The organism is Flavobacteriales bacterium, assembly GCA_020635795.1.
Classification (GTDB): domain Bacteria; phylum Bacteroidota; class Bacteroidia; order Flavobacteriales_E; family Vicingaceae; genus Vicingus.
This window is the reverse complement of record JACJZD010000006.1, coordinates 1-106488: the sequence shown is the minus strand read 5'-3', so window position 1 is coordinate 106488 and position 106488 is coordinate 1. Positions and strand designations below refer to the sequence as shown.

The window sequence follows — 106488 nt, the reverse complement described above, 5'->3', positions numbered from 1 at the left end:
GTAGTTTCCGTTTTGGTCAACCAATAACTTAACCCAAAACTCATCACGCCAAGGGTCGCTAAAACTCCCGCCCCGGTATAAAATAGTATCATGTACTATTTGCCCACAATCATCGGTAAAATACAACCGAAAATCCTGCCCCCACGTAGTACTATAATAATACCCCATGAGTATTGATTCGTTATTATTATTTATAGGCTCAAAATCATTATAAAGAGGTTCTATAGAATCACATGATGAAATTACATTGCCAAATAAATCGGTAAAAATTCTCTTTCTTAAACTATAAAAATAATTCGTAAAAGTTCCCTCAATTATTAACTCCGTTTTGTCAAATGATTTTTTAAAGTGAATTGGAAATTTAAGAGGTACTGTAACCGTATCAATTAGATTAAAATCGTTATTAACAATTAAAAAATTATCAATACTGTCTCTTTTTAGGAGATAAATTTTAGCATTAACCACCTCTATACCTTTTATGGCTGGGGTTATGTTATTCATGGTATTAACAACATTCAAATTGTTATCGAATTTAACCAAATTAACTTTACCATTATGTGTAACCAGAGCTAATAAATTACCATCGGGGGCAACTCTTAAATTGCTTACGTTACTGCCAACTATTGTGGTATCTGTGTTGCTAAACAAAGAGTCACCAATTATATTTACTTTTAGTAAAAAGCCTGCATTTTGATAATTTCCAGCCATAACATAAGATGAATCTCCAATTTCACAGATAGAACTGGGGTATAATAAAATACTATCAACAGGATAAGATTTTTCCCAAATTAATTGACCGATTGTATCAGCTTTTGCGATGTAAAGATTTTTATATTGACTACCAAGCATTACATAGTTAGAGTCTGAACCAATAATAATATCATCTGCTGTGTCCCAACCAGCGGTTCCAAAAGCTCTAGCGTATAATATCTGAGCATTACCATTGGCAAACACCAACATCAGCAAAAGGGTTAATATGTAATTTTTAAAAGGCTTCATTTTTTATTTTGCTTTTTTCATAAGCTGTAAGTTTTATAAAGTTAAACAAATTCCCAGTATGTTAGAGTGGGTTTGGGTTATTTCACTTTTTAAAAAATTACTGTAAATTTTAAAACAATGGTATATAAATAATTCAAACAAAAAAATGATTGTTAAATCTTGGTAAAAATAGTCATTTTTTCATTAAAAATAAATATAACTACTTGTTTTTCAAATAGTTAAACTCAGTATTCATGCTGAATTTTTAGTAGGTATTTATACTTAAGTAGTTTTACTTAAAGCATGTTAAATCGTGGAAGTTATTATCAGTTCATTAATAAATAAGTACACCATGGCAGTAATTAATTTATAGTTGTGTGGTTATTGAAAAATGATAATCAACCTCTTTTTACGTACTTTTGCCCTACCTAACTTAAAAAATAATATTATGTATAACGGAATGCTACACGCTCATTCGGGCTTCAGATGGTTGGTAATAATCTTTTTGGTTATTGCAATACTCAAATCTTTTGCAGGATGGTTTGGAAAAAAAGAATACAACAAAGGTGACAATATGATTGCTTTATTGTTGCTAAGTGTAACACATCTTCAGTTAATTTTTGGAATTGTGATGTATTTTATTAGTGATAAAATTGTATCGATGGGCGAGGCCATGAAGGATGCTACTTTACGCTTTTGGGCTGTTGAGCATGGTTTTACTATGTTAATTGCTATTGTATTAATTACTTTAGGGAGAGTTTTGTCGAAAAAAGCTGCAACAAGCGAACTAAAATTTAAAAAAGGAGCAATATTTTATACCATTGCTTTTATTTTAATTTTATGGGCAGGACTAATTAAACCAAACATGCTAGGAGCAGGAATGTTTTAAGAATGAAAAACAAACTACACATAACTAATGAGGCGATTGTTGAAAAAGCGGTGTTGGTTGGAGTAATTACTCAAAACCAAGACGAAGCTCAACTAAAAGAATATTTAGATGAATTATCGTTTTTAGCCGAAACTGCTGGAGCTCAAGAAGTAAAACGGTATACTCAAAAATTAGCTCATCCCGATCCAAAAACTTTTGTTGGAAAAGGAAAACTCCAAGAAATATTAAATTACATTCAAGAAAACGAGGTGCATGTGGTTATTTTTGATGATGAATTATCACCTTCTCAAGCAAGAAATATTGAGCGAGTTATTGAGGTAAAAGTGCTTGATAGAAGCAGTTTAATATTAGATATTTTTGCCAGTAGAGCTCAAACCGCTAACGCACGTACACAGGTTGAATTGGCACAATGTCAATATTTATTGCCTCGTTTAACCAGAATGTGGACTCACTTGGAGAGACAAAAAGGTGGTATTGGTTTGCGTGGTCCTGGAGAAACACAAATTGAAACCGATAGACGAATTATCTTAAACAAGATTTCCCTTTTGAAAGAGCGTTTAAAAGAGATTGACAAACAAAAATCTACTCAACGTAAACAGCGTACGCAAATGGTTAGAGTGGCACTGGTAGGTTATACCAATGTTGGTAAATCTACTTTAATGAATATGCTGAGTAAATCTGAAGTGTTTGCTGAAAATAAATTGTTTGCAACATTAGACACTACAATAAGAAAAGTAGTGATTGATAATTTACCTTTTTTGTTAACTGATACCGTAGGATTTATTAGAAAATTACCTCATCATTTGGTAGAATCTTTTAAATCAACATTAGACGAGGTAAAGGAAGCTGATGTTTTGGTGCATGTAGTAGATATTTCTCACTCTAATTTTGAAGACCAGATTAATGTAGTTAACGAAACCCTGAACGATTTAAAAGCCTTGGATAAACCCATGATTATGGTGTTTAATAAAATTGATGCTTTTACTTACGAGAAAAAAGACGAGGATGATTTAACTCCAGTAAAAAGAGAAAATTATTCATTAGACGATTTGAAAAAAATGTGGATGAGCAAAAACACTTATCCTACGGTGTACATTTCGGCATACAAGAAAATTAATACCGATGAGTTAAAAGAAGTGTTGTATAAACACATTAAAAAAACGCATTTAGAAATCTACCCTAATCAATTGTTGTACTGATTTTCCATCATCCTTTATTATTTTCATATCTGTTTTACAACCTTAGGTTTCACCGTTCGTTTTTTACTATCTTTGTTGCATGAGTACAGTAAGACAAAATAAGGTTGCGCGATTATTGCTTAAAGAGTTAAGCACTATCTTTCAGCAAAACGGGTTAAGTTGGTTCCCAAATACCATGGTAAGCGTTACCGTTGTGAGAGTTTCTCCTGATTTTAGTTTTGCTAAAGTGTATTTAAGTGTTTTTGGTGAGGTAGAACCTACCGAATGTATTAAACAAGCTAATTTATTGTCGAAAACTGTACGTGGAGAACTTGGTAAAAAAATTCGTTACCAACTACGGATTACTCCAGAAATTGCTTTTTATTTAGATGATTCGATAGACTACGCCGAAGCACTTGATGAGGCAATGAAAGATTTATGAGAAGACTGAAGTTGGAAGTCCGAAGATTGTAAACTGAGACTTGAAAACAATGAACCTCCCTTTTTACATAGCCAAACGATACCTGATTTCGAAAAAATCGCATCACGTTATTAACATCATTTCTTGGATTTCGGTAAGCGGCATTGGTATTGCTACTATGGCTTTAGTAATTGTTTTGTCTGCATTTAATGGTTTACAAACTTTGGTAGAACAGCTTTACGCTTCATTCGACCCAGATATTAAAATTACTGCCCTTACAGGAAAAACATTTGATGTAACTACTTTCCCAAAAGAAAAATTACTAGCCTTATCAGAAGTAAATTTTGTAACCGAAAACCTCGAAGATGTAGCCCTTTTTAAATATGGAGAAAAACAAACAGTTGCCACTTTAAAAGGTGTTGAATCTACTTTTTATCAAATGACAGGGCTGGATACGATGATGTATGAAGGGGGATTCAAAAAGGATCAAGAAACAACGCATTACATCAATTTAGGTTATGGTATTGCCGACAACTTATCACTGTATATTAACCCAGGTTTTTCGGAAGAATTAAGTGTAATCATCCCCAAAAAAGGCAATTCAAAAAACTTTATCCCAGGCGAAGAATTTAGTCGAAAATATGCAACCCCCTCAAGTGTTTTTTCCATCAGTCCTGATTTTGATAATAAATATGTTTTAGCCTCCCTTCCCTTTGTTCGAACATTGCTTGATAAAGAAAATCAAGTTTCCTCTATTGAATTAAAATTAGCTCCAAATGCCAATTGGGACAATGCAAAATTAGCCATACAGCACATTGTTGGTAAAGGGTATAAGATTCAAACAAGGTATGAACTTAACGAATTGGTTTTTAAAACCAACGAAACTGAAAAATGGATTACCTTTTTAATTTTATCCTTCATATTGGTTATTGCTTCGTTTAACATAATAGGTTCGTTAACCATGCTTATATTAGATAAAAAAGAAGATGTATGGATTTTAAAAACCATGGGTGCCGATAATCGATTAATTCAACAATTATTTTTTGCTGAAGGTATGCTCATAAATTTACTTGGCGCTTTTTCTGGAATGGTTTTTGGAGCATTATTGTGCTGGGTACAAATGGAATTTGGTTTGTTGAGGTTAAATGGTGGTATTGTCGATTTTTACCCTATTGAACTACATTGGATGGATTTTGTTAGTATTTCAGCTATTGTATTAAGTATTGGAATAATTGCTTCATGGTTTCCTGTAAGAGTTTTAACCAAGAAGTATTTATAAATAAAAACAAGTTAATTTTACAAAAAAAATAAATGTCATGATAAAAACATTATTGTTCATTGCGGTGGTAGCTGTTGCGATTACGAGTTGTTCTACATCTCAATCTGCCAGTTCTTCAACTTCTGGAAGCTCAACAACAGAAAAAGCTTCTAAGGAAGATCCAAACAAAATTCCAGGAAGTACCCCGATTACCCAACCCGTAGAAAAAAACTCTGCAAAAAGCATCATTGCTCTTCCTGTAGAATAAATAATAAAGCCTCTAAATTTAGAGGCTTTATTATTTAAGCTAATGCTTGTTCAACATCTTTAATAATGTCATCAATGTGTTCTAAGCCAACCGAAACACGGATTAAACCTGGTAAGATTCCACTTTCTAATCGTTCTTGCTCAGTTAATTTACCATGAGTTGTTGATGCTGGATGAGTAGCAATACTTCTTGTATCTCCTAAGTTTGCCGACATTGAAATCATTTGTAGTTTATTTAAAAAATTTCTTCCTTTTTCTAATCCACCTTTTACCGAAAAACTAACAATCCCTCCACCAGATTTCATTTGTTTTTTTGCAACAGCATGTTGTGGGTGAGATGGTAAAAACGGATACTTAACCCATTCCACTTGCGGGTGTTTTTCTAAACACTGTGCCAATTTCAATGCGTTCTCTGCATGTCTATCCATACGAACGGCAAGGGTTTCCAAACTTTTTGACAATACCCAAGCATTAAATGGCGACATGGCTGGTCCTGAATGACGAGCGAATGCTTTTATTTCGTTAATTAGGTTTTTATCACCTGCAATCAATCCTCCTAAAACACGACCTTGTCCATCAATATATTTGGTAGCGGAATGAATAACTAAATGAGCTCCAAACTTTATGGGTTGTTGTAAATAGGGTGTTGCAAAACAATTATCGACCAACAACAATACATTGTTTTTTTTACAAAATTTGCCCAACCATTCTAAATCTAAAATATCCACTCCAGGATTTGTAGGGGTTTCAATAAATACAATTTTTGTTTTTTCGGTTATGTGATTTTGCCAATTCTGTGTATCGTCAACATCAACATAAGTATGGGTTATGCCCCACTTGGGCAGCAATTTTGTAAGTACAGCATGCGATGAACCAAATATTGAACGGCAAGCTAACACATGGTCGCCTTGATTTAGTAAAGCTGCCAAACTTGTAAATACAGCAGCCATTCCTGTTGCGGTTGCCCAACCAGCTTCTGCTCCTTCGAGCAAACAAATTTTATCAATTAATTCCGTGGTATTTGGATTAGAAAATCGGCTGTAAATATTACCCTCCAATTCATCAGAAAACATCGCTCTCATTTGCTCTGCATCGTCAAAAACAAAACTCGAAGTTAAATGTAAGGGTGTTGAGTGTTCGTTAAACTGAGAGCGTTCTGATTGAGTTCGAATGGCTTGGGTTTCAAAATTTTTCGTTTTCATTTGTTATTATAAATGTTTCGTCATGCTCAGCATGACAAAATAAGTTATTGATTAATGGTATATGTTGATGTAATTTTTATTTGATCACTCAAGCTAAGCGCAACCGAGCAATATTTGGTTAACGTTAGGGAAATGGCTTTTTCAACTTTTTCATTATCTAATTTCCCAAAAAGTAAAAAGTGAAGGTTAATGGCATCAAATGTTTTAGCAACATTTTCCTTTCTAGTTGCTGTAATAGTTACTTGATAATCTTCCAGTTCTTGTTTTTGCTTTTTTAGTATCAAACCCAAATCAATACTGGCACAACCACCAAGCCCCATTAAAACCAATTCCATAGGTCTTACTCCTTTTCCTTCGCCACCAATGGCAGCATTAGCATCAATATTTACAACTATTTTATCTGGGTTTATTGCTTCGTAATGAAACGCTTTATTTTTTCTTTGTAGCTTTATTTCCATGTTAGTGAGGTAATTTTTCTTTTAAAAACCCATAAACTAAAGTCCCTAAAATTGCAGCAATAATTGGTATAACAATAATGTAATTTCCTGCTCCAAAATGAATAAAAAGTGGTGCTGTACAGGCTCCAACAATAGCCCAACCTAAACCAAAAATTATTCCTCCAAAAAAGTTAGCTTTTGGTAAAAATGGTTTTGGTTTTAAATCAATAGGTTCGTCTTTAACAGTGGTTAAGTGTACTCCTTTAATAATTAAAACAGAAATTATTCCAGTTATAACAGCAGAACCAATTACTCCGTACAAATGAAACGATTGAAAACGAAACATTTCCACAATACGATACCAAGATACTGCCTCGGATTTGATTAGCACAAATCCAAAATAAAACCCTAACAAGATGTATTTTAAATGTTTTATCACAGCAAATAATCTAAAATTAAAAATGTACCTATAATTCCTCCAATAAAAAATCCTATTACTGAAACCAATGAGGTTTTACTTAACAAACTCAATCCCATTATTGCATGACCAGAGGTACAACCATCGGCATATCGAGAGCCAAACCCCAATAAAAACCCTCCAATCACCAATAATAAACCAGCAACTGAAAATAATTTGTTCCAATTAAAAACATCTGCTGGAAAAATTCCTTTTATCCCGATGTGTTTTTTTTCAAAGTAATCTTTTGCTGATTGACTTAACTCACTCGTCTCTATTTCAATAAGTTGAAAAGAAAAAACGCCTGCAAAAAAAACGCCTAAAATAAACCACATTGTCCATTGTTGTTCGTTGAAGTTATAATTAAAATAGCTTCGTTTCGAGAGTTTTAATGATGAACATACGTATCTCAATGAAGATGACACTCCAAATTGTTTGTTGCTCGTTAAAATCAACAACGGAACAATTAACCCAATAAGTGGTCCTGACACATACCAAGCCCAAGGTTCGACAAGAAAATTAATCAACTCTTTCATACAAATTTTACAAATGCAATCCGCATTCGGTTTTTGGGTTATTGTTCCATCTTCCTTCCCTATCATCACCAGGTACGGTACAATGTTCGCAACCTATAGACGAGTACCCTTTTGCAACTAAGGGATGAAACGGTAATAGATGGGTTTTTATGTATTCATCACGTTGTTCTTTGGTAACATCCAACAAAGGATAAAACTTCAAAATACCACCTCTTTCTTCAAAAATATTTAACGATGCACGATGGTCACTTTGCCATTCCATTAAGCCCGAAACCCAAACCGTAAATCGCTCCTTAATAAGTTCAAGAGGTTTTACTTTGTTTACCGAACAACACAGATTGGGGTCTTTTTTCCACGTTTCATCTTTAGTAGTAAAATCATGCTCCCATTTTTCTGCCGTTACATCTTCTACGTTTAAGTGGTATAATTCCGTTAGTTTTTCTTTATACGTTAAGGTATCTTTAAAATGATAACCTGTATTGATAAAATAAATTTTTTGAGCATTATTTATTTTAGAAAAAATGCGCAATAAAAAAGCAGAAGTAGCTGCAAAAGAGGATGTTAGCATCACTTCTTTTGCATCAAAATCTTTGTACAATTCTTCCACACGTTGTTCAACTGTTAGTGTTTTGTATTTTTTATTTAACGCTTTTATTTCTTCTGGTGTAAACGTTCTTTTAAGTTGCTGTAATCCCATTGTTTTAATTCCAATTGATGTGTTGTAAAATTGAGGTTTTATTTTGGTTGCTTTGATGAGGAATATCATCTACCAAGACCTCCGTTAACTGGTTCAATATCGCTACTTTTAGTTTTAAATTACCTTTTAATTTAGTACGAATTTTATTTAAGTTTTCGGAAGATGCTGAAATGTTTTCTGGAATAGCCTCGTTGAATAGTTGTTTTAATCTTTTGGCTATTGTTGGCGAAACTCCATTACTAGAAATGCCGATTTTTATATTTCCTTTTTGTAAAACTGCTCCCGTATAAAAATCGCAGAACTCAGGTTTATCAACCATATTGGTTAAAATGTTTTTTTTCTGAGCTTTAAAATAAATTTGCGTATTCAATTCAAGATTATTTGTTGCCAAAATTAATATTTTAATGTTGGCTAAATCCGAATCAACAAATTTGCGTTCCAGCAATTGTATATTTTTATTGGCAATAGCTATTAAAATTATTTCTGGATGAAATTCAGGGGATACAATTTTTATGTTTGCACGAGGGCTTTGTGTTAAAATAAAATTCAATTTTTCTAACCCAATATTTCCGCCGCCAACAATTAAGGTGTTTATTTTATCCAATTTTAAAAAAATAGGGTATAGTGTATTTGTTGTCATTTTTTTCTGTTTTGATTAACATTAATTTGTTCCAATAAAAACTCTGGTCGAGAAGCTACTACCTCTCCCAAGACAATAATAGCAGGTGTTCCAACTTTGTTTTTCTCCACTACTTCTTGAATCGTTTTTATCGTTCCTGTTACTATTTTTTGACTAGGCAACGAACCGTTTTGTATAACTGCTATGGGTAAATTTTCTTTACCGTTTTCTGCATATAACTGAACAATTTCGGGTAATTTACTTACACCCATTAACACAACAATGGTTGCATTTACATAAACTGTTTGTTTAACATCATTAGTAAGCTCTCCTTTTTTATTGGTGGCCGTAACTACCCAAAAACTTTCACTCACACCTCGTTTAGTTAGCGGTATGTTTTCCAATTCTGGTACCGCTATAGCACTAGAAATACCTGGTACTACCTCAACTTCAATTCCAAAAGCACTTACATATTCATACTCTTCATGTCCGCGTCCAAAAATGTATGGATCGCCTCCCTTTAAACGAACTACGTTTTGGTATCTAAAAGCACTCTCTACAATCAACTGATTAATTTTTTCTTGCGAATATTCATGGTTTGCAGCTCTTTTTCCCACATAAATCATTTCACAATGAGCCGAAGCAAAATCTAAGGTTTCTTTGCAAATTAGTGCATCGTATAAAATTACATCTGCATTTTGTATCGCTTTTACAGCTCTTAAAGTAAGCAAATCGGCGCTTCCCGGACCTGCTCCTACTATGTGTACTTTCGATTTCATGGTTCTATTCGTTCTTTTGTTAGTTTGCCAATACTATTCAATTCGTTGTAAAACTGAAGAGCATCATTATAATATTGTTTTGCAAATTCTTCGCTTGCTTTTTGTTCTCGTAACTGAAACACTATTTCGGTAAACGATTTGGATAATGCTACCCCTTTTTCTTGAATCAACTTTTCAGTAGTTTCAATAATTTGAGCTTGACTGTTATACTTTTCGCCATGCTTTAACAAAAACAGTTTACCTACATTAATAAAAATGGTGTAAGCATGATAAATAGCATCTGCATATCTCTTCAACTCAAGCGTTTCTTTTGCAGAGGCAACACGTTCTTCTATTTCATATTTAATGGCATCCGACAAGTCTAAAACAATACCTGCACACTCTCCAACACCAACATTCATATTAAAAGTTGTTTGTTGTCCCCAATCAGAATAATCGCTATCAATTAACGGTTCGTTTGCAATAGGTTTTAACAAATCGTAGAAATAATGATTGCCTTGTTTCTGATAATATTGGTTAAAAAACAGATCATTTCCATTGGTTTTATAGTCTCCTAAAATTTTATCGACTGCTTTTATGGCTTTTTTTGTGGGAAGTTTAATTACTTTTTCCGCAATTACACCTTCTCCACCACCTACAACTCCACCACCTAACAGTAATTGAACTGCTGGCACTAATTTGTCTCCATCTTTAATTGAACTTCCATGAAAACCAATGTTTGCAATAGAATGTTGACCACACGCATTAAAACAGCCACTAATTTTTATTTTAATGTCTTTGTTAAAAACCAATTCTGCATGTTCGTTGGCAATAAATTTTTCCAATTCTTCAGCTAAATTGGTGCTGTTTGCTATTCCCAAATTACAAGTATCCGTTCCTGGACAAGCAGTAATATCGGCAACACTATCAAAACCTGTGTTAGCTAAATTTAACTTGTTCAACTCTTGGTAGAAATAGGGCAATGATTCTTCTCTGACATATTTAATAATAAGCCCTTGGTTTATCGTTACCCTAAACTCACCACCAGCATATTTTTGAACCAAATCAGCCAATTTTCTAGCTACATCGGAATGGATGTTACCGTTAGTTATTTTTAGCAAAATGGTGAAAAAATCAGCTTGTTTTTGTTTATAAATGTTCGTTTTATACCAAGTTAAATATTCCGACACATTACCTTTAACTGATGGTGCAAGTTGTATTTCTGCTAACTTAGGAGCAACAAATTCAACTATTTTTGGTTCATAAACATCAACTACCTTGTGTTCTTGATTTACCAATGCTAAAAATTGGTCTAAGCCTAACTCTTCAACTAAATATTTTAAACGTGCTTTATTTCTTTTTTGACGTTCACCATAACGGTCAAAAACCCTTAAAACTGCTGTGGTGTAAGCAAAAATATCTTCAGCTTTAATAAAATTAGTTACCGATTGACCTAAAAAAGGTTTAACACCTAACCCTCCAGCCACCAATAATTTGAATCCTTTTTCTCCATGTTGAATGATAGGAATAAATCCTAAATCGTGTAAAAAGGAATAAGCTGTATCTTTCTCGCTCGACGAAAACGATATTTTAATTTTTCTTCCCATGTCCTGATTTACAGGGTTACGAAGTAAATATTGAAACAACTCTTCGGCATACGGAGATACATCAAAAGGTTCGTCAGGGTCAATCCCTGCAAATGGAGATGCCGTAATGTTTCTTACCGTGTTTCCACAAGCTTCTCTTAGCGTAATATTATCTCGTTCTAACTCTGCCCAAAGTTCAGGTGTTCTGTCTAAGCTCACATGGTGAATCTGTACATCTTGACGAGTGGTTAAATGTAAATTTCCATTAGAATACTCATCAGCAACATCTGCAATTCTTACCAATTGTTTTGCCAACAATTTACCATAAGGCAATTTGATACGCACCATTTGTACACCCAACTGTCGTTGACCATAAACTCCACGTGCTAAACGCAAACTCTTAAATTTATCTTCAGGCATTTTACCAGTTTTGAATAGGTGAATTTTTTCTCCTAATTCAATAATATCGCGTTCTACTACTGGGTCTAATATGTTTTCTGTTTCCGTTCTAAAACTTCTCATTGTTTTGTATTTATGCGTAAGTGAATACTGCTTTGCGCTGTTGTTTTACTAATTGTTGTCGGATGTTTTCGTTTACTGCAATAATGGATAAATTGTGTACACTTATAATGTCTTTTGCTTTTATCAAATCAGCAATTTTAACGCTTCCATAACCTTCTGGTCCGTTGAATAATACTACATCTTCCAAATATTTTTCAAGCAAGGTAATTTTATTGGAATACACCCAAATACTGTCTTTGGTTTCGTACTTAATTCGTTTTCCTGATGGAATATTTTTGTACGAATAGTTGGTGTTTTCTACCGATTTAAAATCGGTGTAAACCACATGCCCCGTTGGTAAACTACCTGCACCTTTACCTTTAAAAACTTGCGAACCAATGTTTTTAGAAATCACCTCAATAGCATTGTATTCATTTTTAACATGGTACAAATCATCGTTTTCGTCAACAAAAGTTGGTAAAACACTTAAAGTAAGTTTATTGTTTATGCTTTTAATTGACCCAACTAACTTAATGCTTAGCTTGTTTTTTTTAGCAAAAACAATGTCGCTGTTTTTGATGTTGTTTATACCAATGTTTAATGCTTTTTCAGGCGAAATAAATTTACCAAAAGCGTGTGTTGCTAAAATTAACAACTTGTAAAGCGCATCATACCCTTCAACATCTGAGGCAGGATTGGCTTCGGCAAAACCAGCATCTTGAGCTTGTTGCAATGCTTCTTTATAGCCAATGCCTTTTTCAAAAATTTGTGTTAAAATATAATTGGATGTGCCATTTAAAATACCACGAACTTCTGTTATTTCATCAAAAGCATATTGCTCGTTTATAATTTTAAGTATTGGAATACTCCCAGCCACAGCCCCTTCGTACAAAAAGTTTCCTTTGCTGTTTTGTTCCAATTCAACCAACTCTTCTAAATGGTATGCAATCATTTTTTTATTTGACGACACCACATGCTTACCTTGTAACAATGCTTGTTTTACAATTGAAAATGCTTGTTCAAAATCACTAATCAACTCAACAACCGTTGTTATTTCTTTGTTGTTGTGTACATCGTTTACATCGGTGCTAAAATTTAATGTATCAGGAACTCTGCTTTTCGAAGCATTTTTTATTACTACTGTTGCCAATTGTTTGTCTTCCTTGTTTTCTTCCAAATAATGAAAAAAACCTTGTCCAACTGTTCCAAAACCGATAAGTGAAATATTTTTAGTTTGCGTACTCATAAATCTCTTTTTTTAATTTTTTACTGATATAAAAATTTTCAAATATTGTTTTTAACTGTTCTGTTTCTATTAAAAATCCATCGTGTCCGTACAACGAATCGATAATTTCTAATTCACTGTTTTTGATGTTTTCGTGCAACCTAACCGATTCCGAAACAGGAAAAAGGATGTCGGAATTAATAGCCACTACAAGTGTTTTTGCTTGAATTAACCCCAAGGCTTTTTCTACTCCACCTCTGTTTCTACCAACATTATGGCTGTCCATTACTTTGGTTAAGTGCCAATAAGAAAAAGCGTTAAACCTGTTTACCAACTTATCACCTTGATAATTTTGGTAAGAAGACGCTTTATAATCACCCCGTTTTTCTGCATTATCTTCTTGAGTTGTTTGATAGGTATTGTAATTTCTGTAGCTCAATAAAGCTATTGCTCTAGCAGCTTTTAAGCCTTTTAAACCAGCATCATCACTATACGAAAACCATGTTCTGTCGGCTTTAATTGCCAATCGTTGTGTTTCGTTAAAGGCAATTCCCCAAGCAGAATGTTGAGCATTGGTTGCGATTAAAAACAAGTTTTCAATTACGTTGGGCTGTTGTATTGCCCATTCCACAGCTTGCTGACCACCCAAGGAACCACCCAATAAGGTGTTGATTTTGGTAATGCCCAAATGTTGACGTAACAACTCAAAAGCATTTACAATATCGCGTATAGTGAGTTCAGGAAAATTGTGGTAATACTTGTTGCCATTTTCTGGATTTACAGCTAATGGATTGGTAGAACCATAATTTGAACCCAACACATTGGCACAAACAATAAAGTGTTTTTCGGAGTTGTAAAATTTTCCTTTACCTACTAAACCACTCCACCATTCTTCAGGATTAGCGTTTGCTGTTAAAGCGTGAGTAATCCAAATAACATTGTCTTTTGCCTCGTTTAACTTGCCATTTGTGGTATAAGCAAGTTCAAATGTTGGTAAAATTTTACCCGATTCTAACTGAAATTTTGTGTTATTTTTAAATACTTGTACTGACATAATTTTATTTGAGATTTTTAAATCGTAAAAACAGGATATAGCATTTCCATTACTTTTTTGGAAAGCTTACATCTTTGATTTCGAGAAAATTTAATTGAAATAAAGATGTGTTAGCAAATGCAACAACACATGCAACACATTTTAAAAATTACTGTTGAAAGTAACTTTTTAGAATTGACTAAAGCCCTCGTGGGGTTTAGTGTTTTGTTTTTCTGATTTTTTGTACTGTTTACCATTTTTTGCCTTTTTATTTATATTTCCCCGACTATTCGGGATAGGATTTGGCACCGGTTTTCCAATCCGTCAGCTGACGGACTTTTAGTTGGTTGCCAGAAGGTCGTAGAGCCTATTCTCTCGCTTCTTCTTTATAAATCAAACACAATTTTATTTAAAAATGGTGATTTGAATTCTGAGGCAAATGTACAAATTAAAATTTAACATCAAAACATTGTTCTGTATTTTATAATTAAAAAATAAAATTTGATTGTTATTTATTGTAAAATATGTTATTTACAATATTTTATTTTGATTCAAATTACTTTAGTTGACTAAAAATTTTCCGATTTGGAAAATCGAAGTAAGAACAATTAACACCAAAACAAAAATTCTGAACATTTGCTGAGGAACTTTATGCAGAATAAGTTTGCCCACCCAACTGCCTATAAAACTAATAACAATAAGCACTGGTATGGTTATTAAAAATTCTTTTTCTAAATAACCGTTAAGAAAATAAACTACCGTTCGGCTAGAATCTACACCTAAATCAATTAAGGCAGAAGTGGCTATAAAAATGTCTTTTTCTAAATTAAAGGCAGTTAAGGTTAACCCTCTAATTGCTCCGCCTGTACCTATTAAACCTGCCAATAATCCCGAAACTGTTCCTCCAACATATAAATTTTGATTGGAGGTTTTTAAGGTTTTGTTACTAAAAAAAATTAAATATACCGATAGCACAATTAATAATACACTCATGATTAATTCTAGCTCCACTACAGGAATTATTTTGCTTAAAAATGCCCCAATAACAACAAAAATTACAGCAGGAATACCTAGTCGCAGCGCAATGTTTTTGTCTATGCCTTTTCGAAATAAAACTATTTTAGAGATGTTGCTAAACACATGAAACAATGCGGTAATACCCAGCACAATTCGAAAATCGAAAAATAGCGAAGCAATTGGCACAAACAATATAGAAGAACCAAAACCACTAACTGTCCCAATAACTTCGGCTACAAAAGCAAGAATATAAAACAGGTAGTATTTTTCGAACATGGGGTTTGCTTTTTGTAAAATTACTCTTTATTGAGCATGAAAAATAAGTACATTTAACAAACATTTGATATGACAACTTCAGAAACATTAGCCGAAGCAACTGATAACACCAGAGATTTACTTTATTTTTATTTATCGAAATTAGATAAATCGTTGTGGTACGAAAATCCAACGGTAAATGGACAACAATTAAATTCTGTTGCTTGGGAATTGTGCCACATGGCTTGGGCACAAAATTATTTGATATTAAAAGCCTGTGCTAACCAAAGTGCTGATATTTCTTGGTTAGAAAAGTTTAGTATAGGTAAACCAACAACAACTGAAATCCCAAGTATTGATGAAATAAAAGAAAGTTTAAAAAGCGTTCATGCTCAATCTTTAGAAGTGATAAAATCATTGTCAGACGATGAGCTAAAACAGCCCAATCATGTTGGGTTAGATTTTAAAAAAGGACCTGATAAACTTCAAATTATTTATCATCACATTAGGCACGAAGGTGGGCACATTGGACACATTGGTTTGTTGTGTAAAATACTTGGGGCTAAAACGATATGATGATTTTGTCATGTTGGCCTGTCGAAACATCTTGTAAATTAAATATTCTTCGACAAGCTCAGAATGACATGAAGATGGTTGGAAACCCTTCGACAACATTTCGACAAGCTCAATGTGACAAAAAAGATGACGGGTCAAGCCCGCCATGACGTAGGAAAACTATCCCAACCACTTTCTAATATCCAACTTTTCTTTTAGTAAGCCGGCTATTTCAGTAATATTTATACGTTGTTGCTCCATGGTATCTCTATCACGAACAGTTACAGTATTATCTTCTATGGTTTGGTGGTCAACTGTAATGCAATAAGGCGTTCCTATAGCATCTTGTCGTCTGTAACGTTTACCAACAGAGTCTTTCTCGTCGTACTGGCAGTTGTAATCAAACTTCAATTCGTCAATAATTTCACGGGCTTTTTCAGGTAACCCATCTTTTTTAATTAATGGGAAAACCGCCACTTTTATCGGTGCTAAAATTGCAGGAAGTTTTAACACCACCCTATCCGAACCGTCTTCCAATTGTTGTTCGTCAAATGCCGAAGATAAAATGGCTAAAAATGTTCGGTCTAAACCAACCGAAGTTTCTACCACGTAAGGCACATAGTTTTCGTTTAGTTCGGCATCAAAATACTGTAATTTTTTTCCTGAATGTTTTTCGTGCTGTTTTAAATCGAAATCGGTTCTTGAATGTATTCCTTCCAACTCTTTAAATCCCATTGGAAAATTGAATTCAATATCGCAAGCTGCATTGGCATAGTGAGCCAATTTAATGTGGTCGTGAAAACGGTAATATTTTTCATCAATACCCAACGATTTGTGCCACTTTATACGTTCGTTTTTCCAGTATTCGTACCATTTCATTTCTTCGCCAGGCCGCACAAAAAATTGCATTTCCATTTGTTCAAACTCACGCATACGGAATATAAACTGACGAGCAACAATCTCGTTTCTAAACGCTTTACCTATTTGGGCAATACCAAACGGAATTTTCATTCGCCCAGTTTTTTGCACGTTTAAGAAGTTTACAAAAATACCTTGTGCGGTTTCTGGTCGTAAATATATTTTGTTAGCCGTTTCGGAAACCGAACCTATTTCGGTACTAAACATCAAGTTAAACTGTTTTACATCAGTCCAATTTTTTGAACCGCTGATAGGACAAGCAATTTCTAAATCTTCAATTAATTTTTTAACCCCAGCTAAATCTTCACTGTTCATGCAAGCCTTAAATCGAACGTTTATTTCATCGATTTTTGCTTGGTTTCGCAAAACATTTGGGTTGGTAGCCAAAAACTGTTCTCGATTAAAGGCATCGCCAAAACGAGCTTGAGCTTTTTCTGCTTCTTTTTCGTTTTTTGCTTCAATTTTACCAATGTATTCTTCAATTAAAACATCGGCACGGTATCTTTTTTTGGAGTCTTTGTTATCAATCAACGGATCATTAAAAGCATCAACATGACCAGATGCTTTCCAAGTTTCAGGATGCATAAATATTGCAGCATCGATACCCACAATATTGTCGTGCATTTGCACCATTGCTTTCCACCAATATTCTTTGATGTTTTTTTTAAGTTCGCTACCCAACTGACCGTAGTCGTAAACAGCACTTAAACCATCGTAAATTTCACTTGATTGAAATACATATCCATACTCTTTAGCGTGAGATATGATTTTTTTTAGATTATCTTCATTTGTTGCCATGCGGCAAAAGTAACTTTTTTAGAAGATATTTTACTTCATCATTTTAACTTTCGAATTATTTTCTTGAGGTTTAAATCCAACCAACACAGATATACAACCTTGGGGTAAAATTTTATTGGTTTTTTCGTCCATTTTAGGAACAGCAACTGAAACCATTAATTGTTGTGTAGTGTTTACTCTAAAATCCCAAAAAGGTGTTGCATCTCCCGCTTTACTAGTGTATAATACTTTACCTGTTTTGTCTTTTACTTTAAAAATAACATCTCCCAACACTTCCTGAAAAACAACCAAAACTCTATAATCACTCCCTGCGTTAAAAGTCATTTCAATATCAGCCTCATCGCCAGGCATAAACTTGGTACTGGTAATTTGTCCGTTGTGTATAAAAGGAGCAAGTGCTGGAAAACCCTGTTTTTTTGTAAATGAAGTACATTGGCTAAATGCCTGATTGGTTAATCCAATACAAATGAAAACTAATGCACTATAAATAAACGTTTTATTCAATGATTTCATTTCTTATCGTTTTAACATTATTAGCTATTTCCATGATGGTTTCAGGTGTATATTCAAGTGTTGAACCACCACCAATTTCTGCGACATCTGCATCATTATTAACCGTAGTTGCAGTAGTTTTTTCGGTTATTTTATCAAAAGAAGATTTTAGCGTCATCAGTTTTGTTTTTAGCTTAGTTACCTCTTCATGACTATATAAATCCATTAATCCAATTAAATTATTCATCGAATATTTTTGGTCAGCAATGGTTTTCATAATTGCTTCACTTGGTTTGTCTTTTCGCAAAGTAGCAGAGCCTAAATACAAGCCTTCAATCCAGCCACCAGCAATAATCATTGCCGATAAATAATCTTGTTGGTTTTCTTTTAAGTGCGAATCTGCTATCCAGTAAGAATCGTTGATAATGTTCATTAACGAATCTCTATTGTTTAAATTTCGTTCAATACGCTCAATGGTTTCTACATCAAAAGCAGCAGTAACACCCAATTGGTCGGCTAATTTTTTAGCGCTATTCATGTAAAACATACATTGTTGCGATTGGTCGAAAATGTTGGCATAACTTAAATCTGCACCGTACACCCCAAAATTCAACGCTTGTTTTACACTTGTAGAGTAATTGCTAACATTATCGATTGGGTTTAATAACCCAATGTTGTAGCTTACCCCTGAGCTTTCAAAAATTAAAGCCGTTTCGAATGGCGACGGAATGGTGTAGAATATTTTTTTAGCCTTGTCAATTCTTTCGTTGGTCGCGTCAGAATCAACCTCTGTTGTTGTACTGTCGTCATCTTCTGTTGCAGCTCCGCCACAAGCAAACAAAGCAAAAGAGATGATAAATAATGGTAAATATTTCATTTTTACAATTTTTTTAACTTGTTCAAATATATAAAATTAATGTGCTTCTAACCAATTTTTTGCTGCGTTCATTTCTACTTCTAGCGGAACGCTTAACTTAACAGCGTGCTCCATTTTATCTCTAATAATTGGTTTTAGTATTTCTAGTTCGGGTTTATACACCTCAAAAACCAACTCATCGTGCACCTGCAACAACATTTTTGATTTGAACTGTTGTTTTTCAAATTCGTTAAAAATGTTAATCATGGCAATTTTTATCACATCTGCTGCCGACCCTTGTATTGGTGCGTTAATAGCATTTCTTTCGGCATGACCACGAACGATGGCGTTGCTCGAGTTGATGTCTTTTAAATACCTTCTACGGTGTAAAATGGTTTCTACATAACCGTGCTCCTTGGCAAAATCAATATTGCCATCCATGTATTGTTTTATTTTGGGATATTGGGCGAAATAGGTATCGATAATTTCTTTTGCCTCGCCTCTAGAAATGTTTAAGTTTTGTGCCAATCCAAACGACGATTGTCCGTAAATAATTCCAAAATTAACCGCTTTGGCTTTGCTTCTCATTTCTCTATCTACATCAGCTAAAGCAACACCAAACACTTTTGCAGCTGTAGCCGCATGTATATCTTCTTTGTTTACAAAAGCCTGCTGCATGTTTTCATCGTTACTCAAGGCAGCAATAATTCGTAATTCAATTTGAGAATAATCGGCAGCTAACAACAAATAATCGTCGTTTTTAGCAATAAACGATTTTCTAATTTCTCGCCCCATTTCGGTTCTTATAGGAATGTTTTGTAAGTTGGGATTGTTCGAACTCAATCTACCAGTTGATGCAACTGTTTGCATATAGCTAGTATGTATTCTTCCTGTTGTTGGGCTTACCAATTCTGGTAAAGCATCAACATAAGTCGATTTTAATTTTTTTACCGAACGGTATTCCAATATTTTAGGGATAATGTCGTGTTTCCCTAACAGTTTCGAAAGTTCATCTTCGTTGGTAGCATATTGTCCGGTTTTGGTTTTTTTAGGTTTTTCAATAATTTTCATGTACTCAAACAACACCTCTCCCAACTGTTTCGGGGAATCAATGTTAAATGTAGTTCCTGCCAATTGTAAAATATCTTTTTCCAGGTTAGTTCCTAAAATTTCCAGCTCGGCAGAAAACGTTTTTAGTGCTGCAACATCCAGCTTAATACCTTCGTTTTCCATCGCTGCCAATACCGTAATTAGAGGTGCTTCAACTTTTTCAAACACCTCTTTTATTTCGGGAGTAAATTGGGGCTCAAAGTAGTTTTTTAATTGAAGGGTGATATCAGCATCTTCACAAGCGTACTCAACAATTTTATCAACCTCAACATCACGCATGCTCAATTGATTTTTTCCTTTTTTACCAATCAAAGTTTCGATAGAAACAGGTTTGTAGCCTAAATAAGCCTCGGAAAGTAAATCCATGTTGTGTCGCATGTCTGGCTCTAGCAAAAAGTGAGCTATCATGGTATCAAACAACTTTCCTTTTATTCGAACGCCATATTTGTGTAACACATTAATATCGTATTTGATGTTTTGCCCTATTTTTTCAATGGCCGTATTTTCAAAAACTGTCTTGAATTCTTTTAAAATAGTTGTTGCTTCTTCTTGGTTTTCAGAAAAAGGGATGTAATACCCTTCGGTTGGTTGGTATGAAAACGACATCCCCACCAATTCTGCCTCAAAAGGGTTTAAGCCTGTAGTTTCGGTATCAAAACAAAACGATTTTTGCTTTTCCAATTTCGAAATTAAATCGGCTCTTTTTTGAGGGGTATCAATTAATAAATAAGTGTGTGAAACATTTTCAATATTTTTTCCAGCTTCAACAACTTCTTCTTCATTATTTTTTTGGAGTTGGTCTCCCCCTCCTTCGGAGGGGGCTGGGGGGAGGCTAAACAAATCCATTTGCCCATTGTTGGGTGTTGTACCAACCTGAGCTGTTGGAGTAATTTGAATTTCCTTACCCAGCACTCGTTTGGCTAAGTTTCTAAATTCCAATTCGGCAAACAATTCTGTTATTTTTTGTTCATCGGGTTCTTCCAATATTAGTTCGTCAAAACTATATTCAACAGGAACATCTAAAATAATGGTAGCTAATTTTTTTGATAACAAGCCTTGCTCAGCAAAATTGATGACGTTTTCTTTTTGTTTTCCTTTCAAATCTTCGGCATTGGCAATTAAATTCTCAACACTGCCGTATTTTTGTATCAACAGTTTTGCAGTTTTTTCGCCTATACCAGGTATTCCTGGAATATTATCAACTGCATCACCCCACAAGCCTAAAATATCAATAACCTGTAAAGGATTTTCTACTTCAAATTTTTCGCAAACTTCTTTTACACCCATTACTTCGGCTGGTTTGCCAAAAGCTGCAGGTTTAAAAATAAAAATGTTGTCTGACACCAACTGCCCAAAATCCTTATCAGGAGTCATCATGTAAGTAGTAAACCCTTCTTTTTCGGCATGTTTTGCCATCGTGCCAATAATATCATCCGCTTCAAACCCCTCTTTTAACAAAATTGGAATTTTAAATGCCTCGACAATGGCTTTGATGTAAGGTATAGCTGTACGAATATCCTCAGGCATTTCTTGTCTGCCCGCTTTATAAGCTGCAAAATCTGCCTCACGATTGGTGGCTCCACCTGGAGCATCAAATACCACCGCAATGTGTGATGGTTTTTGTTTTTCCAACACTTCAATTAAGGTATTGGTAAAACCCAACATTGCAGAGGTGTTTAAGCCTTTAGAATTGTATCGTTGATTGTTGCCAAATGCAAAGTAAGCCCTGTAGATTAAAGCAAATGCATCGAGTAAAAAAAGTTTTTTGGTATTTTCAGGCATAGGTCTTGTTTTTAAAGACCTCTAAAATAAGGTTTTTGAAACACTCCATAAAAGATTACTGTTTCATATTTTATAATCAGCGTATTATTTATCAAAGTTATATCCAACTCACGTTAGTTTCTACATTCTAAAATTCTTATTTTGAAAATACAAATGCTTCCAAGTACTTGAGAACAACACACAAATAAAACACATCATATTATAATTACCCATTTAGTATTGAATCTTATTAAGATATAAAATCTAAATAATTATCTGGATGAATGGTTATAAATTCAGCTTCAGGATACAGGGTTTTCCATGCGGATGGGGCTCCTTTTACTTTATTTGGATTCCACTTAAATTCATAACCATAAATCTTTCCTCCTCGTTCTTCAACCCAATCTACTTCTTGTTGGCTGTAGCTTCTCCAAAAATAGTTATTGACCAACATCCCTTTGTAAGACTGATATTTTAATCGTTCTGTCACCAAGTAGTTCTCCCACAATTGCCCTTGGTCGTTTCTAAGTTCTAAGGTATTTACATTTGCAATTAGGGCGTTTCTTATCCCATTATCATAAAAATACCAACGTGAAGATTTGGATATTTCTTTTCTTGGGTTCATGCTAAAAGCATCTACTTTATAGATAACAAAAACTTTTGCTAATAAATCTAAATACCGTTCTACCGTATTTTTATCAATGCCTAATTTTTGTCCTAATTCTGGTAAAGAAACTTCTCCTCCTATTTGAAAAGCAATTAACCTCAATAAACTAATAATTTTGTCTGGTTTTTTCAACTTCTCAAATGCTAAAATATCACGTATCAAATATGAACTTATTAATCGTTCCAGATATTTTACTTTGTCATCCCATCCACTGTATTGCTGTAGCTCTGGGTAGCTTCCTAAAATCAATCGTTCTTCTAATCTTCCTTTGGTTTCAATAAGGTTTTCCTGTTTATTAAATTCCATCTGAGACAATGGAAACAAACGAACAGTAATGTTTCTACCTGTTAATGGCTCACCTAATTCATTCTCCAAATCAAATACTGATGAACCTGTAGCTATAATCTTAATGCCGTTTATTTCATCTACCATTAACTTTAAAATCTTCCCTATCTCTGGTACGGTTTGAGCTTCATCTATCACCAACAACTTTTTATCACCCAACAATCGTTTGTAATTCTCTACACTTCTATTGCTCAATACCGATACTGTTGTAGCATCTTCTCCATTTAATAACAAGTAGGGTTCTTTTATTTTTGACAATTGTTTTTTTAACAACTCTGTTTTACCAACCCTTCTCGCTCCCATCAGTACTAAAACTTTATTAGGTTGTAAAAACTTATCAAACCCTTTTTCTATTTCTCTTTCTAAATATTTCATAAAACTTAGCTATAATTCTTTGTTACTGCTCTTTCATTTCTTTAAACTCACTTATTTAATACAAATATAGTTATTTAATTCACTTATTTAATATTACTTTAATATAGTTTTTAAAAAATTTAAGTTGAGTTGAGAATTCATTTTTTTATTTATCCACGAATAGATTCCTATCTTTGAATTTAGTTATGGAGCAAAAATTTACCTTCCCTAAAATAGAAAAACTAAAAAGCCGAAAAGATATCGACGGATTGTTTAGTGGGGGTAAATCTATTCACGAAACACCCATCCGAGGCGTTTATACAAAAAAAAAGGAGCCATCAAAAGTGGTGTTGAGTGTTGGGGTAAGTGTTCCTAAAAAGTTTGTAAAACTTGCCGTTGACAGAAATTTGATTAAGCGTAGAATGAGAGAGGCATACCGTTTGCATAATCACGAATTAAAACAAACATTGTTAAGTTCAAATACGCAGTTAAACTTAATGTTTGTTTATGGGTCGAAACAATTATTGAGTTACATCGAAATTGAAGACAAAATAAAAGTAATTTTAAATCGTTTAAATGCAAGGTTTGAAGAGCGTGGTGAGTAAGTTGTTTATATTGATGATTCGTTTTTATCAATTGAGCATTTCTCCAATTTTAGGACAAAATTGCCGATACGACCCTACATGCTCGCAATACAGTATTGAAGCAATAAACAAATATGGTCCTTTTAAAGGTGGTTGGATAGGTTTAAAAAGAATTTTGTCTTGTCATCCATGGGGCGGACACGGGCATGACCCAGTTCCATAAAAGCCCACCCCAACCCTCCCAAAGGGAGGGGGTAAAAGAAAAGTATAACACTACCACATGGTTTAATTCTATGTGTTAAAATAAAAATTATGAAAAAAAGAATTACAAAAATTACCTTAATCATTGCGCTGGCAATGTCATCGATATTTTCTGTTGGATATGTAGATAGTTATTTCGAAATATCAAAAAACCTTGACATTTTCGCTACACTATTTCGTGAATTGAACATTTATTATGTTGATGATTCTGATCCAGGAAAATTGATGAAAACAGGTATCGACGCGATGTTGGAGTCGTTAGATCCTTACACCAACTACATTCCAGAGTCGAACATGGAAGACTATAAATTGATGACTACTGGTCAGTATGGTGGTATTGGTGCGTTAATTCAAAAACAAGGTGATTATGTGGTAATTTCTGAACCTTACGAAGGTTTTGGGGCATTTAAAGCAGGTTTACGTGCTGGTGATAAAATTTTGGAAGTGGACGGAAAATCGGTAAAAGGAAAAAACACCACAGAAATTCGTGAGGTTCTATTGGGTCAACCAGGCTCATCGATTACCTTAAAAATTGAACGACCAGGCACAACTGAACCAATGGTAAAAAAAGTAATTCGTGAGGAAGTAAAAATTAAAGATGTGCCATATTATGCTATGATGAAAGATTCTGTTGGCTATATCAAATTAACTGGTTTTACCGAATCAGCAAGTAAAGAAGTAAAAACTGCTTTAGTTAGTTTAAAGGAACAACATGCCACATCAATTGTGTTAGATTTAAGAGGTAACGGTGGAGGTTTACTAAACGAAGCAGTAAACATTGTTAACTTTTTTGTTCCAAAAGGTTCGGAAGTCGTTTTTACCAAGGGGAAAATTAAAGAATGGGACAAAACTTACAAAGCATTAAACGAGCCTATTGATACAAAAATACCATTGGTGGTATTGATTGACGAAGGTTCAGCATCTGCATCAGAAATAGTTTCGGGCTCTTTACAAGACCACGATAGAGCTGTTGTTGTGGGAACGCAATCTTACGGAAAAGGTTTGGTGCAATCTGTTCGCCCGTTAAGTTACAATTCAAAACTTAAAGTAACCGTGGCAAAATATTACACACCTAGCGGAAGATGTATTCAAAAATTAGATTATTCGCACCGTGAAGAGAACGGAAAAGTAACCGCTATTGCTGATTCGTTAATTAAAGAATTTAAGACTCTGCATAGCAAACGACCTGTATTTGATGGTAAAGGTGTTGCTCCTGATGTAAAAGTAGAAAAGTTAATGTTGAGCGATATTTCTGCATCATTAATTACCAAAAATTTGTTTTTTGAATACGCTACTAACTACCGTATTAAAAACGACAGTATTAAACCCGTAGCAGATTTTACTTTTAGCGATGCTGAATATGCAGACTTTGTAAAATTCTTGGATGGAAAAGATTATGCTTACACCACCGAAAGTGAAGATTTGTTAGCAAAATTAGAATTAACCACCAAAGAAGAAAAATATTTTGATGATGTAAAAACTGAATACGAACACTTAAAAGAGAAGCTAAACACACATAAAAAAGACGACTTAAAAAAGTTTAAAGAGGAAATCATCACCATTTTAGAAACTGAGATTGTTGGACGTTATTATTATCAAAATGGAACCATACAAAATTCTTTAAAACGAGACCCAACACTTGAGGTTGCTATTAAAACCATTAAGAACGACACCTTGTATAAATCCATTTTAGCAGGTACAAACAAATAACATCCGCTTGATGTTAAAAGTTAAAGCTTTTTTTTCGAATACTGAGCGATTATACCTCATTGGTTTATCTGCAATTGCTGTTGGCTTATCACTTTCTAAACCATTAATTAGTATTGGTCAATTAATTTTAGGATTAGCGTGGATTTTAGAGGGAAATTACTCGCAACGAATCAAAGCTTTTTTTACCAATAAAACCGCTTTATTTTTAATTCTATTTTTTGCCATTTCGGTTGTTGGGTTAATAAACACCTCTAACTTTAGCTATGCATTTACCGATGTAAAAAGAAAGTTTCCATTCTTTGTTTTACCATTTGTTTTGTTTGGTTTTAAGTTAAAACAAGAACAACTAAAGCTAGTATTTAAGCTTTACCTCGCAGGTATTCTTGCCGCTAGTTTTTGGAGCATATTTGTAAAACTTGGTGGCTTAGGTATTACCATTGTCGACGATAGGGATTTATCTCGATTCAATTCGCACATTCGTTTTGGTTTAGAAATTTGCATTGCCATTTTTGGTTTGGGTTATTATTTTTTTAACGAGCACAACTTAAAAACCAAAATCATCATCACCTTATTGGGCTTGTGGTTACTTGCCTTTATGTTTATTCTTCATCTTTATACAGGGCTGTTGGTTTTTGGGGCTACTTCACTTATTTTAATGTTTGTTTATGGGTTTAAGGTAGCTGATTTTAAATTTAAATTTTTGCTTTTCCTCACTCCTCTATTTATTGTTGGAGGAGCTGTTTGGTACATCAACAAAAGTGTAAATCAGTATTACAATCAAAACCAACCTTTAGAGGAAAAACGATACTCACCTTATGGCGAAATATACAATCACAACTTAACAAACGACGATAAAGAAAATGGTTATTACGTTTATAGAAATAATGCCGATGAAGAATTAGAATACGCTTGGAATAAGGTGAGTAAAATCCATTATCGAGGTAAAGATTTAAAAGGACAACCTATTTCTAGTACTGTAATTCGATTTATTACTTCTAAAGGAGAGTATAAAAACCACAAAGCAGTAATGAATTTAACGCCAAAAGAAATTGAAGCAATTGAGCGTGGCACAACCAATGTAAATATGCTAACTAGCAATGCTTTTGAGCGAAGAATAACCAGTACCATTTGGGAGTTCGATAACTACAAAAGAGGTAGAGATTACAACGGACACTCAACTGTAATGCGTTGGGTTTACTGGAAAACGGCCTACAACATTTTTAAAGAACATTTTTGGACTGGTGTTGGTACTGGCGACATTCAAGATGCGTTTAATGAGCAATACGAAAAAGAAAACTCTCCACTTATAGAAAAATATAGATTGAGAGCACACAATCAGTTTATCACAGCATTTACTACTTACGGAATAATTGGAGGCATCCTTTTTATTGTTTTTCTATTGTATCCGTTGTTTGGCTTAAGCTTAAAAAATCATTTTGTGTATTTAGCTTTTATCCTCATTATGCTACTCTCCATGATAACCGAAGATACCTTAGATACACAAGTTGGAATAACCTTATTTGTGTTTTTTAATACGCTGTTGATTTACAACCATAAACAAATTTAATGCTTCAAATTTCTGCCAATTATATTTTTCCTGGAAACTCCACTCCTATTAAAAATGGGGTTGTTGTGTTAGATGATAAAAATATTGTTTTAGAAGTATTAGACCCAAAAACAACACCAATTAATTGGGAAAATGTGAGAATATATGAAGGCATAGTTTGCCCTGGTTTTGTAAATACGCACTGCCATTTAGAGCTTTCATACCTTAAAGGAAAAGTAAAAGAACAAACCAAGTTACACGGTTTTATAAAAGACATTATTTCAATTAGAGAATCTTTTTCTGATGATGTTCGTTTGGAAGCCATAACTGCAGCAGAACAAGAAATGAAACAAAATGGAATTGTTGCTGTTGGCGACATTTCTAATGGAACTTCAACGTTTAAACTGAAAGCAACAGAAAACTTGTATTATCACACTTTTGTGGAAGTTTTTGGTTCAGACCCAAGTATTGCAAATGATGCTTTTAACCATGCGAAACGTGTTTACGACACTTATTTTGACAAAAAAAAAGCATCCATTACTCCCCATGCTACATATTCAGTTTCTGATAAATTGACTCAACTGGTTAACCAACATTGCAAAGAAAACAATAGTTTGGTAAGTATTCATAACCAAGAAACCGAAAGTGAAAATCATTTTTACCAACATGGCAAAGGAGACTTATTTGATTTTTTGAATATTAGAGAAAAATTAAAAGGTGAGTTTGTTCCAACACAACAAAACGCATTACCTTCTTTTCTAGGTAAATATGAAAATTTACGAAAAACGTTGTTAGTTCATAACACCTTTACCAATAAACAAGACATTGCTTGGGCAAATAATTTTTCTAAAAACATTTATTGGGCTTTTTGCCCTAATGCCAACCTTTACATCGAAAACCGACAACCCAGTTACAATTTATTTTTAAACGAAAAATGTACCATTGGTACCGATAGTTTAGCGAGTAATTGGAGTTTATCCATTTTAGATGAGCTGAAAACAATTTCTAGAAATTCACCTGAAATACCTTTACAAACTTTAATCAAATGGGCAACTATAAATGGTGCTGATTTTTTAGGAATTAACCATCAGTTTGGTTCAATTAAAAAAGGCAAAAAACCTGGCTTAAATTTAATTTCAACCATTGATTTAAAATCGCTCAAATTACTTGATAATTCAACGATTAAAGTGATTGCTTAGCCCAACTATTTCGTAATTTTGTGGCAAACTAAATCCAACTCACATGAACATCAAAATCATCATTGTTTCATTATTTCTAATTTTGACTACTACTGCTTTTTCTCAAGATAAAAATGCAGAAAAAATTACAGCTTTAACTGCTCAAATAGCCAGTTATAATACCTCTAAAACTGAATTAATGGCAGAAAATGAAACATTAAAACCAGAGATTGAAGCGTTGAAAATTGAATTGAACAAAACTAAAAAAGAAGCTTACTCCACTCAAAAAGATATTTCAGAAAAAAACGAAGAGTTGATTAGTAAAATTGAAGACGAAAAACAAACCACCAAACTTTCGAAAAAACGCGATAAATTGGTAAAAAAGAATCAAAAACAACAAAAAAAGGTAGATAATTACGCAAAAAAGCTAAAAAAGAAAGAAACTCAACTTTCTAAAAACATGAAAAAAATAGTGGCTTACGATAAAAAAATGGAGAAGAACAAAAAGAAGATTGCTAAACTATCTGCTCAATAAAGCCTCAGCAACAATCAAATCTATAGGAGAGGTAATTTTAATGTTTTCGGTGTTTCCTTGAACTAATTCAATCGAATGTCCTAATTTTTCAACTACCGAAGCATCGTCGTTAAAGGTTTCGTCAAAATCTTGCTCGTAAGCTTTTAGTAAAAGCTCCGATTTAAAACATTGTGGCGTTTGTACATTTTTGTAGCAACTACGCGCAACTGCTTTATTGGTTTGTTCTTGTTTAGATACAAACCTCAACGAATCTACCACATCAACCACAGGAATAGCTGAGCCAGATTTTTCTGCCTGTGCAAAACAGTTAGTAATGGTTGTTGCACTTACCAATGGACGAACTCCATCGTGAACAGCCACAATACCATTTTGTTTTACTAAAGCCAACGCATTTTTTACCGAATGAAATCGGGTTTTACCACCAGCAACTATTTGGTGCGGAATTTTTGTAAACCCGTATTTATAACAAAGCTCTTCCCAAAAATCGATTTGATTTTCGGGAAGAGCCAGTATAATTTTTGTTTGAGGAAAAGTTTGATAAAACTTTTCGATGGTATGCATTAAAATAGGTTTGCCAGCTAATTCGAGGAACTGTTTTGGAAGTTGCTCTCCCATTCGTTCACCTTTTCCTCCGGCAACTATTATTGCATATTTATGCATTTGCTAGTTCTTCTTCGCTAAAAAACTCATCAGCATCAGCGGTAAATGTGTTGCCATTTGGCTCATCGTCATCATTATCGTTGTTGCTGTTGTTGTACGAATCTCTTTTTTCGTAAGAACCACCTTCTGTTTTGGTTCTTCCTATTGAGCGAATGTAAGCGTTTAACATTCGGTGTATTTTTTCTACAAATTCCAACAATTCATCCGCTTCAGGAGCTTGAATCATTTCTCTTTCTTTTGCCTTTAATAACCAACCTTTAGTTTTTAAAAGATATCCTCTAGAAATGTAGCAGTAGTGTTTTTTATCTTTAAAATTGTAACGGCCATAACCCGCAGCAATGTTCGCTGAAATAGCGTCTGAATCTTTAACAAATGATTCACCTACGGTATCTTTATTAAATCCTTCCCACTGATTTACAATATTCCAAATTTTAGCTTCAAAGTCAAGACATTCTTGGTATAATTTTAAGTCTTCTAATTTCATTTTTTGATAAGTGTTATTGTTATTATATTAAAGTATAAGCATGGCATCACCATACGTGTAAAAACGATATTTTTCTTTTACTGCCTCTTTATAAGCTTTCATTACTAAATCGTAACCACCAAACGCACAAGTCATCATTAACAATGTAGATAAAGGAGTGTGGAAATTCGTAATCATGCAATTTGCAATACTAAAATCGTAAGGAGGAAATATAAATTTGTTGGTCCAGCCATCGTAAGGTTTTAATTCTCCATCGGTTGAAACAGAAGATTCTATTGATCTCATTGATGTAGTACCAACTGCACAAATTCTAGCTTTACGTGCTTTTGCGGCATTAACTTGGTCGGCACATTTTTGAGTGATATGGATTTCTTCCGAATCCATTTTATGTTTGGTTAAATCTTCAACCTCTACTGTTCTAAAAGTTCCTAAACCTACGTGTAACGTTAATTTTGCAAAATCAACTCCTTTAATTTCTAACCGTTTTAAAAGGTGTTTACTAAAGTGTAATCCAGCAGTTGGAGCGGCTACAGCTCCTTCATTTTCAGCATAAACAGTTTGGTAACGTTCAGCATCTTCTGGCTCAACCTCTCTTTTAATGTATTTTGGTATTGGAGTTTCTCCCAATTTTTCAATAATGGCTTTAAATTCTTCGTGAGTACCATCAAATAAAAATCTTAATGTTCTCCCTCTAGATGTTGTGTTGTCGATAACCTCTGCAACTAAATCATCATCACCGAAATAAAGTTTATTACCAATTCTAATTTTACGTGCTGGGTCTACTAAAACGTCCCACAAATAATTTTCTCTGTTTAATTCTCTCAATAAAAACACCTCGATACGAGCTCCAGTTTTTTCTTTGTTACCATACATTCTAGCAGGAAAAACTTTAGTGTCGTTCATTATCATTAAATCACCCTCATCGAAATACTCGATTAGGTCTTTAAATAATCTGTGTTCTATTTGTCCAGTACTTCTGTGAAGCACCATTAATCTTGATTCATCACGTTCTGGAGATGGGTGTTCTGCAAGCAATTCTGCGGGTAAGTCAAATTTAAATTTTGATAATTTCATATTAAGGTTTTACTTGAAAAATAAGGCTGCAAATGTAATAATAACTAAAGAATTTACAAGGGTATTTTTATTTTAAATACTCAAGCATAAATTTCGCTGTACGTTCAGACGCACCAACACCACCAAGCTTTTGTTGCAGCTGTTGGTATTCGTCGAATATTTGATTGCGGTAGGTTGGAGTAATTAACTTTGTAAGTTCTTGTTTAAGATTGGTGGTAGTCAATTCTTTTTGAATCAATTCCTTTACCAATTCTTTGTCGGCTATTAAGTTAACCAACGATATGTAGTTTACTTTTATAACTGCTTTAGCAATTTGATAGGAGATAAAACTACCCTTATAACAAACAATTTGTGGCACCTTAAACAACGCTGTCTCTAAAGTTGCCGTTCCTGAAGTAACCAAAGCAGCTGTTGAGTGCTCGAGCAAGGCATAGGTTTTGTTTTCCAACAACGATACCTGTTTCGATAAGTAATTTTGGTAAAATTCAGCATCTTGCGATGGTGCTCCTGCAACTACAAATTGGTAATCGGGAAAATAGTTAACTATCGACAACATAATGGGAAGCATAGTGTGTATTTCTTGCTTTCTGCTGCCAGGTAATAAGGCTATAATAGGCTTTTGTGGTAAATTGTTTTGTTTACAAAAATCTTCAAACGAACTAACTGCTCTATTTTCAATAGCATCTAATAAAGGGTGACCAACAAAATCAACATCTACATCAAAACGAGCATAAAAATCTTTTTCGAAAGGTAAAATCACAAACATTTTATCCACGTATCGTTTAATTTTGTGTACCCGATTTTGTTTCCAAGCCCAAATTTGTGGAGAAATGTAATAAAACACTTTTATCCCATTAATTTTTGCCCAAGTAGCAATTTTTAAATTGAAGCCTGGATAATCTACCAAGATGAGTACATCTGGTTTATACTCCAACACATCTTTTTTACAAAATGCTAGGTTTCTTAAAATAATTTTGATGTTTAATAAAACCTCAACAAAACCCATAAAAGCTAGGTCGCGATAATGTTTAGCTAAAACTGCTCCTTGTTTTTGCATTAAATCGCCACCCCAACATCTAAAATCCGCAGTTGTGTCACGTTTTTTTAGTTCTTTAATGAGGTTTGACGCATGTAAATCGCCTGATGCTTCTCCTGCTATAATGTAATATTTCATTTATGGATTAGGCGTAATTCGTTTATAAAAAAATATACATGTACCACAAATAGATTATTCCGTATAGTATTGTTGCCCATATTACCCCCTTTGCCGATTGGTCTTTTTTTAACCAAAAAAACAAAAAGAAAACCCCTAAATTAAAAAATAAGGCACCTTTTAAATTATCTATTACAGGACTAAAAAATGGATTTTTTACGATGTAAAAAAAATCCATGTTCGTTGTTATTTTTAGTATCAAAACCATGGCTATTAAGGGAACAACTATTCCCAAAAATATACCAATTGAAATGTGATTAAACTCTTTTAGGGCTTTAAGCATGTTCTAAATGTTTTATTTTATTCATAACCAAATAATTGGTAAAATCGTGTTCAACTGGCACTATAGAAACGTAGTTGTTTTGCAAAGCCCACTCGTCAGTATCTTCATTGTTATCGTAAACTACAAATTTACCTGTTAACCAATAATAGCTTTTTCCATTTGGGTCGGTTCTTTCATCAAAATCCTCTTCCCAATTACCATTTGCTTGTTTACAAACTTTTATCCCTCTAATTAAGTCGTAACTTACATTTGGAATATTCACGTTTAAACAAATGGCCTCATATTTTTGAGTTAACACATCTTTAATTACTTTATCCACAACCATTTTTGATGCCGTAAAGTCGGCTTCAATAGCATGGTTACAAAGTGAAAATCCTATGGAGGAGATGCCTTCCATTGCTCCTTCAATGGCAGCCGACATAGTGCCTGAATAAATCACATTAATAGAAGAATTAGCCCCATGATTGATGCCTGAGACAATTAAATCGGGCCTACGTTTTAACAACTTGCTTACACCCATTTTTACACAATCTACTGGTGTGCCACTACAAGCGTAATAATTAATTCCTTCTTTTTCCCAATGGTTTATGCGTAGCGCGGTGTTTAACGAAACAGCATGTCCCATCCCGCTTTGAGGTTTGTCGGGTGCAACAACTACCACTTCACCATAATTTTTTGCAACCTCAATTAAGGCTGTTATTCCTGGTGCAGTAATGCCGTCGTCGTTTACAACTAATATTAATGGTTTTTCCAAAATAAATGTTTTAATGCAAATTTAGTTTTTATACGCTTGTTATTATAATTTTTAAAGCAGACTTCTCATTCATCCATTTTTTGGTGTCTAAAAATTGGTTAACCACATAGAAACATAGATTGTTATAGCAATAAAAGGTAGCATCAGTTTACATAGTTCTCCCGATAAATCGGGAGAAAACTATTGTTTTTCTATTTGATTCGTCAATTTCCTACTTTGTAAACTATGTTTCTATGTGGTTAACTATTTTAAATGATATTGACTTGTATCATAGTAAAACTGAATTAAGCTAATTATATTTGAAGTCAAATAATTTTAACATGAAAAACCTACTAGTACCAACCGATTTCTCTGAATATTCTAATTCAGCATTAGAATATGCGATTTACATTGCCAAAATTAGAAAAAGTACCATTCATATCCTGTCAATAGTTTTATCAAACCACAACGGAGAATTTGAAAAAGCTGAGGCTAAAATAAGTGCCTTAAAAAAAGACCCTAAACTTACTGGTATTGCTGTCGAAACTTATGTAAAGTTAGATGGTGTTATTTGTGATAAAATTTTAGAATGTGCTGAAGAAATTAAAGCCGATTTAATTTTAATGGGTTCTCATGGCTCATCAACTATTGCTGAAATATTATTGGGTAGCAACACAGAAAAAGTAGTTCGTAAATCGAATTTTAACGTGATGACCATTAAACATAGTATGATTAAGGAGGAGATTAAAACCATTGCTTTTGCTTCTGATTTTTCTCGTGAATCGAATCAAATTTTTGGTACCATTAGAGATATTGCTGATAAATTTAATGCCAACATACATTTGCTTAAAATAAATACTCCCACCCATTTTGAGCCCACTCGTGTTTCGATGGAAAAAATTAACAAGTTTATAAAAAACGAAAATTTATCGCCACTTAACGGCGACAAATTCAAAATAGCCTTATACTCTGATAGTACTGAAGAGTTAGGCGTTTTAAACTATTGTATTGAAAACGAAATTGACATTATTGCCTTAGGTATTCATAACAAAACCAGCATGTGGAAACTGTTGCACGAGAGTACTTCACAAAATTTAGTTAGTCACTCGTTTAGGCCTGTATTAACTATTCCTATACCTGAGTAAGAGTTAAGGATTAATCCACCAACTCCCCTTTGTGAGGCTTGAGTTTATCTCTAAAAAAAATCATGTCTGGTTGGTTAACAATTAAATAAGCCGACCAAAATATCTCATTTTGATAATCAACGCCAGTAATTAAATCACTAAAATTATTGGCTTCTAAAAATTCTCTAATGTGTATTTCGTGGTGCTTGGCAGTTCCTTCAGCATCAGGACCACTAAAGTTCCAAATCAATTTTACTTGTTGCATAAATTAAGGCTGTTGAAAATTAGGGTTGTTTACAAAACTACTATCTGAAAGCGACAATAAAAAAGCTTTTAACGATGCTTTATCACTAGCTGTTAATTGCACTCCTCCTTGTCCGATGTATTTTAATAATGGAGATATTGTTGGTGAGTTTTGTAAGCCTTCGCTATAATGATTAATTACTTCATCTAAAGTCGCAAACCTACCATCGTGCATATAAGGGGCAGTATACGCTAAATTTCGGAGCGATGGTGTTTTAAACTTACCATTATCGGCAGCATTTCCTGTAACCGAACCTAAACCATTATCGCTAAAAGTAGCATCTAAACCATTGTTGTGAAAAAGATTGTCAGTCCATAAAGGATTAGCAGCATTGCCATGACAATGAAAACAATCTCCTCGAGTTTCAGTCATAAACACATTAAACCCGTCTATTTCTTGTGGGGTTAAAGATATCTGCCCATTTAAATATTGGTCGAACCTCGAATTTCCTGAAATTAATGTTCGTTCAAATTGAGCTATAGCTTTTACTACAAGGTTGGAATCAATAATATTGGTTTTAAAAGCAGCCATAAATAAACTAGGGTATGTTAAATCATTTTGTAGTGAGGCAACTGCGTTTTGCCAAGTATTGTGCATTTCTATAGGGTTAACAACAGGGCCTAAAGCTTGAGCTTCAATACTGTTTGCTCTACCATCCCAAAAAAACTTGTTATTCCAATTCCAAGCCATATTAAACAAAGGCATTGCGCTTCTGTTACCTTGTAAACCATCAATACCTGTACTAAAAGCTGAATTCTCAGCAAAAGCTAATTGAGGCGAATGGCAACTTGCACAAGACTGCGTTCCGTTACCCGATAAAATAGGGTCAAAAAACAATTTTCTTCCTAAAGCAATTCCTTCAACAGTTAATGGATTATCAACAGGAATTACTGGAGGATTAATATACTGCGCAAATAGTGAAGGGATAATGAGTTGGTATGGTGTGGGGTTTGAAGTTATCGGTACAGGGTTGCTAACCACTTCTTTATTCGGCTCTTTAACACAAGCCGAAACTAAAACAGCTAATGTAAATAAAACTATATGTGTTCTATTATTATTCATAATAATAAGCCTAAGGTTGTAATTAATTACAACCTTAGGTTATTTAATTTATTGCACAACAATTCCCAAACTAAACACATCTTTTCCAATGGTGTTCATTAATTTTTGGGCAGTATAATTCATCATTAAATTACTGTGATATTGATTTAAATCCCAATTTGATGGATTTTTATACCACTCCGAAATGTCCATTTTAATTTGAATGGTAGCGTTATTTGTGATGGTTATTGCTCCCAAATCGGCTTTAAAATAGTTTTGTTCAGCCATGCTCATCATCATGTTATAAGCCATTCCCATATGGTAAGCATAAGTAGAATCGTTTCCTTGCTCTCTATATTTTCCTTCCATTTGCATGAAGTGGTAACCACCTCCAATCATTGCTGGCCAATTCCAACTTGCAGAATTTAAATCTGGATAAGCATTCGAAACATTATCAGTGCTATCAAAACCAAAAATAAACGATATACCTGTATAACTATCAAAAGGTATATTTGACGCTGCCGATGGCGAGTAGGTTAATGTTGCATTATCAGATAAATCAACCAATTGATACCCTTCAATCATAATACTATCTCCGTTTGATTTATACAATCTAATGTCAGAAATTAAATACCTAAGCTTTGTTATACTCAAGGTATCATCATTAGCATTAACATAATTAAACAGATTAAAATCGGCAGAAGTTACTGCTGTTCCAGCAAAATGATGTGCAAATGTAAAAGTTAAACTCCCCGCAGTTGCCGTTGGTGTAACTGGTACTTTATAAACACACGTTCCGTTGTCTTTTTCTGCATTTGGGTCGTAATTTTCAGCTGAAGGATCAGTACAACCTTCTTTTTTTGAACACGATGACAATACTACCGCTCCTACTAGAGCTGTTAGTATAAATAATTTTGTTGTTTTCATTGTTAGATTTAAGTTTATATAAAGTTAATTAAAAATAATATGTTATTTGTGTAATAATCCTTTCTTTATTGGAAGGTTGATTACCAAAAAGATTTTGATATACAGGTCGATAATAGGTAAAATCAATTGCTAAATTTTTTATAAACCAATTTACGCCAGCATTCATAAACGCCGATTCTCCGCCAGTATTCATAACGTCTTTTTTATTGTCCTTATCGTACATGCTTACTTCATAATTTATACCTGAATGGGGCATAAATTTTATATTCTTAGTCACATCAAAAAGATAAAAAAGAGATGAATTAAAATTGTATCGATTGGCAAAACGAAAGTTGTTTTTGTTTTCAGTAAAAACCTTGTAACTCGCATTAGTGTTAAGTCCAAAGCCATTATATTTCAACAAATACTCCATCAAAAAAAGATAATTAAAACTACCTGTTCCTGCTTGCAGATGTTCATCTAGCTCCATCAGTGGTTTTCCAATAATTGTGCTTGGTGTAAAACTGGTTTCATAACCCTTAACCGATTGTTTATTAAAACTACCTGTTGGAAGTTCTACGCCTAGCCCTATTGTTAACCGATGCAAAAATTTGTTTTTTGCTAAGCTATCGGTGCTTATTTTGGTGTTGATAATTCGATAATTAGTAATCACGTTTAAATCGCCAAAACCCGAAATATTATCAATTATACTATCATTGTGATAAACATAATTATCGGAAAACGAATTGGTAATCAATACGTTTAATTTTTTACCGAAAAACACATTCAATACCAAATCAACACTGTTGTATTGCTCTGTATATAAATAATTGTTAGTAGTTGATGTTTCTTCGTTTAAATGATTAATTGAATAGTTATTATTTGTTTGTAGCCTCGCGCTAGAATTTGTCGAAATTGTTTTAGACGATATTTTAGAAACACGTTCCTCAAACAATCGATACCGGTATCTTAAACCAAACGAGCTTTTAAAGTCTTGTGGTTGAATACCAATATAAACACTACATAAATCGCATGCAAAAGTTACACTACTAATCATTATAAACAAGAACAGCAAACCATATTTTTTGTTCATTGTTTTAAATTATAATTGTTATTAAAAAATAATAGCAATTACACTTTTGGAGGAGGTAAACTTATATCGAACGATTGTTCTATAATTGAATAAGAAGCTAAAAAATAATTGGTTTTAATATCTTGTTCGAAAGTTTTTAAATCATTTTTTACTTGTTGAATAAGAGGCTTAATTTCAAGGTTATATTGCAAACTAGTTCCCGAAAATGGATTTTCTTCGTTTTTGGTATCAACCTTAACCAACTCTTTGGCTAAATGACATTTACCATTACAAGCCAACTTAGGTTTTTCCTTGTTAACGCAAAACATTTCAATTATTTCTGCTTGATTAACGAAATAATGAACCGTAAGGATAGACTTAAAGTTTATTGAAAAAACAAACAACAAAGCCACCAAAATTGAGGATATTTGAAAACTAATTCTCACACACCAAAGGTATAATTAATTTAAATCAAAGCAAGACCGTTTTAATAAATAAATGAACAACAAACTTATTGTCATACTAGGTCCAACAGCTACTGGAAAAACAACTTTAGCAGCGAATTTAGCGCATAGTATTTCGGGCGAAGTAATTAGTGCCGATTCGCGACAAGTGTACAGAGGTATGGATATTGGTACAGGTAAGGATTTGGATGATTTTGAAGTAAACGGAGTAAAAATCCCATATCATTTAATTGATATTGTTGATGCTGGAGCTGAATACAATGTGTTTGAATACCAAAAAGATTTTTTAAAAGCTTACGAAACCGTTTTAAAAAACAACAATACACCCATTTTATGCGGTGGTTCTGGTCTGTATATTGATGCAGTGGTTAAGGGTTATCGGTTTTTAGAAGTTCCTGAAAACACCAAATTAAGAACGGAATTGGAACAAAAATCCATTGAGGAGTTGAATAACATGTTGTCGGATTACAAAACCATACACAACACCACCGACAGCATTTACAAAAAACGAATTATCAGAGCCATTGAGGTAGCCAAATTTCAAACCGAAAACGATGCGTTGATAAGAGATTTTCCTAAAATTGAACACCTTATTTTTGGAATTGATTTTGACCGAGCCATCATTAAAAAACGAATTACCGAGCGGTTAAAACACCGATTGGAACACGAAGGAATGATTGAAGAAGTAAAAACATTAATTGCCAATGGTGTTGACCCCGAAAAATTGAAATTTTACGGATTGGAGTACAAACTCATCACACAACATTTGCAAGATGAATTGTCGTATAACGACATGTTTCAGAAATTAAATTCAGCCATACATCAGTTTGCTAAACGCCAAATGACTTGGTATAGAAAAATGGAAAAAGATGGTTTTACCATCAACTGGATAGACGGGAATTTACCGCTCGAAGAAAAAATAAATTTTATTGCAAAATTCTTAGATTAACACCCTCTTTTCCGTCATTCTGGTCAATGTCATCCTGAACTTGACGAAGGATTGACCCGTAATCTTGTTTTAACAAATTTACCACATAGACACATAGCTTCTATAGTTAAAACGCTCCGAAATTAACTCAGAAAAGCATCACAATAGTTTTATCCCGATAAATCGATATATATCGTCATTGCGTGCTTGACCCGCAATCTTATTAAAACCTTATTTACTATTTTAGATTGCGGGTCAAGCCCGCAATGACGACTCAATTATTAGTTAGTTTTCATTACATTTGAAAGACGAAAATCAATGTAACTTTTGAACTCAACCAACAACAATTTCACGGTTTACAACTCATCGGCTGGCTCGGGCAAGACTTTTACTTTAGTTAAGGAGTATTTAAAAATCGGGTTAAAAACCAACGATGCAGCAGCGTACAAACGTATTTTAGCTATAACGTTTACCAATAAAGCAGCATCAGAAATGAAAGAGCGGGTTATTTCTGCCTTGCAAGCTTTATCAGGAAAAAAACCATTGGAAGGGACTCCGAAACATTTGTTAGTGGAGTTGATGAAACCATTAAATGATGGTGGATTGGCTTTAAGCGAGCAAGAAATAAAACTACGAAGTGGCGCTGTTTTAAGCTCTATTTTACACAACTACAACGATTTTGGCATCAGCACCATTGATAAATTTACCACTAAAATTATCCGAACATTTGCCTTAGACCTAAAACTTCCGCTCAATTTTGGCATAGAAATTAACGAAGACGAAGTGCTCAAAAATGCTATCGACATGTTGATTGCAGAAGTGGGTAAAAACGAGAAAATAACCAAGCTTTTATTGGATTACAGCAAACAAAAAGCCGACGACGAAAAAAGCTGGAACATTGAAAGCGATTTAATAAAATTTGCTAAAAACTTGATTAAAGACGGTGGAGAATCGCACCTCGAAAAAATTCGAGATTTGAGCATCGACGATTTCGAAAAAATAAAAACCGATTTAATTGTTGAAATCAATGCTTTTGAAAAAGCCGTAAAAGAAATGGCAAAAAATGCCTTAGATTTTATCAAATCGACAGGGATTGAACCAAAAAGTTTTAGTGGAAGTAATTTTTACAATTATTGGGAATATTTAAGAATATTAAAGTCGTTTACCCCAAATGCTACGGTTCAAAAAATTGTTGCAGGCGAAAAAAATTGGTATGCACAGTCCGTTCCTCAACCACAAAAAGACTTGATTGATACACATGAAGCAAAACTAATCGAACTCTTTAACCAATCGAGAGTATATATTGAGAAGGATTATGGCTCGTACGTTTTAAAAACCTTGTTGCTCAAAAACATTTACCAAATTGCGGTAATCAACGAAATTGAAAAAACCATTTTGGAATTTAAAGCCGACAACAACATTTTAAACTTGTCGGATTTCAACAAGCAAATCGCCAAAATAATTCTTACCGAATCCATTCCTTTTATTTATGAGCGTTTGGGCGAAAAATACCAACATTATTTAATTGATGAGTTTCAAGATACTTCAACCATACAATGGCAAAACATTATCCCGCTAATTGAAAACTCGCTGGCAAACGGGCATTACAACATGATTGTTGGCGATGCTAAACAAGCCATTTACCGTTTTAGAGGTGGCGAAGTAGAGCAAATCATCAAACTGCCTTACGTTTACAATCACAAAAACAATCAGTTATTGTTGGAGCGTGAAGCTACCTTGATACGAAACCATAAAAACGAAGACTTGAACGACAATTACCGTTCAAAAGCCGAAGTGGTTGATTTCAACAACAAATTTTTTAATTCCATTTCAAGCAATTTATCCGAAAAATTCAACCCCATTTATGCCAATTTAAACCAAGGGTTTAAACCCGAAAATACTGGTGGTGGAGTTGCCATTTCGTTTTTAGACCCCGATGATGATGAAATTACATTTACCGAAATCAAAAAAATAATCGACACCTCGTTAAACGATGGTTACCAATTAAGCGATATTGCAATTCTTACACGAAGCAACAATAGGGCTTCGGAAGTAGCTTCTTTTCTGTTGGAAAACAACATTCAGGTTATTTCATCAGAAAGTTTGTTGCTGAACAACTCTAATGAAGTGAAGTTTTTGTTGAGTTTATTCAACTATATTGCTACTCCAAAAGACCCTGCTCATCATTTATACGCCATCAATTATTTAATCCATACACGTTTTGTTGGCGAGCAAAATGTGGATTTTATTCAACACAAAGACCAAGATTATTTGGCCGATTTTTTAGCCTCACATCAATTGTCGCTGGAAGTTTCTAATGCTACCACGTTTTCGTTGTACGAACTTACCGAGCACTTTATTCAACATTTTGGGTTGGACAAAGAAATCAACATTTTTGTACAGTTTTTCTTGGATAAAGTGCATGAATATGCTTCTAAAAAAGACAATTCCATTGTCAATTTTATTGATTGGTGGAACAGCAAAAGCAGCAAGTTTTCGGTAATTATTCCTGAAGGTATCAATGCTGTTCAGGTAATGACCATACACAAATCGAAAGGTTTGGAATTTCCTGTGGTCATTTTTCCGTTTGCGAGCACTACTGGAAAAGATAAAAACGAAGATTATTTGTGGACGGAAGAACCCATTGCTAAAGGATTGGATGCTTCCATCATCAATTTAAACGCATCGCTTTTAGACACCGTTTTAAAAGACGATTACGAGAACGAAAAAGCAAAATCGATATTGGACACCATCAACTTGCTTTATGTGGTATTAACCCGCCCAAAAGACCGCATGTATGTGTTGAGCGAAGTAGATAAACCCAACAAAGATGGTAATTACAAAAACTACTTTTTTGAATATTGTTTAACTCAACCCGATGCTGCCGTAAATGAAAATGAGTTTCGTTTTGGTTTGTTCTCCACTAAAAAAATCGTAACAGAGCAACAGCATAAATCGGCTAACGAGGTATTAACCGAAATAAGCTACAACCCTTGGCGAAATAAAATTGACATCAGTTACCAAGCGCCTAAATTTTGGGATGTAGAAAACCCCGAAACATCTGCCGATTATGGTAATTTAATACACCAATTGCTTTCGGAAATAAAACAATTGAGCGATTTAGAAAGCACCATTGACCGCTTTATAAACCGTGGTTTGTTTGACGAGAACAACAAACTAAGCATTTTAGCCGAGTTGCATGAATTGATAAAATTGCCCAAAGTAGAAAGCTTTTTTACTGCATTTGATGAACTAAAAACCGAAACAACCATTTTGTTGCCCTCAGGCGAATCGTACCAACCCGATAGAGTAGTGATAAAAAACAACAACACCATAATTGTGGATTACAAAACGGGTAAAAAAGAGAAAAAACACAAACAACAATTAGAAAATTACAAGATTTTACTCGCCGAAATGGGCTACACCAACATTGAAAGTTACTTGTTGTACATCAAAGACAAGGAGTTGGTTTTGGTGTAAAAAAGCCCACCCCCAACCCTCCCTAAGGGAGGGAGACTTAACCAAATATATTCTTCACATCATTCCTGCTCAGGCAGGAATCTATTAACCTTCCTTCAATTTGCAATTATTTTTAATACATTTGGTAGATAAGAATTAAGATAATCAGACCTATCTGCCCAAAATGGGTGAATTGGGATGGTTTTGTCAGACCTATAAACAAGTTAGTGGCAACTTTATGAAACGACACATATTAATCATATTGACAATTTTTGTTTCAGGTTGTTGTTCTTACGACAAAAAGGACTTGGAATTTAATGACAAAGAATTAGCTCATTTCACCGACTATAATATCGGAGACACAATCTATTTTCAAAGTAATTTAGGCGACATAGACACCATTACGATAGTAGGCTTTGGGACTGAACGTAATGAAAATTGCGGTGGGTTCATGGCACCACGACCAGTGAATGGTAAATGGGTTCAAATAAAACACTTGCCAGTCGACAGGTGGTTCGGTACATCTCAAGACATGACGACTGGAGGGAAAATAGATACTGTTTATCAAGAACTCTTTTGGATTTCAAAACATCCGACAGAAAAGGAAGTTGATTTTGCTATTAGTTTCAAGGACTTTCATTCAAACTTTGACACTATTATTGGGGAATTTCATACGGACACAATTAAAGTAAATGACTTGAATGTATCAAACTATTACATCGTAAAACATGGCTATCCTGAAAGAATAACTGAACCAAAAAATATTGAAACAATTTACTGGACAGACAAATTCGGACTAACAGCTTATAGAACTAAAGACGGGGAAACATGGACAAAGAAAAGCAGCCACTAACAGCACCTACAAGAAATTGGCGGCTCAGTGCTTCGTATGACAGTTTTGTGGTTATACAAACATTCGTTCTTCGTATGAACATTTGTGGTGAAAATCGCCACCTTCGCTAAGCCCGAAACCGTTAACAACAAATATTAAAAAAATGAAAAAAAACACCTTAATTATTTTAGCCATTGCAACATCGTTTTGTTTTGGTTTTGCATTAAACAACATCATTACCAAACAAGATGATGACCAAACCAACTTAAAAAGAGTTACAGGTATTGGTGGTATCTTTTTTAAATGTAAAGAGCCTGCAAAAATGCGAGAATGGTATCAAAAACACTTAGGGTTAAACACCAACCAATATGGGGCAGTGTTTGAGTGGTTTCAAGGTGCCGATTCTACCAAAAAAGGTTTTTCGCAATGGAGTCCGTTTAATGAAAAAACGAAATATTTTGAGCCTTCCACCAAGGAGTTTATGATAAATTACCGCGTTGAAAATTTAACTGCTCTTGTGGAAGAATTAAAAAAAGAAGGAGTTACCATTACCGATACCATTGAAACGTACGACTACGGGAAATTTGTACACATTATGGACATTGAAGGCAACAAAATAGAATTGTGGGAGCCCAACGACTTGGTTTATGAAGAAATGGGCATACAGCTTGGAAGTAAAACAACAAAGTAACCCGTAAGTAATGTAGTTAAGTTGAAAAGTGTAACTGGAACAATTCTTGTGTGTTGTTTTTAAAATCAGCTTACACCATGAAATTAACATTTTCCTTGTTTTTACTCATTTTCTCGACGGTTTTATTGGCTCAAACTGTTGCTAATATTGGCAATAAAAAAAGCATTTATGTATATAACAATCAACAAGATACCATTTATTTAAGTAAAATAAATATCGGTAACTTTTGTAATTGTGATTTAAAAATTACCGACAGCGTTCAAATTGATGGTATTGGAGCTAAAGAATTAGTGTTTTTTAGAAGTTGTTCTGGAAGTATAAACGAGCATGGTGGTACATTCGACATTGATGAGAATACTCAAATATCAAAATATGAAATTTGGAATTTGGACACAAAAGAAATGCTTTTTGAAGCAGTAACATCCTACCAATCGAATTACAATCGATTTCTTGCTTATGGAGACCCAAAACATGTAAAAGGTTTTGAATTTAGTTCCTGCGGTTTCAAAATTGATAGAACTGGTTCAATAACAATAAGCAATGTAAAATCAGATGCAAAGGCTCATACCTATGAATGGAAAACGGTTAAAAAAAAGGGTAAAACCGAAACGATAGTAGAGGAAGTACCATATACAAATCTCATTAACCACTGTCCAAAAGAAGGAACGCATGTTTTTGTAAACGGAAAGTATGTTCTTGAGTAAAAAGGAAGTCTCTAGCCCAACACCATTCGATACCCTACTCCGCGTATGTTTACAATTTTTAAGTTAGGGTCGTCTTCCAGTTTTTTACGCAGTTTCGAAATAAATACATCCAATGTTCTTCCCAAGTAATCGCCTTCATCGTCCCATACTATCTGCAAAATTTCTTCACGTTTTACCGTTTCGTTTACATTAGAAAAAAGCAACTCCAACAAACTGGCTTCTTTACTCGAAAGTTCTTCGCTTTTGTCTTTATACATCAATTTCATTCCGTTTTTATCAAATTGATATTCACCTATTTGAATCCAACTGGGATGAACAACAATTGCTTTTTTTCTTTTTAACCAAAATACGAAAAACCCTAAAACGATAACTCCAAAAGCGATTAAGTAACCAAACAAAAAATCGGTACTTGTTTTATTTTCTTGTGCAGTAACAGGCACAAACTTAATTCCATCATCCAACAGCGTAAAATAAACGGTATAACAATCTTTTGGTAATGGTCGCGATTTACAAGGAATGATACTGTTGTCTTGTTTACTGCTTATTTCAAAACTATGTACCACTTCGTGAGTCGAGCAGTTTTCTGTTTCAATAATAAAACTGCTGAGCATGTTTGTTTTTTCGGCAACTATGGTAGCCGCTAAAGAAAGTGCTTCTGGTTCAAACGAAAGTTCATTTTCAAATTGAATCACATACCTTCCTTCAATGTTTTTGATGGGCATTACGCGAGATGTGCTGTCGCCAATTTGGAGCAAAAATTCATCTCCTATCATTCGGACCACTACATCGATATGTTGGGCATACAAACCCTTTTCAGCCCAATTAAACGACAATAGCGTTATTGCCAAAATAAAACTTCCTAAATATGTGCCGAGCCTTTTTAATGCCATACTACAAAACTACTCGATTCTATTAAGTAAATTATTGCAATTGCATTAAATTACCGTCATTTTACATTAATTTACATTAATTAAACTAGCTAACTTTAATACCGAAGTACTTTTATCGAACAAACAAAAAACTATATATATGAACAAAACATTAGTAAGTACTTTCTTAATCATCTTATTTGGATGTACAAATGCAGAAAGTCAGCAAACAGGAGAACCCACCAACAACAAACAGGAAACCGCACACCATTATGGTGGCTGGTATTGTCCTGATAACTTGAATGGATTCCCGGCAGTAGATATAAAAAATTGGAAAAATGTGCCTGTGGTTAGTGGAAGACTCCCAACTGAAACAGAAACTAGAAATGGTACATCGTTGATTTATGTTGATGTAAAAGAACATCCAACAGCTAAAGCCATGAACATGGAGCTACCTAAATTGGCAACATTTTACAATCAATACAGTAAAAAAGACGAAGTTATCATTGTGATACAAGCAATAGAAGTAGGGAATGACTCAATTGTAGGGTTCAGGTATTTGAATGGTGGTAACGGAAGCGCACATTTTAAAGAGGTAACGTTTATAACTGAAAATGAAGTATCCAATATTTCTAATGCTCAATTTATAAGTTTTAACATCTCCATCGATGCTTCTGACGATAAAGTATGGGAAGTAATGACCGACGAAAAATTTACAACAGCATTACAGCCTATTTTCGACAAGAACAATACGTTAAGTAAGGATTGGAGAAAAACATCTAACGTTAATTATTATTACGCCAACAATAATGACATGACTGGTAAGTATGGTGAAAAGTTGTTTGGAAACTTTTACATACAAAATGATTACTTGATTAATGATGTTTCTTATGTAGAGAAATTTCTACTTTTAAGAAATGAAGAAACTAAGCAAACTGAATTAAAGATAGTTTGTGGTCCGTTTAACCAAGATTTTGAAGCACAAAAAGCAATTTTAAACCAATGGGCAGAAAAAATAAAAACCCTGAGCGAAAAATAAGCTATAACACTAAATAAAAAAGCCTCTCAATTTTTGAGAGGCTTTTTTTATAAAACTATTTTCTTTATTAAAATGGTAAATCATCTTCTTCGTCAGATGGAGCATCTTCAATAGATGGAGCAAATTGTGGTTCAGCGTTATTTCCTGCATTTGCAGTAGCACCAGAAATTCTCCAAGCATCTAAATTGTGGTACCATTTACCGTTAAATTCTCTTGATGACACATTGAAAGAAACCTCCACTTCTTGTCCTGGTCCAAAGTTTCTTAACATGTTAATTTTATCTTCGCCAAATAAGCTAAAACAAATTTCTGGGTTAAATTGATCGCCTGAATCAATTACAAATCCTTGCTTTTTCCATTCTTTACCAGCCTTACTTGTTCCTGTTTCAATGTCTAAAACTTTTGTTATTTTTCCTTTAATTGATAAACTCATAATCTCTATATTTTTTACTTTTAAACAAACTTAATAAACCTCGTTATTTAATTAACGAAATAAATATTAAAACTTATAAACAGTTTGTGGAGGTTATAGGTTAATCCCAAAAACAAAGTTGGCAAGCAAATAGAATATTGCTGTTACTATTACAACTCCCAACAAGTTAAATAAAATACCTGCTCGAACCATTTCTCGTATTGGCACCCTACCAGAACCAAAAATAATGGCTTGTGTTGGCGATGCAACAGGCATCATAAAAGCACAACTTGCAGATAAGGTTGCTGGTATCATCAATACTCTTGGGTCGACACCCAATACCACGCTTGCCTTTGCCAAAATGGGCAACACTAAATTGGTTGTAGCTGTGTTTGATGTAAATTCGGTTAACATCGTTAACACCAAACAAACTATTACTATCAATACAATTGGTGAATCAATGGTTACATGGTTAAACGCATTACCAATTACAGTTGACAGCCCTGAATTATCGAAACCACCTGCCAATGCAAAACCACCACCAAACAAGAGTAAAATTCCCCATGGCAAGGTTTTTACATGATCCCATGTCAACATCATTTCATTTTTTCGGTCTTTTGAGGGTATCATAAACAACAAAACTGCCGTACCAATTGCAACCGCTGAATCGTTAACCATTGGTAAGTTAAAAATGGTTCGCCAGCCTCTAATAGTATAATTTTCGGCAATGGTCAAATCAGAACCCGTTAACCACAACAATACGGCTATGCCAAAAACAATTCCTGCCACCCATTCGTCCTGTCGCATTTTACCCAACTGTTTCAATTCGTCTTTAATAATGCCTTTGTTTTCGAACAATTTAAATGCTGGTATTCTAAAAATCACTTTAGTCATGAGCAGCCAACCCGTAAAAATAAAAATGATGGAAATGGGCAACCCCATTAACATCCACTCGGCAAAACCTACCGCAGGTAAATCGGGGAAAAGAGAATGGTACATTTCTACAAAAACCATGTTGGGTGGCGTTCCTACCAAAGTAGCCATACCCCCAATATCTGCAGCATAAGCAATACCTAACAACAAACTCAACCCCAATTTTTTAAGCAATTTTTTATCCTTAATTGTTTCTGCTGTTTTATCAATGATAGAAATGGCTATAGGCATCATTACCATTACCGATGCGGTGTTAGATATCCACATGCTTAAAAAAGCGGTAGCAATCATAAATCCCAACACCAATCGAACTGGGTTTGTACCTATTATTTTTACCGTATTCAAAGCCAATCGCTTATGTAAATTCGACACTTGTACGGCTTGAGCAAGAATTAAACCTCCTAAAAACAAAAAGATAATGTCCTTACCATAAAACAAGGCTGTTTCTTTCGAATCGGCTATTTCAAACAAAGGAAATAAGATGAGCGGAAGCAATGAAGTTATTGGAATTGGAATAATTTCAAACACCCAAAACATTGCCATAATTACCACAATAGCAGCCATAATTGGCGCTTGTGGGTTTTCGTTAGGAACCAAAAAATAAACAACAATAGCCAATAGTATTGAAAGAACTCCCAAAATGGCTTTTTTGCTATGTTGGTGCTTAAGCATTAGTGAATTTCTTTATTGATTTGATGCTCTAACTCTTCTAAACTTAAATTGTAATAAATTTCTCCTTTTTTACTCACCGATATTTTGCCTGTTTCTTCAGAAATGATAATTGCCATGGCTTGAGTAGATTCGGTAATACCAGCTGCGGCTCGGTGTCTCAACCCAAAATGCGAAGGGAAATCTAAGTTTTCGGAAACGGGCAAAATACAACTTGCCGCTTTTATCAAATTCTCCTGTATAATAACTCCACCATCGTGCAAAGGGCTATTTTTAAAGAAGATGTTTTCCAACAAAGAGGAAGAAATTTTCGCATTGATTTTTTCTCCAGAATCAATAAATAATTTTAATTCGGTATTGAAATCAAGAACAATTAAAGCCCCAGTTTTATTTTTTGATAAGCGTTTACACGCTTCAATAATTGGCGTAATCTTTAGCTTTTCGTGTTCATTTACTTTCGTTTGAAGCAAATTAAAAAATGTTCCTTTTTTGGAGTTAAACAGCCTATTGTTTCCTATCATCAATAAAAATCGTCGTATTTCTTGCTGAAAAACAATAATCAACGCCAACATTCCTAAACTGATAAATTTGCCCAAAATTTCGGTTAACAACTGCATTTTAAATACCTCAGCAAATTTCCAAAACAAGTAAATAGCCAAAACCCCTAAAAATATTTTAATGGCAACGGTTCCCTTTACCAACTTATACAATTGATACATGATGATAGATACCAAGAGGATATCCAACGCATCGAGCCAGCGTAATTGTAAAAACAATAGCGTATCATTCAAAACCATAAATCAAATGTAGTGTTTTATAGAAATTATTGACCTATAAAGCATTACAAAAATTATTAATTCAGCATCAAATGTTGTGTATTGATAAAATTGATTCTATTTTTGTTAGGCTAACTTTAACCATTACTATGCGAAACCTATTCATTGTTGTTTTATTTCTAATTGCTACCACCTTGTTTTCTCAAGAAATTACTAGCAAAATTGCTAGTGAAAACTTTAATCAAGGCGATTTTAATTTAGCTCTAAAAAACTATTTAGAACTTGCTAAGCAAGAACCAGAAAATGTAAAATACAATTACCGTATTGGTGTTTGTTATTTAAACACCAACATTGATAAAGCCAAAGCGGTTAGTTATTTAGAAAAAGCATTAAAATCGGAAGAGGCTGACCCAAACACAGGATATTTACTGGGAAGAGCATATCACTTTGCCTATCGTTTTAACGACGCTATTAAAATGTATGAGCAATTCAAATCTGCCAATAAAGGTAATCCTGAAAACTTGTTGGATGTAGAAAAACAAATTGAATATTGTTACAATGCTATCGAATTAATGAAATTCCCGCTGGATGTTTCTTTTAAAAATTTGGGTGCCAACATCAATTCAAAATACAAAGACTATTATCCATTTGTTGCTAAAGATGAGAGTTTTTTGATATTCAACTCTAAACGAGACGACGGCAGCTCAAAACAACCAGATGGAACTTTTACCTCTGAAGTTTATTTTTCGAAAACAAAAAACGGAGAGTTGGGTAAAGTGCGTAAACTTGATCAAAACATAAATACCTTAACGGGTAATGAAGAAATTGTTGGAATGTCGCCTGATGGAGATTATTTGATTTTCTATTTTGAAAACGAAAAAAACTTTGGTGATTTATTTATTGCCGAGTTTGAAAACGAAGAAGTTAAAAACCTTCAAAAACTACCTAAAAGCATCAATTCAAAACATCACGAAATTGCAGCATCCATTTCTAAAAATGGTGATGCTATTTACTTTGCAAGCGATAGAGATGGTGGTTTTGGAGGAGTTGATTTATACATTTCGTTAAAATTACCAAACGGCGAATGGGGTCCTGCTCAAAACTTAGGTCCATCAATCAATACTCCTTTTGATGAAGATTTCCCTAACATTACCGCCGATGGAAAATCATTGTTTTTTAGTTCTAAAGGGCACACCAGTATGGGTGGTTATGACATTTTTAAAGCCTCTTGGGATAATGTAAAACGCATTTGGACTGACATTAAAAATGTTGGTTTTCCTATCAACACGCCAGAAGACAATACCAATTTTAGAGAATCAGAATCTGGTAGAACGGGTTATATTTCAGCTTTAAGAGCTGAAGGTATGGGTAATTACGATATTTATGCCGTTACGTTTAACGAAGTTGAACCTGAATACACTGTAATTAAAGGGTTTGTAACAACACAAGACACATCAAATATTATAAAAGACGTATTTATCTCGGTATTGGATTTACAAACCGACGAACTTTATGGCTCGTATTTAACCAACCCAATTAGCGGTCGTTACATCATTATTTTACCTCCTGGCAGGTATAATATTTTGGTTGAAGTTCCAGGTTATAAAATGTATAGCGAAGATGTTGAAATACTAGGCAAAAGTGATTTTAGAGGTTCGATTAAAAAAGACATTATTTTAAAACAAGATTAATCTTGTTTTAAAACCAATTGCCCTTTTATCCCTAGCCCATATTTTAAATGTTGATTCAAAAAATGAGTCGAATCAGTGGTAATTTCTGCACTGTTTATATATCCCGAATTTTCTAATTTTTTCAATTCAATTACTGGGGTGTTTTTATTTGATTGAATATAATTCATTCGCTCATCTACCGATTTGCTGTAGGTATAATGTACAGTGAAAAACACCACATTAAACCCTACAAGAAGCAATACCATCAACCCTAAAATTGGTTTAAAATTAATGTTAGATTCCTTATTTGCATTTCCAAACAAAAACATAAACCGAACAAGTGCTAAACTACCCAATAAACTTGAAGTAATCGTTGACCTATCGGGAGCCAAACCACCTAGAGCATAAATAACAATAAACTGATTAAACACAACAACAAAAGCAATAAACAACCCTGTTTTTATTAACTCTTGTTTTAAACTAAACTTAGTGCTAAAATTTGTAGTTGTAGTTGCCCCTAAAACGTAAAATGGAAAAGCAAATACAATAGCTGGCAAAATGGTTTTATATCCATCTAAAATTAAATACTTTATTGAACCATACCCAACATATAGCATTAAATCTACAAATGGTAAATTGGGAGTTAATCCGTCTCTAAAAGCAGTGCCTGGGCTAGAAATATAAATTCCAAAAGAGAAAGTTATTGTTACCAACGTTACAATAATTTTCGTCTTCTTTTTAATAAAGAAAAATGATACAAAAAGCAATAAAATAACCATTAACGCTAAAACCTCATTTGATCCTCCTATATATAGCGCACAAAAAACCATAATAAGGTAATCGAATATATGAGGAACGTTTTTTAAAAATGAATTTAAACCCCACAAAAAGAAAATACAACTCCACAAATAAGCTAAAGAAGCTGAAATCCAAAACCAAGACTGACTCGTAGTGTGTGTAAAAAAAAAGAATACACCAATAAAAATCATAGTATACGTTGCAACAGTAACTTTTGAATAATTAACATTAAGTCTAAAACGCATTTGATTTAAAACACTATAAATGCTAAAAAACAACATTAGAAAACTCAAAACACCAATAGCAAACAGAAAGTAACTATATACGTTAAACTGCATAAAAAAGAGAATCACAAAATACAGTGTCCAACGACCCGTCCATGATAAATAAAGCTTTTGATAGATATCAAAAAATGAATGGTTTTTAATTTCTCCTATACAAAAATAATCGTCAGCAGAAAATCGATTAAACCAAGCGGTAATCAACAAAAAAACCAACATCAATAGCCCTTGTAAAATAATTAGATGTGATGTTTTTATTTTCATTGAATGGAAATTGCTTGTTGTAAAAGTAAAACAAGTTATTAAACATTATTAACATGATGGCTCAAATTAATCTTTTTCAACGAATTTTGAATACCCAATTAAAAACTCATGCAGCAGTATTTAGATTTATTAAACCACGTATTAGAAAATGGTACACAAAAAGGCGACAGAACAGGCACAGGAACAATTAGCTGTTTTGGCTACCAAATGCGATTTGATTTAAGCGAAGGCTTTCCTTGTTTAACCACAAAAAAATTACACTTAAAATCTATCATTCACGAGTTGTTATGGTTTATTAGTGGCGACACCAACATCAAATACTTACAAGAGCATGGTGTAAAAATTTGGGATGGCTGGGCAAACGAAAAAGGGGAATTGGGACCTGTTTATGGTCACCAATGGAGAAATTGGAACAGCGAAGGAATTGACCAAATAACTGATTTAATCAACGAAATAAAAACCAATCCAAATAGTCGTAGGTTAATGGTTTCGGCATGGAACCCTAGTGTAATGCCAAATACAAAAGTTTCGTTTGCTGAAAACGTGGCCAACAACAAAGCTGCACTGCCTCCTTGTCATGCCTTTTTCCAGTTTTATGTTACCGATGGTAAACTGTCTTGTCAGTTATACCAACGTAGTGCCGATACTTTTTTAGGTGTTCCTTTTAACATTGCTTCCTATGCTTTGTTTACCATGATGGTGGCACAAGTTTGCGATTTAGAGGCTGGCGATTTTATCCATACTTTTGGCGATGTACATTTATACAACAACCACATTGAACAAGCTAGGTTGCAATTGACTCGTGAACCAAAAAAATTACCAATAATGAAAATGAATCCCAACGTAAAATCGATTTTTGATTTTAAGTTTGAAGATTTTGAATTGGTAAACTACGACCCACACCCACACATTAAAGCAGAGGTTTCTTTATAACATGCAAGAACTTAACTTACCGTTTTACAACATTACCTTAAAAGAAGAAAACGGCAAGCAGTTTATTTACGACGATATTCGTAAAAAATATTTAAGCCTTACACCAGAAGAATGGGTTCGACAAAACTTTATAAAGTATTTAATTAGTGAAAAAAACGTGCCTGCTTCATTGATTGTTATTGAAAAAGGATTAAAATTAAACGAGCTAAGCAAACGTGCCGACATCTTGATTTATAAAGATTCTTCGCCTATTTTGTTGGTTGAATGTAAAGCCCCTAAAGTAAAAATTACTCAAGATACCTTCGACCAAATTTCTCGTTACAACCTCACTTTTAAAGTCCCTTATTTGATTGTAACCAATGGCTTGAACCACTATTGTTGTAAAATAGACTTTGATAAAAATAGCTACACTTTTTTGGAAGAAATTCCTGATTTTAGTGCAATTTAAGCATCACTTCACCACAAACGAAACACTTCCGTTTCGTTTTTTAAAAAACTCATCAAAATTTTCTGGTTTAATAATTTGTGATTCTCCGTTTGTTGTAATGGTCATTTCAACCAAGTTAAAACTGCGTCCGTTGATAAAATACTGATTGTAAGAAGTATATGTGTTGTTGTATAATTTTCCGAAAATGAGGAGTGCTTTTGGTTGTAATTGTACATGCACAACCTGAAAACTAGTATCTAAATCATTAATTGGTAGTTTATTGTTCCAATCTATTTGACCTTTTTTTCTCAGTGCATAAGCCTCTGGGTTATTATCAAAAATGGCAAAGGTTTTTTCGGGAGGAACAAGTGTGTAGGTAATTTCAATGGGTTGATCGGTTTCATTCACCACCATAAAACGTTCTACCCAAGAACAACCACAAAGTATGAGGAGCAAAAACGAAAAACAGCATATTTTTAGTAGCTTCATTTCAATAATTTTAGTTTAAATTTAAAAAAATAAACGGATAACCCTCGTCAATTTTCTTTAATTTTATAAATTCGCAACCCTTTATGAAGTTAGACCATTACATAAGTAAACTATTATTTCGCTACGATTGTGTTATCGTTCCGAACCTTGGGGGTTTTGTTGCCAACTACAAACCTGCGAACATACACCCTATTAAAAACACGTTTTATCCGCCTTCAAAAGGAATTTCGTTTAATAAAAACTTGATTCATAACGATGGTTTGTTGGCAAATGCGATAAGTCAAGAAAACGGTATTAGCTACGAAAAAGCGTTAAGTATTATTGAGCAAGGGGTTGCTAAAATTCAGCAAGATTTAAAACACCGTCAAAAAATTGCTTTCGAGAATATTGGCATATTGTTTTACGATAACGACAACCGTTTGCAGTTTGAACCATCGGCACAAGTGAATTACTTGTTAGAATCGTATGGGTTGAGTTCTTTCCAACAATTTCCGGTAAAACGCAAAACGCTTGAAGATAAAATTAAGGAAACGCCTATTTTACCTATTAACCAATCATCTGGAAATAAAAAATGGTTAAAAGCTGCGGCTGTTCTTATTCCACTAACTGCCTTGGCTATTTGGTTACCAACTAAATACGATTTAACATCGGAACTGAATTATGCTAATTTAAACCCTTTTAAAGCTGCTGCTTTACCGGTTTATACCGAACGAAGTGCTTTACCAGTTTTTGAAAAAGTTGAATTACCAAAAGTTGACGAAACCAACCATACCGTAACGTTTATTAAAAACGAAACACCTATTGTAATTGCTAAAACAGTTGAAGAGCCTGTTGTTAAGGTAGATTCAACTTATGTAAAAACAAAAGTTCAATCGCTTCGTTTTCATGTAATTGGTGGTTGTTTTGCTGAAAAAGAAAATGCTGAAAACTTTGTTCAAGAGCTTGTTGCTGCTGGATACAATGCCTCAATAATTGGTAAACGTAAAGGCTTATTTGCTGTCAGTTACAGTAGTTTTGCATCAAGAAAAGAAGCCGTTGAAGGTTTGGCGTTAGCAAAAAATCACAACAGCAAAGCTTGGATTTTAAATCAATAATTTTTCTATTTTACCTCTAACAAATACGATTGGTTAATCCAATGTGTAGTGTCTGCTTGTATATCTACCACAAACAAACTTTTTGGCGAATTTACAAGCAAAGGCAAATTTGCTGTCGATTGGGTTTGTTGTATCAATTCAGCTCTTTCAGTTAGTTGTTTATCGTAGCTTTTTACACTTCCCGAAAGGATATCGGAAATAACCATTCCGCCATTGCCAGCCAACAGAAAAACCAAGCAAAAAAAGGCAATTCTTTTAGTCGGATTAAACGAAAGGTGCTTGGTAAAATAAGCTCCTTGATTAATTGCTAACACCAATAAAAATAACACAAAAAATACGCTTGCTAGGTTTAATGTTCGGTGTTGCCCCAAAATACCTGTTGCCCAATAAGCAGGGAAAATGCACAAAAACAAGATTCCTAAAAAGATGATTGAAGCTATTTTCCAATCCAATTTTTTGAGAATTGGTGTTGCTTTTTGGTGAAGTTCAGCCACAATAAAAACAAACAAAATACCTGATAAGGCAACCACCCATTTTAAGGTAAAACGCCCCATTTGCATAACAGTGTATAACAGTGAATGACTGAAATTTTTTGTGTTTGAATAGTTTTCCATTCGATAATCGTTACCTGGAGCAAATGCAACTACTGAGATACCAATTAAAGCAATAATGAACTGAACTAAAAAGAAAATTTTATCCTCTTTGGTTTTAAAATAGCTGTAATAAAATAATAATGCGGCAACAAACCCCATTATCAATGCAATGGATTCTTTTATTCCAATAATAAACACCAACATCAATATCAAAATGAGTTGATGAACAAGTTTGTTTAAAATAAATTTTCGCTGAAAATATTGAACTAAAAACCCTAAATATAACATTACTAAGGTCAAGCTAAATTGATAATACGCCACACTAGTTTGCCAGTAAAAAGCTTCAGATAATTGAGTGGTTGAACTTAACACTGTGAGTAAAAAAAGGAGACTAACAATGGTTTTATCAATAAGTTTTAAGGTTGGAAAAACAACATTGATAACAAAAAAAATACTTAGTGAAAAAAGTAAAAAAGCACCCAACAAAAACATGCGATAATACAGTAAATCGGATAATGAAAAAGGAAATAAAAGCATGATTAAATTGCCTGTGTATAGTCCGTTAGATTTGAAGTAAAGATTTACCAACACTTCCCACAATGGTGCTTGTTGCGATTGATAGGCAAAACCTAAGTCATCGGCAATGGGGTGTACAAAACCAAATAAATACAGAAAAGGAACCAACAAAACCAGCAATACAGCTAAAACAATCTGTTTTTGGTTGTCGGTTAATTTCATTGTTTACTAAAAAATGCGTGTTCAATTTTATCGGCTAAAACCGACGAAAGTTTAATATACGATTCCACTGTCCAACCAGCCACATGAGGACTTAAAACAACCTTGTTTGATTGGGTTAAATACACAAAATCTTCAGGTAGTTTGTCTTTGCTAATGGTTTCGAACGATTTGGTTTCGTACTCCAACACATCCAAACATGCTCCTAAAATTTTACCCGATTTTAATCCTTGAACTAAATCAGCAATTTTAACATGGTTTCCACGAGCAGTGTTAATCAAATAAAATGGTTTTTTAACCGATGTTATAAAGTTGCTATCAACGTAATATTGGGTTTCTTCGGTTAAAGGTAAATGGATGCTGATAATGTCAGATTCGGCTTTTAATTCTTCTAAAGAAACTTCTTGAACACAACATCCAACTTCAGACTTCCAACTTCCAACTTCTAACCCAAAACCCTTTTTATATTTATCATAAGCCAACACCTTACACCCAAAACCACTCAATTTTTTAGCTAACGATGAACCCATATAGCCATAGCCAATAATTCCAACCGTTTTACCCATTAATTCCAATCCTCTGTTTCCTTCTCTATCCCAAATGCCTTTTCTAACCTCGTTATCCCCTTTTTTTAGCTGATTAAACAACATTAATAAAGTTCCAATGGTATGCTCACCAACCGCATCCATATTTCCTTCTGGTGAATGGATAACTTTTACTCCTTTTTGTTTGGCGTATTCCACATCAATGTTTTCCAAACCTGCACCAGACCGTGCAATAAATTTAAGGTTGGTTGCAGCATCTAAAAAAGTTTTGTCCAACGTAAATCGACTACGAATTACAACGCCTTGATAGTCGCTAATGTTGGCTTCTATCTCGCTTTTTGACGAACTATAATCATGCTCGCAAACCACTCCTAATTTTAAAAGACGTTCTTCTAAAATAGGATGTACCGAATCGATAAACAATACTTTTGATATCACGTTAAATAGTTTTATTAGCAAATGTAGTGATTAAACTTTTTTAGTGAAGTATTTCAAAATCATCACCATCCAAGCCAACAGGAAATTTTTCTCTAAAGTCTTCTAATTCTTGGCGGTTTAATGTTGTGGTTTCGATAGTGTTTTGATATGCTGGTATGGTACTAATCACATTTCCTTTTGGGTCGATAACGGCAGAATTTCCAGAGTAAATTATACCTGATTCTTCTTCCTTTTGTGGATTAACTACTCCTCCCTTCCTATGGGGAAAGGTTGGGGATGGGCTTTTTCCTACTCGATTTACACCAACTACATAAACTTGATTTTCGATAGCTCTTGCTTCCAATAATTTGCTCCAAGGTTCTTTTCTTGCTTCTGGCCAATTGGCAATGTATATTAGGCAGTCGTAAGCGGGTTGTGAGTGATGGGTGGAGGGAGTTGAGGAGTGGGTTGTGGGTGTCGGGTGGTGAGTGATGGACTTATTCCTACTCCAAACTGGGAAACGTAAATCGTAACAAATCAAAGGGCAAATTTTCCAACCTTTTAACTCCACAATTAAACGAGTTTTTCCTGCCGAAAAATGCTCGTGTTCATTTGCCATTCTAAACAAATGCCTTTTATCGTAATGGTAAATTTTTCCGTCGGGTTGTGCCCAAATTAAACGATTAAAATAAGCCTGATTTTCTACAATAATCAAACTTCCTACAACAACTGCATTTTTGCTTTTAGCTTGTTGTTTCATCCATAAAATGGATTTACCATTCATGGTTTCGGCTTGGCTTGTCGAATTCATGGTAAATCCAGTAGTAAACATTTCGGGTAAAATTATAAGGTTTGTTTCTTCCTTTATAGATGCTATTTTTTCGGTAAACATGGCTAAATTTTTATCCACGTTTTCCCAATGTATTTCCGATTGTATGATTGTTATTTTAAGATTCATAAATAAGTAGTTAGGCTGAGTCGTTTGCTTTTAGTGGGTTGTGTTACTCCCTCCCTTCGGGAGGGTTGGGGTGGGCATTATTCTTCTACATAAAATAAATCATCAAAAGGAGAATTGATTGGTGCTCCTAAATTAATTGGTGCTGACCAAGAATTGCTTTTTTCGTCCCAAGTACTTTTAAACACATCATAACCTCCCATACTTCCGTGAGCTGTTGAGCAGAAATAAAGTGTTGTTTCGTCTTTCGATAAAAAAGGAAAGTCTTCATCACCAGCACTATTTATCACATTACCTACATTTATCGGCTCCGACCATGTATTGTTCGGTAATTTTTTCATAAAAAATAGGTCTTTTCCATTTTCGCCATTTTCGCCATAACTCGAATAATAAATAAGCGTTTTGCTGTTGTTCAAATACATGGTTGGTCTAAATCCCTCTTTCTTGTCTTTTGCAGTTGTCATATCGTCTGGGGCAAGTAAAAATTTAGCATCAATATCTAACGAACCATAAATGGTGTGGAAATTTGTTTGTTTAAATTCTTTTTTTGCCAACACTTCAATGGGTTTAGGGCTATTTACAATCTTTTTACCAAACAAGCTCAAGTTAATTTCATCATTAATGGCGTGTTTTTCAATCTCTTTTTCGTTGGCTAAGGTTTTATATTTTTCATAGGCTTTAACTGCTCGTTCAAAACGATACGAATAATGGTTGGTTTTACCTAACATGTAATACACATCGTATGGAGTTGTTTTGTTTAACGCCGCTTTTTCTAAACTTTCAATGGTTTTTTCGTAATCGCGAGAAACATTAAACAAACTTTTTCCATACATGTAATGCTGCTTATCGGTTAAATCTAATAATGGAGCAATTTTAGCATATTGTTCGGCACATTTTATATATTGTTTGTTGATGAAAAATTGCTCTGCAGCATCCAATATTTTTTGTTGGTCGCTCGATGGTTTCCTAAATTTTTCTGCAATGTTTTGTTTAGGAGCAGTTGTTTCTTTTACCGCATTTTTTTCAAAATCTTTCTTGGTAAATTTATACTCAGGTGCTTTTTCTGCTTCTTCTTTGGTAAAATAATTATCGATGTTTAAAATCTCAAACGAACCTTCTTTTTTCAGTTTAATGCTTTGGCGTAATGGAAAATCTTCGGTTTGAAACGGAATGGTAACATAAGCAACATGCTCATTGTAGCCATCAGCAACAATGCTAAATTCATATTTTACACCTGGCATTAATGCTAATAAAAAATTTCCTGTATTGGCATTAGAGTTATAAATACCAACCACTTCTTGATTGTTGGTGTTGTAAACCGCAATAGATGCCGAAAAATTTGGAATGGAATCGTTTGTCATAAAATGACCTTTGATGATGGTAAGTGGTTTTGGTGGTTTTGGCATGTTTATTTTATACAAACTATACCCGCCAGTTGAACTTCGTCGGTTTGAGACAAAGTAAGCTTCTTCATCATTCAAACTTGGCATAAACATAAAATCGTCGTACGGCGAATTGATTGGATAACCCATGTTTTTAACCTCACCCCAAGGGTCGTTTACCGTTTTTCTGGTTGCTGTAAAAATATCATATCCACCCATGCTGTTGTGCCCAGTTGAGGCAAAATAAAGTGTTTTTCCGTCTAAGGTTACATAGGCATAATCTTCGTCATAAGGGGTGTTTACTTTTGTTCCTAACGAATTCGGAATACCATATTTATCACCACCAACCAACACGTTTACAAACAAATCTTTGCCAGATTTTTCGTCCAACCCATAACTGGTTTGAATCATTTCGTTCTGTTCGGTTTTAAACATCCACATTTTTTCCTTTTTCTTGCTATCAATTGGTGAAATAAAAAAAGATGTTTTCTCTAAAAATTTACCACTTGTTAATTCGGTTGGTAGTTCTTTATGTAGTTTTTGAACATCAATAAACGATTTGTTTTTGATGTACATGTCGTACTGATCTAAAATCAACAATTTACCGTTTGAGCAATATTCAATGTATCGGTCAATGTTTAAACTGGTTATTTCTGTTGGCTTTGCTTTGGCTTTATATTCCAAAAATGCTTGTTCGGCTTTAGCAAAATCTGACCACGAGTGGTAAGTCATTCCTAAATAATAAAACACATCGTATGGCACGTTTGGATCTTTTTCGGCTTTTAACAAATAAAACAACGCTTTTAGTTTGTTCTCTTCCAAATGATAAACACAAACTCCTTTTTTGTAGTTGTTCAATGGGTCTGATGGGTCGAGTGTAAGTAGTTCAGAATAATAAGCGGAAGCTGTTTTGTAGTCTTTTTTTAAAAATGCTTTTTCAGCATATTCTGGTTTTTTGTTTTCGTGTTCAGCCTGTTTTTTTAACAACTCATCAATGTTTCCAAATTCGGTTTCAGTTAATTGCCTACGCTCAACATCAATTTCTAATGCGTTTGTTTCGTACAACTCCACCTTGTGCGTGCTCTCATTGTTTTCATCATAAACCGTTAACAAAAACAATGTAGGTTCTTTTTCTTCTACAAACCATGTGTTTAACGCTGCATTAACTCGGTTAGAATCGATTGTTACTGTTATTTGTTGTTTAGAAATTTCGTCGTGTACATTGGTGCTTGCATAGCCTGGTATTTCCACTACTTTTCTAATAGGGGCATAACCATAGGTGTTGATTACAAACTCGTATTTCAAATTGGGCATTAAAATCACTAAATAATTTCCCGTTTTAGCATTGGTATTGTAAACCCCAACCAGTTCATCGTTAGAAATATTGTACACCGAAATCTCTGCTTTTCGCATGTGTGGATAACCAGCTATTTCAAAATTTCCACGAATAACCGTCGAAGAAATTCCGCTTTGATTGGTGCGGGCTTTATACATGGTGTAACTTCCTGGTTCAGTTGAATTACGATTGGAAACAAAATAATAAGCTCCTTTTTTTGTGGTGTCTTGTTTTGTTAATTCAATTGAAAATGCTGTGTTAAGTTGACAACAAATCATTAAAAACAATCCGAAAAATCGAAGAAATGCGTTCATTTTCAAAATTTTAAAGTTTGAAAGTAATAAAAATGAACAGGAAACAGGAATTTATTTAGGAAGAGTTTTAAACAACCTTGTTTAATATCTCGGCAGCTCGTTCTAAAGTCTCTTCTTGTTTAGCAAAACAAAAACGAAGTATTTTCTCGTCGACATTTTTTTGATAAAACACCGAAACTGGTATTGATGCTAGCTTGTATTCTTTAGTTAATCGAACAGCAAAATCAGTGTCTTTTTCATCACTAATGTTTTTGTAACTCAGCAATTGAAAATAAGTTCCTTTTGAAGATAAAATCTCAAATTTTGAATCTTTAATTCGCTCTACAAAAAAATCTCTTTTTTGCTGATAAAAATTACTCAACCCTAAATAGGTGTTTTCGTTTTTAAGGTATTCTGCCAACGCATGCTGAACAGGTGTGTTTACCGAAAAAACAATAAACTGATGGGCTTTTCTAAACTCTTTCATTAAATTGCTTGGAGCCATACAATAGCCTATTTTCCATCCCGTATTGTGAAACGTTTTTCCAAATGAAGCAACAATAAAACTACGCTCTGCAAGTTTTGGAAATTTACATGCGCTTTGGTGTTTTTCATTGTCGTAAATAATGTGTTCGTAAACCTCATCACTCAAAATAAGGATGTCAGTATCTGCAACAATTTTCTCCAAGGCCAACATGTCCTTTTTACACAAAATTTTACCAGTAGGATTGTGCGGGGTATTAATGATAATCATTTTGGTTCGTTGGGTAATCAACTTTTTAACCTGATCCCAATCAATCGTATAATCTGGAGCTAACAACTGAACAAATACTGATTTACCTCCGTTTAATTCAATTGCTGGTTCATAACAATCATAAGCAGGTGTAAAAATGATTACCTCATCACCTTCGGTTATTGTTGCTGCAATAGCGGTATATATGGCTTGAGTTCCTCCTGCAGTGATGGTTATTTCTGTGTCAGGATTATAATTAACTCCGTAAAGATTTGTGGTTTTTTGAGCAATTTGTTCACGTAAAGCCATTAAACCAGCCATAGGAGCATATTGGTTTAATCCTTTTTTCATTGCATTCGAAACCAAATCAATCAATTTGTCGTCCCCTTTAAAATCAGGGAAACCTTGAGACAAATTGATAGCGTTTTGCTCGTTTGCCAACTGGCTCATCACCGTAAATATGGTAGTGCCAACCTGTGGAAGCTTTGATTTTATTAGATTAGGATATTCTTTCATGCTAATTTTAAAGGTCGACAAATTTAAGTAAACCTACCTAAAAACACCCAAATAATTTTTAAATTAGACCAACCAATTGATAATATGCGATACACCCTAGAATAAGCCTGACGAAGCTTCATTCTCATATCCTTCATCTATCAAAAGATGTTGAGATTCAGCTGCTTGAACTGCTAATTCATCACAACGCTCGTTATACAAATTACCTGCATGACCTTTAACCCAATTAAATTTGACTTGATGTTTGGGGTAAATTTTTAAAAATCGTTGCCAAAGATCGATGTTTTTTTTTCCTTTAAATCCCTTTTTTTGCCAACCAAACACCCAGCCTTTTTCTACCGAATCAACTACATATTTGGAGTCAGAAAAAATTTCTACTTGAGCATTTTCTTTAATAATTGTTTCTAAAGCAACAATTACACTCAACAATTCCATACGGTTGTTGGTGGTGTTTCTAAAGCCTTCCGAGAGTTCTTTTTTGTGGTTGCCGCTCATCATTACTACACCATAACCACCTTTTCCAGGATTGCCTTTTGCAGCACCATCAGTATATATGGTAATTTTTGCCATTAAAATCCTGCGTTGGTTTTAAACAGTTTTACAGCAATAGCTAAAAGTATTACACCAAAAACTTTACGTAAAACAGCTATTCCTCCTTTACCTAAAATACGCTCAATAAATGCCGATGATTTTAATACAAAATAAACCAAAATAACATTTACAATAATAGCAATAACAATGTTTTGAACAGCATATTCGGCGCGTAACGAAAGTAATGAAGTCATGGTTCCAGCACCAGCAATTAATGGGAAAGCTATAGGAACAATTGACGCTGTTTTTATAGAGTTTTCGTCTTCTTTATACAAACGAATTCCTAATATCATTTCTAAAGCCAAAAAGAAAATAATAAACGAACCTGCAATGGCAAATGAGTTGACATCAATTCCGATTAAACTTAGAATAGATTCACCAACAAACAAAAACAAAATCATGATAACCAACGATACTAAACTTGCTTTTTCGGACTGAATATGTCCTGTTTTTTGGCGTAAATCTATGATAACTGGTACAGAACCAATAATATCAATAACAGCAAACAAAACCATGGTTGCAGTGGCTATTTCTTTAAAGTTAAAATAATTCATTTTTTATTTTTTTTGAAAATGTTAATCAACGTTTTACCTATTTCATCTAATTTTTCCATTGGCTCAATTGGAGAGGTATCTTTTAGATTAAGTGTTGATAAATCGTTCACTCCCATTTGCTTAGGATAAATAATAATAAAACTGTTTGTTTTAAAATAAGTATTAACAAAGGAAGGAATTTTAGGCATAATGTTGTGATATGACAAGTATTCCTTTCTGCTTAAAATGATTATTAAATTATCATCTTCTTTAATTTTTTCGGTAAGAATAAGAAAATTATTCCAATCATTAAAATGAACAAATTCAGCCTCTATCGGGTTTTTTTCGTGTATTGCTTTCAGCTCGTTTAATGTTTCTTCTACTGCATAAAAAACCATTTTAGCATTGGTGTTTTTGGCAATATTCCATGCTTTGTTTACCCAAGCAGAAAACCCAATTTCTATTTCTGCTTTTTCTGGTACAACAACCAAATGTCGTTTAATGGTTTCTAATGGTTGATTGGCTTTATATATTAGTGTTGTAGTGTTGCATTTGGTTAAAATACCTTCAGTAAAATGACCCAAAAAAGAATCAGAAATGTTGGTGTTGTTATGAACACCAAGCACTAAATCGGTAATTTTATTTTCCATCACCACACTCGAAATTCCGTTTACAATATTTAAATCGTAGCGTATCAATTCGTGGATAGAATTATCTGTGGCAGAAACAGCTAAATGAGCCCTCTCCATCAATTTTATACCTTTCTTTTCAGCATCACTATCACTAAAATTATTATCAATAATGTTTAAAGCATAAAGGCCTTTTTTATTCTTTTTGGATTTAATTGTTACACTTAAATTAATTAGTTCATCCGTAGTATTTATGTTGCTTAATGGTATTAATATTCTTTCGACAGTTTTGATTACCTCTGTTTGCCCTTCATTAGTGTCTAATAAAGCAATGTTTTTTGCTCCCTTTTGTGCTATAAATGCTGCAATTGTGCATGTTGCTAAAATCAACAGAATAGTTCCATTTAAGATGTTTTCATCGAAAAGTCTTACTGGTTCAACTACTTGGTTTAAAAGAGCTGCTTTAGCAATTTCTGCTTTGTTTAAAATTATGTTGTACCCCACTAAAACCACAGCTAGAGTTGCTGCTACGTGAGCATTACTTAATCCAAAAATTAATCTTCTTTCGTCAGCCGAAAATTTATACGTTTTTTGAGTTAACCAAGCAGCTAAAAACTTAGATGTTGTAGCAACTACAATCATCGTTATGGCAACTCTTATTGTATCAAAATCTTTAAAAAAGACACGATAATCAATGAGCATTCCTACTCCTATTAAAAAAAATGGAATAAAAAGTGCATTACCTATAAATGCTACTCTATTCATTAAGGGTGATGTGTGAGGAATTACCCTATTCAACGCCAACCCAACAAGAAACGCTCCGATAATAGCTTCTATTCCTGCAAATTCGGCTAAAAATGCACCAAGAAAAAGCATAGCTAATACAAAAATATATTGCGAAATATTATCATGGAATCGTTTAAAAAACCAACGCCCAATAATTGGGAAAAGAAACAAAACAATTATTCCGAAAATAAGAACTGAAACAGATAAGCTTAACCAGAAGCCTTTGGTAACTTCGCCTGAAGAAACACTAGCAACTCCAGCTAAAACCAGTAAAGCTAAAATATCGGTAATGATTGTTCCTCCAATGGTAATATTTACAGCTCTATTCTTTGCAACACCTAACTTGCTAATCATAGGATATGCAATAAGCGTGTGTGAAGAAAACATTGCTGCTAATAAAATGGAGGTTATTGTGGAATATTGTAAAAAATAGTGTCCTACTAAAAACCCCAACGTAAAAGGAATTGTGAATGTATAAATACCAAAAACTAAGCTTTTTGTACGATTTTTCTTAAAATCCAAAAGATCCATTTCTAGTCCTGCCAAAAACATGATGTACAGCAATCCCACAGTTCCAAACAAAACAATACTGCTGTCTCTGAGCATTAAATTTAGCCCGTTAGGACCAATAACTGCTCCTGCAATAATAAGCCCGATTAAGTGCGGAATTTTAAGCTTATTTAAAATTAATGGAGCAAAGAGGATGATAAACAATAACAACGAAAACAATAATACCGGATTGGTTAACGGCAATTTTGTCTCAAAAATATTTATTAGTATCATATACCGTTCATCTTTCAGTTTATTGAACTACTGAAAACCATGCACAAAACTAATCAAATAAACTACTCAACCATTAATGCCTCAAACAAAGCTTAATAATTAATTACCCTTACTTTTTCATCGTTTAATCGAACTCTCAACCAAGTTTGTAATGCATTTTTCTTTTCACGACGTTGTTCGTCGCTAAGTTGATTGTTCCAACGAATTAAAAAAGTGGCAATGGTATCTTGCTTTTCGCTAAAATCGGTAGCAATGGTTTTTCCAAACTCCATTTGTACTACATCTTGGTACTGTAATTTTATCTCTTTTTTTAGGTTGTTATAAGGAACATCGTTGTGCGATAATAAATTAACTTGAGATTCTAACAACCTTATTTTCTCATCTTTATCTTTTATCGCTTCTTCGTTTTTACGATAAATATCTTCTAAAATTCCAGAACGAACCTCTTTACTCAATTTGTTGGCTAATTCATTCGAATTGTCTTTTGCTTGATGAATTTTAAGTTTTACGCCTTGTAAATCATATTCAGGCATTTTTTTTAATAAACGTCGTTCGGTAGCCGCATCAATATTGTTTCCAATAATATACACTTCTATCGATGATTTGTCGCCTTCTTCAGTTTTGTAGTTTATTTTTTTGCTGATAATTTCACTTCCTTCAATGTCAAAGTTTTGAGCTATAAAGTTTTCCACATCCTTTTTAAAAATACTTTCTTGAATAGACCCCCAAAAAGTAAAACCACTTGGAATAAGGACTACTGCCGAAAAAATTAAAATGTAATTGGTTACTTTTTTTTGGCGAGCATCATCAATATATGTGGTAAGTGGAAACCTCAAATATTTTACTACCAACCATGTAGCTAAAATTATGAATACCGAATTGATTAAAAACAGATAAAATGCGCCGAAAAAGAACTGCCAATTTGCATTAGCCAAACCATAACCAGCAGTACAAAGTGGTGGCATTAAGGCTGTAGCAATAGCAACACCATATAGCGTGCTTGCAATAGTTCCTTTTTTAGTTTTTGCTACAATTAACGCTATTCCACTAAAAAAAGCGATTAACACATCCAGCAGTGTTGGACGAGTACGTGCAATTAATTCTGACTGTACCTCACCAAATGGAGTTAATAAAAAATAAATGGTTGAAACCAACACACTAATTAACACCGCTGTGCCTAAACTTTTTAACGAACGACTCAGCATGGTTACATTGTTTACACCAACCGCCAAACCTATACCTACAATTGGACCCATTAATGGAGAAATTAACATGGCTCCGATAATTACTGCTGTAGAGTTTACATTTAAACCAATAGATGCAATTGCAATGGATGCTCCTAAAATCCAAATGTTAACTCCTTTAAAATCAATGTCGTTTTTAATGGCTTGAACAGAACCTTCCACATCAACACCATCTCTAATGTTAATGATTTCTTGCAAATAAACCACCAACGATTTAAACGACTCCTTTAAATTAAATTTAAGTTGTTCGTCGGGTTGATTGTCTTGTAACGGATTGTTGTTTTCGTTTTCCATAAATTCGTGCAATAAGAGTTCGACTAAATTACTATTTCTGCTATGAAATTCATTTTGTATTAATTATTTTTACACTTGTTATTTTAACCCAATAAATTACAAATAGATGACAGATAAGACCGCGATATTAGAGGCAAAAATAAAAGAAGCAAAAATTGCTGGAGGTGTTGATAGAATTGCTTCACAACATAAAAAAGGAAAATTAACAGCCAGAGAACGTATTCATTTTTTGTTAGACGATGGTTCGTTCGAAGAAATTGGTATGTTGGTAACACATCGTTCAACCAATTTTGGGTTGGACAAAACGGTTTTCTTGGGCGATGGAGTTGTAACTGGTTACGGAACCGTAAATGGTCGTTTGGTTTATGTTTTTTCTCAAGATTTCACCGTAATGGGAGGTTCGCTTGCCGAAGCTCATGCTGAAAAAATTTGTAAAGTGATGGATTTGGCAATGCAAAACGGTGCTCCAGTTATTGGTTTAAACGATTCGGGTGGTGCTCGTATTCAAGAAGGTGTAGTAAGTTTAGGTGGTTATGCCGATATTTTTTATAGAAACACGTTGGCTAGCGGTGTAATTCCACAGCTATCAGCCATTATGGGGCCATGTGCAGGTGGTGCTGTTTATTCTCCTGCTTTAACCGATTTTATTATGATGGTTGAAAACACCTCGTACATGTTTGTTACAGGACCCAATGTGGTTAAAACAGTTACACATGAAGAAGTTAGCTCAGAAGATTTAGGTGGAGCTTCGGCACATTCTACTAAATCGGGGGTAACACATTTAACGTATGCGAATGAATTGGAGTGTATTTCAGGAATAAAAACCCTATTGAGTTTTATGCCTCAAAACTGTGAGGAAGATGCTCCAAGTATTCCTTACGAAAAGGGTAACGAATTACGACCAGCACTAAACACTATTATACCAGAAAATGCGAATCAACCTTACGATATTAAAGAGGTTATAGCAGGAACAGTTGACGAAAATTCGTTTTACGAAATACACAAAGATTTTGCTGAAAACATTGTGGTAGGTTTTGCTCGTTTAGCAGGAAAATCTATTGGAATTGTTGCCAACCAACCAGCATTTTTAGCGGGAGTTTTAGATATTAAATCGTCTCAAAAAGGAGCTCGTTTTGTTCGTTTTTGCGATTCATTTAATATTCCTTTATTAGTGTTTGAAGATGTTCCAGGGTTTTTACCAGGTACTGACCAAGAATGGAATGCTATTATTACCAACGGTGCAAAACTATTGTATGCGTTCTGCGAGGCTACCGTTCCTAGAATTACTGTAATTACCCGTAAAGCTTACGGTGGTGCCTACGATGTAATGAACTCGAAACACATTGGTGCTGATATGAATTACGCTTGGCCATCGGCTGAAATTGCTGTAATGGGAGCTAAAGGTGCTGCTGAAATCATTTTCAAAAAAGAAATATCAGAAGCTGCTGATTCGGAAGCAAAATGGAAAGAAAAAGAAGCCGAATATGCTGAAATGTTTGCTAATCCATATAACGCTGCTGCTCGTGGTTATATTGATGAAGTAATTAAACCCGAACAAACCAGAGAAAAACTGATTAAAGCATTTAAAATGCTAGAAAATAAAGTAGCTGTTTTACCAAAAAAGAAACACGGAAATATTCCGTTGTAAATGCCTCCCCATCCCCTCCGAAGGAGGGGCTAGACTAGCTCATTGTCATCCTGAGCTTGTCGAAGGATGGTGAGAAAAAAAGTGAAACAAATAATACCCAATACTATGAAATGAGCATAACGAAATTTCGATACAAACACAAATGATGATAAGCGAATTCCATATAACCTATTAAAAAACAAATAAATATCAACATATGAAAAACATACTCGTAACCATCGATTTTGAAGAAAAAGGGCAACTGTTAATTAACAAAGCTGCAGAAATAGCAGAAAAGTTTAAAGCAAAATTATGGATGGTGCATGTTGCAGCTCCAAACCCTGATTTTATTGGTTATGAAGTTGGTCCGCAGTATATTAGAGATGTGTTGGCAAAAGATTTACGTAACGAACACAAGTTGTTGCAAGGGTTTACTGCACAATTAAAAGAAAAAAACATCAATGCCGAAGGCTTGTTAGTTCAAGGAACAACCATTGAAACCATTGTAGAATTAACCGATAAATTGGCTATTGATTTAATTGTAATTGGAAAACACAAACATGGTTTTTTCCATAAAACCTTTATGGTAAGCACCGATGAATCGTTGTTAGAAAAAGCAAACATTCCTGTTTTGGTTGTGCCTATCAAATGAGATTAGCTTTAATCATATTACTGTTAGCAAGTGTTTTTGCTTGTAAAAACACACCTGAAACCCAAACAGAAATACAACCTGAAACCAACGACATGAATAAACCAGTTTTTGACTCGGTAAAAGCCGCCAATTATGGTGCTGATGAATACGGTATGAAACAGTATGTGATGGCTTTTTTACGAAAAGGACCAAACCGTTCTACCGACAAAGCTGTAGCTGATAGTTTACAAAAGGCACACATGGATAACATTACTAGAATGGCTGACGAAGGTAAATTGGTGGTTGCAGGACCATTTTTAAACGATGGCGATTTACGTGGAATTTACATTTTTAATGTGACTACCATTGAAGAAGCTAAACAACTTACCGAAACCGACCCAGCCATTATTGCGGGTAGTTTAACCATGGAATTGATACCTTGGTACAGTTCTGCTGCTTTAATAGAGATTAACGAGTTACACAAAACCTTGGCTAAAAAATCTTTTTGATTAAACAGTATTAATAACTAAATTTGGTATAATCGCATTAAGGGTTATAAGAATGACTATTGAGCTATAATCAAACAAAAGCATGAAAAATAAATTCATAAATAATATATCAGCTGAAATTTCAGTTGTTGAGGAATCTCAAATAAACATTTATGGAGAAGTTGAATTAGATTTACTAGAAAAAAGTGTTTGGGATAAATCTATAAAAGTTGAAGAGAACGGTTATTATTGGAAAAAAGACCCTGTTTTTACTAAAGGTGGAGAAATTACAAAAGATAGACCTATAATTGTTGAATTGTTTTGTGGTTGTGGTGGAACTTCAATGGGTTTTGAAATGGCTGGTTTTGAAGTTGTGTTGGGTTGTGATATACATGCCCCATCAATTCAAACATTCAAAGCAAACCACCCCAATTGTTCAACAATTTTAGGCGATGTTAAAAAAGTAGACCCATACACAATTAAGGAGCTGCTTAATGGCAGACCTTTAGATGTAATAATTGCAGGCGTACCTTGTCAAGGTTTTTCATTAAACAACAGAAAGCGACATCAAGAAGACGACAGAAATTTAATGTATAAAGAATTTGTTCGTTTTATTGAGGTACTTCAACCAAAAGTTGTCGTATTAGAAAATGTTTCAGGAATGAAAAGCACAGGTAATTTCGTAGAAGAAATCGAAAAAGACCTTTCAAGAGCAGGAAAAATGACTGTAAAAAGCAAATTACTTTATGCTCCAGATTATGGTGTTCCTCAAAAAAGAAGCAGATTAATTTTTGTTGGAATAAAAGATGAAGAATTTGACTTTAAATTAATTCAAAAAACACACGGACCAGGAACAGATAAACCATATATAACTATCAAGGATGCAATTGGAGATTTACCTTCTTTAAAACCAAAAGAAACAAAGAGGAAGTATAAAACTGAACCCTTTTCAGAATACCAGAAACTTATGCGTATAAATACTAACGGTTCCGTGGAATGTCATACAGCTCCTAATCATCCAAAAGATACAATAGAAAAAATCAAGAATACAATACCTGGAGAACCTATGTATCCAAAGTTTAAACAAAGGATACGTTTAGCTTGGGACATTCAAAGCCCTACTCAAGTTTCGGGTGGAATTAGACCTCAATTTCAATTTGGACATCCAGAAGATGCCAGAGGCTTGACAATTCGTGAACGTTGTAGAATCCAAAGTTTTCCAGATGATTTCATAGTTAAAGGTGGTACTGTTCAAGGTAGAGTACAAACAGGGAATGCTGTTCCTCCGTTATTAGCAAAAGCTGTTGCTCTTGCAATTAAAAAATATTTATAATGAACTTTAGAATTTGGTATAGTACTGAGCCTTTTGCCGATTTTGTAATTGATAATACAGAACTCAGAAACAAAACTTATGTAAAGAAAAAAATGTATGAAAGTGACGCAAATAATGCCAAGAATTTCCATACAATGCCTGACCATATAAAGAAAATCCTTTATTTGGACGCTCCTGATTTAATTGTCGAAATTGACCACGAGCCAATTTTCTCAGTTGAAGTTTCAACCGAAGCAGGAACTGGTCATAATGCTTTTCAAAGATTTGCTAGATTAGCTGCGTCAGTCGAAAATAATGTTCCTGCTTTTTATATTTATCCTGAAGCTGCAATTATAACACGCCAGACAACACCCCCAAAATGGGATAAAATAAATCCTTTGGTTTTTAAAGCTTTAGATGATGTAATGTCAATTTACGACATTCCTGCACTCCTTTATTATTATCCAAGTGACTATAGAACTCATCCAGATGCTGCAACTTCTACAAATCAATTAAGCAAAGGAATTTTACACGACCCAAATAGAATTTATTCTGGTAGCCCTTTAGGAACAGATACTGAAATGACTAATATGTTCAGTACAATGAATGAAATTATTGCGGTATTTGAAAAACACGGGATAGTTAAAGGTAGAGAAAAGCTTCTTGGTAATAGAACTGTAATCGCTAGAAGAACCTTTATGAATCAGGAATTTACGAATAAAGGCGGGCACTTGAATATGTCTCCTTTATCTGCCACAATTAAAATTCCTACTCAATATTTATTAAACTACCTTTCACAATTTGAAAATGCCAATTATTCAATTGGTGAATTATTAAGAAGTCGTGGAGAAACAATAATTTACAAAGTAAATGCAGCCTTCAGGGGTGATCCATACCCAGGTGCATTGGCAGCAATTGACTACTTGCTATGTAGAGAAGGAAAATCGTTTGAAGAAAGAAGATTTAATCTCGTTCTTGCATGGTCTGACGTGAACGTTGATGATTCGAATCAAACAATTGAATTACCTGGTACTAAAGGAAAAGTAGATGATTTTGTAAGGGCAGTTCAAGCAAGTGAAAACAAAAATATTCTTTCGAAAGATTACGCTGACATAGCTAATCACGAGATACCTAGATATTATATGCAAGTTCGATATGGTTCAACCTATTCGAAAGTTAAACATATCCGTGTGTTCTCTTATTTTGCAGATGCAATTTTATTTCCAGACGGTGCTTTATGGAGAGATGCTTAATTATGAAAGAAGGGAGGGTTACAATAAACATACTAAATTGGCTGGAAAGTAATGGCTGGAAAATTATTTGTTATGATTTTCCTCAAAGCGGTACAGGAGTTTTACTCCATCCTAATTCAGATAAAAACAGAACATCAAAAAACAAAGGAGGAATAATTCCTGACATTCTAGCTACCAGAAATTCGGTTGCTTTATTCTTTGAAAACAAAGATAGATATGTGCTCTCTGACTTTGAAAAAATAAAGGAAATTAAAACTTTTGGCAATTACTCAAATTCTTTAAATATTATACTATCAGATTTTAATGTAACATCAATACATTATGGGATTGGAATACCAGCAATTGAAAAACACATTAACAAATCCTTAGAAAATATTGATGGAATAGACTTTTTAATTAGCACCCTTGAAAATGGAGAAGTTCTAATAAACTTTGACAAGAATGGAGTCCTCCCTTAATAATCCAAAAAATTATAACTTATACAAAAAGACTTTACTCCACCAATTTTGCAGACAAAGCAAAAGCTTCTAGCTCACGTAAAAACTCACGTTTGTCGAACTTAGGAGCAAACACATAACCATCAATACAAATTACTTGATTGCGTTTTTCATCTACAAAAGTGTAATTAACATAAGGTCCGCCCATAAAGTCGCCTTTAATAAACCATAAACCACGCAATTCTTTTGCGTACAAGCCATTCATGCTAATTTCTCGCTCCTTTGGTACAAACTCGGCATACGATTGCATATAGGTGCTATCTACCGCTCCTTGAATGTGTTTTTTGGTTATTTCGTTGCGTTTGTTGGTTAAACTGTGTACACTAAAAGTACTATCGCTGGTATACGGGTAAGAATATACCAACAAACCTTGGCTAATAGGGTGTTCACCAGCCATTTTTTCTTTCCTTATCCACACAAAATTGCTTTCTTCGGTAGCAATACGGTAATAGGTATCTACATTAATATCAATGTTAAATTGTTTTTTTAATACTGAACTTACTTTAGCATTTTTACTTTGTTGGTTGGCAGCTTGCAAACGTTCAATTTCCTTATTGTTAAAATAATCAGCAATGGCAACTCCATTTTTACGAATGGTTTCGGCAGCAATTTCATCCGAAGAAGCCGTAATAGTAATAATCAATTGGCTTTTTGACCACACCTCGCTATTTATAGCCAACCTGTTTTTAGAGTTTGGCTTAACCTCAACTATAATAATGTTACGATTGGTTTTAAAAATTTGGGCAAAATTACGGTGAGGGATAAAAATAATGTCAAACATCGGCTCTCGTTGGGGTAATCCTTCTTGTGTTTTTGCAAAGGTTTCCATAATTGCTGCACCAGTTTGGTTGTTCCAATAAAATGAATCGACCACCACTAAAACATTTCCTGATTTTCCTGATGCACGAGGTAAAACTTTTTCGTTAATAGTGTCGCACGATACTAGTACTAAAGAAAAAATAATAGCAGCGAAAAACGATAAGAAAATGGTTTTTTTACCCAATTGGTTTGATTTTAATTTTCATTCCTGATTTTAACGAACGCGGATCTAAGCCTTTGTTTAAACTTTGAATCTCATTAACGGAAGCACCCTCAAACTTGCTAGCAATACGGTATAAATTATCACCAGGTTTTACGGTATAATACAAATATTTACCATCGGAAGTTGCTTTTGTGGCCGTTAGTTGAGTAGCTTTTTCTTCTTGTTTTTTCTGTTGAGCAACATAACTTGCTTTAGGATAAACATACAATGTTTGACCCACTTGTAACCTATCGCTTTTTAAGTTATTCCACTCTTTTAGTTGAGTTGTTCTGCAATGGTATTTCATGGCAATTTTACTCATGCTATCACCACTTTTAACCTTGTAAACCACCGATTCACTTCGTTGTGGTTCGGCAGCAGTAGTTTGAGCAATTTCTTCAGTTGCTTTTTCTTCTTCCTTAATGTTACGTTGAGCATAAATAGCTTCTTCGTTAGTTAAGAAAAGCCCAATTTTATCGTAAGGCAAACAAAGGGTGTTTGCTTTACCAGTTGCTGGAATGTAATTGTGTTTGTAGGTTGGATTAATGTATTCCAAGTATTCAACAGGGATATCCAACACTTTAGAAATTTCGGCAAAAGAGATGTGTTGATTAACTCCAACGGTATCTACTTTAAAACAAGAAACATCTGGTTTTACTGCTTGAATGTTGTGTTCGGCAGCGTAAGTCATTACATAATTTACCGCCATAAAAGCTGGAACATAACCGCTTGTTTCGCGAGGTAAAAATGCCATTATTTCCCAAAAATCGGTTTTACCACCTGAACGACGAATAGCTTTGTTTACGTTTCCTGGCCCACAATTGTAAGCTGCTAAAGCCAAATCCCAGTTGTTATACATAGCGTGTAAATCTCTCAAATAACGACAAGCAGCATCGGTAGATTTGTACACATCGCTTCTTTCATCGTAATAAGAAGTGGTATTTAAATCGTACATTTTTCCTGTTTCGTACATAAATTGCCACAAACCTGTTGCTCCAACTCTCGATTTTGCCTTAGGGTTTAAGGCCGATTCAACAATAGCTAAATATTTAAGCTCTAAAGGCATGTTGTATTTGTCTAATGTTTCCTCAAAAATGGGGAAATACAACGGAGCTAAACCCAACATTTTTGCGGTAGTATTTTTTCTTCTTTTGGCATAAAGGTTTACATAGCCTTTTACATAACCGTTGTAAACAAATTTAAATGGAGAATTTGCATCCATTTTTTTAAACCTTTTGATGTAAGTTGCTTCATCAAATTCTGGCACAGAATCTTTAGCGTATTTGTATTTAGAAGATTTTGAAAAATTGTCTTTTAACCCCAAACTTTCGAAATATCCCGAAAGGGTTATGCTATCAATCATGGATAAAATAGGGTCGTCGTCGGCTAAATCATATTTTGTTTTAGAGGTATCGCCGCCAGCAAAAATGAATTGAATTGCAGTAAAAACGAAAATGATGGAGAGGAATGTTTTATTTTTCATAAATCCTGTTTATGCTCTATTGTTATAAAACCTTATAATAGTAGAAGAGTATTAAAACTCCTTTACTGCATTTTTATTTTGTAAATAACAAAGAGTTATTTTGATTGCTGTTCTTTTTCTTTATCCTCAGCTGACTTTTCCCCTTCTTTCATCCCATCTTTAAACTCTTTAATACCAGAGCCAACACCTCTCATTAATTCAGGGATTTTTTTTCCGCCAAATAACAATAAAGCCAAAGCAACAATTAGAGCAATTTGCCATGGACCAATCATTCCTAATAATACAGTTTTCATAATTTTTAAGTTTTAATCCGTTAAGCAACGGATAGTAAAGCGTGTAAAGGTACAAAAGTATTTGATTAGTTTGAAATCGAGGCTATAATTTATCAATAGCCAATTGTTTATGATTTATTCGTTTAAAAAACAACATCAATCCAACCATAAGTACAGCACTAACAATACTTGCTATCCAATTCATTTCTGAATCAAACAAGGTAATTTCGGTGTTTTCCATCATTTCGGGATACAAATAACTTAACGCTACTACACTACCATTGTTTATAAAATGCCCAAAAATGGGTAACCACAAAGAACCCGACCAATAAAACACATATCCAAACAAAGCTCCCAACAACATACGTGGTAAAAAGCCATAAAACTGCATGTGTAAGGCACTAAATAAAATGGCCGTAACCCAAATGGCAACATGGTAATTTTTAAACCAACTTACCATAATTTTTTGCAACACTCCTCTAAACAACAACTCCTCTCCAACCGCAGGAACAATGGCTACAATAAGCAGAATATATACAAAACTGCCAACACCATTAAAGGTTAAAAACACTTTGGTTAAGGCTTCGGCGCTTTGTTCGCTTTGTTTCATCCAGTTTTCAAGTGGAGCTAAAAAATCGGGTAAAATAAGTTGCTCATTAAACTCCACCAACCATGTCATAAAAGGCATTGTAACAACCATTGAAGCCAATACCAACAACCAATTTATTGGAGTAGAAAACGTTTTTAGCGATAAAGACGCTATGGGTTTACGGTAAACTATCCAGCCAAATAAAATTGGTGGAACAATAAAAACTCCAATAGCACTCAACAATTGAAAAAATTTAAGCCCCTCTATTACTTGGGGGTTGGAATAATCGCCATAGCTTTGTAAATCAACACCAAAAAATAGCATAACTATTAAGCCAGCAAGCAGAGAAAATAGTGTTGCAGAACCCACACAAAGCATAGCAATTAACAACAATTGCATACTGGGTTTTTGAAATGTGGGGTTTGAGGTGTTCATTTCTTTTCGTCATTGCGGACCTGAGCCACAATCTAGTTTTTATTTTTTTTTTTTGTAGTCATTAAAGTTATATAGATTCCGCATCAAGTGCGGAATGATGTGAAACTAAAAATGTCCTCCCAAAACGCAAGTCTTTTTAAACTTCTTTACTTCGCCTTTTAGGTTAAAAATCTCAATGTAAATAATGTAAATACCAATAGCTGATTTTTCGTTGTTTTCATTTATTCCGTCCCAACTAAATGTTCCTGAAGTTCCTAATAACTCGTTTAACAACAAGTTTTTGGTTAGCCTTCCTTTCGAATCATAAATTACAATATTGGCAACATAACCCCCCTCAGCAAATTGGTAGGAGATGTTTACCACATCATCAATCCCGTCATTGTCAGGCGAAAAAGTTTCGGGGCTTATCGTAATTTCATCATTAATTTCTGCTTTTTGGAATTGCGAATTTTCGTAACCAGGAGTAGCAAAACCAACATCTTCTGCAGCAGAATGCCAATTGGTTTTATCGCTCGATAATCTGTTGTAGTCAATACGTTCTAAAGAAACTCCTTTTACATCGTTCAATAAAGCAAAGTGCATTTTCTCATCGTACTTAAAATTATCAACGGTTGAACTTAGGTTGTTGATTAAATAAACATTCCCATCGCTATTGTTGTATGTGGGTAAAGTTGCCATTTGCAACATTCTATCTTGCTTAGCATTGATGTACTCCGTTTTAATGTTGTTGGCATCTTTGGTTAAAACAGTAAACTCTCCTGGATACAACACATATGATTGTGCCGTAATTAGCTTTTTATTTGAAATACTATCATTGTCATAATTGGCTAAGTACCAATTTTGTAGGTTGATATATTTGTTAGAATTGTTATAAATTTCCACAAAGTCGCTTCCACCAGTATAGGGATTAAACAACACTTCGTTAATTACTACGTCACCAGCCAAACCTTGTTCGGGTAAAGAAAAATTAAAGTTTGAATTGCCTAAATTGCCTATACAATCGGTAATGCTATTGGCTGTAATGGTGTAGGTTGTTTGAAAAGCTAATTTATTAACTAACGTAATTAAGTAGGTTTTACCAGTAAGTTGTTGGATGGTGTTTATCGTAATACCATTGTTGATTGACAATGTTCCTAAAAAAGTGTTTTCATTAAATGTGATTTGAACCGTTGAGTCGTTCAATGCAAATGCACTTATTAATTGAGGAGCAACATTATCAGGGTTTGAGCCAAAAATAGCGTTTTGCGTACCCGGTGTTCCGCCAAACCATTTTGTTGAAGCTCTCCAGTTGTTTTCTTCTCCACAAGGATTGTTTGGGTCTATCATTTCCAAACTCCAACCACCATCTTTTTTAGTAGCATCTTGATACCAAGTGTCAGAATAGTTAACTTGGTGAATAATTTCGCCAGAAGCTTTAATTAATTTTATGCTATCACTTGAATTGTTTAACGATGGGAAACTTGTTGGTCCAACAACTTTTCCGTAAGGTGTAAACTGACCAATACTTGTTGAGCTACAAACAATAATGTATTCGTTAGGTAATAATTTTCCTGATAAAAATCCACTAGTAGAAAGTGGGTCGACAACTTTTAATCCAGACAAATCAATTATTTTATTCGATTTATTGAACAGCTCTATGTATTCAAACAATGGTAATCCAACGGTTGGGTCTGGGTCGGCAAAAATTTCATTAATCACTAAATCGAATGGTTCTGGTGATGCCCCAATACCAAATGTTGTTGAGTTTGGGCTTAGATTATTTCCGCTACAATCGGTTGGAGTTAAAAGTTGTACCGTGTACACTGTTGTAGAATCTAGGTTTGGTGTAACATTCAAAACCACCTTGTTGGGTTTGTTTAAAACAACTCTAGATACCACACTTATTCCATTGTTAATGGTTATGGTGGCATTAGCAAGACTAGTGCTATCCATGGTTTCGTTAAAATTAACCGTTAGTTGTGACAAACTATTTACCACCACGCTACTAATTTGTGGAGCAGTAATATCAGGAGCAATACTGTAAACCGAGTTTTGTGTTCCAGGCGTTCCTCCATCTAAACTTATGGAAGAGGTCCAGTTTAGTGAGCCTCCACAATTGTTGGTTGGATTAATCAACTCTAAAGTCCAACCCCCATCGCTTTTAACCGCATCTTGGTACCAACTGATGTCGTAAGCCACAGCATCTAACAAAACATTGTTGTTGTCCATTAATGTTAAACTATCACCACCGTTAGTTAATGCAGTAAAAGATGAAATTCCTATTACATTCCCATAAGGAGTAAACAAAGCTGTATCTGTGCTGTTGCAAAGTATAACATAACCGTTTGGTGCCAAAACGAAGTTGGGTAGCGTTTTAACTGTTGTGGTATTAATAAATTTCCAGCCCAACAGATTGTATGCAGTAGAAGAAGGGTTATACAACTCAACAAATTCAACCGTTGGCAAACCAACTTGTGGTGTTGGATCGGCAAAAATTTCATTGATTACAATGTCTCTATAATTTGGGACAACTATCACTAAATAAGTAAATGTTTTTGTTGTGTTTGCTGTTGGGTTTGAACTTATATCTTCAACATTATTAACGGTTAAGGTATTTAACATTCCGTTGGTAAAAGAGGCTGCAAAACTCAAATGAACCATTGAAGAATCTGTCAAATCTCGAGTTGCAGATATTGGGTTGCCAATTCCATTGTTTACCGAATAGTTCCCAATGGTTTGAGAGGAAGATAATTCAACTGTTTCGTTAAAATAAACATCAATGTTGTTTGTGTTAACAACAACTACCGAATCAATTGCAGGAGGAGTAACATCTGCCCCAATTGTGCCAACATAAAAATTATCAAAAAAATGATTGTTAATTACCGATGCCGCTGATGATTGAATAATTTTTACACCAAAAAAAGCAGATGAAGAGTGTTGTGGATCTACTATTGACCCAGCATTTAAATAAGAACCTAAAATACCATCATCATAAAGTAAAGTCCACAAATTTGAAGCATCACGAGTAACTTTAATTCTAAACGGATTATTAGTGCTACTGTTAACGCTGGCATCTGCTCCATCAATTAAAAGAGCTTCTGTTCCACCAGTAATTTTATAAAGTTTAATGTCGTCTTGAGTACTTCCTATACGTACAAAATAACCATTACTAGGATTTAATAAATCAGCAACATCCGACATTAAATACACATCTACATAATTACTTCCAGATGTCGCAAATTTTAAATTCAATTCAAAAATAAACTCAACATTTGAAGCTATAGTTGATGGAGTGCTTAAATAATAATTTGCAGCTGTTGGGCTTTGAGAGTTTAATTCTCCTGAGGTAATAGTAAACAACGAATTGTTGCCACTCCATGTAGGGTTGTTCGTAAAATCGCCGTCAGTAAAATTATCGGTAAATTGTGCGCTAGTCGAAAAAAACGACATCATGGCAACCAACAAAAACAACCATTTTATATTTAAACTCCATTTATTCATAAATTAAAAATAAAGATTTTTAGCTTTTAAAAACTATATCCCAAACTCATTTTAACCGTAAAGTTATCACTTTGTTTATCAAAATGGTAAGGACCATAACGATAATAAGCAGCTACACCAAATGTAGTAAAGTTTAATTTAATTAAATTATTTACCAAAACTCCTGATTCGTAAAAGCCTTTTTCGAGTGTTTTAAATGTAATGCCACCATGGTTTTTTTTGTTGTTTAGCGAACCAACACCAATGTTTGTGGCTAATACCAATTCGGGACGGAATTTTTTGGTTTTAAACAACAAATTTCCAAAACTGTGTTTTAGGTGGATGTAAGTAAATTTATCGGAGTAAAATTCATAGGGATACATCGTTTCAAAAGCCAATTCGGCAGCAGTTAAAAACGATCCTGGCACATATAAACCAATTGAACTGTTTAATTTATGAATAGGTGCATCTCCAATGGTTAAACCCGATTCGATATAAAAACTAGGTTTTCCCCAATTTTTTATTTCAAATGTTTTCTCCGTTTTTACCGTAAATCTGGTGTACTCATATTCACCATAGGCATTATTAATGCCGTGCTCAATTCGACCATACAAAATGGGGTAATTGGTTGGTTTGGAATATTTGTAGTTGGTAGATTGAATTACCTTTTGTTTAAAGGCATATTTTAACTCAACACCAACCTCATTAAATAAATAGTTTTGGTCATGCAGCCAAGTGGTTTCGTTAATCTTTTTTAGGAAATAGTAATCACTTGTAACATCTATCGATTCTTGATTAGCAAATAAATATACTTTTAAATAGCGAAGTGTTCTAAATTTCAATCGAGCCTCCACTTTTTCATTATTGTTCATCCTGCTCATGTAAAAAAATCGGTTACCAGCAGTACTCATCAAAGGAATTTTATAGGTATAAAACCGAGTTATTCCAGGCTCAATCACGTCTTTTTGATACGATAAATTAAGTTCTATATCGTAGTTTTTGTGAATGAAAAAATTTACATCACCACCATACTTAAACGTATTGTCTTTGGTTCCAAAAGCTCCGTAACCACCAATATTAAAAACCTTAGAAACCCTTGAGTTGGTATGTGCTCCTGCTCCAAAACGAAATCCTTCGTAGTCGTTAAAACTTAAAAACCGATTTAAATCAATATCGATGTATCCCCATTTTAACTTTCCAGTAAGCAGGGCTTCGAATGTAGTCAGTTTTTTATCGAACTTCTCTGCTCTACCAACGCTATCCATAAAATGGTAGGTCAACAACTCCTTTTGCGACAAGGTATCCTCTCTGTATTTATTCCAAAACTCTTCATCTTTTTTGGTAACATCTTCAGCAACTTCGGTGGTAATTATTCCAAATTCGTTTTTCTTTAAATCGGGGTTTATTTCAATGTTTTTGAGGTACGATTTACCAATACCCAACATTTTAAATCCATTAACATAGGCCGTTTTAAACAAAATGGTGGTATTTAACTGAACAGGAAACCAACTGTTTTCAATTTTTTCATACTGTTGTTGAATTTTAATGGCAAACGATTCCGATTCTTCGTTGGGCTCGGCAATAACATTCTGAACAGCATAACCATCGGTATTGATATACAACAAGCCTTTTAAGCCATTAAAGTTCTTTCCTTTTTTTGGTCGGAACGAAATCACAAAAACAGTATCCGTTCCACTAAAGGTGGTGTCTTCAATTAAAAAAAAGTATTTGTTGGTGCTGTTTACACTTATTGGGTTTAAGTAAGAACTTCCTGCCACATTCAACATTTCTTCGTAAAACGAAAACGATTGTATTTCAGTGGCAATTAACGAAAACGTGTTGTTTTGAAGCCCAGAAACTCTCGATGCCAAAACTTTTTCGTAACTTCTATCGGGCAACATGTATTTTCGTTCGGTAACCGATTCCATGATAAAAATGTGGTGTTTTTCCAACAACGCAACAGTTCGTTGTGTGATAGAGTCTTGTTCGGCAAGTTTTTCAGGATTATTGGCTATAGCACTATCTACTGCGCCAGTAACAAATAATTTGTTGTACGATTCGTACTTAAAATTGATGCTTTTTTCGGGGTTGTGAATTTTTCTATTCTCCACCACATTATTAATAATTCGGTGTGCTGGATTTTCGCCAGGCAGCAAGGTAAATTCACTTAACTGATAACTTGTTGGTGTTAACGAAACAACAACCGAAGTTTTTCCACTTACATCAACCTCCTTAACCTCATAACCTACATAACTCAATTTTAATTTGGTAATTGGTTGGGTAGAGTTTATCGTAAAAAGCCCATCAATATTGGTTGTTGCTCCTATTTTTTGGTTACCCAAAATATTTACAAAAGCCAAAGATGATTTGGTGCTTTCGTCAATAACTTTACCTTTTAGGGTGTATTGGGAAAAACTTGCTAATGCTGACAAAAGCCCAAAAAATAGTATTAAAAGGTGTTTTTTTGACATTAAATTTTATTAAAAAATTTCAAACCAATTATAGTTAACCCAAGAACCACAAAGCCAATACCAGCAAACCATCCTTTCATGTATGGTTGAATTGGTGAGCGTTCATCTATATGAGGCTTCTTTATATTCCATAAAAGAAATAAACATCCAAAAATAAGACATATAAAACCACCAATATATGTTTGTGTAAGAAAGTGCAAAAACTCCTTCAAAACAATTATTTTTATTTAACTTTTTAGTAAAGTGTGAATTTACAACATTTATACAAACAATGAATTAGTATTTTTGATAAATGGCAGCATCGTTTTACGATAACTTTAACCTCATAACTAAACTAAACCTGAGCAAAAGCTTTAATGCCCTGCTAGTTTACTCAAGTTTTTATTGGGCTAAAATTTCAAAAAATGGTGTGGTAAACGGTTTGCCATTAAGTATAACTATAGAGCCTACAACAGCTTGTAATTTGGGTTGTCCCGAATGCCCAAGTGGGTTAAAACAATTTACCAGAGCAGAAGGAAATCTAAAAACCGATTTCTACAAAAAAATTATCGACGAAGTTAAACAACACGCTTTTTACCTCAACTTTTATTTTCAGGGCGAACCTTATATTAACCCTAATTTTTTAGAAATGGTAAGCTACGCCAATGCTAAAAAAATATATACGGCAACCTCAACCAACGCACATTTTTTAACCCCACAAAAAGCCGAAGAAACAGTAAAATCAGGTTTAAGTCGTTTAACCATTTCTATTGATGGGACCACACAAGAAACCTACGAAAGCTACCGAAAAGGTGGTGATTTAAATAAAGTATTAGAGGGTGCAAAAAACATTATTGAAGCCAAGAAAAAACTGAACAGCAAAACTCCCTACGTTATTTTTCAGTTTTTGGTAGTACAACCAAACGAGCATCAAATTGAAGATGCAAAAAAACTTTCTACTCAAATGGGGGTTGACGAAATTCGTTTTAAAACTGCACAGGTTTACGATTACAAAAATGGCAACCCATTAATACCAACAATTGAAAAATATGCTAGATACAAAAAACAAACTGACGGAACCTATCGTTTAAAAAACAAACTATTGAACGAGTGTTGGCGGATGTGGAGTTCGTGCGTAATTACATGGGATGGAAAAATTGTTCCTTGCTGTTTTGATAAAGATGCTAAACACCAATTGGGGGATTTAAAAGAAAACACGCTAAAACAAATTTGGTTAAACAAAAAATATCTGGACTTTAGAAAAACCTTACTAAACAATCGTGCAGAAATAGATATTTGCCAAAACTGTACAGAAGGAACTAAAGTTTTTGATTGAGCATAATAGATAATTATTACTGGACTACTAACAACATGAAGATAAAATCAAATTACATCTTATTAATCACGTTAATATCAGTGTTTTCTGTGGGTTGTTCTTCCTCTAAAAAAACATCTCCAGAAGAATATCAACCAAAGGGTTTAGCAGTTGGTACAACAATTGAAAACTTTACAGCCATCGATTCAAAAAGTGTTGAATACAGTTTGGATAAAGCCTTAGAAAGTGGTCCAGTGGTATTAATTTTTATTCGTGGGCAATGGTGTCCTGTTTGCAACAAACACATGAGTTTGATGCAAGACAGCCTGCAATACATTTATGAAAAAGGTGCTTCTCTTGTGGTTATTTCTCCTGACAAACCAGAATTTATTGAAAAAACCATAGAAAAAACTGGTGCAGAGTTTACCATACTTTATGATGAAAGTCAAAAAATATCGGATTATTTTGATGTTACATTTCATCCTGATGGTAAAACTAAATTGATTTACAATTCTGTTTTGGGTGCAAAACTAAAAGAGGCTCACACCGATGATTCTGAAAGACTTCCTGTTCCTGCAACTTTTATTATTAATAAAGACAAAAAAATTATTTGGAGGCAATTTGATATTGATTATAAAAACAGGTCGACTGTTAGTGAAATTATCCATCACCTTCCTACTAATCAATAGTCAATTTATTGGGAAATCGTTGAACTAAATCGTATTTTTGAATGCTATGTTTGAATACTGTAAAACCAACCTTTTAGAAATAAAATCAATGTTAAAAAACATTGACGATACCAATTATAGCTCAACGTTGGTTTTACTTTCTGGAGCAAGTATTGGTCAGCATGTACGACATGTTTTAGAGTTTTATACCTGTTTAATTGCTGCTAAAAATTTAGGCCTAGTAAATTACGATAGCAGACAACGAAATTTACAATTGGAAACCGATGTGGTTTTTGCTCAAAATCAAATTGACGAAATTGTTTTTTCTTTACCAAAACTTGAAGCTACAAAGCCACTGTTTTTAGAAGGAAATTATACACACAGTAACAACCCAAACACTACCATTTCAAGTACTTTTGGAAGAGAATTAGCGTATTGTTTAGAGCACAGTATTCACCATCAAGCTTTAATTAAAATTGGCTTAAAGGAATTGAAATTAGAATCAATCATTACCGAAAACTTTGGCGTAGCTCCAGCAACCATACGATACAAACAAGAACAATGTGCACAGTAACTTTTGTTCCAACTCAAAACGGATACATTTTAACTTCGAGTAGAGACGAACAAAAGGCTCGTCCAACTATTTTTCCTAAAAAATATAGCATTGGGGATAAAATGCTCATCTTCCCAAAAGATGAACTTGCTGGAGGAACTTGGATTGCAACAGACGAAAAACACCGAACTGCTTGCTTGCTAAATGGCGCTTTCGAAAACCATATTAAAAAAGAACGTTACCGCAAAAGCCGTGGCTTAATTTTGTTAGAAAGCTTTGCTTTTTCATCTATTAATGATTTTTCAAATCAAGTTGATTTAGAGAATATTGAACCTTTTACCTTGTTGTTAATCGACTCCAGTCCTAATTTAGAATTTGTAGAAATGCGTTGGGATGGCACAAAAAAATACATCAAAAACATTGACATAAACCTTCCTCAAATATGGTCGTCTGCAACTTTATATCCTGCCGAAGTCAGAAAAAAAAGAGAAGATTGGTTTGAAAAACTCATTGCTTCCGAAAAGAGTTTATCGAAAGAAACCATTCAAAATTTTCACTTTACCAAAAAGGATAGTGATGTGAAAAATGATATTGTAATGGAGCGAGAAGGAGGTTTGCAAACCCTTAGTATTTCTCAAGTTATTGTTGAACAACAAAGAAAAGAATTTACGTACTTTGATATTGTAACTAACAAACACCATTCGCTAATTGTTTATGAAAACTAAGCACAACGGAATAGCAATTGCTTTGGCTTGGCCAGAAACCTTGTGTAAACAAGCTGGAGCTTGGTACGACCCTATCATGCGAATTACTGGTTTTAGTAAAAACTATTATTACAAAATTGGTCATGCTGCGGTAGTGTTAATTGAAAACAACTCGGGTAATTGCTTTTATTTCGATTTTGGAAGGTATCATGCCCCTTTCGGTCATGGTAGAGTTAGAGATGTAGAAACCGACCACGATTTAGTTATACAAACCAAAGCTCAGGTTTCGACCCATGGAAAAATTGAAAATTACACCGAACTATTAGCTGAATTACAACGCAATCCTTCTTGCCATGGAACAGGTCCATTACATGCTTCATATTGCCACATAAATTTCGAAAGTGCTTTCCGAAAAGCAAAACAACTACAAGAAGATAGTCCACATAAGTATGGCCCATTTGTTTGGAATGGCACCAATTGTTCGAGGTTTGTACGTACCACTATTTTAGGTGGAAAAAGCTCTCGTTTTTATCATTTAAAACTAAAATTTCCATTAACCATAAGTCCTTCTCCTATAGGTAATGTGAAAAGTTTGAAGGAGTATGTTGTAATTTCTATACCAAAATAACCACATAGAAACATAGTTTTGATTAATCTACAAAGGTTGATTTTAAGAAAAACAGTAGTTTTATCCCGATAAATCGGGATAACTATGTAAAACTTAAACCCAATTAATACTGTGTTTGTTTACTATGTTCCTATGTGGTTAAAAATAAATTATCTTCGAGCAATGGTTAAACATCACATTACGAAAAACGTAATTCACCCTCCAAAAAAAGTAGAGTCAGTTCCGAATAACGCTCAATGGTTAGCAGGCGAAGGTGCTGGATCATGGTTTGTGATTAGTAGTACATCAGAACAAGAAGTGTTTTTTATTGCTAGGTTTTCACCTGAAGGGAAGTTAGAATGTGAGGGTAGTTTTAAGTGTCATTCAAATGAAAAACTTAACCTCAACCAACCCTATATTTTTACTCATTTAAGCCATTGCAAAACGGTAAATATTGTTCAAAGCGGAATTATCTTTAAATTTGAAAGACTTTAATTCGAACGGCATGAACAAAATCATTTTTATAACAGGAGCAACATCGGGATTTGGAAAAGCATCGGCTAAGCTATTTGCTCAAAACGGCGATCATTTAATTTTAACAGGTAGAAGACAAGATCGTTTAGAAAGATTATCGAACAAATTGATTGATAAATATAACATTCGAGTAATGCCGTTGTGTTTTGATGTCCGTGACCAAGCAGCAACGCTTGAAGCAATAAACACCTTGCCTGAGAATTGGAAAAAAATTGATGTGTTAATTAATAATGCTGGTTTGGCAAGTGGTTTAAACAAAATTCAAGATGGTGATTTTGACGATTGGAACAAAATGATTGACACCAACATTAAAGGCTTGTTACATGTTTCGAGAAGCGTTATGCCATTAATGATTGCTCGAAAAAAAGGGCACATCATCAACATTGGTTCAACCGCTGGTAAAGAAGCATATTTAAACGGAAATGTGTATTGTGCTACCAAACATGCTGTTGATGCTATTTCAAAAAGCATGCGAATCGATTTGTTGGAACACGGCATAAAAGTTACTCAAATTTGTCCAGGAGCTGCCGAAACAGAGTTTTCAGAAGTGCGTTTTCATGGTGATAAAACAAGAGCAAAAGATGTTTACAACGGCTACAAACCAATGAGTGCAGATGACGTGGCTTCGGTTATTTATTATTCTACAACACTACCAAAACATTTGTGTATTAACGATTTAGTATTAACATCGTTAGCTCAAGCTAATAGTTATTATATAAACAGAGAAAATTAAATTTATATGAAAATAGTCTCATTTTTTGCTGGAGCTGGTGGGCTTGATTTAGGTTTCCAAAATGCTGGTTTTAATGTTATTTGGGCTAATGAATACGATAAAGAAATTTGGGAAACTTATGAAAAAAATCACCCTCACACAATACTCGATAAAAGAAGTATTGTTGATATTTCTCCTGAAGAAGTTCCTGATTGTGATGGTATAATTGGGGGGCCGCCTTGCCAAAGTTGGAGTGAAGCTGGCGCAATGAAGGGTCTTGGAGATAAACGAGGCCAATTATTTTTTGATTTTATACGTATATTGGAGGCAAAACAACCAAAGTTTTTTTTAGCTGAAAATGTAAGTGGAATGTTGCTTGGTAGACACTCTGAAGCATTAAATGGTATTAAAGAGTTGTTTAAAAATGCAGGAATTGGCTACGAACTTTCTTTCGAAATGCTTAATGCTTGTGATTATAATGTGCCACAGGATAGGAAGCGAATCTTTTTTATCGGAATAAGAAAAGACTTAAACTTTAAATTTGAATTTCCAAAAACTAAATTTCCAAAAATTTCATTACAAGATGTAATTTTCGATTTAAAGGATAACGTTCTAGCCGCTTTACCATATAACAAAACAAATGGTAAAAACTGTAAAATTCCTAATCACGAATATATGATAGGTGATTTTTCAACAATATTTATGTCTAGAAATCGAGTAAGAAGTTGGGATGAACAATCATTTACTATTCAAGCTGGAGGCAGACATGCCCCCATACATCCACAAGCACCAAAAATGAAGTTTATTGAACAAAATATTCGAGTTTTTGTGCCTGGGAAAGAATCTCTTTACAGAAGGTTGAGTATTCGAGAATGTGCAAGGATTCAAACATTCCCTGATAATTTTATTTTTTATTACAAAAGTGTTCCTGCTGGTTATAAAATGATTGGTAACGCTGTCCCTATCAATCTTGCTAAATTTTTAGCGGAAACCATTAAAGAGCAAATAATAAAAAATGAAAGCAAAAAATCAAATTATATTCCAACCAAAAAAGAAATTATAGCTGCATGACGAATATTTTAGAGGCAATTATAAATATTGTAACCAACCCTATTCTAGATATTAAGAACCTTTACTCAGGGAAAAACAGAGTTAACAATGTTGGTGAAGGTTTAGAAATGTATATAAAAGATGCCTTTGCAGATACTATTAAATTAGTTGATGAGCAGGCTAAAATGATAAAATACAACAATGTGTTTTCATGGCTTGGTAATCAAAACCACCCTCCCGATATAATGATAAGAACAGGTGATGCTATTGAAGTAAAAAAAACTCAAAGTGTAAATAGTGATTTAGCTTTAAACAGTTCTTATCCAAAATCAACTATTCAATCTAATAGTACGCTTATTACTCAAGAATGTAGAGATTGTGAAGAGTGGGTAGAAAAGGATTTGATTTATTGCATAGGTCATACCTCGAATGAAAAAATCAATTCATTATGGATGGTTTATGGAAGTATTTACGCAGCAAACCATGAAACATATCAAATTGTTAAGCAAAAAATTTCGACAGGAATAAATGAAATTCCTAATGTTGAACTAGCTGAAACCAATGAATTGGGAAGGGTTAATCGTGTTGATCCATTAGGAATAACTAATTTAAGAATTAGGGGTATGTGGCAAATTCAAAACCCTAGACGTGTTTTTAATTACTTACACAAACCTAGTAATTCTAATTTTGAATTAGTGGTTATTATTCCAGCAACAAAATACAATTCTTTCCCTATTTCAAGTATAAAAAAATTAGAGCTTTTAAATAATACTGCATTAACAATTACCAATGTTAAAGTTAAAAACCCTAACAATCCAGCAAAACTAATTGATGCGAAACTAATTGTATTTACACACTAATCCATAAATAAATCAACAAAAAACAACACATATTAGTTGCCATTTTTAGTTTGTTCGCTATTAGTGTTTTCGCACAACTTAGTGGTACAAAACAAAAAGATGTAATAAAAGAAGACAATGTTTTCTTTGATGGGATTACTTCCGATTATTATACTGGCGAACGGATAACATCTGTAACCATCAGTGCTGTTGCTGATGGAAAAGTGGTGGCTTCTGGTACTTCCGATGGAAATGGTGAATATAAAATGGTCTTATTGTTTGATAAGGAATATGTCATTTCATTTTCAAAACCTGGCTTTATTAGTAAATCTATTACCCTAAGTACATTTGGTGTTCCCGAAAATAAGCGACACAAAACACCCGATATGAATGCTGAAATAACCATGTTTAAACCCAACGAATGTATAAAAGCTGAAATGTTGGATAAGCCTATTGGACGTGCTGTGTATTTTGCCGATAAAAACATTATTGATTGGGACATGGTCTATTCTATGCCTTTGTTAGAAAAGCTTAATAAGATGCTTGATGACTGCTCGAAACAACAAGAAAAAGAGCAACAAAAAGAAAAAGAATATACTAATACAATAAAAGAGGCGGATAAAGCTTTTGCAAAACAAGATTGGGAAGAAGCAAAAAAGGGTTATGAAAAAGCTTTACAAATTTTTTCAAATAAGCCTGAACCTAAAGAAAAATTAAAATTAATAGATACAGAAATAAACAAAAAAGCAGAAGCTGAAAAACAACGTGCAGAAGAAAAAGTCAGAGCAGAAGCCGAAGCAAAAGCAAAAGCAGAAAAAGAAGCTGCAGCAAAAAAAGCAGAAGCTGAAAAATTAGCTAAAGAGGCTGCTGAAAAAGAGGCTATTGCTAAAGCTGATGCTGAAAAACAAGCCTTAGCCAAAGCCGCAGAAGCAGCTAAGCTGGCAGAAAAAGAACGTTTAGCAAAAGAACAGAAAGAGAAAGAGGCCGCAGCAAAAAAAGAAGCAGTGTTAAAAGAAAAACTCGAGAAAGAAGCTCTTGCAAAACAACAAGCCGAAGAAGCTGCTAAACTTAAAGAAACACAAGCTTTAGAAAATGCAAAAGAAGAAGGTGTTGCCAAGGTTGTTGCTCAAGCAGAAGCTAAACAACGAGCTGAAAAAGAAGCTCAAGCATTAAAAGCAAAAGAGGAAGCTGAGAAACGTGAATTGGAAGAACGAAAAGCAAAAGAGGAAGCAGCTAAATTGGCCGAAAAAGCGGAAGCTGAAAGAGCAGAAAACATGGTGAACCTGGTACAACAACAAGAGGAAGTAAAAGAAGAAGTAGCCAAATTTGTAGAAGAAGAAACCGTTAAGCCAACAGAAATAAGTGGTTCGTCATCTATTACCATAAAAGGAAGCAACAAAGGACGGTATCTTTATGAAGTGCCAAACAGAACAGGAAAAGGCAAGGGTGCTCGACCAAAAAAGCACGTAGTTTTTTAAAGAACCGCTTTTTTCTTTGGGCCTAAAAGTTCGGATGCTTCCATAACCACCATAAAAGCATTGGGATCAAAATCTCTCACAATATTCTTTAGGGCATTTATTCGATTGGTTTCTACCACTATAAAAATTACATTTCTGTCCGACGAAAAATTTAAATCTTTTCCTTTTAAAATAGTTCCGGTAATGCCCAATTCATCAACAATAACTTGGCTCAACTGTTCTAAATTATTAGCAGCTATGTGTACAATTTTTTCGTGCTGACGACCCGTTAAAATCATGTCAATTAATTTTGAGGCAACATAAATGCTTATCAAACTCCATAAAGCAAGCTCTACATCTTTAAATACAACTCCTGCTGAAACAACTACAACAGCATCTAACACTAATATAACATAGCCTGTTTTTACGCCCATTTTTTCATTTACTATTTTAGCCAAAATAGTTCCTGCCCCAGCAGATGCATCTCCTTTAAAAATTAAACCCAACCCAATGCCAACTGCTACTCCACCATATAAAGTGGCTAATAATTTATGGCTACTTAATGATGGAAAACCCAGTCCTTCGGCAAAAAAATCGACCATAATGGCTGTTAACCCAATAGCAATTATTGTTCTGACAGCAAATTTTTTACCCAAATATTTAACACTTACCAGCAACAACGGTATGTTAACTATGGCAAGTATTAAACCCGTAGGTAAATTAAATAAATGGTGAAAAATTATGGATAACCCAGCAATTCCTCCTGTGGCAATTTTATTGGGTACTAAAAAACCCACCATACCCATCGCTAAAAAGGCGCTTCCAAAAAAAATAAAGATATAATTTCTAATTTCCGAACGCTTAAACAACCAACTCATTTCTCAAATTTTTCGACAAAGTTAGCGGTTTAGGGGTTCCTGCAAACTGTATTTTGTCATGTTTAATCAACTATTCCTCAGAAAAATGAAGTAATTGTTTTCGGTATGCATTAAACAGTTTTGATTTAGAAACAAAACCCACGTATTTTTCACCATCAATTACAGGTAAATTCCATGCGTTCGATTGAGAAAATTTATCCATAACTACATCCATATTGTCTGATAATAACACATAATCGGGAGGTAAAGTCATGATAGATTCTACACTAATTTTTGTGTACAGTTCTGGTCTAAACATAATTTCACGAATGTCGTCAAGCGTTACCACTCCATGTAAAACCCCTTTAACATCAACAACAGGAAACAAGTTTCTTGGCGATTTTGAAACCACTTTAACCAAATCACCAAGGTTTTGTTTTGGCGAAACATTGATAAAATCTTTTTCTATTTCATCTTTTAGGTTCATCAAGGTTAAAACAGCTTTATCCTTATGGCGTGTAATTAGTTCGCCTCTTTTTGCCAACTGTGTATTATAAACCGAATGAGGCACAAAGTATTTTGAAATTAAGTACGAAATAGCTGCGGTTATCATCAGTGGTATAATCAATTCGTATCCTTTGGTAATTTCTGCAATTAAAAAGAGTGCGGTTAAAGGGGCGTGTAAAACACCTGCAATTAATCCTGCCATCCCAACCAAGGTAAAATTGGTAGTAGATAACGAAAAATCTCCAAAATGGTTAAACGATTTAGAAAACACAAAACCACTTGTAGAGCCAATAAACAACGATGGCGCAAATACACCACCTACTCCACCCGCACCAAAAGTAACGCCCGATGCTACTACTTTTAAAAATACCACCCCAAGCAATAAAGCCAATACAATAACCATGTTTTCGCGTTGGTCGTAAAACAAACTGTGGTCAAACACTTCTTGATAGTTATTGTTGAGCAAAGAAACAATGGTTTCAAAACCTTCTCCATACAGTGGTGGAATAAAAAATATCATAATCCCCAAAGTAATTCCACCAAATATAAGTCTTGTTTTTTTCTTTTTTATGCGTTCAAAAAACTCTTCAATTACAATAAAAATTTTGTTAAAGTAGGCCGAAATTAATCCTGTAAAAATGCCCAACAAAACAAAAAATGGGACATCTCCCACAGTAAACACATCTTGAATTTTTATATCAAAAAGCACATTGTTCCCCAACATCATTCTTGAACTCAACGCCGCAGCTACCGACGCCATTAAAAACGGTATCATTGAGGTTAAAGTTAAATCAAACATAAAAACTTCCAACACAAAAACCAACGCAGCAATGGGTGCATTAAAAATGCCCGACATCGCTCCTGCTGCACCACAGCCCAACAATAACGTTGTGGTTTTATAATTTAATCGAAAAAATTGACCAATATTACTTCCAATAGCACTAGTGGTTGAAACGGTTGGTCCCTCTAAACCCACCGAACCACCAAAACCCACTGTAAGCGAACTTGCCACAATTGAAGCAAACATGCTTTGAGCTTTAATAATGCTTTTGTTTTTAGAAATGGCATAGAGCACATTTGGAACTCCGTGTCCTATTGGTCGTTTAATTACATATTTAACAAAATAAGCCGTTAATATTAAACCTACTGTAGGGTAAATAAAGTATAAATAGTTTTCGTATTCCTTAACAAAACCCCAAGTTAAAAGGCTTTTTATAAAGTGTACAGAGTTTTTAATTACTACCGCTGCCAACCCAGAAAGTAAGCCAACAAGAAGTGCTAAAATTAGTATTCGATGTTTCTGTGGTACTCTTTTTAATCGTATCGAAAATATTCTTTTTATATAGATTAAAAATGACATCTTTTCGTTTAGTTTTTCTCGTTGTACAACCCTTTGGCTTGTTTTGCCGAAACCGTAATTCCTTTAATAAACGATGAACTAAATCCGTTGTGTTCCATTTCGTTTAATCCAGCAATGGTACACCCTTTTGGTGATGTTACTTTGTCAATTTCATCTTCTGGATGAGAATTGTTAGCAATTAACAAGCTTGCAGCCCCTTTTGCAGTTTGTGCTGCCATTCGTAAAGCTTCACTGGCGTGAAAATCTATTTCATTACCACCTTGCGACGCGGCACGAATTGCTCTTAAAAAAAAGGCTATACCACAAGCACACAAAGCAGTTGCAGAGGTCATTTGCTCTTCGTTAATAACTGCTGTAAGCCCAACCAAATCAAACATATCTTGCACCACCCCAATGTGGCTTTTCCACTCTGCTGTTGTAGCAATACAAGTCATCGATTCGCGTATAGAAATTGCCGTGTTGGGCATTGCTCTAACAATAGGAATGTCATTGCCAATAATATGGGCTATTTCTACCACTTTAATACCTGTAACCAACGAAACAACTAGTTGGTTTGGTTTTAAATGTCCTTTTAATTCTTCTAAAACAATGTTAATTTTTTGGGGTAAAACAGCTAAAAAAATGATGTCAGCTTTTTTTGCCGCCTCAATATTGTTGGTTGTTACACTAAAACCTTCTTCTTTCAAAAGGTCTAATTTCGAAATGTTTCGTCGAGTTAAGGTAAATTGATTTGGCTGATACTTGCCACTTTCTACCAATCCTTTTACTAACGACGAGCCCAAATTTCCTGTTCCGAGTATTGCAATTTTTGTTTTCACAAGATATTGTTTTAAAAAATTCAAAGGTAAGAAGTTAAACCTATTGTATATAAAAATTGTTTTTGAATGATTGTTGATGTGTCATTTTGACTTTTTTTAATCAACCCAAAAGACATATTGTCTTGATTTTTAGGTGTTTAATGACATTTTTCTGAAAAAATTGCAGTTTTTTAGCTTTGGCAAATTTTTGGCAAAAGCAATTGCTGAATTTGATTATTAACTTAAAATTTTTGATATTATGACACTAGTAAAAAGAAAAGAAAGTATGTTTCCATCGGTATGGAACGACTTGTTTGACAACGATTTTTTTAGAACCCCAAATGTAGCTCAGGCAGGAATAACAGTGCCGGCTGTAAACATTAAAGAATCTCCTGAAAAGTTTGATATTGAATTGGCTATTCCAGGAAAAAAGAAAGAGGATTTCAACATCCATTTAGATCAAAACTTGTTGACTATTTCTTCTGAAGAAAAAAATGAAACTGTTGACGAAAACAAAAATGAAAACTATACCAGAAGAGAATACAGTTACAGTTCGTTTACTCGAACCTTTACTTTACCTGAAACAGCAGATTCAGAAAAGATTAATGCCACTTACAATAATGGAATATTAAATGTAAGCATTAATAAAAAAGAAGAGGCTAAAGCGAAAGCGGCAAGAACAATTGCCATCTCATAAGAACTAATAAACATTTTGCCCATGAGGTTGTTTGTTTATATAAACCACCCATGGGCTTTTTGTAAATCAACATTTAAATCTTTTAACCATGAAAAAAGCATTGTTTTCGATAATAGCCATTGGTGTTTTAGGATGTAATGCTCAAGATAAAAAAGTTGAACCAAAAATTACAGAGCGTCAGCCTAAAGAAGAATGGAGTGTAAATAAAGAGCTTGATGAGAATGGAAATGTAATAAAGTATGATTCAACATACAGATGGTCATATTCTAACTCAAATGGCGAGCATTTTACTACTAATTTAGACAGCATAATGCAGTCGTTTAATAAATTTTTTCATTCCGAAAATAAATTTGGATGGGGTGATGAGTTTTCTTTTTCTCCCAAAACAGATTCTCTGTTGCTAAATAATTTCTTTAAAAATGACTATTTTTATGAAAATTGGAATCGGCAAAATTTTGACATTGAACAAATGATGAGACAGATGGATTCGGCAAGAACTGAATTTTTAAACCGATTTCATCCTGGGTTAATGGAGTCGAACAAACCAACTAAGAAGTCATCTGAAATAAAACAATAATTAAACATGAACTTTATCGATTACTATCATATTTTGGGGGTAAATAAAACCGCTTCTGAAGACGATATAAAAAAAGCCTACAGGAAATTAGCCCGAAAATACCATCCCGATTTAAATCCAAATGATGAATCGGCAAAAAAGAAATTTCAGGAAATTAATGAAGCCAACGAAGTATTAAGCGATAAAGAAAAACGAAAAAAATACGATAAATACGGTAAGGATTGGAAGCACGCTGACGAATTTGAAAAAGCTGGCGCTAGACCAAATCAACAACATAGACAACAATCTTCCTCACATAATTTTAATGATGAAGGGTTCTCTGATTTTTTTGAATCTCTTTTTGGTCAACAAGGTTTTGGTTCGTCTAAAAAAACTTACACTAATCAATTTAAGGGTCAAGATTATAGTTCAACTCTTCAATTAAATTTAACCGATGTTTTAGCCACACAAAAACAAACCATACAAGTAGGTAATAAGCCCATCAGAATTACCATTCCTGCTGGAATAGATGATGGGCAAACAATAAAAATTAAAGGCTATGGTGGTCAAGGTTTAAATGGTGGTCCAAATGGCGATTTGTATATTAAATTTTCTATTGTTAACAACACTAACTTTAAACGTGTTGGAGACGACCTATACCTCAACTATAATTTAGATCTCTATAAAGCCTTGCTTGGTGGTGAAATTTATGTCAATACATTAACAGGAAAGGTGAAGCTAAAAGTTGCTCCTGAAACAGCTAACGGAACAAAGATAAAATTAAAGGGTAAGGGACTTCCTAAATATAAGCAACAAGGCATAAATGGTGATTTATATATAACCTACAACATTGTTTTACCCACAAAACTAACAGCTAAAGAAAAAGAATTATTTACAGAATTAGAAAAACTAAAACAACATGGATAAAAAACACTACTTTTTACTCGAAGAAGTAAGCCAAATGTCCCTGATTAACAATTCTTTTTTAAAGGGTTTGATTGAATATGAATTAATTGCATTTAAGCAAGAACTTGACAACATCTATATTGTTGAAGATGATATAAACGAAATTGAACGATTATTTAGGTTACATAACGATTTAGGTTTAGGGTTTGAATCGTTAGACGTTGTGAATAGCATGTTAAACCGTATAAACGAATTGGAACAAGAAGTAAACTATTTAAAATCAAGGTTAAGCTTGTACGAATAATATACTGTTTATGTAACTTCTTTTTGTTTTTTTGGTAAAACAGTATTGTTAACACAAAATTGTTTTCTAAAAAATTCATGTCTGTTTCTGGTGTTGAAATAGTTAAAACTATTGAGCTCGAATTCGCTAAAATGGAATTGAGGAACGATAGTATTATTACTTTTTTACCCAACAGCAACTATAATGGTTTAACAATCACACAAATCGATGAAATTTACGAAGCCATTCTTAAACTCAATAACAATAAGCCCACACCATTGTTTGTTGACCTCGTACAACACGCTCCTTTAAGCAGTGATGTAAAAAGCTCCATAACTTCGAAGCTGCCTTTATGTTTAACAGCCTGTGCTATTAAAGAAGATAATATTATGATTCGATTTGTGGTTCATGCATATAACCATTTGTATAAACCAGAAATTCCTATTAAAATGTTTAAAACAAAAGAAGAAGCCATTTTGTGGTTAACAGATTTTTGTTAATTTAGAACAACCACAAATAATCATATTTTAATGAAAAAAATTGCCTTTATTGCCTCTTTGCTATTATTAATTAGTTGCACCACCGAACAACCAAAAATTGAAGTTAACAATGCCAATTGGGAGGAAAAAAGAATTTCATTAACAACTGATAGCTCTTTGTTTGTTGGTAGTTCTTATTTATCTGTTTATTCCGAGGTTTATAGTAAAACCGAAAAACGAACCCACAATTTAACAGTTACTGTAAGCATGAGAAATACAAGTTCTACCGATTCTGTATTTATCAAAAATGCAAATTATTATAACACTAAGGGGTTTCTAATTAGAGAATATATTAAAGCCCCAATTTTTATTTTACCATTAGAAACAGTTGAAATAGTTATCAACGAAAATGATGTGCAAGGTGGAACTGGTGCAAATTTTACCTTTGATTGGGCAACAAGAAACGAAAACATTGAGCCATTATTTGAGGCAGTGATGATTTCAACTTCAGGACAACAAGGAATTTCGTTTATTACTCAAGGCACTAGAATATAACCATACACATTTAATTTGTGATTAGATTCTTAACAACAAATAATTACCTTTGTTTGTACATAAATACTTTTTCAAATTTTTTCATCACTCATTAATATCGACACCCAATTATTTTTATTCTTAAACGGAATTCACAATTCATTTTTTGATGTTGTTTTTCAGTTTATCACCGAACGTTATTCATGGATACCATTATACATTTTATTATCTGTTTTGGTGTTTGTAAAATTTAAGTGGCGAGGGTTTATTTTAGCTCCATTTATTGCTTTAGTAATTCTTTCTGCCGACCAAATTTCTGTTAACTTGTTTAAAGATGTTTTTTTACGGTTGCGCCCTTGTCACAATCCTGAAATTAAAGATTTAGTACACACTGTTGATGGTTGTGGTGGTCAATATGGATTTGTTTCTTCTCATGCTGCCAATACTTTTGCTTTAGCCGTTTTTATTGGTTTTGTTTTAAAAAAACACCTTTCTTATTTGTTACACATTATGCTGGTTTGGGCTGCAATAGTATCTTATAGTAGAATATATGTAGGCGTTCATTATCCTGCCGACATTATTTGTGGTGCATTATTAGGTGTAGTAATTGCTTTAGTATTTTGGAAATTATTACAATTTACCAATCAAAAATTTAACCTTAAACTTGTTATATGATAAACATTGTAGCTGTATTTTTAGGTGGGGGTTTGGGTAGTTTAATGCGCTATGGTATTTCAAAAATGGTATTAACTTTTTACGAAGGTAATTTTCCGTTGGGCACATTTATTTCAAACATTATTAGCTGTATGGTATTGGCTTTAGTGGTTTTATACACTAAAAAAATGGTTGATTCGGATGTACTTAAACTATTTTTAATAACTGGTATTTGTGGTGGTTTCAGTACTTTTTCTACCTTTAGTTTCGAAACTTTTTCGTTACTAAAAACTGGAAACTATTCCATGGCAATAATTAACATTGTGCTAAGTATAGCTGTTGGTGTTGGCTTAATTTTTATACTACTAAAAAATCAACATTCATAAATTCATATTCCACCTTACCAAATAAAAAAAATAAAAATATAGATGAAAAAATTAGTTGTTGTTTTATTGGTGCTATCTAGTTTTGTTGCTTTTGCACAACCCAACCGACCCAAATTGGTGGTAGGTATTGTTGTTGACCAAATGCGCTACGATTATTTAACACGGTATTGGAATAAATTTGGCGAAGACGGTTTTAAAAAACTCGTTAACGATGGGTTTAATTGTAAAAATACCCACTACAATTATATGCCAACCTTTACTGGTCCTGGTCACGCATCGATTTATTCTGGAACTACACCAGAAAATCATGGCATTATTGCCAACGACTGGTACGACAAACAACTAAAAAAATACGTGTATTGTGCCGAAGATAAATCGGTAAAAACTGTTGGGAGCGAATCTAAAGACGGATTAATGTCGCCTAACAGAATGTTAACCACCACCATAACCGACGAACTTAAATTAGCGACTAATTTTAAAGGTAAAGTGATTGGTGTTTCTTTAAAAGACCGCGGGGCTATTTTACCTGCGGGACACAAAGCCGACGCTGCCTATTGGTTTGAAGGTGATGATACTGGAAAATGGATTTCAAGCTCGTATTACATGAATCAATTGCCTAAATGGGTAAACGAAGTGAATAAAAAAAACTCGGCAAACACTTATTTAAACGGTGTTTGGAACACACTTTTACCCATTGCTGAATATACAGAAAGCATTGCCGACAACAACCCTTACGAGGGCTTGTTTAACACCGAAAAAACACCCACTTTTCCGCACAACCTAAAAGCATTGCGTGATAGTAACGAAAATTACAGTTTAATAAAAGACACCCCTTTTGGCAACAACATTACCACCGAAATGGCAATTGCTGCAATAAAAGGAGAAATGTTGGGCGGTGATGATATAACCGATTTTTTAGCGGTAAGCTACTCCTCTACCGATTACGTTGGTCATCAATTTGGTCCTGCCTCTATTGAAGTTGAAGATACTTACTTGAGATTAGACCAAAGTTTAGCTGAATTACTCACTTATTTGGAATCAAATTTTGGCAAAGAAAATGTATTGATTTTTTTAACCTCCGATCACGGTGCTGTTGATGTGCCGCAGTTTTTAATCGACAATCATTTACCTGCGGGATATTTCGACCAAAGTGCTGCAATAAACGAGTTAAAAGCATTTTTAAAAAATAAATGGATGGTTGATGATTTAATTGAAAACGTATCAAATTTTCAAGTATTTTTAAATCACGAAAGTATCTTAAAAAATAAATTTGATGTTATTGATATTCAAAACGATGTGGCAAATTTTATGTTAAAATTTAAAGGCATAGGAAAAACTTTTACGGCACAAGCATTAAAACAAGCTGTTTTTACTGATGGTATTTCTGCCAACATTCAACGTGGATTTAACCATTCTCGTTCGGGCGATGTAATGTTTGTGTTGGAATCGGGTTGGATAAAAAGTGGTTATAAAACAGGAACAACACATGGTTCGCCTTACGAATATGACACACATGTACCATTGCTTTGGTATGGCTACACCATTCCTCAAGGAGAAACTGCCGATCAAGTGGTTATCCCAGACATTGCATCAACACTAGCTACCTTGTTAAATATTATTGCACCAAGCTCTTGCACAGGTAAACCCATTAATAATTTATTGAAATGATAAAAACAATTGCTTCGAGTTTTATTTTGCTGCTGTTTACCTGCACAGATTCAGAGCCTATCGATGTTGTAGAAACCACTCCTGTTGAGGAGGTAGAACAAGTTGAGTTAGAGAAAACTCCAGAACCTGATTCTGATGAAGAAGCCTTTTTGTTGTTTTATAAAAATTTTACTGAAACCATCCGCTCAAAAAACCTTGATTCGTTAAACACTTACATTGATGTTGATTTTGGGGTTTATTTTATTGAATCGAATGGTGCTATACCTAGCTTTACCAAATATTACGGTTTTGATAAGTTTAAGTCGGTGCAAGGCAAAGTATTTGGCGAATTAAAATTTAAATTGCTTGATTTAGAGCCTGTTTTTGAAGATTTACCAAAAGTAGTTTGTACTGAAACCAAATACGACAAGGATGGTTGTTTTGTAGAAAAAATCAACCCATTTAAAGATAATGAGATTTGGTATTATACCGAGTTAAACGAAAAAGAAAAACAAGCCATAAGTATAATTGCCAAAAGCATTGTTTACACGGTGGTAAACACATCAAACTATACTTTTTATTTTTCAGAAACCAACGAAGGCTTAAAACTATCGTTTATCGATTTAAGAGTACCGTGTGAGGCTTAATTTTTACTCTTTGCTGCAAAATTACAAAGCCTATACAATACCCTTGCACCAACATTGGCGTCCCATTCTACATTGCCTACTTCGTTTAAATCGAAACCAATAATTTTTTTGCCAGATTCTACCAATCTATTGAACAAAAAGTTGATTTGTTCCACTTCAAAACCACCAGCAACAGGTGTACCGGTGTGTGGACAAAGTTTTGGGTCTAAGCCATCAATGTCGTAACTAATGTAAACCAACTCAGGAAGTTCATTTATAATATCATCACAAATGTTCTCCCACGATTTTCCAGCATATTGTTGTTGTTTAATGTCCCAATCAAAAAAAGTTTTAATTTTTCCTTTCGATTTTTCTATCACATCTATTTCTGCCGGACAAATGTCTCTGATGCCAACTTGCACTAATTTGCTTACACTGCTGTTTTTTATAGCATTAAACATGATTGATGCGTGTGAGTATTCAAAACCTTCGTAAGCATCTCTTAAATCGGCGTGAGCATCAATTTGAAGTATGCCAAAACTTTGGTGTTTTTTGCCTAGCGCATTTATTAAACCCATGGGTGAGTTGTGATCGCCACCCAAAACAGCAACCATCTTACCTTGATTTAGGTAGTTTAAAGCTGTTTCTTCAACCTTAGTGTTAAGTTGTGTACAATATTGGTTGATGTATTCGTATTTTTCTATATCGTGCTTGGTAATGATTTGTTCGTTCTCCAATTTTTGAATTATTTCTGATGCCAATTCGCCTACTTTTCGGTTTTCTACAAATTCGAAATCAAAAATGGGGAGCATAGCCACCTTAAATTGCCAAGCATTTTTTGTGTAAGGGCTATAAAAATCGAGCTGAGTTGAAGCTTCTAAAATGGCTTTAGGACCTTCGGCTGTTCCTTTTGAGTAAGAACAAGTAATATCGGACAAAACAGGTATAATTACCAGTTCGCTTTCTTCTACTGTATATGGAAAACCAAAAATGTTTCCGTTGTTAATACCTACTTCGTTGGGGTTGAACATGATAGTTGGAAGACCGAAGTTGGAAGACCGAAGTTAGAAGAAATTACAATCTTCCATCTTCGGTCTTCTAACTTCCTACTTAAATCGTTTTTATTTTATTGAACAAATCATCCTTGTAAGAGCCACCTATTGGAATTAGTTTTTTGCCGCCTTCCATTACAATGTTAGTTTGTTCTATGGCGTTTATTTTATCTAAACGTACAATGTACGAACGATGAACCCTAATAAAATCATTACTAGGAAGTTTTTTCTCGATATCCTTCATGGTAGAGTGTATGGTGTATTTGGCATCGCTCAAGTTTATTACTACATAATCTTTTAGTGCTTCAACAAACAAAATATCTTGAGCTTTTACTTTAACCAATCGTGAGTTTGATTTAACAAAAATTACACTCTCATCATTTCCTGCTTCTTTACCATCAACCAACGAGTATAAGAAATCGCGCTCTTTAACAATTTCTTGTTCTTTACTGTGTTTGTAAAGTGCCATTTCTATTGATGTGTGCAAATCAATTTCTTTAAATGGTTTAATAATGTAGCCGTAAGGCTCTGTTACTTTTGCTCTGCTCAAGGTATTTTCATCAGCATAAGCCGTTAAATAAATTACAGGAATGTTAAGGGTTTCTTTAATTTTTTCTGCTGTCTCAATCCCACTCATGTCTCCTTTTAACATAATATCCATCAAAACCAAGTCTGGCTTAGTTTCGTTAGCCAATAAAATGGCTTTTTCGCCCGTTGATGCTGCGCCTGAAATATTATAACCTAGTTTTTTTAAACTTTGTTGAATATCTTTTGATACTATACTCTCGTCTTCTACAACTAATATATTATTTTTTGACATTATTGGTTTTGTTTAAATGTTATCGTAAATGTTGTTCCTTTTGTTGTTTCTAATTTTAATTCTGCATCAATTTGCTCCACCAAGGTTGTTACTAATTGAAGACCTAGCGTGTTGGTTTCCTTTATATTAAGGTCTTTCGGAATTCCAACACCATTATCTGCAACAATAATGGTAACAACACCATTATTAAGCAACAAACTTATGTTTAATTTACCTTTTTTCCTTCCTTTAAATGCATATTTTAATGCGTTCGAAACTAATTCATTTATAATTAATCCACAAGGAATAGACATGTCTAAGCTTAAAGAAACATTGTCTATTTCATATTTAGTTTCGACAAAACTATCTAAAATACCGTATGAATGTACTAAATTTTTAGATAGGCTCACAATATATTGTGAAAAATTTATTTCAGAAAAATCATTTGCTTGATACAAACTCTCGTGAATAATTGACATGGTTTTAATCCTGTCTTGACTTTCACGCAATATAGTAAGTGTACTTTCGTCGTTTACATACGAGGATTGTAAATTTAAAATGCTTGAAATAACTTGTAGATTGTTTTTTACTCGATGATGAACTTCTTTTAACAGGATTTCTTTTTCCTTTAATGAGTTTTTTAGTTTTTCTTCAGCAATTTGTTTGTCGGTAATGTCATGTGCAATACCTGAAACCAAAATCACCTTGTTGTCTTCATCAAAAATGGGGTTTAAAAACACTTCACGAATTATTCTGGTTCCATTTTTATTAAAGCGCTCAGTAATAAACTCTACATTTTTACCATTAAATGCGTCCTCATATTTTTTGTCCCAAAATGGCTGTAAGCTTTTTTCATCCACTCTGTTCATGGTGTTTGGTTCAAGTTTAGGTCTAAAACCATATAAATCAAACACAGCATCAGAATAGTTCTGATTGAAAGAAGTTAGCCCTACATTTTTATCGTAAGTCCAAAAAAGGTGAGAGCTATTTTCAATAATACTTTTTAGTTTTGATGTTTGTTCAAACAACAACAACTCATCTTGCTTCTTTTGAATGGTTAAACCAATAGCCCCCGAAATAAAGTCTAATATTTCTAGCGATTTATCATCAAACTCATTTTCATTTTTATATGACTGAACAGAAAGCACTCCAATAACCTTGTTTTTAACTTTTAACGGCACACCTAAAAACACTTTACATTTCGTTCCCATTAACTCATACTTACCTTGTTTAATTAAATTATCAAGGTCGTTTCGTTTTAATATGGCTGGTTTTTTTTGTTTTAAAAAGTATTCGTTAATTCCTTTTTTATGAGTCCTTGTTGGGTTGTGAATTTTTCCTCCTTTTTCAATATCAAAATAGTAGGGAAAAGAAATTACATTTGGGGCTAAAGCATAAGAAATCACAAAAATATCGGTGTTCATTACTTGACTTAATTCAATTCTTATGGCTTCGTAAATATCGTCGGCATTTGCTTTTTCAGCTATTATTTTCGATACGTTGTTATATACTTCTTGTCTAGTTTTTTGCCACTTTTCATCTGTTATGTTTCTAAAAATACCTCTCGTTGAAATAATTTTTCCTTCTGCATTAAATTTACAACCAACAGAGCCTTCAACAGTAATTTTTGTGCCGTTTTTATGTCTTAGTTCTATGGTGGTTTTAACAGCTTCTTTCGATTTGGACTTAATTAGTTTGGTAAAAAAATTCACACAGTGGTTTTTTCCGTCGGGGTGAAGTAATTCAAAAATGGTTTGACCCATCACTTCATTATCACTATATCCAAGTGTTTTTTTCCACGCATTGTTAACATAAACGATGTCGCCTTTTATATCAACGCTTTGTATTAAATCAGAAGCATTCTCAAACAAGTCTCTATAACGTTCTTCACTTTCTATCAACTCGAGTTCTGCTAGTTTTATATCGGTAATATCTCTCGAAACCCCCATTGTTCCAATTACTTTTCCTTCACCGTCTTTAAGTATGGTTGCCGATAAAAATGAAGTGAAAACCTCTCCTGTTTTTCTCCTGTTTTGAACTTCTCCAGTAAAAAACCCTTTACTCTCTAATTCTTTTCTTGTTTTAAGAAAATCTTTACTGTTTGCATATAAAATTTCAGGCTTTAAACCCTCCATCTCTTGTTTAGTGTATCCAAATGTAGATTCTGCAGCCCTATTAAACTCTTTTATTTTATCGTTCTCATCGGTAGCGCAAATAATATCTAACGAACTAGATATTAGGTTGTTGGTGTAATTCTGGTTTTGCAACAACTCTCCTTCAATTTTAATTCGTTCGGCAATTTCTTTTTGTAACAATTTGTTTGACTCTTCGGCAATACGATATTTTAACCGTTCTTTAGCGAGTTGTTTTTGTGCTGAAACATCTTGAAAAACAACCTGTATGGCTTTTTGATTTTG

Annotated in this window: 104 protein-coding genes and 1 riboswitch; of the genes, 49 read left to right on the top strand and 55 right to left on the bottom strand. The window is 33.9% G+C overall.

What is annotated here, in order from left to right; translation table 11 throughout:
- Positions 1-999: hypothetical protein (locus H6589_12295; protein MCB9175382.1), on the bottom strand; the 999-nt coding region annotated here is incomplete at its 3' end.
- 427 nt (positions 1000-1426) lie between these two features.
- Between H6589_12295 and H6589_12290 the strand changes: the two genes are divergently transcribed.
- The 5 genes from H6589_12290 (at position 1427) to H6589_12270 (ending at position 4992) form a co-directional block, all read left to right on the top strand.
- Positions 1427-1867 carry a cytochrome B gene (locus H6589_12290; protein MCB9175381.1) on the top strand — a complete coding sequence of 147 codons (441 nt, stop codon included), beginning with the start codon at positions 1427-1429 and terminating at the stop codon, positions 1865-1867.
- A 2-nt stretch (positions 1868-1869) separates the two neighbouring features.
- Positions 1870-3066 carry a GTPase HflX gene (gene hflX / locus H6589_12285; protein ID MCB9175380.1) on the top strand — a complete coding sequence of 399 codons (1197 nt, stop codon included), beginning with the start codon at positions 1870-1872 and terminating at the stop codon, positions 3064-3066.
- Between the two features lie 79 nt (positions 3067-3145).
- A complete protein-coding gene (gene rbfA / locus H6589_12280) occupies positions 3146-3487 on the top strand; it encodes a 30S ribosome-binding factor RbfA (GenBank protein MCB9175379.1) in 342 nt (113 codons plus the stop codon).
- A gap of 49 nt (positions 3488-3536) precedes the next feature.
- Entirely contained in the window at positions 3537-4745 is a 1209-nt protein-coding gene (locus tag H6589_12275) for an ABC transporter permease (GenBank protein MCB9175378.1), read from the top strand.
- A 37-nt stretch (positions 4746-4782) separates the two neighbouring features.
- The gene (locus tag H6589_12270) at positions 4783-4992 is read left to right on the top strand and encodes a hypothetical protein (protein MCB9175377.1); all 210 of its coding nucleotides are present in this window, start codon (positions 4783-4785) and stop codon (positions 4990-4992) included.
- A 34-nt stretch (positions 4993-5026) separates the two neighbouring features.
- Here the strand turns inward: H6589_12270 and H6589_12265 are convergent, their stop codons facing one another.
- From H6589_12265 to H6589_12215, 11 genes are all read right to left on the bottom strand, one after another.
- Complete coding sequence (locus H6589_12265; protein ID MCB9175376.1) at positions 5027-6193, bottom strand: aminotransferase class I/II-fold pyridoxal phosphate-dependent enzyme; 1167 nt, start codon at positions 6191-6193, stop codon at positions 5027-5029.
- A gap of 44 nt (positions 6194-6237) precedes the next feature.
- Positions 6238-6651, bottom strand: coding sequence for an OsmC family protein (locus tag H6589_12260; protein MCB9175375.1), 414 nt, complete (start codon positions 6649-6651; stop codon positions 6238-6240).
- Between the two features lies 1 nt (position 6652).
- On the bottom strand, positions 6653-7066 hold the full coding sequence (locus H6589_12255; protein ID MCB9175374.1) for a YeeE/YedE family protein: 414 nt from the start codon (positions 7064-7066) through the stop codon (positions 6653-6655).
- A complete protein-coding gene (locus tag H6589_12250; GenBank protein MCB9175373.1) occupies positions 7066-7623 on the bottom strand; it encodes a YeeE/YedE family protein in 558 nt (185 codons plus the stop codon). Before H6589_12250 ends, H6589_12255 begins: the two co-directional genes overlap by 1 nt.
- Positions 7624-7630: 7 nt before the next feature.
- The gene (locus H6589_12245; GenBank protein MCB9175372.1) at positions 7631-8320 is read right to left on the bottom strand and encodes a phosphoadenylyl-sulfate reductase; all 690 of its coding nucleotides are present in this window, start codon (positions 8318-8320) and stop codon (positions 7631-7633) included.
- Between the two features lie 4 nt (positions 8321-8324).
- A complete protein-coding gene (locus H6589_12240; protein ID MCB9175371.1) occupies positions 8325-8960 on the bottom strand; it encodes a bifunctional precorrin-2 dehydrogenase/sirohydrochlorin ferrochelatase in 636 nt (211 codons plus the stop codon).
- Positions 8957-9718, bottom strand: a complete 762-nt coding sequence (gene cobA, locus H6589_12235) for a uroporphyrinogen-III C-methyltransferase (protein ID MCB9175370.1) — start codon at positions 9716-9718, stop codon at positions 8957-8959. The genes H6589_12240 and cobA overlap by 4 nt, the downstream gene beginning before the upstream one ends.
- A complete protein-coding gene (locus H6589_12230) occupies positions 9715-11805 on the bottom strand; it encodes a nitrite/sulfite reductase (protein MCB9175369.1) in 2091 nt (696 codons plus the stop codon). Before H6589_12230 ends, cobA begins: the two co-directional genes overlap by 4 nt.
- 10 nt (positions 11806-11815) lie before the next feature.
- Complete coding sequence (locus H6589_12225) at positions 11816-13030, bottom strand: homoserine dehydrogenase (GenBank protein MCB9175368.1); 1215 nt, start codon at positions 13028-13030, stop codon at positions 11816-11818.
- Complete coding sequence (metX, locus tag H6589_12220) at positions 13014-14063, bottom strand: homoserine O-acetyltransferase (protein MCB9175367.1); 1050 nt, start codon at positions 14061-14063, stop codon at positions 13014-13016. The genes H6589_12225 and metX overlap by 17 nt, the downstream gene beginning before the upstream one ends.
- A 248-nt stretch (positions 14064-14311) precedes the next feature.
- Positions 14312-14437, bottom strand: a riboswitch (SAM riboswitch).
- Between the two features lie 166 nt (positions 14438-14603).
- Positions 14604-15335, bottom strand: coding sequence for a sulfite exporter TauE/SafE family protein (locus H6589_12215; protein MCB9175366.1), 732 nt, complete (start codon positions 15333-15335; stop codon positions 14604-14606).
- Positions 15336-15404: 69 nt separating this feature from the next.
- On the opposite strand from H6589_12215, the gene H6589_12210 reads away from it, so the two are divergent.
- Positions 15405-15890 (top strand): DinB family protein, encoded by a 486-nt coding sequence (locus H6589_12210; GenBank protein MCB9175365.1) that lies wholly within the window; start codon positions 15405-15407, stop codon positions 15888-15890.
- Between the two features lie 159 nt (positions 15891-16049).
- Here the strand turns inward: H6589_12210 and H6589_12205 are convergent, their stop codons facing one another.
- The 5 genes from H6589_12205 to H6589_12185 form a co-directional block, all read right to left on the bottom strand.
- Positions 16050-17585, bottom strand: coding sequence for a glycine--tRNA ligase (locus tag H6589_12205; protein ID MCB9175364.1), 1536 nt, complete (start codon positions 17583-17585; stop codon positions 16050-16052).
- Between the two features lie 30 nt (positions 17586-17615).
- The gene (locus H6589_12200; GenBank protein ID MCB9175363.1) at positions 17616-18098 is read right to left on the bottom strand and encodes a hypothetical protein; all 483 of its coding nucleotides are present in this window, start codon (positions 18096-18098) and stop codon (positions 17616-17618) included.
- Entirely contained in the window at positions 18082-18954 is an 873-nt protein-coding gene (locus H6589_12195; protein MCB9175362.1) for a hypothetical protein, read from the bottom strand. The genes H6589_12200 and H6589_12195 overlap by 17 nt, the downstream gene beginning before the upstream one ends.
- Before the next feature lie 36 nt (positions 18955-18990).
- Complete coding sequence (gene polA, locus H6589_12190; GenBank protein MCB9175361.1) at positions 18991-21825, bottom strand: DNA polymerase I; 2835 nt, start codon at positions 21823-21825, stop codon at positions 18991-18993.
- A 229-nt stretch (positions 21826-22054) separates the two neighbouring features.
- On the bottom strand, positions 22055-23191 hold the full coding sequence (locus H6589_12185; GenBank protein ID MCB9175360.1) for an ATP-binding protein: 1137 nt from the start codon (positions 23189-23191) through the stop codon (positions 22055-22057).
- 185 nt (positions 23192-23376) lie between these two features.
- Between H6589_12185 and rnpA the strand changes: the two genes are divergently transcribed.
- The 6 genes from rnpA (at position 23377) to H6589_12155 (ending at position 28984) form a co-directional block, all read left to right on the top strand.
- Positions 23377-23775 carry a ribonuclease P protein component gene (rnpA, locus tag H6589_12180; GenBank protein MCB9175359.1) on the top strand — a complete coding sequence of 133 codons (399 nt, stop codon included), beginning with the start codon at positions 23377-23379 and terminating at the stop codon, positions 23773-23775.
- The gene (gene yidD, locus H6589_12175) at positions 23747-23977 is read left to right on the top strand and encodes a membrane protein insertion efficiency factor YidD (GenBank protein MCB9175358.1); all 231 of its coding nucleotides are present in this window, start codon (positions 23747-23749) and stop codon (positions 23975-23977) included. Before rnpA ends, yidD begins: the two co-directional genes overlap by 29 nt.
- Before the next feature lie 89 nt (positions 23978-24066).
- Complete coding sequence (locus H6589_12170; protein ID MCB9175357.1) at positions 24067-25725, top strand: S41 family peptidase; 1659 nt, start codon at positions 24067-24069, stop codon at positions 25723-25725.
- 10 nt (positions 25726-25735) lie between these two features.
- Positions 25736-27292, top strand: coding sequence for an O-antigen ligase family protein (locus H6589_12165; GenBank protein MCB9175356.1), 1557 nt, complete (start codon positions 25736-25738; stop codon positions 27290-27292).
- Positions 27292-28470, top strand: coding sequence for an amidohydrolase family protein (locus H6589_12160; protein ID MCB9175355.1), 1179 nt, complete (start codon positions 27292-27294; stop codon positions 28468-28470). Before H6589_12165 ends, H6589_12160 begins: the two co-directional genes overlap by 1 nt.
- Before the next feature lie 43 nt (positions 28471-28513).
- A complete protein-coding gene (locus H6589_12155; GenBank protein ID MCB9175354.1) occupies positions 28514-28984 on the top strand; it encodes a hypothetical protein in 471 nt (156 codons plus the stop codon).
- Here the strand turns inward: H6589_12155 and H6589_12150 are convergent.
- The 6 genes from H6589_12150 to surE all read right to left on the bottom strand — a co-directional run bounded on the left by H6589_12150 (position 28970) and on the right by surE (position 33452).
- The gene (locus H6589_12150) at positions 28970-29644 is read right to left on the bottom strand and encodes a 2-C-methyl-D-erythritol 4-phosphate cytidylyltransferase (protein ID MCB9175353.1); all 675 of its coding nucleotides are present in this window, start codon (positions 29642-29644) and stop codon (positions 28970-28972) included. The two genes, H6589_12155 and H6589_12150, sit on opposite strands and share 15 nt — an antisense overlap.
- Positions 29637-30128: a four helix bundle protein gene (locus H6589_12145; protein ID MCB9175352.1), complete on the bottom strand. Its 492-nt coding sequence runs from the start codon at positions 30126-30128 to the stop codon at positions 29637-29639. The genes H6589_12150 and H6589_12145 overlap by 8 nt, the downstream gene beginning before the upstream one ends.
- A gap of 27 nt (positions 30129-30155) precedes the next feature.
- A complete protein-coding gene (queA, locus tag H6589_12140) occupies positions 30156-31202 on the bottom strand; it encodes a tRNA preQ1(34) S-adenosylmethionine ribosyltransferase-isomerase QueA (GenBank protein MCB9175351.1) in 1047 nt (348 codons plus the stop codon).
- A gap of 67 nt (positions 31203-31269) precedes the next feature.
- Entirely contained in the window at positions 31270-32376 is a 1107-nt protein-coding gene (gene lpxB, locus H6589_12135) for a lipid-A-disaccharide synthase (protein ID MCB9175350.1), read from the bottom strand.
- Between the two features lie 22 nt (positions 32377-32398).
- On the bottom strand, positions 32399-32698 hold the full coding sequence (locus H6589_12130; protein MCB9175349.1) for a hypothetical protein: 300 nt from the start codon (positions 32696-32698) through the stop codon (positions 32399-32401).
- Complete coding sequence (gene surE, locus H6589_12125) at positions 32691-33452, bottom strand: 5'/3'-nucleotidase SurE (GenBank protein ID MCB9175348.1); 762 nt, start codon at positions 33450-33452, stop codon at positions 32691-32693. The genes H6589_12130 and surE overlap by 8 nt, the downstream gene beginning before the upstream one ends.
- Positions 33453-33772: 320 nt before the next feature.
- Between surE and H6589_12120 the strand changes: the two genes are divergently transcribed.
- Positions 33773-34576 (top strand): universal stress protein, encoded by an 804-nt coding sequence (locus tag H6589_12120; protein ID MCB9175347.1) that lies wholly within the window; start codon positions 33773-33775, stop codon positions 34574-34576.
- A 10-nt stretch (positions 34577-34586) separates the two neighbouring features.
- Here H6589_12120 and H6589_12115 read toward each other — a convergent pair whose 3' ends face one another.
- From H6589_12115 to H6589_12095, 5 genes are read right to left on the bottom strand one after another with little or no spacing between them, the layout of a single operon-like run.
- Positions 34587-34805 carry a hypothetical protein gene (locus H6589_12115; GenBank protein ID MCB9175346.1) on the bottom strand — a complete coding sequence of 73 codons (219 nt, stop codon included), beginning with the start codon at positions 34803-34805 and terminating at the stop codon, positions 34587-34589.
- A gap of 18 nt (positions 34806-34823) precedes the next feature.
- Entirely contained in the window at positions 34824-35921 is a 1098-nt protein-coding gene (locus H6589_12110; protein MCB9175345.1) for a cytochrome-c peroxidase, read from the bottom strand.
- Between the two features lie 48 nt (positions 35922-35969).
- Positions 35970-36827 carry a hypothetical protein gene (locus H6589_12105; GenBank protein ID MCB9175344.1) on the bottom strand — a complete coding sequence of 286 codons (858 nt, stop codon included), beginning with the start codon at positions 36825-36827 and terminating at the stop codon, positions 35970-35972.
- Positions 36828-36855: 28 nt separating this feature from the next.
- On the bottom strand, positions 36856-37899 hold the full coding sequence (locus H6589_12100) for a hypothetical protein (GenBank protein ID MCB9175343.1): 1044 nt from the start codon (positions 37897-37899) through the stop codon (positions 36856-36858).
- Positions 37900-37937: 38 nt separating this feature from the next.
- The gene (locus tag H6589_12095; protein MCB9175342.1) at positions 37938-38324 is read right to left on the bottom strand and encodes a hypothetical protein; all 387 of its coding nucleotides are present in this window, start codon (positions 38322-38324) and stop codon (positions 37938-37940) included.
- Positions 38325-38376: 52 nt separating this feature from the next.
- On the opposite strand from H6589_12095, the gene miaA reads away from it, so the two are divergent.
- The 5 genes from miaA (at position 38377) to H6589_12070 (ending at position 44956) form a co-directional block, all read left to right on the top strand.
- Positions 38377-39291, top strand: coding sequence for a tRNA (adenosine(37)-N6)-dimethylallyltransferase MiaA (gene miaA / locus H6589_12090; protein ID MCB9175341.1), 915 nt, complete (start codon positions 38377-38379; stop codon positions 39289-39291).
- Between the two features lie 306 nt (positions 39292-39597).
- Complete coding sequence (locus H6589_12085; GenBank protein MCB9175340.1) at positions 39598-42750, top strand: UvrD-helicase domain-containing protein; 3153 nt, start codon at positions 39598-39600, stop codon at positions 42748-42750.
- Between the two features lie 217 nt (positions 42751-42967).
- Complete coding sequence (locus tag H6589_12080; protein ID MCB9175339.1) at positions 42968-43582, top strand: hypothetical protein; 615 nt, start codon at positions 42968-42970, stop codon at positions 43580-43582.
- A gap of 301 nt (positions 43583-43883) precedes the next feature.
- Complete coding sequence (locus H6589_12075) at positions 43884-44252, top strand: VOC family protein (GenBank protein ID MCB9175338.1); 369 nt, start codon at positions 43884-43886, stop codon at positions 44250-44252.
- A gap of 77 nt (positions 44253-44329) precedes the next feature.
- On the top strand, positions 44330-44956 hold the full coding sequence (locus H6589_12070; protein MCB9175337.1) for a hypothetical protein: 627 nt from the start codon (positions 44330-44332) through the stop codon (positions 44954-44956).
- A gap of 11 nt (positions 44957-44967) precedes the next feature.
- On the opposite strand, the gene H6589_12065 is transcribed toward H6589_12070, so the two are convergent.
- Positions 44968-45846 carry a response regulator transcription factor gene (locus H6589_12065; GenBank protein MCB9175336.1) on the bottom strand — a complete coding sequence of 293 codons (879 nt, stop codon included), beginning with the start codon at positions 45844-45846 and terminating at the stop codon, positions 44968-44970.
- Positions 45847-45985: 139 nt separating this feature from the next.
- Between H6589_12065 and H6589_12060 the strand changes: the two genes are divergently transcribed.
- The gene (locus tag H6589_12060; protein ID MCB9175335.1) at positions 45986-46864 is read left to right on the top strand and encodes a hypothetical protein; all 879 of its coding nucleotides are present in this window, start codon (positions 45986-45988) and stop codon (positions 46862-46864) included.
- Between the two features lie 67 nt (positions 46865-46931).
- Here the strand turns inward: H6589_12060 and H6589_12055 are convergent, their stop codons facing one another.
- The 3 genes from H6589_12055 to H6589_12045 all read right to left on the bottom strand — a co-directional run bounded on the left by H6589_12055 (position 46932) and on the right by H6589_12045 (position 49675).
- Positions 46932-47297: a DUF3127 domain-containing protein gene (locus H6589_12055; GenBank protein ID MCB9175334.1), complete on the bottom strand. Its 366-nt coding sequence runs from the start codon at positions 47295-47297 to the stop codon at positions 46932-46934.
- A gap of 93 nt (positions 47298-47390) precedes the next feature.
- Positions 47391-48881, bottom strand: a complete 1491-nt coding sequence (locus H6589_12050; GenBank protein ID MCB9175333.1) for a DASS family sodium-coupled anion symporter — start codon at positions 48879-48881, stop codon at positions 47391-47393.
- Positions 48881-49675: a TIGR00159 family protein gene (locus H6589_12045; protein ID MCB9175332.1), complete on the bottom strand. Its 795-nt coding sequence runs from the start codon at positions 49673-49675 to the stop codon at positions 48881-48883. The genes H6589_12050 and H6589_12045 overlap by 1 nt, the downstream gene beginning before the upstream one ends.
- A gap of 128 nt (positions 49676-49803) precedes the next feature.
- Between H6589_12045 and H6589_12040 the strand changes: the two genes are divergently transcribed.
- Positions 49804-51345, top strand: a complete 1542-nt coding sequence (locus tag H6589_12040) for a PD40 domain-containing protein (GenBank protein MCB9175331.1) — start codon at positions 49804-49806, stop codon at positions 51343-51345.
- Here the strand turns inward: H6589_12040 and H6589_12035 are convergent.
- Positions 51342-52667, bottom strand: a complete 1326-nt coding sequence (locus H6589_12035; GenBank protein MCB9175330.1) for a hypothetical protein — start codon at positions 52665-52667, stop codon at positions 51342-51344. The two genes, H6589_12040 and H6589_12035, sit on opposite strands and share 4 nt — an antisense overlap.
- Positions 52668-52775: 108 nt before the next feature.
- Here H6589_12035 and H6589_12030 point away from each other — a divergent pair, with 108 nt between their 5' ends.
- Positions 52776-53600, top strand: a complete 825-nt coding sequence (locus H6589_12030) for a thymidylate synthase (protein MCB9175329.1) — start codon at positions 52776-52778, stop codon at positions 53598-53600.
- A 1-nt stretch (position 53601) separates the two neighbouring features.
- A complete protein-coding gene (locus H6589_12025) occupies positions 53602-54048 on the top strand; it encodes a type I restriction enzyme HsdR N-terminal domain-containing protein (protein ID MCB9175328.1) in 447 nt (148 codons plus the stop codon).
- A 3-nt stretch (positions 54049-54051) separates the two neighbouring features.
- Here the strand turns inward: H6589_12025 and H6589_12020 are convergent, their stop codons facing one another.
- Positions 54052-54516: a hypothetical protein gene (locus tag H6589_12020; GenBank protein MCB9175327.1), complete on the bottom strand. Its 465-nt coding sequence runs from the start codon at positions 54514-54516 to the stop codon at positions 54052-54054.
- Between the two features lie 83 nt (positions 54517-54599).
- Between H6589_12020 and H6589_12015 the strand changes: the two genes are divergently transcribed.
- Positions 54600-55610: an HU-CCDC81 and SPOR domain-containing protein gene (locus H6589_12015; protein ID MCB9175326.1), complete on the top strand. Its 1011-nt coding sequence runs from the start codon at positions 54600-54602 to the stop codon at positions 55608-55610.
- Positions 55611-55615: 5 nt separating this feature from the next.
- Here the strand turns inward: H6589_12015 and H6589_12010 are convergent, their stop codons facing one another.
- From H6589_12010 to H6589_11970, 9 genes are all read right to left on the bottom strand, one after another.
- Entirely contained in the window at positions 55616-56941 is a 1326-nt protein-coding gene (locus H6589_12010) for a hypothetical protein (GenBank protein ID MCB9175325.1), read from the bottom strand.
- Positions 56938-57936 carry a hydroxyacid dehydrogenase gene (locus tag H6589_12005; GenBank protein ID MCB9175324.1) on the bottom strand — a complete coding sequence of 333 codons (999 nt, stop codon included), beginning with the start codon at positions 57934-57936 and terminating at the stop codon, positions 56938-56940. Before H6589_12005 ends, H6589_12010 begins: the two co-directional genes overlap by 4 nt.
- 25 nt (positions 57937-57961) lie before the next feature.
- Positions 57962-58858 carry a nitrilase family protein gene (locus H6589_12000; protein MCB9175323.1) on the bottom strand — a complete coding sequence of 299 codons (897 nt, stop codon included), beginning with the start codon at positions 58856-58858 and terminating at the stop codon, positions 57962-57964.
- A gap of 77 nt (positions 58859-58935) precedes the next feature.
- Positions 58936-61887 carry a PD40 domain-containing protein gene (locus tag H6589_11995; protein MCB9175322.1) on the bottom strand — a complete coding sequence of 984 codons (2952 nt, stop codon included), beginning with the start codon at positions 61885-61887 and terminating at the stop codon, positions 58936-58938.
- A gap of 67 nt (positions 61888-61954) precedes the next feature.
- Positions 61955-63115 carry a methionine aminotransferase gene (locus tag H6589_11990; protein MCB9175321.1) on the bottom strand — a complete coding sequence of 387 codons (1161 nt, stop codon included), beginning with the start codon at positions 63113-63115 and terminating at the stop codon, positions 61955-61957.
- Between the two features lie 96 nt (positions 63116-63211).
- Positions 63212-63685 carry a ribonuclease HI gene (gene rnhA, locus H6589_11985; GenBank protein ID MCB9175320.1) on the bottom strand — a complete coding sequence of 158 codons (474 nt, stop codon included), beginning with the start codon at positions 63683-63685 and terminating at the stop codon, positions 63212-63214.
- Positions 63685-64260 carry a MarC family protein gene (locus H6589_11980; GenBank protein MCB9175319.1) on the bottom strand — a complete coding sequence of 192 codons (576 nt, stop codon included), beginning with the start codon at positions 64258-64260 and terminating at the stop codon, positions 63685-63687. The genes rnhA and H6589_11980 overlap by 1 nt, the downstream gene beginning before the upstream one ends.
- Complete coding sequence (locus H6589_11975) at positions 64257-66437, bottom strand: cation:proton antiporter (protein MCB9175318.1); 2181 nt, start codon at positions 66435-66437, stop codon at positions 64257-64259. Before H6589_11975 ends, H6589_11980 begins: the two co-directional genes overlap by 4 nt.
- 92 nt (positions 66438-66529) lie before the next feature.
- Positions 66530-67975 (bottom strand): DUF389 domain-containing protein, encoded by a 1446-nt coding sequence (locus H6589_11970; protein MCB9175317.1) that lies wholly within the window; start codon positions 67973-67975, stop codon positions 66530-66532.
- A gap of 106 nt (positions 67976-68081) precedes the next feature.
- Here H6589_11970 and H6589_11965 point away from each other — a divergent pair, with 106 nt between their 5' ends.
- The 6 genes from H6589_11965 to H6589_11940 all read left to right on the top strand — a co-directional run bounded on the left by H6589_11965 (position 68082) and on the right by H6589_11940 (position 73744).
- Positions 68082-69623 (top strand): acyl-CoA carboxylase subunit beta, encoded by a 1542-nt coding sequence (locus H6589_11965; GenBank protein ID MCB9175316.1) that lies wholly within the window; start codon positions 68082-68084, stop codon positions 69621-69623.
- Between the two features lie 196 nt (positions 69624-69819).
- Positions 69820-70254, top strand: coding sequence for a universal stress protein (locus tag H6589_11960; GenBank protein MCB9175315.1), 435 nt, complete (start codon positions 69820-69822; stop codon positions 70252-70254).
- Positions 70251-70742 carry a hypothetical protein gene (locus H6589_11955; protein ID MCB9175314.1) on the top strand — a complete coding sequence of 164 codons (492 nt, stop codon included), beginning with the start codon at positions 70251-70253 and terminating at the stop codon, positions 70740-70742. The genes H6589_11960 and H6589_11955 overlap by 4 nt, the downstream gene beginning before the upstream one ends.
- Before the next feature lie 82 nt (positions 70743-70824).
- Positions 70825-72054, top strand: coding sequence for a DNA cytosine methyltransferase (locus H6589_11950; protein MCB9175313.1), 1230 nt, complete (start codon positions 70825-70827; stop codon positions 72052-72054).
- Positions 72054-73286 (top strand): hypothetical protein, encoded by a 1233-nt coding sequence (locus H6589_11945; protein MCB9175312.1) that lies wholly within the window; start codon positions 72054-72056, stop codon positions 73284-73286. Before H6589_11950 ends, H6589_11945 begins: the two co-directional genes overlap by 1 nt.
- A 2-nt stretch (positions 73287-73288) precedes the next feature.
- Positions 73289-73744: a hypothetical protein gene (locus tag H6589_11940; GenBank protein MCB9175311.1), complete on the top strand. Its 456-nt coding sequence runs from the start codon at positions 73289-73291 to the stop codon at positions 73742-73744.
- Between the two features lie 34 nt (positions 73745-73778).
- On the opposite strand, the gene H6589_11935 is transcribed toward H6589_11940, so the two are convergent.
- The 6 genes from H6589_11935 to H6589_11910 form a co-directional block, all read right to left on the bottom strand.
- Entirely contained in the window at positions 73779-74786 is a 1008-nt protein-coding gene (locus H6589_11935; GenBank protein ID MCB9175310.1) for a DUF4837 family protein, read from the bottom strand.
- Positions 74779-76287 carry a transglycosylase SLT domain-containing protein gene (locus H6589_11930; GenBank protein MCB9175309.1) on the bottom strand — a complete coding sequence of 503 codons (1509 nt, stop codon included), beginning with the start codon at positions 76285-76287 and terminating at the stop codon, positions 74779-74781. The genes H6589_11935 and H6589_11930 overlap by 8 nt, the downstream gene beginning before the upstream one ends.
- Before the next feature lie 95 nt (positions 76288-76382).
- On the bottom strand, positions 76383-76580 hold the full coding sequence (locus H6589_11925; GenBank protein MCB9175308.1) for a twin-arginine translocase TatA/TatE family subunit: 198 nt from the start codon (positions 76578-76580) through the stop codon (positions 76383-76385).
- An 82-nt stretch (positions 76581-76662) separates the two neighbouring features.
- Positions 76663-77547 carry a CPBP family intramembrane metalloprotease gene (locus tag H6589_11920; protein ID MCB9175307.1) on the bottom strand — a complete coding sequence of 295 codons (885 nt, stop codon included), beginning with the start codon at positions 77545-77547 and terminating at the stop codon, positions 76663-76665.
- Between the two features lie 141 nt (positions 77548-77688).
- The gene (locus H6589_11915) at positions 77689-81063 is read right to left on the bottom strand and encodes a lamin tail domain-containing protein (GenBank protein ID MCB9175306.1); all 3375 of its coding nucleotides are present in this window, start codon (positions 81061-81063) and stop codon (positions 77689-77691) included.
- Between the two features lie 26 nt (positions 81064-81089).
- Positions 81090-83513: a carboxypeptidase-like regulatory domain-containing protein gene (locus H6589_11910; protein MCB9175305.1), complete on the bottom strand. Its 2424-nt coding sequence runs from the start codon at positions 83511-83513 to the stop codon at positions 81090-81092.
- Positions 83514-83805: 292 nt separating this feature from the next.
- Between H6589_11910 and H6589_11905 the strand changes: the two genes are divergently transcribed.
- From H6589_11905 to H6589_11860, 10 genes are all read left to right on the top strand, one after another.
- Positions 83806-84828, top strand: a complete 1023-nt coding sequence (locus H6589_11905; protein MCB9175304.1) for an SPASM domain-containing protein — start codon at positions 83806-83808, stop codon at positions 84826-84828.
- Between the two features lie 35 nt (positions 84829-84863).
- The gene (locus H6589_11900; GenBank protein ID MCB9175303.1) at positions 84864-85496 is read left to right on the top strand and encodes an AhpC/TSA family protein; all 633 of its coding nucleotides are present in this window, start codon (positions 84864-84866) and stop codon (positions 85494-85496) included.
- 88 nt (positions 85497-85584) lie between these two features.
- A complete protein-coding gene (locus H6589_11895) occupies positions 85585-86049 on the top strand; it encodes a DinB family protein (GenBank protein ID MCB9175302.1) in 465 nt (154 codons plus the stop codon).
- Positions 86037-86753 (top strand): NRDE family protein, encoded by a 717-nt coding sequence (locus H6589_11890; GenBank protein ID MCB9175301.1) that lies wholly within the window; start codon positions 86037-86039, stop codon positions 86751-86753. The genes H6589_11895 and H6589_11890 overlap by 13 nt, the downstream gene beginning before the upstream one ends.
- Positions 86743-87360 carry a hypothetical protein gene (locus H6589_11885; GenBank protein MCB9175300.1) on the top strand — a complete coding sequence of 206 codons (618 nt, stop codon included), beginning with the start codon at positions 86743-86745 and terminating at the stop codon, positions 87358-87360. Before H6589_11890 ends, H6589_11885 begins: the two co-directional genes overlap by 11 nt.
- Before the next feature lie 132 nt (positions 87361-87492).
- Positions 87493-87834: a hypothetical protein gene (locus tag H6589_11880; protein MCB9175299.1), complete on the top strand. Its 342-nt coding sequence runs from the start codon at positions 87493-87495 to the stop codon at positions 87832-87834.
- 10 nt (positions 87835-87844) lie between these two features.
- Positions 87845-88606: an SDR family NAD(P)-dependent oxidoreductase gene (locus H6589_11875; protein MCB9175298.1), complete on the top strand. Its 762-nt coding sequence runs from the start codon at positions 87845-87847 to the stop codon at positions 88604-88606.
- Positions 88607-88612: 6 nt separating this feature from the next.
- Positions 88613-89656 (top strand): DNA cytosine methyltransferase, encoded by a 1044-nt coding sequence (locus H6589_11870; protein MCB9175297.1) that lies wholly within the window; start codon positions 88613-88615, stop codon positions 89654-89656.
- Positions 89653-90495 carry an NgoPII family restriction endonuclease gene (locus H6589_11865; protein ID MCB9175296.1) on the top strand — a complete coding sequence of 281 codons (843 nt, stop codon included), beginning with the start codon at positions 89653-89655 and terminating at the stop codon, positions 90493-90495. Before H6589_11870 ends, H6589_11865 begins: the two co-directional genes overlap by 4 nt.
- Before the next feature lie 50 nt (positions 90496-90545).
- Positions 90546-91952, top strand: a complete 1407-nt coding sequence (locus H6589_11860) for a hypothetical protein (protein MCB9175295.1) — start codon at positions 90546-90548, stop codon at positions 91950-91952.
- On the opposite strand, the gene H6589_11855 is transcribed toward H6589_11860, so the two are convergent.
- The 3 genes from H6589_11855 to proC all read right to left on the bottom strand — a co-directional run bounded on the left by H6589_11855 (position 91949) and on the right by proC (position 95473).
- Positions 91949-92809, bottom strand: coding sequence for a YitT family protein (locus H6589_11855; GenBank protein ID MCB9175294.1), 861 nt, complete (start codon positions 92807-92809; stop codon positions 91949-91951). The genes H6589_11860 and H6589_11855 overlap by 4 nt on opposite strands.
- 70 nt (positions 92810-92879) lie before the next feature.
- Positions 92880-94655 carry a chloride channel protein gene (locus H6589_11850; protein MCB9175293.1) on the bottom strand — a complete coding sequence of 592 codons (1776 nt, stop codon included), beginning with the start codon at positions 94653-94655 and terminating at the stop codon, positions 92880-92882.
- Positions 94656-94663: 8 nt separating this feature from the next.
- Positions 94664-95473, bottom strand: coding sequence for a pyrroline-5-carboxylate reductase (proC, locus tag H6589_11845; protein ID MCB9175292.1), 810 nt, complete (start codon positions 95471-95473; stop codon positions 94664-94666).
- A gap of 238 nt (positions 95474-95711) precedes the next feature.
- Between proC and H6589_11840 the strand changes: the two genes are divergently transcribed.
- The 10 genes from H6589_11840 to H6589_11795 all read left to right on the top strand — a co-directional run bounded on the left by H6589_11840 (position 95712) and on the right by H6589_11795 (position 102241).
- Positions 95712-96149, top strand: a complete 438-nt coding sequence (locus tag H6589_11840) for an Hsp20/alpha crystallin family protein (protein ID MCB9175291.1) — start codon at positions 95712-95714, stop codon at positions 96147-96149.
- An 88-nt stretch (positions 96150-96237) separates the two neighbouring features.
- Positions 96238-96726, top strand: coding sequence for a hypothetical protein (locus tag H6589_11835; GenBank protein ID MCB9175290.1), 489 nt, complete (start codon positions 96238-96240; stop codon positions 96724-96726).
- Positions 96727-96732: 6 nt separating this feature from the next.
- The gene (locus H6589_11830; GenBank protein ID MCB9175289.1) at positions 96733-97632 is read left to right on the top strand and encodes a J domain-containing protein; all 900 of its coding nucleotides are present in this window, start codon (positions 96733-96735) and stop codon (positions 97630-97632) included.
- The gene (locus H6589_11825) at positions 97625-97915 is read left to right on the top strand and encodes a hypothetical protein (protein ID MCB9175288.1); all 291 of its coding nucleotides are present in this window, start codon (positions 97625-97627) and stop codon (positions 97913-97915) included. Before H6589_11830 ends, H6589_11825 begins: the two co-directional genes overlap by 8 nt.
- 131 nt (positions 97916-98046) lie before the next feature.
- Positions 98047-98394 (top strand): hypothetical protein, encoded by a 348-nt coding sequence (locus tag H6589_11820; GenBank protein ID MCB9175287.1) that lies wholly within the window; start codon positions 98047-98049, stop codon positions 98392-98394.
- A 30-nt stretch (positions 98395-98424) separates the two neighbouring features.
- Positions 98425-98928, top strand: a complete 504-nt coding sequence (locus H6589_11815) for a DUF3124 domain-containing protein (protein MCB9175286.1) — start codon at positions 98425-98427, stop codon at positions 98926-98928.
- Between the two features lie 75 nt (positions 98929-99003).
- The gene (locus H6589_11810; protein ID MCB9175285.1) at positions 99004-99582 is read left to right on the top strand and encodes a phosphatase PAP2 family protein; all 579 of its coding nucleotides are present in this window, start codon (positions 99004-99006) and stop codon (positions 99580-99582) included.
- Complete coding sequence (gene crcB, locus H6589_11805; GenBank protein ID MCB9175284.1) at positions 99582-99947, top strand: fluoride efflux transporter CrcB; 366 nt, start codon at positions 99582-99584, stop codon at positions 99945-99947. The genes H6589_11810 and crcB overlap by 1 nt, the downstream gene beginning before the upstream one ends.
- 42 nt (positions 99948-99989) lie before the next feature.
- The gene (locus H6589_11800) at positions 99990-101615 is read left to right on the top strand and encodes an alkaline phosphatase family protein (protein ID MCB9175283.1); all 1626 of its coding nucleotides are present in this window, start codon (positions 99990-99992) and stop codon (positions 101613-101615) included.
- On the top strand, positions 101612-102241 hold the full coding sequence (locus H6589_11795; GenBank protein ID MCB9175282.1) for a hypothetical protein: 630 nt from the start codon (positions 101612-101614) through the stop codon (positions 102239-102241). Before H6589_11800 ends, H6589_11795 begins: the two co-directional genes overlap by 4 nt.
- On the opposite strand, the gene H6589_11790 is transcribed toward H6589_11795, so the two are convergent.
- From H6589_11790 to H6589_11780, 3 genes are all read right to left on the bottom strand, one after another.
- Positions 102238-103251 carry an agmatinase family protein gene (locus H6589_11790; GenBank protein MCB9175281.1) on the bottom strand — a complete coding sequence of 338 codons (1014 nt, stop codon included), beginning with the start codon at positions 103249-103251 and terminating at the stop codon, positions 102238-102240. The two genes, H6589_11795 and H6589_11790, sit on opposite strands and share 4 nt — an antisense overlap.
- 79 nt (positions 103252-103330) lie before the next feature.
- Positions 103331-104092, bottom strand: coding sequence for a response regulator (locus H6589_11785; GenBank protein ID MCB9175280.1), 762 nt, complete (start codon positions 104090-104092; stop codon positions 103331-103333).
- Positions 104092-106488 (bottom strand): PAS domain S-box protein (locus H6589_11780; GenBank protein ID MCB9175279.1); only part of this gene is annotated, 2397 nt, incomplete at its 5' end. The genes H6589_11785 and H6589_11780, both read right to left, overlap by 1 nt.

Bases quoted from the DNA above. Each gene is read 5' to 3' on its own strand.
- H6589_12290 (MCB9175381.1), top strand. From the start codon at position 1,427: ATGTATAACGGAATGCTACACGCTCATTCGGGCTTCAGATGGTTGGTA.
- hflX (MCB9175380.1), top strand. From the start codon at position 1,870: ATGAAAAACAAACTACACATAACTAATGAGGCGATTGTTGAAAAAGCG.
- rbfA (MCB9175379.1), top strand. From the start codon at position 3,146: ATGAGTACAGTAAGACAAAATAAGGTTGCGCGATTATTGCTTAAAGAG.
- H6589_12275 (MCB9175378.1), top strand. From the start codon at position 3,537: ATGAACCTCCCTTTTTACATAGCCAAACGATACCTGATTTCGAAAAAA.
- H6589_12270 (MCB9175377.1), top strand. From the start codon at position 4,783: ATGATAAAAACATTATTGTTCATTGCGGTGGTAGCTGTTGCGATTACG.
- H6589_12265 (MCB9175376.1), bottom strand. From the start codon at position 6,193: ATGAAAACGAAAAATTTTGAAACCCAAGCCATTCGAACTCAATCAGAA.
- H6589_12260 (MCB9175375.1), bottom strand. From the start codon at position 6,651: ATGGAAATAAAGCTACAAAGAAAAAATAAAGCGTTTCATTACGAAGCA.
- H6589_12250 (MCB9175373.1), bottom strand. From the start codon at position 7,623: ATGAAAGAGTTGATTAATTTTCTTGTCGAACCTTGGGCTTGGTATGTG.
- H6589_12245 (MCB9175372.1), bottom strand. From the start codon at position 8,320: ATGGGATTACAGCAACTTAAAAGAACGTTTACACCAGAAGAAATAAAA.
- H6589_12240 (MCB9175371.1), bottom strand. From the start codon at position 8,960: ATGACAACAAATACACTATACCCTATTTTTTTAAAATTGGATAAAATA.
- cobA (MCB9175370.1), bottom strand. From the start codon at position 9,718: ATGAAATCGAAAGTACACATAGTAGGAGCAGGTCCGGGAAGCGCCGAT.
- H6589_12230 (MCB9175369.1), bottom strand. From the start codon at position 11,805: ATGAGAAGTTTTAGAACGGAAACAGAAAACATATTAGACCCAGTAGTA.
- H6589_12225 (MCB9175368.1), bottom strand. From the start codon at position 13,030: ATGAGTACGCAAACTAAAAATATTTCACTTATCGGTTTTGGAACAGTT.
- metX (MCB9175367.1), bottom strand. From the start codon at position 14,063: ATGTCAGTACAAGTATTTAAAAATAACACAAAATTTCAGTTAGAATCG.
- H6589_12215 (MCB9175366.1), bottom strand. From the start codon at position 15,335: ATGTTCGAAAAATACTACCTGTTTTATATTCTTGCTTTTGTAGCCGAA.
- H6589_12210 (MCB9175365.1), top strand. From the start codon at position 15,405: ATGACAACTTCAGAAACATTAGCCGAAGCAACTGATAACACCAGAGAT.
- H6589_12205 (MCB9175364.1), bottom strand. From the start codon at position 17,585: ATGGCAACAAATGAAGATAATCTAAAAAAAATCATATCTCACGCTAAA.
- H6589_12200 (MCB9175363.1), bottom strand. From the start codon at position 18,098: ATGAAATCATTGAATAAAACGTTTATTTATAGTGCATTAGTTTTCATT.
- H6589_12195 (MCB9175362.1), bottom strand. From the start codon at position 18,954: ATGAAATATTTACCATTATTTATCATCTCTTTTGCTTTGTTTGCTTGT.
- polA (MCB9175361.1), bottom strand. From the start codon at position 21,825: ATGCCTGAAAATACCAAAAAACTTTTTTTACTCGATGCATTTGCTTTA.
- H6589_12185 (MCB9175360.1), bottom strand. From the start codon at position 23,191: ATGAAATATTTAGAAAGAGAAATAGAAAAAGGGTTTGATAAGTTTTTA.
- rnpA (MCB9175359.1), top strand. From the start codon at position 23,377: ATGGAGCAAAAATTTACCTTCCCTAAAATAGAAAAACTAAAAAGCCGA.
- yidD (MCB9175358.1), top strand. From the start codon at position 23,747: ATGCAAGGTTTGAAGAGCGTGGTGAGTAAGTTGTTTATATTGATGATT.
- H6589_12170 (MCB9175357.1), top strand. From the start codon at position 24,067: ATGAAAAAAAGAATTACAAAAATTACCTTAATCATTGCGCTGGCAATG.
- H6589_12165 (MCB9175356.1), top strand. From the start codon at position 25,736: ATGTTAAAAGTTAAAGCTTTTTTTTCGAATACTGAGCGATTATACCTC.
- H6589_12160 (MCB9175355.1), top strand. From the start codon at position 27,292: ATGCTTCAAATTTCTGCCAATTATATTTTTCCTGGAAACTCCACTCCT.
- H6589_12155 (MCB9175354.1), top strand. From the start codon at position 28,514: ATGAACATCAAAATCATCATTGTTTCATTATTTCTAATTTTGACTACT.
- H6589_12150 (MCB9175353.1), bottom strand. From the start codon at position 29,644: ATGCATAAATATGCAATAATAGTTGCCGGAGGAAAAGGTGAACGAATG.
- H6589_12145 (MCB9175352.1), bottom strand. From the start codon at position 30,128: ATGAAATTAGAAGACTTAAAATTATACCAAGAATGTCTTGACTTTGAA.
- queA (MCB9175351.1), bottom strand. From the start codon at position 31,202: ATGAAATTATCAAAATTTAAATTTGACTTACCCGCAGAATTGCTTGCA.
- lpxB (MCB9175350.1), bottom strand. From the start codon at position 32,376: ATGAAATATTACATTATAGCAGGAGAAGCATCAGGCGATTTACATGCG.
- H6589_12130 (MCB9175349.1), bottom strand. From the start codon at position 32,698: ATGCTTAAAGCCCTAAAAGAGTTTAATCACATTTCAATTGGTATATTT.
- H6589_12120 (MCB9175347.1), top strand. From the start codon at position 33,773: ATGAAAAACCTACTAGTACCAACCGATTTCTCTGAATATTCTAATTCA.
- H6589_12110 (MCB9175345.1), bottom strand. From the start codon at position 35,921: ATGAATAATAATAGAACACATATAGTTTTATTTACATTAGCTGTTTTA.
- H6589_12105 (MCB9175344.1), bottom strand. From the start codon at position 36,827: ATGAAAACAACAAAATTATTTATACTAACAGCTCTAGTAGGAGCGGTA.
- H6589_12100 (MCB9175343.1), bottom strand. From the start codon at position 37,899: ATGAACAAAAAATATGGTTTGCTGTTCTTGTTTATAATGATTAGTAGT.
- miaA (MCB9175341.1), top strand. From the start codon at position 38,377: ATGAACAACAAACTTATTGTCATACTAGGTCCAACAGCTACTGGAAAA.
- H6589_12080 (MCB9175339.1), top strand. From the start codon at position 42,968: ATGAAACGACACATATTAATCATATTGACAATTTTTGTTTCAGGTTGT.
- H6589_12075 (MCB9175338.1), top strand. From the start codon at position 43,884: ATGCGAGAATGGTATCAAAAACACTTAGGGTTAAACACCAACCAATAT.
- H6589_12070 (MCB9175337.1), top strand. From the start codon at position 44,330: ATGAAATTAACATTTTCCTTGTTTTTACTCATTTTCTCGACGGTTTTA.
- H6589_12065 (MCB9175336.1), bottom strand. From the start codon at position 45,846: ATGGCATTAAAAAGGCTCGGCACATATTTAGGAAGTTTTATTTTGGCA.
- H6589_12060 (MCB9175335.1), top strand. From the start codon at position 45,986: ATGAACAAAACATTAGTAAGTACTTTCTTAATCATCTTATTTGGATGT.
- H6589_12055 (MCB9175334.1), bottom strand. From the start codon at position 47,297: ATGAGTTTATCAATTAAAGGAAAAATAACAAAAGTTTTAGACATTGAA.
- H6589_12050 (MCB9175333.1), bottom strand. From the start codon at position 48,881: ATGCTTAAGCACCAACATAGCAAAAAAGCCATTTTGGGAGTTCTTTCA.
- H6589_12045 (MCB9175332.1), bottom strand. From the start codon at position 49,675: ATGGTTTTGAATGATACGCTATTGTTTTTACAATTACGCTGGCTCGAT.
- H6589_12040 (MCB9175331.1), top strand. From the start codon at position 49,804: ATGCGAAACCTATTCATTGTTGTTTTATTTCTAATTGCTACCACCTTG.
- H6589_12035 (MCB9175330.1), bottom strand. From the start codon at position 52,667: ATGAAAATAAAAACATCACATCTAATTATTTTACAAGGGCTATTGATG.
- H6589_12030 (MCB9175329.1), top strand. From the start codon at position 52,776: ATGCAGCAGTATTTAGATTTATTAAACCACGTATTAGAAAATGGTACA.
- H6589_12025 (MCB9175328.1), top strand. From the start codon at position 53,602: ATGCAAGAACTTAACTTACCGTTTTACAACATTACCTTAAAAGAAGAA.
- H6589_12020 (MCB9175327.1), bottom strand. From the start codon at position 54,516: ATGAAGCTACTAAAAATATGCTGTTTTTCGTTTTTGCTCCTCATACTT.
- H6589_12015 (MCB9175326.1), top strand. From the start codon at position 54,600: ATGAAGTTAGACCATTACATAAGTAAACTATTATTTCGCTACGATTGT.
- H6589_12010 (MCB9175325.1), bottom strand. From the start codon at position 56,941: ATGAAATTAACCGACAACCAAAAACAGATTGTTTTAGCTGTATTGCTG.
- H6589_12000 (MCB9175323.1), bottom strand. From the start codon at position 58,858: ATGAATCTTAAAATAACAATCATACAATCGGAAATACATTGGGAAAAC.
- H6589_11995 (MCB9175322.1), bottom strand. From the start codon at position 61,887: ATGAACGCATTTCTTCGATTTTTCGGATTGTTTTTAATGATTTGTTGT.
- H6589_11990 (MCB9175321.1), bottom strand. From the start codon at position 63,115: ATGAAAGAATATCCTAATCTAATAAAATCAAAGCTTCCACAGGTTGGC.
- rnhA (MCB9175320.1), bottom strand. From the start codon at position 63,685: ATGGCAAAAATTACCATATATACTGATGGTGCTGCAAAAGGCAATCCT.
- H6589_11980 (MCB9175319.1), bottom strand. From the start codon at position 64,260: ATGAATTATTTTAACTTTAAAGAAATAGCCACTGCAACCATGGTTTTG.
- H6589_11975 (MCB9175318.1), bottom strand. From the start codon at position 66,437: ATGATACTAATAAATATTTTTGAGACAAAATTGCCGTTAACCAATCCG.
- H6589_11970 (MCB9175317.1), bottom strand. From the start codon at position 67,975: ATGGAAAACGAAAACAACAATCCGTTACAAGACAATCAACCCGACGAA.
- H6589_11965 (MCB9175316.1), top strand. From the start codon at position 68,082: ATGACAGATAAGACCGCGATATTAGAGGCAAAAATAAAAGAAGCAAAA.
- H6589_11960 (MCB9175315.1), top strand. From the start codon at position 69,820: ATGAAAAACATACTCGTAACCATCGATTTTGAAGAAAAAGGGCAACTG.
- H6589_11955 (MCB9175314.1), top strand. From the start codon at position 70,251: ATGAGATTAGCTTTAATCATATTACTGTTAGCAAGTGTTTTTGCTTGT.
- H6589_11950 (MCB9175313.1), top strand. From the start codon at position 70,825: ATGAAAAATAAATTCATAAATAATATATCAGCTGAAATTTCAGTTGTT.
- H6589_11945 (MCB9175312.1), top strand. From the start codon at position 72,054: ATGAACTTTAGAATTTGGTATAGTACTGAGCCTTTTGCCGATTTTGTA.
- H6589_11940 (MCB9175311.1), top strand. From the start codon at position 73,289: ATGAAAGAAGGGAGGGTTACAATAAACATACTAAATTGGCTGGAAAGT.
- H6589_11930 (MCB9175309.1), bottom strand. From the start codon at position 76,287: ATGAAAAATAAAACATTCCTCTCCATCATTTTCGTTTTTACTGCAATT.
- H6589_11925 (MCB9175308.1), bottom strand. From the start codon at position 76,580: ATGAAAACTGTATTATTAGGAATGATTGGTCCATGGCAAATTGCTCTA.
- H6589_11920 (MCB9175307.1), bottom strand. From the start codon at position 77,547: ATGCAATTGTTGTTAATTGCTATGCTTTGTGTGGGTTCTGCAACACTA.
- H6589_11915 (MCB9175306.1), bottom strand. From the start codon at position 81,063: ATGAATAAATGGAGTTTAAATATAAAATGGTTGTTTTTGTTGGTTGCC.
- H6589_11910 (MCB9175305.1), bottom strand. From the start codon at position 83,513: ATGTCAAAAAAACACCTTTTAATACTATTTTTTGGGCTTTTGTCAGCA.
- H6589_11905 (MCB9175304.1), top strand. From the start codon at position 83,806: ATGGCAGCATCGTTTTACGATAACTTTAACCTCATAACTAAACTAAAC.
- H6589_11900 (MCB9175303.1), top strand. From the start codon at position 84,864: ATGAAGATAAAATCAAATTACATCTTATTAATCACGTTAATATCAGTG.
- H6589_11895 (MCB9175302.1), top strand. From the start codon at position 85,585: ATGTTAAAAAACATTGACGATACCAATTATAGCTCAACGTTGGTTTTA.
- H6589_11890 (MCB9175301.1), top strand. From the start codon at position 86,037: ATGTGCACAGTAACTTTTGTTCCAACTCAAAACGGATACATTTTAACT.
- H6589_11885 (MCB9175300.1), top strand. From the start codon at position 86,743: ATGAAAACTAAGCACAACGGAATAGCAATTGCTTTGGCTTGGCCAGAA.
- H6589_11880 (MCB9175299.1), top strand. From the start codon at position 87,493: ATGTGGTTAAAAATAAATTATCTTCGAGCAATGGTTAAACATCACATT.
- H6589_11875 (MCB9175298.1), top strand. From the start codon at position 87,845: ATGAACAAAATCATTTTTATAACAGGAGCAACATCGGGATTTGGAAAA.
- H6589_11870 (MCB9175297.1), top strand. From the start codon at position 88,613: ATGAAAATAGTCTCATTTTTTGCTGGAGCTGGTGGGCTTGATTTAGGT.
- H6589_11865 (MCB9175296.1), top strand. From the start codon at position 89,653: ATGACGAATATTTTAGAGGCAATTATAAATATTGTAACCAACCCTATT.
- H6589_11855 (MCB9175294.1), bottom strand. From the start codon at position 92,809: ATGAGTTGGTTGTTTAAGCGTTCGGAAATTAGAAATTATATCTTTATT.
- H6589_11850 (MCB9175293.1), bottom strand. From the start codon at position 94,655: ATGTCATTTTTAATCTATATAAAAAGAATATTTTCGATACGATTAAAA.
- H6589_11840 (MCB9175291.1), top strand. From the start codon at position 95,712: ATGACACTAGTAAAAAGAAAAGAAAGTATGTTTCCATCGGTATGGAAC.
- H6589_11835 (MCB9175290.1), top strand. From the start codon at position 96,238: ATGAAAAAAGCATTGTTTTCGATAATAGCCATTGGTGTTTTAGGATGT.
- H6589_11830 (MCB9175289.1), top strand. From the start codon at position 96,733: ATGAACTTTATCGATTACTATCATATTTTGGGGGTAAATAAAACCGCT.
- H6589_11825 (MCB9175288.1), top strand. From the start codon at position 97,625: ATGGATAAAAAACACTACTTTTTACTCGAAGAAGTAAGCCAAATGTCC.
- H6589_11820 (MCB9175287.1), top strand. From the start codon at position 98,047: ATGGAATTGAGGAACGATAGTATTATTACTTTTTTACCCAACAGCAAC.
- H6589_11815 (MCB9175286.1), top strand. From the start codon at position 98,425: ATGAAAAAAATTGCCTTTATTGCCTCTTTGCTATTATTAATTAGTTGC.
- H6589_11800 (MCB9175283.1), top strand. From the start codon at position 99,990: ATGAAAAAATTAGTTGTTGTTTTATTGGTGCTATCTAGTTTTGTTGCT.
- H6589_11795 (MCB9175282.1), top strand. From the start codon at position 101,612: ATGATAAAAACAATTGCTTCGAGTTTTATTTTGCTGCTGTTTACCTGC.
- H6589_11790 (MCB9175281.1), bottom strand. From the start codon at position 103,251: ATGTTCAACCCCAACGAAGTAGGTATTAACAACGGAAACATTTTTGGT.
- H6589_11785 (MCB9175280.1), bottom strand. From the start codon at position 104,092: ATGTCAAAAAATAATATATTAGTTGTAGAAGACGAGAGTATAGTATCA.